81 protein-coding genes and 1 other annotated feature are annotated in these 85,321 nt (G+C 40.8%); of the genes, 72 read left to right on the top strand and 9 right to left on the bottom strand.

Annotation, left to right across the window (positions count from 1 at the left end):
• Positions 1-237 precede the first annotated feature (237 nt).
• On the top strand, positions 238-2,292 hold the full coding sequence (locus tag SSIN_RS05005) for a C69 family dipeptidase (RefSeq protein ID WP_037616421.1): 2,055 nt from the start codon (positions 238-240) through the stop codon (positions 2,290-2,292).
• Positions 2,293-2,420: 128 nt separating this feature from the next.
• On the opposite strand, the gene SSIN_RS05000 is transcribed toward SSIN_RS05005, so the two are convergent.
• The gene (locus tag SSIN_RS05000) at positions 2,421-2,975 is read right to left on the bottom strand and encodes a TetR/AcrR family transcriptional regulator (RefSeq protein WP_037616420.1); all 555 of its coding nucleotides are present in this window, start codon (positions 2,973-2,975) and stop codon (positions 2,421-2,423) included.
• Positions 2,976-3,123: 148 nt separating this feature from the next.
• Between SSIN_RS05000 and SSIN_RS04995 the strand changes: the two genes are divergently transcribed.
• From SSIN_RS04995 to SSIN_RS04985, 3 genes are all read left to right on the top strand, one after another.
• The gene (locus SSIN_RS04995) at positions 3,124-3,825 is read left to right on the top strand and encodes an ABC transporter ATP-binding protein (RefSeq protein WP_037616418.1); all 702 of its coding nucleotides are present in this window, start codon (positions 3,124-3,126) and stop codon (positions 3,823-3,825) included.
• A 12-nt stretch (positions 3,826-3,837) separates the two neighbouring features.
• Entirely contained in the window at positions 3,838-7,203 is a 3,366-nt protein-coding gene (locus SSIN_RS04990) for an FtsX-like permease family protein (protein ID WP_037616416.1), read from the top strand.
• A 98-nt stretch (positions 7,204-7,301) separates the two neighbouring features.
• Entirely contained in the window at positions 7,302-8,144 is an 843-nt protein-coding gene (locus SSIN_RS04985; RefSeq protein WP_037616413.1) for a metallophosphoesterase family protein, read from the top strand.
• Positions 8,145-8,234: 90 nt separating this feature from the next.
• On the opposite strand, the gene SSIN_RS04980 is transcribed toward SSIN_RS04985, so the two are convergent.
• The 3 genes from SSIN_RS04980 to SSIN_RS04970 are packed head-to-tail and all read right to left on the bottom strand — an operon-like array spanning position 8,235 to position 11,902.
• Positions 8,235-9,416: a TPM domain-containing protein gene (locus SSIN_RS04980; RefSeq protein WP_037616411.1), complete on the bottom strand. Its 1,182-nt coding sequence runs from the start codon at positions 9,414-9,416 to the stop codon at positions 8,235-8,237.
• Between the two features lie 16 nt (positions 9,417-9,432).
• Positions 9,433-10,518 (bottom strand): TFIIB-type zinc ribbon-containing protein, encoded by a 1,086-nt coding sequence (locus tag SSIN_RS04975; RefSeq protein ID WP_037616409.1) that lies wholly within the window; start codon positions 10,516-10,518, stop codon positions 9,433-9,435.
• Positions 10,519-10,567: 49 nt separating this feature from the next.
• Positions 10,568-11,902, bottom strand: coding sequence for an SPFH domain-containing protein (locus SSIN_RS04970; RefSeq protein WP_037616407.1), 1,335 nt, complete (start codon positions 11,900-11,902; stop codon positions 10,568-10,570).
• 344 nt (positions 11,903-12,246) lie between these two features.
• Here SSIN_RS04970 and SSIN_RS04965 point away from each other — a divergent pair, with 344 nt between their 5' ends.
• The 4 genes from SSIN_RS04965 to SSIN_RS04950 all read left to right on the top strand — a co-directional run bounded on the left by SSIN_RS04965 (position 12,247) and on the right by SSIN_RS04950 (position 15,902).
• Positions 12,247-12,699 (top strand): Rrf2 family transcriptional regulator, encoded by a 453-nt coding sequence (locus SSIN_RS04965; protein WP_037616405.1) that lies wholly within the window; start codon positions 12,247-12,249, stop codon positions 12,697-12,699.
• Positions 12,700-12,983: 284 nt separating this feature from the next.
• Positions 12,984-13,481 carry a hypothetical protein gene (locus SSIN_RS04960; RefSeq protein WP_037616403.1) on the top strand — a complete coding sequence of 166 codons (498 nt, stop codon included), beginning with the start codon at positions 12,984-12,986 and terminating at the stop codon, positions 13,479-13,481.
• Between the two features lie 404 nt (positions 13,482-13,885).
• A complete protein-coding gene (locus SSIN_RS04955; protein WP_037616401.1) occupies positions 13,886-15,391 on the top strand; it encodes a type I restriction-modification system subunit M in 1,506 nt (501 codons plus the stop codon).
• Positions 15,381-15,902, top strand: coding sequence for a restriction endonuclease subunit S (locus tag SSIN_RS04950; RefSeq protein ID WP_037616399.1), 522 nt, complete (start codon positions 15,381-15,383; stop codon positions 15,900-15,902). Before SSIN_RS04955 ends, SSIN_RS04950 begins: the two co-directional genes overlap by 11 nt.
• Here the strand turns inward: SSIN_RS04950 and SSIN_RS04945 are convergent.
• Positions 15,887-16,543, bottom strand: a complete 657-nt coding sequence (locus SSIN_RS04945) for a restriction endonuclease subunit S (RefSeq protein ID WP_167332867.1) — start codon at positions 16,541-16,543, stop codon at positions 15,887-15,889. The two genes, SSIN_RS04950 and SSIN_RS04945, sit on opposite strands and share 16 nt — an antisense overlap.
• A 49-nt stretch (positions 16,544-16,592) precedes the next feature.
• Here SSIN_RS04945 and SSIN_RS04940 point away from each other — a divergent pair, with 49 nt between their 5' ends.
• Genes SSIN_RS04940 through SSIN_RS04930 form a run of 3 tightly spaced genes read left to right on the top strand, consistent with a single transcriptional unit; the run spans position 16,593 to position 21,039 of the window.
• On the top strand, positions 16,593-17,420 hold the full coding sequence (locus SSIN_RS04940) for a macro domain-containing protein (protein ID WP_037616396.1): 828 nt from the start codon (positions 16,593-16,595) through the stop codon (positions 17,418-17,420).
• Positions 17,420-17,920 carry a TIR domain-containing protein gene (locus SSIN_RS04935; RefSeq protein ID WP_037616394.1) on the top strand — a complete coding sequence of 167 codons (501 nt, stop codon included), beginning with the start codon at positions 17,420-17,422 and terminating at the stop codon, positions 17,918-17,920. The genes SSIN_RS04940 and SSIN_RS04935 overlap by 1 nt, the downstream gene beginning before the upstream one ends.
• Positions 17,921-17,946: 26 nt before the next feature.
• Entirely contained in the window at positions 17,947-21,039 is a 3,093-nt protein-coding gene (locus tag SSIN_RS04930) for a type I restriction endonuclease subunit R (RefSeq protein ID WP_037616392.1), read from the top strand.
• Between the two features lie 144 nt (positions 21,040-21,183).
• Here the strand turns inward: SSIN_RS04930 and SSIN_RS04925 are convergent, their stop codons facing one another.
• Complete coding sequence (locus tag SSIN_RS04925; protein ID WP_037616390.1) at positions 21,184-22,266, bottom strand: M24 family metallopeptidase; 1,083 nt, start codon at positions 22,264-22,266, stop codon at positions 21,184-21,186.
• 161 nt (positions 22,267-22,427) lie between these two features.
• Here SSIN_RS04925 and ccpA point away from each other — a divergent pair, with 161 nt between their 5' ends.
• From ccpA to lepB, 7 genes are all read left to right on the top strand, one after another.
• Positions 22,428-23,432 carry a catabolite control protein A gene (gene ccpA, locus SSIN_RS04920; protein ID WP_037616388.1) on the top strand — a complete coding sequence of 335 codons (1,005 nt, stop codon included), beginning with the start codon at positions 22,428-22,430 and terminating at the stop codon, positions 23,430-23,432.
• A 282-nt stretch (positions 23,433-23,714) separates the two neighbouring features.
• Positions 23,715-24,713: an LTA glycolipid anchor biosynthesis glycosyltransferase, IagA/BgsA family gene (locus tag SSIN_RS04915; protein ID WP_037616386.1), complete on the top strand. Its 999-nt coding sequence runs from the start codon at positions 23,715-23,717 to the stop codon at positions 24,711-24,713.
• 1 nt (position 24,714) lies between these two features.
• Positions 24,715-26,028: a glycosyltransferase family 4 protein gene (locus tag SSIN_RS04910; RefSeq protein WP_037616384.1), complete on the top strand. Its 1,314-nt coding sequence runs from the start codon at positions 24,715-24,717 to the stop codon at positions 26,026-26,028.
• A gap of 36 nt (positions 26,029-26,064) precedes the next feature.
• Positions 26,065-26,430, top strand: coding sequence for a hypothetical protein (locus tag SSIN_RS04905; protein ID WP_037616382.1), 366 nt, complete (start codon positions 26,065-26,067; stop codon positions 26,428-26,430).
• A gap of 331 nt (positions 26,431-26,761) precedes the next feature.
• Positions 26,762-27,118, top strand: a complete 357-nt coding sequence (locus SSIN_RS10910) for a hypothetical protein (RefSeq protein ID WP_037616380.1) — start codon at positions 26,762-26,764, stop codon at positions 27,116-27,118.
• 104 nt (positions 27,119-27,222) lie between these two features.
• On the top strand, positions 27,223-29,172 hold the full coding sequence (gene thrS, locus SSIN_RS04895; protein ID WP_037616378.1) for a threonine--tRNA ligase: 1,950 nt from the start codon (positions 27,223-27,225) through the stop codon (positions 29,170-29,172).
• Between the two features lie 154 nt (positions 29,173-29,326).
• Positions 29,327-29,884, top strand: a complete 558-nt coding sequence (gene lepB, locus SSIN_RS04890; RefSeq protein WP_037616375.1) for a signal peptidase I — start codon at positions 29,327-29,329, stop codon at positions 29,882-29,884.
• 350 nt (positions 29,885-30,234) lie between these two features.
• Here lepB and SSIN_RS04885 read toward each other — a convergent pair whose 3' ends face one another.
• Positions 30,235-31,425 carry a cation diffusion facilitator family transporter gene (locus SSIN_RS04885; RefSeq protein ID WP_037616373.1) on the bottom strand — a complete coding sequence of 397 codons (1,191 nt, stop codon included), beginning with the start codon at positions 31,423-31,425 and terminating at the stop codon, positions 30,235-30,237.
• Between the two features lie 147 nt (positions 31,426-31,572).
• Between SSIN_RS04885 and pcrA the strand changes: the two genes are divergently transcribed.
• The 21 genes from pcrA to SSIN_RS04780 all read left to right on the top strand — a co-directional run bounded on the left by pcrA (position 31,573) and on the right by SSIN_RS04780 (position 58,030).
• Complete coding sequence (gene pcrA / locus SSIN_RS04880; RefSeq protein ID WP_037616371.1) at positions 31,573-33,855, top strand: DNA helicase PcrA; 2,283 nt, start codon at positions 31,573-31,575, stop codon at positions 33,853-33,855.
• Positions 33,852-34,250 carry an NUDIX hydrolase gene (locus tag SSIN_RS04875; RefSeq protein WP_037616370.1) on the top strand — a complete coding sequence of 133 codons (399 nt, stop codon included), beginning with the start codon at positions 33,852-33,854 and terminating at the stop codon, positions 34,248-34,250. The genes pcrA and SSIN_RS04875 overlap by 4 nt, the downstream gene beginning before the upstream one ends.
• Positions 34,251-34,348: 98 nt before the next feature.
• Positions 34,349-35,629, top strand: coding sequence for an O-acetylhomoserine aminocarboxypropyltransferase/cysteine synthase family protein (locus tag SSIN_RS04870; protein WP_037616368.1), 1,281 nt, complete (start codon positions 34,349-34,351; stop codon positions 35,627-35,629).
• A gap of 98 nt (positions 35,630-35,727) precedes the next feature.
• Positions 35,728-36,654 carry a glycosyltransferase family 2 protein gene (locus SSIN_RS04865; protein ID WP_037616365.1) on the top strand — a complete coding sequence of 309 codons (927 nt, stop codon included), beginning with the start codon at positions 35,728-35,730 and terminating at the stop codon, positions 36,652-36,654.
• Positions 36,651-38,135: a glucosyltransferase domain-containing protein gene (locus tag SSIN_RS04860; protein ID WP_037616363.1), complete on the top strand. Its 1,485-nt coding sequence runs from the start codon at positions 36,651-36,653 to the stop codon at positions 38,133-38,135. Before SSIN_RS04865 ends, SSIN_RS04860 begins: the two co-directional genes overlap by 4 nt.
• Positions 38,136-38,411: 276 nt before the next feature.
• Positions 38,412-39,266 (top strand): dTDP-4-dehydrorhamnose reductase, encoded by an 855-nt coding sequence (rfbD, locus tag SSIN_RS04855; protein WP_037616361.1) that lies wholly within the window; start codon positions 38,412-38,414, stop codon positions 39,264-39,266.
• A 114-nt stretch (positions 39,267-39,380) separates the two neighbouring features.
• On the top strand, positions 39,381-40,658 hold the full coding sequence (locus tag SSIN_RS04850) for a lipopolysaccharide biosynthesis protein (protein WP_037616360.1): 1,278 nt from the start codon (positions 39,381-39,383) through the stop codon (positions 40,656-40,658).
• A 6-nt stretch (positions 40,659-40,664) separates the two neighbouring features.
• Positions 40,665-41,657, top strand: coding sequence for a glycosyltransferase family 8 protein (locus tag SSIN_RS04845; RefSeq protein ID WP_037616357.1), 993 nt, complete (start codon positions 40,665-40,667; stop codon positions 41,655-41,657).
• A gap of 36 nt (positions 41,658-41,693) precedes the next feature.
• Positions 41,694-42,410, top strand: a complete 717-nt coding sequence (locus SSIN_RS04840; protein ID WP_037616354.1) for a glycosyltransferase family 2 protein — start codon at positions 41,694-41,696, stop codon at positions 42,408-42,410.
• Positions 42,410-42,769 carry a DUF2304 domain-containing protein gene (locus SSIN_RS04835; RefSeq protein WP_037616351.1) on the top strand — a complete coding sequence of 120 codons (360 nt, stop codon included), beginning with the start codon at positions 42,410-42,412 and terminating at the stop codon, positions 42,767-42,769. The genes SSIN_RS04840 and SSIN_RS04835 overlap by 1 nt, the downstream gene beginning before the upstream one ends.
• Positions 42,759-43,538, top strand: coding sequence for a glycosyltransferase family 2 protein (locus SSIN_RS04830; RefSeq protein ID WP_037616349.1), 780 nt, complete (start codon positions 42,759-42,761; stop codon positions 43,536-43,538). The genes SSIN_RS04835 and SSIN_RS04830 overlap by 11 nt, the downstream gene beginning before the upstream one ends.
• Before the next feature lie 26 nt (positions 43,539-43,564).
• Entirely contained in the window at positions 43,565-46,498 is a 2,934-nt protein-coding gene (locus SSIN_RS04825; RefSeq protein ID WP_037616347.1) for a rhamnan synthesis F family protein, read from the top strand.
• Entirely contained in the window at positions 46,485-47,786 is a 1,302-nt protein-coding gene (locus tag SSIN_RS04820) for a DUF2142 domain-containing protein (protein WP_037616429.1), read from the top strand. Before SSIN_RS04825 ends, SSIN_RS04820 begins: the two co-directional genes overlap by 14 nt.
• 9 nt (positions 47,787-47,795) lie before the next feature.
• The gene (locus SSIN_RS04815; protein ID WP_037616345.1) at positions 47,796-49,052 is read left to right on the top strand and encodes a glycosyltransferase family 4 protein; all 1,257 of its coding nucleotides are present in this window, start codon (positions 47,796-47,798) and stop codon (positions 49,050-49,052) included.
• A gap of 158 nt (positions 49,053-49,210) precedes the next feature.
• Positions 49,211-50,359 carry a beta 1-4 rhamnosyltransferase Cps2T gene (gene cps2T, locus SSIN_RS04810; protein WP_037616342.1) on the top strand — a complete coding sequence of 383 codons (1,149 nt, stop codon included), beginning with the start codon at positions 49,211-49,213 and terminating at the stop codon, positions 50,357-50,359.
• A complete protein-coding gene (locus SSIN_RS04805) occupies positions 50,356-51,291 on the top strand; it encodes a glycosyltransferase family 2 protein (protein ID WP_037616340.1) in 936 nt (311 codons plus the stop codon). The genes cps2T and SSIN_RS04805 overlap by 4 nt, the downstream gene beginning before the upstream one ends.
• A gap of 5 nt (positions 51,292-51,296) precedes the next feature.
• Positions 51,297-52,106 (top strand): ABC transporter permease, encoded by an 810-nt coding sequence (locus SSIN_RS04800; protein WP_037616339.1) that lies wholly within the window; start codon positions 51,297-51,299, stop codon positions 52,104-52,106.
• Entirely contained in the window at positions 52,106-53,314 is a 1,209-nt protein-coding gene (locus SSIN_RS04795) for an ABC transporter ATP-binding protein (RefSeq protein WP_037616337.1), read from the top strand. The genes SSIN_RS04800 and SSIN_RS04795 overlap by 1 nt, the downstream gene beginning before the upstream one ends.
• 17 nt (positions 53,315-53,331) lie before the next feature.
• Complete coding sequence (locus SSIN_RS04790) at positions 53,332-54,978, top strand: rhamnan synthesis F family protein (protein WP_037616335.1); 1,647 nt, start codon at positions 53,332-53,334, stop codon at positions 54,976-54,978.
• 24 nt (positions 54,979-55,002) lie between these two features.
• Positions 55,003-57,471, top strand: coding sequence for an LTA synthase family protein (locus SSIN_RS04785; protein ID WP_037616334.1), 2,469 nt, complete (start codon positions 55,003-55,005; stop codon positions 57,469-57,471).
• Between the two features lie 70 nt (positions 57,472-57,541).
• Complete coding sequence (locus SSIN_RS04780; RefSeq protein WP_037616331.1) at positions 57,542-58,030, top strand: EbsA family protein; 489 nt, start codon at positions 57,542-57,544, stop codon at positions 58,028-58,030.
• On the opposite strand, the gene SSIN_RS04775 is transcribed toward SSIN_RS04780, so the two are convergent.
• Positions 58,027-58,224: a ferredoxin gene (locus tag SSIN_RS04775; RefSeq protein WP_280513234.1), complete on the bottom strand. Its 198-nt coding sequence runs from the start codon at positions 58,222-58,224 to the stop codon at positions 58,027-58,029. The genes SSIN_RS04780 and SSIN_RS04775 overlap by 4 nt on opposite strands.
• 45 nt (positions 58,225-58,269) lie before the next feature.
• Here SSIN_RS04775 and SSIN_RS04770 point away from each other — a divergent pair, with 45 nt between their 5' ends.
• From SSIN_RS04770 to metK, 7 genes are all read left to right on the top strand, one after another.
• Positions 58,270-58,725, top strand: coding sequence for an SAG1386/EF1546 family surface-associated protein (locus SSIN_RS04770; protein ID WP_037616327.1), 456 nt, complete (start codon positions 58,270-58,272; stop codon positions 58,723-58,725).
• A gap of 9 nt (positions 58,726-58,734) precedes the next feature.
• Positions 58,735-59,412, top strand: a complete 678-nt coding sequence (cmk, locus tag SSIN_RS04765; RefSeq protein WP_037616324.1) for a (d)CMP kinase — start codon at positions 58,735-58,737, stop codon at positions 59,410-59,412.
• Between the two features lie 26 nt (positions 59,413-59,438).
• Positions 59,439-59,569 (top strand) — a sequence feature (ribosomal protein L20 leader region).
• Between the two features lie 16 nt (positions 59,570-59,585).
• On the top strand, positions 59,586-60,116 hold the full coding sequence (gene infC, locus SSIN_RS04760) for a translation initiation factor IF-3 (RefSeq protein WP_037616322.1): 531 nt from the start codon (positions 59,586-59,588) through the stop codon (positions 60,114-60,116).
• A gap of 33 nt (positions 60,117-60,149) precedes the next feature.
• The gene (rpmI, locus tag SSIN_RS04755; RefSeq protein WP_002895038.1) at positions 60,150-60,350 is read left to right on the top strand and encodes a 50S ribosomal protein L35; all 201 of its coding nucleotides are present in this window, start codon (positions 60,150-60,152) and stop codon (positions 60,348-60,350) included.
• A gap of 45 nt (positions 60,351-60,395) precedes the next feature.
• Positions 60,396-60,755, top strand: a complete 360-nt coding sequence (gene rplT, locus SSIN_RS04750) for a 50S ribosomal protein L20 (RefSeq protein WP_003003310.1) — start codon at positions 60,396-60,398, stop codon at positions 60,753-60,755.
• A 102-nt stretch (positions 60,756-60,857) separates the two neighbouring features.
• Positions 60,858-61,325 (top strand): deoxycytidylate deaminase, encoded by a 468-nt coding sequence (locus tag SSIN_RS04745; protein ID WP_037616427.1) that lies wholly within the window; start codon positions 60,858-60,860, stop codon positions 61,323-61,325.
• Between the two features lie 392 nt (positions 61,326-61,717).
• Positions 61,718-62,908, top strand: coding sequence for a methionine adenosyltransferase (gene metK, locus SSIN_RS04740; protein WP_037616319.1), 1,191 nt, complete (start codon positions 61,718-61,720; stop codon positions 62,906-62,908).
• A gap of 267 nt (positions 62,909-63,175) precedes the next feature.
• On the opposite strand, the gene SSIN_RS04735 is transcribed toward metK, so the two are convergent.
• Positions 63,176-64,186, bottom strand: a complete 1,011-nt coding sequence (locus SSIN_RS04735) for a lactonase family protein (protein WP_037616318.1) — start codon at positions 64,184-64,186, stop codon at positions 63,176-63,178.
• A 241-nt stretch (positions 64,187-64,427) separates the two neighbouring features.
• On the opposite strand from SSIN_RS04735, the gene SSIN_RS04730 reads away from it, so the two are divergent.
• The 26 genes from SSIN_RS04730 (at position 64,428) to SSIN_RS10215 (ending at position 85,288) form a co-directional block, all read left to right on the top strand.
• The gene (locus tag SSIN_RS04730) at positions 64,428-64,694 is read left to right on the top strand and encodes a hypothetical protein (protein ID WP_037616316.1); all 267 of its coding nucleotides are present in this window, start codon (positions 64,428-64,430) and stop codon (positions 64,692-64,694) included.
• Positions 64,695-64,722: 28 nt separating this feature from the next.
• Positions 64,723-65,988: an efflux RND transporter periplasmic adaptor subunit gene (locus SSIN_RS04725; protein WP_037616314.1), complete on the top strand. Its 1,266-nt coding sequence runs from the start codon at positions 64,723-64,725 to the stop codon at positions 65,986-65,988.
• Positions 65,975-66,649, top strand: coding sequence for an ABC transporter ATP-binding protein (locus tag SSIN_RS04720; RefSeq protein WP_037616312.1), 675 nt, complete (start codon positions 65,975-65,977; stop codon positions 66,647-66,649). The genes SSIN_RS04725 and SSIN_RS04720 overlap by 14 nt, the downstream gene beginning before the upstream one ends.
• A gap of 11 nt (positions 66,650-66,660) precedes the next feature.
• Positions 66,661-67,878, top strand: coding sequence for an ABC transporter permease (locus SSIN_RS04715; protein WP_037616310.1), 1,218 nt, complete (start codon positions 66,661-66,663; stop codon positions 67,876-67,878).
• Positions 67,879-67,899: 21 nt separating this feature from the next.
• Entirely contained in the window at positions 67,900-68,556 is a 657-nt protein-coding gene (locus SSIN_RS04710) for a response regulator transcription factor (protein ID WP_037616309.1), read from the top strand.
• Complete coding sequence (locus SSIN_RS04705; RefSeq protein ID WP_037616307.1) at positions 68,553-69,929, top strand: sensor histidine kinase; 1,377 nt, start codon at positions 68,553-68,555, stop codon at positions 69,927-69,929. The genes SSIN_RS04710 and SSIN_RS04705 overlap by 4 nt, the downstream gene beginning before the upstream one ends.
• 612 nt (positions 69,930-70,541) lie before the next feature.
• Entirely contained in the window at positions 70,542-70,742 is a 201-nt protein-coding gene (locus SSIN_RS04700; protein ID WP_037616304.1) for a F0F1 ATP synthase subunit C, read from the top strand.
• A 32-nt stretch (positions 70,743-70,774) separates the two neighbouring features.
• Positions 70,775-71,491: a F0F1 ATP synthase subunit A gene (atpB, locus tag SSIN_RS04695; RefSeq protein ID WP_037616302.1), complete on the top strand. Its 717-nt coding sequence runs from the start codon at positions 70,775-70,777 to the stop codon at positions 71,489-71,491.
• Between the two features lie 18 nt (positions 71,492-71,509).
• On the top strand, positions 71,510-72,004 hold the full coding sequence (gene atpF / locus SSIN_RS04690; RefSeq protein ID WP_037616299.1) for a F0F1 ATP synthase subunit B: 495 nt from the start codon (positions 71,510-71,512) through the stop codon (positions 72,002-72,004).
• A complete protein-coding gene (locus tag SSIN_RS04685) occupies positions 72,004-72,540 on the top strand; it encodes a F0F1 ATP synthase subunit delta (protein ID WP_037616297.1) in 537 nt (178 codons plus the stop codon). Before atpF ends, SSIN_RS04685 begins: the two co-directional genes overlap by 1 nt.
• Positions 72,541-72,555: 15 nt before the next feature.
• The gene (gene atpA / locus SSIN_RS04680) at positions 72,556-74,061 is read left to right on the top strand and encodes a F0F1 ATP synthase subunit alpha (protein ID WP_037616296.1); all 1,506 of its coding nucleotides are present in this window, start codon (positions 72,556-72,558) and stop codon (positions 74,059-74,061) included.
• Between the two features lie 15 nt (positions 74,062-74,076).
• Positions 74,077-74,955: a F0F1 ATP synthase subunit gamma gene (locus SSIN_RS04675; RefSeq protein WP_037616294.1), complete on the top strand. Its 879-nt coding sequence runs from the start codon at positions 74,077-74,079 to the stop codon at positions 74,953-74,955.
• 37 nt (positions 74,956-74,992) lie between these two features.
• Positions 74,993-76,399, top strand: coding sequence for a F0F1 ATP synthase subunit beta (atpD, locus tag SSIN_RS04670; protein WP_037616292.1), 1,407 nt, complete (start codon positions 74,993-74,995; stop codon positions 76,397-76,399).
• A gap of 7 nt (positions 76,400-76,406) precedes the next feature.
• Positions 76,407-76,829 (top strand): F0F1 ATP synthase subunit epsilon, encoded by a 423-nt coding sequence (locus tag SSIN_RS04665; RefSeq protein WP_148881415.1) that lies wholly within the window; start codon positions 76,407-76,409, stop codon positions 76,827-76,829.
• A gap of 92 nt (positions 76,830-76,921) precedes the next feature.
• On the top strand, positions 76,922-77,152 hold the full coding sequence (locus SSIN_RS04660) for a DUF1146 family protein (protein ID WP_037616426.1): 231 nt from the start codon (positions 76,922-76,924) through the stop codon (positions 77,150-77,152).
• A gap of 68 nt (positions 77,153-77,220) precedes the next feature.
• Positions 77,221-78,501, top strand: coding sequence for a UDP-N-acetylglucosamine 1-carboxyvinyltransferase (gene murA / locus SSIN_RS04655; RefSeq protein WP_037616289.1), 1,281 nt, complete (start codon positions 77,221-77,223; stop codon positions 78,499-78,501).
• Entirely contained in the window at positions 78,494-78,682 is a 189-nt protein-coding gene (locus tag SSIN_RS04650) for a DNA-directed RNA polymerase subunit beta (protein WP_037616288.1), read from the top strand. The genes murA and SSIN_RS04650 overlap by 8 nt, the downstream gene beginning before the upstream one ends.
• Before the next feature lie 73 nt (positions 78,683-78,755).
• Positions 78,756-79,613: a DNA/RNA non-specific endonuclease gene (locus SSIN_RS04645; RefSeq protein WP_037616286.1), complete on the top strand. Its 858-nt coding sequence runs from the start codon at positions 78,756-78,758 to the stop codon at positions 79,611-79,613.
• Positions 79,614-79,754: 141 nt separating this feature from the next.
• Positions 79,755-80,471 carry a matrixin family metalloprotease gene (locus tag SSIN_RS04640; protein WP_037616284.1) on the top strand — a complete coding sequence of 239 codons (717 nt, stop codon included), beginning with the start codon at positions 79,755-79,757 and terminating at the stop codon, positions 80,469-80,471.
• A gap of 4 nt (positions 80,472-80,475) precedes the next feature.
• Complete coding sequence (locus SSIN_RS04635; RefSeq protein WP_037616282.1) at positions 80,476-80,841, top strand: hypothetical protein; 366 nt, start codon at positions 80,476-80,478, stop codon at positions 80,839-80,841.
• A 159-nt stretch (positions 80,842-81,000) separates the two neighbouring features.
• Entirely contained in the window at positions 81,001-81,756 is a 756-nt protein-coding gene (locus SSIN_RS04630) for a DeoR/GlpR family DNA-binding transcription regulator (RefSeq protein ID WP_037616423.1), read from the top strand.
• Positions 81,757-81,942: 186 nt separating this feature from the next.
• Entirely contained in the window at positions 81,943-82,368 is a 426-nt protein-coding gene (gene lacA / locus SSIN_RS04625) for a galactose-6-phosphate isomerase subunit LacA (protein WP_037616281.1), read from the top strand.
• Positions 82,369-82,384: 16 nt separating this feature from the next.
• Positions 82,385-82,900, top strand: coding sequence for a galactose-6-phosphate isomerase subunit LacB (gene lacB, locus SSIN_RS04620; protein ID WP_037616279.1), 516 nt, complete (start codon positions 82,385-82,387; stop codon positions 82,898-82,900).
• A gap of 12 nt (positions 82,901-82,912) precedes the next feature.
• Complete coding sequence (locus SSIN_RS04615) at positions 82,913-83,842, top strand: tagatose-6-phosphate kinase (protein WP_037616277.1); 930 nt, start codon at positions 82,913-82,915, stop codon at positions 83,840-83,842.
• A gap of 1 nt (position 83,843) precedes the next feature.
• Positions 83,844-84,824, top strand: coding sequence for a tagatose-bisphosphate aldolase (lacD, locus tag SSIN_RS04610; RefSeq protein ID WP_037616275.1), 981 nt, complete (start codon positions 83,844-83,846; stop codon positions 84,822-84,824).
• Positions 84,825-85,153: 329 nt separating this feature from the next.
• Positions 85,154-85,288, top strand: a complete 135-nt coding sequence (locus SSIN_RS10215) for a CAT RNA binding domain-containing protein (protein ID WP_425314565.1) — start codon at positions 85,154-85,156, stop codon at positions 85,286-85,288.
• The last annotated feature ends 33 nt before the right edge of the window (positions 85,289-85,321 follow it).

Raw genomic sequence — 85,321 nt, 5'->3', positions numbered from 1 at the left:
TTTCATAAAAATAACACCCCAAATGTTAGATTTTTTCTGTCTAACTTTTGGGGTGCGGTTCAATGTTGCTTTCTGGCTTTTTTATATATTTATCTTTTTAAGAAAAAGTCAATTGGCTAGTTATCAAAAAAATTGAAAATAGATTTCTTGAAACCGCTTGCATTATAATATTATAAATAGTATACTAAGTGTGGTATTACAATTCTACAAAAAATATACAAAATAAAGGAGAAATGTATGAAAAAAGTACTTTTTCGTTCACTTCTTGCTCTCTTGACGATTTTCCTGCTTCCTTTTCAGATAGTAGAGGCCTGTACAGGCTTTATCGTCGGCAAGAACTTAACAACAGACGGCTCAACTCTTTATGGCCGGACAGAAGATTTGGAGCCAAACCATAATAAGGTCTTTCTGGTTCATGAGCGAAAGACTAATGCAGCAGGCGAAAAATTAGTCGATCAGGTCAATGGGTTTGAATGGACCCTGCCTGCTGAAAGCTATAAATATACTTCTGTTTCAGATGTGACCCCTGCAGATGGAATCTACGATGAGGTTGGTTTTAATGAGTATGGTGTCTCCATCTCAGCGACTGTCTCAGCTAAGGCCAATAAGGCTATTCAAAAGGTGGATCCTTATGTGGAGAAGGGATTGGCCGAGTCTATCTTAACCACTGTAGTCCTGCCTCATGTCAAGACGGCTCGCGAAGGGGTAGAGCTGATGGGGAAAATTGTAACTGAGCAAGGTGCTGCTGAGGGCAATATCATCACCATTGCTGATAAGACTGGCGTCTGGTATATGGAAATCTTGTCTGGGCACCAGTACGTGGCTATCAAGTTTCCAGATGACAAATACGCAGTCTTTCCTAATACCTTCTTCTTAGGCAGTGTCGACTTTGCTGATACAGAAAATGTCATTGCCTCTGAAGGTGTAGAAGAAGTAGCCAAGAAGGCCGATTCTTATAAGGAAATCGACGGGAAATTCCACATTTCTCAATCCTACAACCCGCCTATGGCAGAAGCAGACCGTTCTCGCGCTTGGGCAGGGATTACCAGTCTAGATCCGGATGCACCGATTTCTTATAACGATGCCTACTTTGATCTCATGCACAGCACGAATAAGAAAATCTCAGTGGCTGATGTCATGAAAATGCAGCGCAACCGTTTTGAAGGCACTCAGTTCAAGCCTTTAGATCAGATGGAACTGGACGGTAAGGGCATCCCTCAGCGCGGTTCAGTAGATCCCGTTTACAAATATCCACTAGGCAATCCGAACGTTATGGAAGCCCATGTTTTCCAACTCAAAGACAATATGCCTGCCAGCATGGGTGGCGGTACTATGTGGCTGGCAGTAGGCAGTCCGCGCTTCTCCCCTTATCTTCCTTACAATGGTAATATCACAGATACTTATGGTGCTTATAAGGTCAACACAACTAGCTACAGTCCAGACTCTTGGTACTGGGTAGCATCTCATATCTATGATATGGCGGCTAAACATCAGGAGCTCTTTGGCACTTCTATACAGGATAAGTGGAAGGCTTTAGAAGCCAAAATGATTGAAGAACAGGCCGGTTTGGACCTTGCCAATGCGGGATTAGAAGATTCATCTGCTCAAGTGACTGCTGAAAGCATAGCCAGAGCAGAAGCTGTATTCAAAGAAATGAAAGCTCTGGAAGCAGAAATGGAAGCTAAGATTAAAGAAGCTGAGACAAAACCGTCTGATTCCAGCAGCTCATCATCTAGCTCTTCTACAGAGACGAGCACTTCTTCCAGCAGCTCATCTACCTCCAGCACCAGCAGTTCCAGCTCCCAACCTTCTACTGATCAGCAGGTTATTGATAGTTTGGTAGACGATGCGACAGGTATCAGTCTGAAAAATGCTGACTTGGTCAAGGCAGGCCTGAAACTATCTGTGACTAAAGTAAACACAGACGACCAAAATGCAGATACTTATGACATCAAGCTGACAGACCCGCAAGTTCAGCCAGTCCATCAGGTCAGCCCTACTCTGGTGACCATGCCAATCCGCAAGGGAGCGACTGTAGAAGGAGTCTATGCCCTTAAAGACGGCAAGCCAGCTGAAAAATTTGAGTTTACTGTAAATGAAAATGGAACAGTCCATTTCACGACAAGCCATTTTTCAAGCTATCAAATTCAATATAAAAAACCAAGCCCTGATGTTAAAAAGACGAGCAAATTCTTACCATCCACTGGTGAGCAAGTCACATTCTTAGGAATTATTGGTGTTATTCTTTTGGGTGTTATTATCTACGTTTTGAAAAAATCTAAAAAGAAATAGAAGCCAGAAATCCCCTCAATCGAATGATTGAAGGGATTTTTACAAATGATGAACTTACTAGATTTTTTAGTTCACACATATTCTGAGTGAAGCTAAGCCTATAATAAAAAATAAACTGAATGCCTATCTCAGTACCACTGACTGTAGTCATAGGTATTGAGGATGATGTCAGTGATTTCTTGCGGACTTTCCTGAGCACCGCTTGTAATCCAGAGAGAGACAATTCCCTCGATGCTGGATAGGAAAATCTCCAGGGCATATTTCTCTGGAGCTCGGAAATTTTCTCGGAGAAAGGCCTCGGTACTGGCAGTTTGTTGCTCACTGAGGATAATGCTAGTCATGAATTCTCGAATGGTTTCCCGAAAGTTGATATATTTGCTTTTTGCCACGGCATTGATCAGGCGCTCATTTTCCTTGAGATTTTGGAAATTTGCCATCATCAGCTCTCGGGGAGATGTTGCATGTTCTTCAAAAAGGCTGCGTAGCTGGGAGATAATTTCCTCTTTGAGGCGCTCCATCATATCATACTTATCAATGTAATGCAGATAAAAAGTTCCGCGATTAATACCGGCTCGCTTGCAGAGTTTACTGACAGAAATATTTTCGAATTTTTCTTCTGAAAGCAGCTGGATTAGAGCTTCCTTGATGTCTTCTTTGGTGGATGTTTGGCGTTTTTGGGCCATCTTTGCTCCTTTTTATTAAATCAACACTTTGTTGATTTCTGACTATTGCAATTCACTTGTTTCCATTATATAATATCTTTGATAAATAATCAACATGTTGTTCATTTAATAAAATCTGCTAGTTATAAAGAATGAAAGGGATGAGGAGATGGCTTACATTGAGTTAAAAAATAGTTTTAAACGCTATCAAACAGGCGATACAGAAATTATTGCGAACAATGATATTTCTTTTGAAATTGAAAAAGGAGAGCTGGTTATTATTTTAGGAGCGTCTGGTGCTGGCAAGTCAACCGTCCTCAATATCTTGGGTGGCATGGATACCAATGATGAGGGACAGATTTTGATAGACGGCCAGAATATTGCTGATTACACCTCTCATCAGTTGACTGACTACCGCCGCAATGATGTGGGTTTTGTCTTTCAGTTTTACAATCTGGTTCCCAATCTGACAGCCAAGGAAAATGTGGAGCTAGCTTCTGAAATTGTCAAGGATGCCCAGGATCCGATAGTGGCTTTGACGGCAGTTGGTTTGGAGAAACGAATCAATAATTTCCCCGCCCAGCTCTCAGGTGGAGAGCAGCAGAGGGTCTCTATCGCTCGGGCAGTAGCCAAAAATCCCAAGCTTTTGCTCTGCGATGAGCCGACCGGGGCCTTGGATTACAAAACTGGTAAACAGGTTCTTCAGATTCTTCAGGACATGTCCCGCAAGCAAGGGGCGACCGTCATCATCGTAACCCACAATGCTGCTTTGGCTCCTATTGCTGATCGGGTTATCCGTATGCATGATGCCCGAATCCAGTCCGTTACTTTAAATGCTAGGACTCAGGATATTGCCAGTCTGGAGTATTAGCGGGGTGAGTATATGAGAAAATCAATTCTTAATAAAGATATCTGGCTCTCCTTTCGTCAGTCAAGAGGACGCTTTATTTCTATTATGAGTCTGATGATGCTGGGCGCTTTTGCTTTGGTTGGGCTCAAGACATCTGGTCCTGATATTGAGCGGTCTGCCAGTCGCTATCTCGCCAGTCTTAACACCATGGATTTAGCTCTTATTTCTGACTATGGGATTAGTAAGGAAGACCAGAAAGAGCTAGATGAGATAGATGGCGTTCAGGTGGAGTACGGTTATTTTACAGATGCTGTGATTGGTGAATCCTATCAAGCCCTTCGGGTCTTTTCTAAGCCAGATAATATTTCTAAATTTAAGCTGGTTTCTGGTAAATATCCAAGAAATGACCGAGAAATTGCACTGCTCAGCTCTTTTCAGGACCGTTACAAAATCGGAGATAAGATTACTGTAAACGAAAAGAATGGCGGAAATCAACTTCTGACTCAGCACAGCTTTACTATTACTGGATTTGTTAACTCAGGAGAGCTGGGTTCCACTGTTAATTTTGGCAATACCAATGTCGGAAATGGGACCTTGTCTGGCTACGCCCTTGTGCTGCCTCAAGCTTTTGATAGTCAAGTCTATACTCTTGCCCGTTTGACTTATACGGATTTAAAGGGGTTGAATTCTTTTGGGCCTAACTATCGAACCAAACTGGAAAAACATCAAAAAGACTTGGAAAAACTGGTCGCAGATAATGCAGAAAATCGTTTGGAAGAAATCCAGTCAGCAGCTAAGAAGAAGATTCAGGACGGTGAGGCCGATTTGCAAAAAGCTCAGCAAAGTCTAATAGATGATGAAAATCAGCTGGCGGATGGGCAAAATCAAATCAATCAGAAACAAACTGATTTAAACCAGGCTCAGTCGCAAATTGCTGAAAATGAAGGAAAACTAAGTCAGGCTGCTACCCAGCTTGCTGAGGCTGAACAGGTACTTGCCGCTTCAAAAGCTCAGCTGGATGCAGTAGCTCCGCAAATTGCTACAGGTCAAAGTCAGTTGAATCAAAACAAGGCACAATTAGATGCGGCGCTTGCACCCCTGATGGCAGCTCAGCAAATCTTAGAGGGTAAAAAGGCGGACTTGGATACAGCCCAAGCTAGTCTCAGCCGAGGTCAGGTCGAATTGGAAGCTGCCAAATCTCAGCTGCAGGCGCAGCTTGCGGTTATTGAGACTCAAGGTGGTAATCCTGCTGATTTTCCGGAAATTGCTGCTGCCCAGCAAGAAATTGCCGCTAAGGAAACAGAATTGGCTGCTGCCCAGCAGGCACTAGAAGCTGGCAATGTCCAATATCAGACGGCACTTACAACCTACCAAGCTCAGGAAGCTTCCTATCAATCTGGCTTAAGCCAGTACCAGGAGGCTGCCGCCCAGTTTGAAAGTAAACAAGCGGCCTATAATGCTGGCTTAAATCAATATCAGACAGGATTAGTCAGTCTTGAAAGTAAAAAAGCTGAATATCGGTCTGGCGTCAATCAGCTGGCCCAAGCCAAAGAACAGTTAGCAGCAGGCCAGCAGCAGATTGACCAAGCTCAAGCAAGCCTAGATGAGAAAAAAGCTGAGTTTGCTCAGCAAAAGGGAGAGGCAGAGAGCAAGATTAAAACGGGACAGGCAGAGATTCAAAAAGCTAAAGAAGAAGCTGCTGGTCTATCGCTTCCAAGTTACCATGTCTATACCCGACGCAACTTTCCGGGAGACACAGAGTATCAGATAACAGCAACTCGTGCCAGCGGTATGTCCTCGGTCGGGAATGTCTTTCCAATTGTACTTTACTTAGTGGCAGCTTTGGTAACCATGACGACGATGACACGTTTTGTGAGTGAGGAACGCATGAACGCAGGAATTCTTCGGGCCTTGGGCTACGAAAACAGAGATGTCATCAAAAAGTTTGTTGTCTATGGTTTAATTGCAGGTGTCTTGGGAACGATTTTGGGTATTCTTGCAGGAACCTACTTTCTGCCCTATATCCTTGGGAAGTCACTCTTCAAAACCTCGACCTACCCAGCGATTAGACTAGATTTCTACTGGCAAATTAGTTTGGCTGCCCTAGTCCTCTCTCTTATTTGCAGTGTTGTACCAGCACTTTACATTGCCCACAAGGAGTTGAAAGAAAAGCCAGCTCAGCTGCTTTTACCCAAGCCTCCAAGCAAGGGTTCAACCATTCTGTTGGAAAAAATCGGCTTTATCTGGCGTCGTCTCAGCTTCGCTCAAAAAGTGACTGCCCGCAACATTTTTCGCTACAAGTTGCGTATGTTTATGACCATCTTTGGGGTGGCTGGTTCCGTCGCTTTGCTCTTTGCAGGACTAGGCATCTCTTCCTCTCTGGGAGGAATTGCAGAGCGGCAATTCGGGGAAATTTTTCAGTATGATATGATTGTTGTGGAAAAGAATCGTAACAGTCAAGCAGAAGAACAGTCTCTGATTCAAGCCTTGAAATCAGACAAAGTATCTGGCTCCCAAGGCATTTACCGTGAGACTTTTACCAAAACCATCAAGGGTCTCAAAGATGAGCAGTCCATTGCTATGTTTGTGTCAAAAAACAATGACTTTAAAGGTTTTATGGAGCTCTACGATAGTCAAAGTGGGCAAAAATTGCCCCTTTCAGATAATGGCATTGTTCTTTCAAGAAAACTGGCGACTGTTTTAAATGTATCGGTCGGAGACAGCATTGAACTGACATCTGATGAAGGGAAGGCCTACAAACTAAAGGTTTCAGGTATCTCAGAAATGTATGCAGGCCACTTTCTTTTCCTGAATCAAACCTATTATGAAAAGGTTTTTGCCCGAGATTTTGCGATTAATGCCTATCTAGTCAAGCTCAAAAATCCTTCAAGCAAGAATATTCAGGCCAGAGCTGCTGATTTTATGAAAGAGACTGGTGTTCAAACCGTCGTACAGGATATTGAAGTGATAGAGTCGATTAATGCAGCTGTCAAATCTTTGGGCTTGGTCATGCAGATTCTAACTTTAGTCTCCATTCTCTTAGCAGTGGTCATCCTTTATAATTTGACTACGATCAATGTCTCTGAGCGGATTCGAGAGTTGTCTACCATCAAGGTACTGGGCTTCCATAACAAGGAAGTAACTCTGTACATCTATCGTGAAACGATAGTCCTCTCACTGATTGGCATTGTGGTCGGAATCTTTGCTGGGAAGGCGCTCCACAGCTTCCTGTTGCAGATGATTGCACCGGAAAATGTTCTTTTCAATCCAGAAGTGTCCTTTACGGTTTACCTGATTCCAGTCATTTCCATCATGGGCATCCTAATCCTTTTAGGTTATATGGTCAATTACAATCTCAGACGGGTAGATATGCTAGAAGCTCTCAAGTCGGTGGATTAATACTCGTTTGTATATATAAAACTTCCCTCAATGTTTTTTGAGTGGAAGTTTTTTTGATCTTTGTTATAATATTTCTTGTATAGAAAGAGAAAGATACGATGAAAAGAAAAATTGCCTTATTATCAGATGTGCATGGGAATAGAACAGCCTTGGAAGCAGTACTGGCGGATGCGGAAAGCAAGCAGGTGACAGATTATTGGTTTTTGGGGGATCTGCTCATGCCAGGGACTGGTCGGCGTAATATTCTGGACAGACTGAATCAGTTGCCCATCAGCCTACAGGTTCGGGGGAATTGGGAAGATAGCCTTTGGCGTGCCCTGCACGGCAAGCTGGACTTGTCCCGCCCTAGCCATCTTTACTTGACCAGGCTCTGCCATTTTATCTTGGAGGAAATTTGTCCAGAAGAAATTGACCGTATGCAAGATTTACCTCTGCAAGTTTTGACAGAAGTAGAAGGTTTGAAAATTGCAGTCAGCCACCACTTGCCGGATAAAAACTGGGGTCGGGAGCTGATTCATATCGGTGAACAGGCCGATTTTGACCGACTCTTTGAGGGAAATGAAGCGGCCATTGCCATCTACGGCCACATCCACCAGCAATTTCTTCGCTATGGGACTAAGGGCCAGCTGGTTATCAATCCAGGCTCCATCGGACAGCCCTTCTTTTTGGACGCGACTTTGCGGCAGGATCTGCGAGCCCAGTATGCTATCATCGAAATTGATGAGACCGGTCTGAAGGATGTGGACTTGTGTAGAGTCGCCTACGATGTTGAGCAGGAGTTGGAAATAGCGCGTGAGCTCCAGTTGCCCTATTACGAAATTTATGAGGAAAGCATAGTCAATGGCATTCACCATACCCACAATCACGATCTCTTGCGAGAAATCAGTGAGCGGGAAGACTATTTTGCCTCGGTTAAGGAGTTCTTGAGAGACCCTTTATAAACTTGCAGCGACTGCAGAACAATGTTTTTTTGTCAATTAAATAAGCGGTCGAAGATTCTTGCTTCGACCGCTTTATCTATTGACATGATTCTAAAATCCTCCGCCACTTCCTCCGTGACTTCTGCCTGATGAAGACGTATGTGTGGTGCTACCACCAGAACTAGAGTTGCTGCTAGGTTCTGGTTTTGGTTGCTTGCTTACCTTTGAGAAGAGGAAGAATTCTTGAGAATTGGTAATCTGAAGGCTGTTTTTCTTGATGTAATCAGCGGCTCCGGTTTGATAATGGACGGATTTGAGCTGACCTTTCATTCCTGTTACGATGAGATAGGCGATACCAAAACCGATAGCCAGAGCCCCAGGAATCCAGTACCAATCTAAAGGTTCCTTGGGGAGATTATGCACATCATAAGGCTGTCCTTTTCTGGCTTGCGTCAGAAAGTCATCGCACTGCTCAGCGTAGGTTGTAAAAGCAGCATTGTAGTCACCATCTTTTAAATCAGGCAAGAACTGCTTTGATAGATAATCTAAGCCAGCATCGGTAAAAGCAGTGATGCCGTAGCCTGTTGTTGAAATGTGCCATTTTCGTTCTGTCATACTGACTAAGAGAAGAAGACCATCGTGGTTTTTCCCTTGGCCGTAGCCGTTGTAATCGAAGTAATCATCTGCAAAGTCTTGGACGCTCTTTCCTTCCAGACTCTTGACGGTTACGACAACGACATCACATTTTTGGCGCTGACTAATGTCTTCGAGCTTTTCTAGCAAGACTTTTTCTTGCTCTGGCTTCAGCAAGTCGGCATCATCTACCAGTAACTTATTGGCTGATGAATCGAGAAGCTTGACCACCTTATTGAGATAATACCGGACACAGCTATAATTGTTTTCACCGCTCTCAAAAGCTTCCCAAAGTATGTCGTCACTCTTTTCGCCTAGCTTTTCTTCAGCATTTCCAGCATAATAGACGATCCACTCGTCCTTTTCCTCATCGACAGCAAGGAGAACGCCTTCGGCTGTCCCTGCAGCTTCTTGATAAATCTTTTCAGCATAGGCTTGAATGCCATCTTCACCTGCTGACTTGGCTGCCAGAAAGTAGACTTTGAAGTGATAGCGCTCATCAATCTCTTTGGCGGCTTTATTAATCTCGGCAATTTCCTCACTGGAAAAGGCGGAAACTTCATCGCGAATATAGCTGGTTTCTTCTTCTGCACAGACGGTTCCAATCATGAGCAAGGAAAGCAGAAGGGTTGTCAGTAAAGTTATGAATTTCTTCAACATAGTCTGATCCTCCTTCTCACAGTAAGTTGATTAGCCATGCTACCGCATAACTAACTAAACTTGCCGCCACGCCAATACCAATCAGCCAACGTCTATAAGCTTGTTTGTCTAATGGCAGGTCGCCGACGAATTTACCAGTCTGACCATTCATGGCAAAGACAAATTTTTTACCATTCCAAGTTGTATTTAAGATCCAAACTGGATAAAGTACATACTTGGTCGAGCCATTTTTTAGTCGGATATTTGATGATTCTGCAACAACGGTATCGAAATTGGTGACCGTGTTTGCAAAGACAGTTTCTGTACTTTGCTTGACACGGCGATTGGCATGAGAAAGACTTTCCTCAGCACCAACATCATACTTGTCTGCCAGATAACCTGCTAAGTATGCAGTCTGAAAATTAACAGCTTCTGAAAAATCAAAGGGTTCAATGGATTCCATCAATTGATTATCTAATTTGCTTGAACCATCAACTGGGATTCGCTCAAAACCTAACTGACCAGAACGAAGAACAGAAAAGTAGTTCGTTTCGGTGTAGTTGTAGTCCTTATCACTCCAGCTTCTCACTCTAGTTGCCTGATACTGAATATCTGCATCCGCTTCTGTATCAAAAAGCCAAAATGGGACATAAAGTCCTTTGACTTCATCGATGTGATTTTGGTCTTTAAAGACCTTGGGGAGGAGGATTTTCCCCACAAGGTGTTTACTTAGTTTTTCCTTGGCTGCTTTTTTGTCCAATTTAAAGGGAATGACATAGTCTGGCTTTAAATCACCAGAAAAGCGTCCCATCATAACGACAGGATTGTCACAGAATGGGCAGGATGTGGCTGCCGTTGATTCATCAGCGACAATTTCACCGCCACAAGACTTACAGACATAGACGGACATGTTATCTGTCTCGCCACTTTCCCATTCACCACCAGCTTGAGAAGTCCACGTTAGATCTTCATCGGCTTGATTTTTTAATGCTTCATCTAATGCCTGCAAACTATCCATATTCAACTCGGTATCACAATAAGGACACTTCATTTTTTGGATAGAACTGTTAAATTCAAGAGCACCGCCGCAATTCGGACATTTATATTCTTGTAATTCTGCCATGATGACCTCCTTTCTACTGTCACCTGTCTATGAGATAGAGAAAAAAGTTTTAAATAAGGTCATGTTCATCGAAAACATTACCACATTCAGGGCAGAATTTTGGTGGGTTGAATGGATCTTCTGGCTGCCAGCCACAGCTGCTGCAACGGTATTGGCGCTTGGCTTCAGGTTTCGGTTGGCCGCAATTTGAGCAGAATTTGCCCTTGTTGACAGTGCCACAAGAACAGGTCCAACTGTCTTGAAGAGGTTTTGGCGAACCACATTCGGGACAGAATTTCCCGGAAGCTTCATGTCCATTTGGGCAAGTCCATTTATCTGTTGGACTTTGAGAAGCTGCAGACGCTGCTTGTGCCTGTTGTTTGGCAGCTTGTTCTTGCTGTCCCATGGCAAAAAGATTTTGAGCATTCATACCGCCGCCCGCGCCTGTTGCCATGCCTAGACCCATGAAACCGGTCATAGCTCCGCCAGGATTATCAGCGGCTGCTTTCATAGCATCTGCCTGTGCACCTACCAAAGTAGCAGCTGCCATGGTCGGATCTTTCATAATGGCCGTACGTTGCGCTTGCTTAATCATTTCAGCATCTTCTTCTGGAAGAGTGATAGAACCCAGAGCTACGCTAATGACTTTCAGCCCACGGAGCTCGCCCCATTTGCTAGATAAGGCTTCGTTCATGGCATTTTCCAGCTCTGTATTGTGGCTCACGATTTGATTTGGCCGCAATTCTAAATCAGATAATTTAGCAAAAGCTGGTTGCAGAGCGCTGATAAATTCAGTTTTCAGTTGTGATTCGAGTTCTTCCCGCAGATATTCTCTTTCTACGTTTCCGCAGACATTGGTGTAGAAAAGAAGCGGGTCAGCAATCTTGTAAGAATAAACGCCAGAGCAGCGGACAGAAACATCTATATCCAGACCGATTTTGGAGTCCACTACCCGAAATGGAATTGGGTTTGGGGTGCCAAACTTATTATCGATAAGTTCTTTGGTATTGAAATAGTAAACACGCTGGTCTTTGCCTGTATCACCACCATAAGTAAACCGTTTACCGATTTGTTTGAAGGTTTCCTTGATGGATTCACCTAAATTACCTGTAAAAATGCTAGGCTCACTAGAGGTGTCGTAAGTAAATTGACCAGGCTCAGCACAGACTTCAACAATTTTTCCTTGTTCGACAATCATCATACATTGACCGTCTGCCACAGCAATTCCAGAGCCGTTCGAAATAATGTTGTCGTTGCCCTTAGTATTGGAGGAACGTCCAGATATTTGTTTTTGCCCTTTGACCACCATAACGGACTTGTCCATGGCATCACAGTAAAAAAATTCCTTCCATTGATCGGCTAAGACGCCTCCTACGGCGCCAATTCCTGCTTTAATAAGGCCCATAAGAATCTCCTTTCTTTTTACAAAACACGCTGATTGGCATTAATTTAAAGATTCCTGATAAATCACCTCATCTCTTTTGACAGTGAATTTTGAGTATAGCAAAAAATCGTGTGCTGATGAACACACTTTTATATTTTCTAATTTTATAATTTGCTTGACTCGAAGTTTTGAAAACGCTTTCCTATATAAACTATTATATCATATTTTTGGAAGATTACAATAATTTATAGAAGAAAACAGGTAAACAGAAACCAGAAGCAGAGACAAGAATATATAAGTAACACTTGAAGTTACAACGTTTTTGATATATAATAAAGGAGAATAAGAGCAGAGAGGAGAATGAAATGCAAATTTCTAGCCGTTTTACTATGGCGACCCACATCCTAGTGGTTATCGCTCTAGAATGTAAAAATGAAAAAATAACGAGCGATTTGTTGGCAGGCAGTGTCGGAGTTAATCCAGTTATTATCCGCAAGACCTTGTCCCAACTTAAGAAGGCTGGCTTGATTACCGTTGCCCGCGGAACAGGAGGAGCAGAGCTTGCTAAGGATTTGAAAGACATCACGCTCTTGGATGTCTATCAGGCAGTAGAATGCCTGGGCAAGAGCGGCCAGCTCTTTAGTTTCCATGACAATCCTAATCCAGACTGTCCGATCGGCAAGAACATTCACACTGTTTTAGACGACCGCTTGGCTGCTATCCAGACAGCCATGGAAGCAGAATTAGCTCAAACCAATCTGGCCCAAGTCGTTGCGGCTGCGGAAAAAGAAATTCAACAACAAGCTGTTTCCCAATAATCAGCTTGTTGTTTTGCAATTTCCAATGGCTTTGTTTATAGTAGCAGACATACATTTATTTTGAGAAGGTTGCTATGAAAAACAGAGCGAGTGGATAGATGCTCTGAAGACGAGGAAAGCAGATAAAAAGTACCAAATTCGGGTTTTTTACCGTACTTTAAATATGGTAAAATGGATATGACCAAAATATGAAAAAAGTATAGAATGGCGAAATAATAAACGCAAATATTCTTTTTTTATGATGAATAAGAATAGAGAAAATTTGAATGTACAGAGGAAAAAGCATGAGATTACCCCAAAATAAGACAAAGCATGAACTTACAAAATTATGGACTGGGGAGCTCATGGCTGTTGTATCATTTTGGCTATGTTTTTTTGCTTTAAAAGACTGGCTCTTAAATACAATGATGTTGATTTCTATTTTATATCCACTAACTGTATTGAGTTTAATTCTTATTCAGGGTTCCTTATATTGGCTGATTTTGTTAAAGAGATTATCCAAGCCGCAATTTGCCAGAACAAATACAAGAAAGATATACAGCATCTTTAAAATGATTGATTTGATTTTATTATGCTTCGGCGTCCCTATGATTATACTCTGTTTTGTAAATGTTCCTATAATGATGTTCGCAAGTTTCATCTTGACCTTTGCAGTAATTGAGTGGATAAACTATTACAAAGTACGATTATCTTACAGTGCGAATCCTTTCGTTTTATTGAGACGTATTAAAAACGGGAAATTGTCAAAGAGTAGATTAGCTAAAGAACTTAGTGGAAAATAACTTGCAGATTGTCTAACCGAAACAATTAAATACAATTCTACTACATAGTCATTCATCAAACAGTAAGTCCAAATGATTTACTGTTTTTTTATTGTGCAAAATTAGAAAAAGAGAATACCCTTATGAATAATAAAATACATCAACAGAAATAAAGTCAGAAATAGAAACTAAACAGGAGGACTTAGAGAAGTACGAAAAAGATGTCCAACTTAAAAACAGGGAAAAGCTAATTAGAAAATATCAAGCATTGAAGATAAAATATAAATCCCAGACTGATAGGACGAGGTGTAATTTTAGAGAATTTTATAGACGGAGCAAGCAGATAAAAGTACCAAATCCAGTGCTTTTTAACTTACTTTAAATATGATAAAATAGATATGATTAAAATATGGAAAGAGTATAAAATGGCGAAAAAATCAAACGCAAATATTGGATTTGAAAAGGAACTATGGAATGCTGCAGATTCACTTCGAGGACACATTTCAGCATCAGAGTATAGAAAAGTAATTGTTGGTCTAATCTTTTTAAAATATGTATCAGATGCTTTTGAAGAAAAATACCAACAATTACTTGCAGAGGGTGACGGATTTGAGAATGATCCTGATGCATATTCAGAGGAGAATATTTTCTTCGTCCCTGAAATAGCTAGATGGCAATTTATTGCGAGTCATGCCCATTCTTCGGAAATTGGCACAGTCTTGGATGAGGCCATGCGTGAAATTGAAGAGGATAATCCTAGTCTAGAGAATGTCCTTCCTCAGATCTATGCCAGTCCAGACTTAGATAAGCGAGTTTTAGGGGAAGTTGTAGACATTTTTACTAATATTCAAATGTATGAAGGTGAGAATGAAAAAGATTTACTTGGGCGTGCTTATGAATATTGTATTGAACAGTTTGCGGCATATGAAGGAAAACGAGGCGGTGAATTTTATACTCCGACCAGTATCGTAAAAACGATTGTAGAAATATTAAAGCCTTATAGAGGCCGTGTTTATGATCCTGCTTGTGGTTCAGGTGGTATGTTTGTTCAGTCAGCTAAGTTTATAGAGAATCATAGTGGAAATATTAATAATTTATCTGTTTTTGGTCAAGAATCCAATGCTGATACTTGGAAGATGGCCAAGATGAACATGGTTATTCGAGGTATTGATGCGGATTTTGGTGAGCACCAAGCGAACAGCTTTTTCAATGATTTACATCCAACACTAAAAGCTAACTATATCATGGCTAATCCCCCTTTTAATATTTCCAACTGGGGAGCAGATAAACTACAAGATGATATTCGCTGGAAATACGGAACCCCACCTAATAGCAATGCAAACTATGCTTGGATTCAGCACATGATTCATCACATGGATCCTAGTAATGGCAAGGTTGGCTTGGTTTTGGCAAATGGCTCACTCTCATCGACTCAGAGCGGTGAAGGTGACATTCGTAAAAAAATTATTGAAGATGACTTGATAGAAGGGATTGTCGCCTTACCATCTAATCTTTTTTATAGCGTAACCATTCCAGCTTGCCTCTGGTTTATCAGTAAAAACAAAAAACAAAAGGGAAAGACTGTCTTTATCGATGCCCGTAATATGGGTGAAATGGTTGATCGAAAGCACCGTGATTTTAGTGATAAAGACATTAAAAAAATAGCAGATACCTTTGAAGCTTTTCAAAAAGGAGAACTTGAAGATGTTAAAGGCTTCTGTGCAGTTGCAGAAACCTCGGAAATTGCTAAACAAGACTATATTTTAACACCTGGACGCTATGTGGGCATTGAGGAACAGGAAGATGACGGAGAACCATTTGAAGAAAAAATGAACCGCTTGACTAGTGAGCTATCAGAGCTCTTTACTAAATCGCATGAACTGGAAGATGAAATTCGCAAGAGATTGGGGGAGATTGGGTTTGAGATATAGAATAGGTGATTTATGTGAGAGTATTTCTGCCACTTTTGACAAATCCAAGGATAAAGTGGTTCTCATTAATACATCAGATATATTTGATGGAAAAGTGCTTAATCATAGTTATGTTAAAAATATTAAGTTAAAAGGACAGTTTAAAAAAACATTTCAAAGAGGAGACATTCTTTTTTCTGAAATTCGTCCGAAAAACAAACGATTTGCTTTTGTAGATTTTGATGCGAAAGATTATGTTGCATCAACAAAATTGATGGTTATTAGAGCGAACAATAATGTGGATAGTCAGTTTTTATATCAGTTATTAAGATCTCAGACTATGTTGGAACAACTTCAGATATTAGCAGAAACAAGAAGTGGGACTTTTCCTCAAATCACTTTTACTGAGTTATCAGCTATTGAAGTTAATTTACCGCCAAGAGAAGTTCAAAAGAAGATTGTTGACTTAATAGGAGTAATTGATGACAAAATAGAGAACAATAAAAAGATAAATCATCATTTAGTGGCTTGATTTACTAAAATTTCTCCCGATAGGAGTTTGGGGAGCAGGGTGTCACGAAGATTGGTCAATTTTTCAATTTCTAATCCATTTGTAGCAATTGTATTTCTGAGCTTTTGGACAATATTTGAAAATTTATGGACTGAATTTAGGGTTGGAATAATGATTTTTTCATTTTCTAATAAGCTTGAAATATCAAGGTTTTTAATTCCTGTTGTTCCATTTTCATATAAAAACATGACATTGTGTTCATATAAGTATCGCCAATAATAATATATAAATTCAGAGTATCCCTCTTTAGGTTTTATAGCTCGACAAAAATTTGTACATACCATGTCACACTCATATCTATCAAGGAGTGATTGGGTAATCAAAGCACATCGACCAGTTGATTGAGTTGGACTGCCACCCGAAATTTCAATAACAATATTGTTGGCTGTCAGTTGTTTATTAATGAAATTTTTAGGTAATATGTAACGTACAGGCATTTTTCCTTTATTACCAAAAGTGATTTCTGGTAGGTCAGCACCACGCATACAGTAAACCATCTTTTGGTAGTTTCCTATGGGATTTTCTTTGCCCCAATCGCCACTTAATGTGGAGGAGACTATTTCAGAAAATACTCCTTNTCTGGCGAAATTCCCGTTAATCAAGTCACTAAATGATGATTTATCAAAATAATATTAAATGAAAGGAGAAATATTGAAAGTAGGATTATTGGATAAGAATATCCGAAAACAGTTTTATAAGTTCTGCTCGAAATTAACAGCTATCTTAACAGTTGGATTGATTTTTATAGATATACCAAGAAATTTTAAACTATTAGCTGGTATTATCTATCTTGCAGTATTAGTCATCGCTTATCTGATTTATTGGCATATTGCTAATAAAATGACTCAAACCGCAATAAAAATAGGTCTCACTACAGTTATTGTAAAGTCAGGTGATATTTTTAAAGAAAATGGGTTAAAAGCAATTGCCTTTAATGAATTTTTTGATACGGTAGTTGATGATAAAATAATTGCCAAGAAGTCTTTAAACGGGCAGTTTATTATAAATCATATTGATAATATTGAAAAACTAAATTCTGATATTGAGAATGATGATTATTTAAAGAGCAGTATTGTGGGAAAAGGAGTAAAACGAAAGCAAGGAAAAACAACTAAATACAGGCTAGGAAGTTCCATTTTGATAGACGATGAATATATTTTGACTGCTTTTAGCCGATTTAATAAAAACAACCAAGCGGAACTAACTATTCAAGAATATGTCAATTTTCTTTTAACATTTTGGAACGAAATTAATAGATTATATGCTCAAAGATCGGTTACAGTTCCAGTATTTGGTTCTGGAATAACGAGGTTTAAAAATGGTTTTGAGGATATTGATATTAATGAATTGTTACGGATTATGATTTGGACTTTTAAAATTAGTAAAATCAAATTTGCATATCCTGCAAAATTAACTATTATCATACACAATGACTTACTCAGCCAAGTAAATTTATATGAATTAAGGGAGAATGAATAATGGCCTATCGTAATAAAACTTATGTTGCTTTTGATGGTGATAATGATATGCGTTATTATCAGTTAATGAAAGCATGGAAGCAAAATGACAACACATTATTTAATTTTCATGATGCTCATGATATTAACAGCGCTAGAGATACAAGCCAGGAAGAGTCAATTAAAAGACAGCTTCGTGAAAGAATGGCTAACAGTAAGGCATTTGTTTTATTAATTGGCGAACATACTAAATACTTAACAAAATTCGTAAAATGGGAAATTGAACTTGCTATTAAGAAAGGGTTGCCAATTATCTGTGTTAATCTAAATAAAAACAAAAGGAAAGATGAATTGTGTCCGTCAAGTTTGAATGGACAGTTGGCAATATTCATTCCTTTTGGAAGCAAAATGATGCAATATGCTCTTGAGAATTGGCCAAAATCGCATGAGCAATACCTTAAAAATGGAGAAATAAGTTCTTACTGTTATAAAGATGCGGTATATAAACGATTGGGCCTGTAAGTTAAAAGTGATATAGGAGCTACATTATGGGATTTACTGAAGACAACTATGAAAATGCGGTTATTGAACTTTTTCGTGATAGTTTGGGCTATTCATATGTTTATGGTCCAGATGTAGAGCGTGACTATAAACTGCCTTTATACATGGAGGAACTTCGTCCTGCTTTGGAGAGGATTAATGCTAAGTTGCCGACTGGTGCGATTCAGGCTGCTATTGAAAAGCTGCAGCGTTTTGAGACAGGGTCCTTGCTTCAGAAAAATAAGGTTTTCACAGATTATCTGCAAAATGGTATTGAAGTTTCCTATTTTTATCAAGGAAAAACACGGTCCAGCCTCGTTTATTTGGCTGATTTTGAGAATGTCCATAATAATAGCTTTACAGTTATCAATCAATGGGCTATCGTGGAAAAAAGCAATAAGCGCCCTGATATTATAGTGTTTTTGAATGGTTTGCCAGTAGTTGTTTTTGAGTTGAAAAGTCCTTCTCGCCAAGAAACAGATGCTTCTGATGCCTACCGTCAGCTTAAAACATATCAGAAAGAAATTCCAACGTTATTCAACTATAATGCTTTTTGCGTGATGACGGATTTGGCGACTTCAAAGGCAGGCACAATTACTGCTGGTGAGGACCGTTTCATGGAGTGGAAGACGACGGACGGTAGTTTTGAAGATACGCAATATGCAAATTTTACGACCTTCATTGAGGGAATATTTGACAAGACAAGATTCTTAGATATTTTAAAAAATTTCATCTGTTTTTCTGATGATGCTAAGATTTTAGCTGCTTATCATCAGTATTTTGCAGTGAATAAGGCTGCTCTTTCAACCTTGAATGCGACTAAAACGGATGGGCGTGGGGGTGTCTTTTGGCATACGCAAGGGAGTGGGAAATCTCTATCCATGGTTTTCTATGCTCATCTGCTGCAGAAAGTTTTAGACTCGCCAACTATTGTCGTTTTGACTGATCGAAATGATTTGGACGAACAGTTATATGGACAGTTTTCCAAATGCCAAGATTTTCTGAGACAGACACCAATTCGGGCAGAGAGCCGTTTACATCTGAAAGAACTATTGACTGGTCGCCAAGCCAATGGCATTATATTTACAACTATGCAGAAGTTTTCAGAGTCAGAAGAGGCGCTTTCTGATAGAAGAAACATTGTTGTCATGGCTGATGAGGCTCATCGTGGACAGTATGGACTTGAAGAAAAGATTAAAATGACCAAAGGAAAAGATGGAGAAAGCGAAGCGAAACTAGTCGTCGGAGCAGCCAGATTGATTAGAGATAGCTTGCCTAATGCGACTTATATTGGCTTCACTGGAACGCCTATTTCTACTAAAGATAAGTCTACAACAGAGGTTTTTGGTAATTACATTGATGTTTACGATATGACACAGGCGGTTGAAGATGGCGCCACTCGGCCCGTCTATTATGAAAGCCGTGTCATGCATTTAAAATTAGATGAAAATATCTTGCGTTTGATTGATGAAGAGTATGACTTGATGGCACAAAGCGCTGAATCACATGCGATTGATAGAAGCAAGAAGGAATTGGGGCGTCTTGATAGTATTTTAGGGGCCGATCAAACTATTAGTGCCTTGTGTGAAGATATTATTACTCATTATGAAGAAAATCGTGCGCAGGAATTAACTGGAAAAGCAATGATTGTTGCTTATTCTCGTCCGATTGCGATGAAAATTTATCGTACCTTGCTTGAAAAGCGTCCGAATTGGACAGAAAAAATTGGAGTTGTCATGACTTCTAGTAATAATGATCCGGAAGAATGGCATGATATAGTAGGGAATAAGCGCCATAAAGAAGAGATGGCTAAAAAGTTTAAAGACAATGAAAGCCCATTTAAGATTGCTATCGTCGTTGATATGTGGCTGACTGGATTTGATGTTCCTAGCCTTGCAACCATGTATGTATACAAGCCAATGCAAGGTCATAATCTTATGCAGGCAATCGCTCGTGTTAACCGTGTATACAAAAATAAAGAGGGTGGACTTGTAGTTGATTACATCGGTATTGCAAGTGCTTTAAAGCAAGCCATGAACGATTATACAAATCGAGACAAAGGTAATTTTGGGGACACTGATATAGCTAAGACAGCTTTACCAAAGTTTGTCGAAAAACTAGAGGTCTGTCGTGATTTGTTTTATGGGTTTGACTATTCAGAATTCATGCTCTCTAAATCAAGTGATTTAATTAGAGCTAAAACAATTAGTGGCGGGGTAAACTTCTTGTCAAGTCTAGACAAGGAGAAGAAGAAAGAGCTCTTCATAAAAGAATCGTTACTCTTACGCCAAGCGTTATCACTTTGTCGTTCTTTGCTTACTCCTGAGCAACGTTTTGAAGCAGCTTATTTTGAAGCAGTCAGAACATTGCTGACACGAATAACTGGGGAGGGTAAAAAGCTTTCTTTGAAAGATATTAATGATCGTATCAATGAGTTACTAAAAGCTTCTATCAAGAGTGAAGGCGTCATTAATTTATTCTCAGATATTGATACAGGATTTTCGTTATTTGATCCTAAATTTTTAGATGAAATCTCTAAAATGAAGGAGAAAAACATAGCGGTAGAACTCTTAAAAAAATTATTACAAGAGCAAATTACCTTATATCAAAGAACGAATTTAGTCAAATCCGAAAAGTTTTCAGAAATTCTTTCGCGAGCGATGAGAGCGTATCTGAATGGCATGCTTTCGAATGAAGAAGTTATTGCTGAATTAATGAAAATGGCCAAAGAAATGGCGAAGGCTCACGAAGAGGGGGATTCTTTAGGTCTTACAGATGAAGAATTGGCTTTCTATGATGCTTTGACGCAACCACAAGCAGTCAAAGACTTTTATGAAAATGATGAGCTTGTTGCAATGACTCATGAATTAACGGAGACATTGCGCAAAAGCAGAACTATTGATTGGCAGAAAAAACATTCTGCGCGTGCTCGTATGCGCATGCTTGTTAAACGGCTCCTTAGGAAATACAAATATCCACCAGAGGGTGTCGAAGACGCCATTGTGACTGTTATCAAACAATGTGAAATGTGGACAGATAATCCTGATAATAATTATGAGTCCTATTCGTTTTCTGATCAATTGATGGTTGCTGAAAAATAATATTTACTCAAAATACCAGTCATTTTTTGAGAATCCTTCTAAAATGGTTGATTACAATATTTTCGCTATTTCAGAACATGTAAACAGGAAGCTCTGTAATCTGCGACAAGCAAAAAGCACCAAATTTGGTGCTTTTCTGCTATGTTAATCAAAATACAACAAATCCTTGCTGGTTTCGGTGAAGAGTTCAAAACCATTCTTAGTGACATGACCGCAGTCTTCAATGCGGACACCAACCTTGCCAGGGATGTAGATACCGGGCTCGACAGAGAAGCACATGCCTTCCTCGATGACCATGTCGTTGCCCTCCATGATGGATGGGAATTCGTGGACATCCATACCGATGCCGTGACCCAGACGGTGGTTGAAATACTCACCATAGCCAGCTTTTTCGATGACCTCGCGAGCCGCTCGATCCACTTCATGAGCTGTGACGCCTGGTTTGATAAAGTCAAGCGCTGCTTGCTGGGCTTCCAATGTCAGATGGTAGATATCTTTTTTGAACTGGTCCGGTTGCCCGACAGCGACGGTCCGTGTCATATCACTGGCATAGCCATTAACCATGCAACCCAGGTCAAAGAGGAGGAGGGCATTATTTTCTACTTTGTTAGCTCCGGGAATGCCATGAGGATTGGCTGCGTTATTGCCTGTCAGAACCATGGTTTCAAAGCTCATCTCATAGCCTTCTCGCTTGATAGCAAAATCAATTTGAGCGATGATGTCTGTTTCGGTATTATCCAGTGAAATATTGTCAAAACCAATATTGACAGCCTTGTCGGCATACTGGCCAGCTACCAGCATTTTCTGGATTTCGTCGGCTGATTTGATCAAGCGCAAGCGGTTGATATAAGGAGTTAGATTGACAAATTCAGCCCCGTCAAAAACGGTACGCAGGCCGTGATATTTGGTTAAAATGAGATTGTCAAACTCGACTGCTACTTGTTTGAAGATTTGAGATGGTAGGGAAATTTTGATCTTTTCCCAAGGATTTTCAGAATCAACATAGCCTACAACCTTAAAATCCACGATGGATGAAGCGCGCTCAACCTCAAGTGCAGGTACGAAAAGAAGCGGCTCATGGTCGGTGTAGACGAGTAGAAACATTTGGCGTTCATGAGGGTCGCTGTAAAAACCAGTTAGGTACTGAATCGTTACAGGATCGGATATGACAGCCACATCTTTTTTTTCATTTTCAAGATAAGTGATGATTTGATTGATTTTTGTCATGTTTCGACCTTCTTTCTATGCCTCTATTTTGGCAAAAAAAACAAAAAAAATCAAGAGTTTTCAAAAACTTATCAAAATACTTGAAAGTGTTTACAATAAGTGATAAAATGGTGTGTGTAGGAAAGTGAAAGCGAAATTTTCAATAAAAGAAAGGAAACCATATGAACACAGACGACACAGTAACCATTTATGATGTCGCCCGTGAAGCGGGAGTTTCAATGGCGACAGTTAGCCGAGTCGTAAATGGAAACAAAAATGTAAAGGAAAACACGCGTAAAAAAGTGTTGGAAGTGATTGATCGCCTTGACTACCGTCCAAATGCTGTTGCACGTGGTCTGGCTAGTAAAAAAACAACTACTGTCGGCGTTGTGATTCCAAATATTACCAACAGTTACTTCTCAACTCTGGCCAAGGGGATTGATGATATTGCTGAGATGTATAAATACAACATCGTCTTAGCAAACAGCGACGAAGATGACGACAAGGAAGTTTCTGTTGTCAATACGCTTTTCTCTAAGCAGGTGGATGGTATCATTTTCATGGGTTATCATCTGACTGAAAAAATTCGCTCTGAATTTTCACGTTCACGGACACCGGTGGTCCTTGCAGGAACGGTAGATGTAGAGCATCAACTACCAAGTGTCAATATTGACTATAAGCAGGCAACAACGGATGCGGTGAGCCTTTTGGCTGATCGTAACAAGAAGATTGCCTTTGTTAGTGGCCCTTTGGTTGATGACATCAATGGCAAGATTCGTTTATCTGGCTACAAAGAAGCCCTGAAAAGCAAAAAACTCCCTTACAGTGAAGGGCTGGTCTTCGAGTCCAAGTATAGCTACGACGATGGTTACCATCTAGCTGAACGCCTGATTGTCTCAAAAGCCACTGCAGCTTTTGTGACAGGTGATGAATTGGCGGCTGGTCTGCTCAATGGCTTGTCAGACCAAGGAGTCAAGATTCCAGAAGATTTTGAAATCATTACCAGCGATGATTCGCAAATAGCTCGCTTTACTCGCCCTAACCTTTCCACCATCAGTCAACCTCTTTATGATATTGGTGCGATTAGTATGCGCATGCTGACTAAGATTATGCACAAAGAGGATTTAGAGGAACGTGAAGTTCTTCTCGCTCATAGCATTAGTGAGCGCAAATCGACCCGTAAATAAGCTGAAAAGACCGCAAGATCTTTTCTCATCTTGTCACCAAATGATGGCTGTAGAGAAGATGCTCTAGACTAAAATCCACTAAATTGTAAACTCTCAGGATGTACAGTTCTTGAGAGTGTTCTTTTTTGATTAAGTCTGAGCCTGTCTATTTCAAAAATATCATTCTGAAAACAAGTCCAAGCCTTCCTTTGGTTTTATGAGGAGGCAGGATAAGGCTTGATTTTTATTTCATTCTTCCCTTGGTGATTCCCTTTTTTGCATCTTTTGGGTATAATAGAAAATATGAAAGTATTACTATATCTAGAAGGAAAGTCTGTTTTAGAAAAATCAGGCATCGGACGTGCCTTGCAGCATCAAATGCATGCACTGGATCTAGCAGGAATTCCTTATACAACAGATGTTTTGGGAGATTATGATGTCGTGCACATTAATACCTACGGCCCCCGTAGTTTGCTTCTTCTTCACGCGGCCAAGCGAAGGGGCAAAAAAGTCATCATGCACGGACATTCGACCAAAGAAGATTTTGAAAACTCTTTTATTGGCTCTAATCTTTTTGCGCCCTTATTTGGCAAATATTTAGCTCACATGTATAAAATGGCGGATTTTATCATTACTCCGTCTGAGTATTCAAAGAAATTGATCCAATCCTACGGTGTAACGACGCCCATCATAGCTGTATCAAATGGCATTGAGCTGTCTAAATACAAGAAAGACAAACGTAAGGAAGAAGTCTTTAAAAAACATTTTCAGATTGTGGATGGACAGAAAGTCGTGGTTTGTGCAGGTCTTTATTTCAGACGAAAAGGAATCGAAGATTTTGTCGAAGTGGCTCGCAGAATGCCAGATGTCCGCTTTATCTGGCTGGGCTCAATCAATCTTTGGATTATTCCGCGTAAGATTCGAGAGCTTGTCCTCTTTAATCATCCAGAAAATGTGGAATTTCCGGGTTATTTCAAAGGTGCAGTCTTCCAAGGAGCCATGTCAGGCAGTGACGCTTTCTTTTTCCCATCTTATGAAGAGACAGAAGGGATTGTGGTTCTAGAAGCGCTGGCCAGTGGTCAACATGTGGTCCTGCGTGATATTCCTGTTTATAATGGCTGGATTGATGAAGAGTCGGCGGAGCTTTGTCATAATGTAGATGAGTTTGTTGAATCGCTTCGTAAGGTTCTTGACGGAAAAGTGGACAAACGTGAAGCAGGTTATCGCGTTGCGGAGAGTCGCTCTATTGATGATGTCGCACTTCAGTTAGTCAAGGCTTACCAAACAGTTTTGGAGATGTGATATGCGGATTGGTCTTTTTACAGATACCTATTTTCCTCAGGTTTCCGGGGTGGCGACGAGCATTCGTACCCTCAAGACTGAGCTAGAGAAACTAGGTCACACAGTCTTTATTTTTACTACGACGGATAAGGATGTCAACCGCTATGAGGATTGGCAGATTATCCGTATTCCCAGCGTACCTTTCTTCGCTTTTAAGGATCGGCGCGTGGCTTATCGTGGTTTTTCCAATGCTTTGGAAATTGCCCGCCAGTACCAGTTGGATATCATCCATACCCAGACAGAATTTTCTCTAGGTCTCTTGGGAATCTGGATTGCCAAGGAACTTCGGATTCCAGTGGTTCACACCTACCATACCCAGTATGAGGACTATGTTCACTATCTTGCCAAAGGAATGGTGATTCGTCCGAGTATGGTCAAGTACATCGTGCGTGGTTTCATGAGTGATTTAGATGGTGTCATTTGTCCTTCTGAGATTGTCTACGACCTTTTAGTTGGTTATAAAATCAAGGCGGAAAAACGGGTCATTCCGACAGGAATCGAGTTGGCCAAGTTTGACCGACCAGAACTATCTCGGGAAGATATTAAGAAACTGCGCTTTAAGCTGGGTATAGCAGAAGATGAAATCATGCTGCTCAGTTTATCTAGAATTTCTTACGAGAAAAATATCCAGGCGATTGTTCAAGCGATGCCAACGGTTCTCGAAGAGAATGATAAGGTTAAACTAGTCATTGTCGGAGATGGGCCTTATGCTGAGGACTTAAAAGCCTTGGTAGCCCAGCTTCATATTGAGGATGCTGTCATTTTTACAGGAATGATTGCGCCAAGCGATACAGCCCTCTACTATAAAGCAGCGGATTTCTTTATTTCAGCTTCCACCAGTGAAACACAGGGACTGACCTATCTGGAAAGCCTAGCTAGCGGTACACCAATCATCGCCCATGGCAATCCTTATCTAGACAATGTGATCAGCGATAAAACCTTTGGTACCCTCTATTATGAAAATCGGGATTTGGCAGGAGCCATTTTGGAGGCCATTTTGGCAACACCAGATATGGACGAGAAAAAGCTAGCTGATAAATTATACGAGATTTCCTCAGAGAATTTTGGCCGTCGTGTCTATGAATTCTACTTAGATTTGACTATTAGCAAGGATTTTCATAATGATCTCAATCCGGAAGAAACGGTTGCCAAACGCTTAGCCAAGACCATTGTCTATTTACCAGGTAAGATTATTTCTCTGCCAGTAAGTGGTTCTACACGAATCATGAAGGCATCTAAGAAACAGATAAAAAATATTCGGAAATATTTGAAATAAACATCGTCGTGAGACCTAATGATCGGAGGTGCTCCTATGAAAGGTTACAAAAAAGAAATTTTCTTTTTGCTCCCCCTTGTCTTTTTCTATTTTGTCTTTTATATACTGTTACGGTATTTGCCCATGGATTCCATCTTAAGTAAGGGGCTAGTAGTTGGAAATGTTCTCATCTACTCTCCTCTGGCAACCCTGTTGGTGTCCCTGCTCTACGCAGCTTTTCATGGATTTTCTTTGCGCTTTTCTCTCTTGGTTGCCCTCTTATTTTTCCTGACCATTTTCACCTTTGGGGAGTGGATTCCTCTTTATCATGCCGCCTATTTCCTTTTCTCACTAGCTGGAAATGGCTTGGGGCATTTGATTTATCGATTTAGTAGGAAAAATAGCAGAGCTGGAAACCAGTAAAAGTTCTTGCAAATTTTTCCAATCGTGCTATAATAATTTTTAGAGACATATCACCTGCAGGAAATCTTTTAGAGAGCGCGTGGAGCTGGAAATCGCGTAGAGGATGCAGTTGGGACTACTCTATCAGCTTTTATGCAAACATAAAACGGTGGCTACGTTAGAGCCAATCAGAGGTGTAGGTCTTTTTGGCTTGCATAAATGAAGGTGGAACCACGTTGCGACGTCCTTTTATGGATGTCGTTTTTTGTATGGAAAATAGTTACAACAAAGTTAAAATGAATTTAGCCAATAGCTGAATGAGGTGATAGATTTGAAGAAAATATTATCTTGGATGATGACTTGTACCTTCCTATTAGTCTATGTCTGGCTAATGAATACGCTCAGTCTATGGGGAACGGAAAATATTGTCGTCTTTTCATTTTTTCTATTCATTCCTCTCTTGCCATTCCTTGCTCCCTTTCTTGGTATCTTAATGTTTTTCAACAACAAGAAACTCATTATAACAGGATATCTTTTAAGTTTGACAGCTATTATCTATTTGGTCAATGCGATAAAAAGCTATCCTATAAGGATATACATGAGAGGTGAGATGACTCAGGAGGAATACCTGTCTCTCATTCTTTCCTTGATATGCTATCTATGTATTTCTACGCTTTTCTTTATTTTCAGAATGAAAAAGCTAAAATGAAATTGATTTAGCCAATCGATTGTTATCATTCTTTGTTGATAGCCAGTTTCCCAGTTCTTCAAACCTCAGTTATAAAATATGATAAATTTTTAAGGAGAAAACACATGATTAAGATTACTTTCCCAGATGGCGCTGTTCGTGAATTCGAATCTGGCGTTACAACTTTTGAAATTGCCCAATCTATCAGCAATTCCCTAGCTAAAAAAGCTCTCGCTGGTAAATTCAACGGCAAACTCATCGATACGACTCGTGCTATCACTGAAGATGGTGCCATTGAAATCGTGACACCTGATCACGAAGACGCTCTTCCGATTTTGCGTCACTCTGCTGCTCACTTGTTTGCCCAAGCAGCTCGTCGCCTTTTCCCAGACATTCACTTGGGTGTTGGTCCAGCTATCGAAGATGGTTTCTACTATGATACCGACAATACTGCTGGTCAAATCTCTAACGAAGACCTGCCTCGTATCGAAGAAGAAATGCAAAAGATCGTCAAAGAAAACTTCCCATCTATTCGTGAGGAAGTAACGAAAGATGAGGCACGTGAAATCTTCAAAAACGACCCTTATAAATTGGAATTGATTGAAGAACACTCAGAAGATGAGGGTGGTTTGACTATCTACCGTCAGGGCGAATACGTGGATCTCTGCCGTGGGCCTCACGTTCCATCTACAGGTCGGATTCAAATCTTCCACCTCTTGAACGTGGCCGGTGCATACTGGCGCGGGAACAGCGACAATGCTATGATGCAGCGGGTTTATGGTACAGCTTGGTTTGACAAGAAAGACTTGAAGAACTACCTTCAAATGCGTGAAGAAGCCAAAGAACGCGATCACCGTAAGTTAGGGAAAGAACTGGATCTCTTCATGATTTCTCAAGAAGTGGGTCAAGGCTTGCCATTCTGGTTGCCAAATGGTGCCACTGTTCGTCGTGAGTTGGAACGTTATATCGTTGACAAGGAATTGGCTTCTGGTTACCAACACGTCTACACTCCGCCGTTGGCTTCTGTGGAACTGTATAAGACTTCTGGTCACTGGGATCACTACCAAGAGGACATGTTCCCAACCATGGACATGGGTGACGGGGAAGAATTTGTTCTTCGTCCGATGAACTGTCCGCACCACATTCAAGTCTACAAACACCATGTTCACTCTTACCGTGAGCTGCCAATCCGTATTGCTGAGATTGGGATGATGCACCGCTATGAAAAATCTGGTGCCTTGACTGGTCTCCAACGTGTGCGCGAAATGTCTCTCAACGACGGTCACCTCTTTGTCACGCCAGAGCAAATTCAAGAAGAGTTCCAACGCGCCTTGCAGTTGATTATCGATGTTTACGAAGATTTCAACTTGACAGAATATCGTTTCCGCCTGTCTCTTCGTGATCCTCAGGATACGCATAAGTATTTTGATAACGATGAGATGTGGGAAAATGCCCAAACCATGCTGCGAGCAGCCTTGGACGAAATGGGTGTGGACTACTTTGAAGCAGAAGGAGAAGCAGCCTTCTACGGTCCGAAACTGGATATCCAAGTTAAAACAGCCCTTGGAAATGAAGAAACTCTGTCAACTATCCAGCTGGACTTCCTCTTGCCAGAGCGCTTTGACCTCAAGTATATCGGAGCTGATGGTGAAGAACATCGTCCAGTTATGATTCACCGTGGAGTTATCTCAACCATGGAGCGCTTCACAGCTATCCTGATTGAAAATTACAAGGGAGCCTTTCCGACTTGGCTTGCTCCGCATCAAGTGACCTTGATTCCAGTTTCCAACGAAGCCCATATCGACTACGCTTGGCAAGTGGCTAAGAAGCTGCGTGACAAGGGTGTCCGTGCTGATGTGGACGAGCGCAATGAAAAGATGCAATACAAGATTCGTGCTTCACAAACCAGCAAGATTCCTTATCAGCTAATCGTTGGTGACAAGGAAGTAGAAGACAGTACTGTCAATGTTCGTCGCTACGGCCAAAAAGAAACGCAAACCGTTCCAGTTGACGAGTTTGTGGAAGCTATCCTAGCTGACATCGCCAACAAATCACGCGTGGCTAAAGAAGATTAAAATAAGAAAGGCAAATCCGACTGAGGAACTTCCTCAAAATGATTTTGCCTTTTTCTTTTTCACAAGTTTATCTAAGGAAAACTATTTCTTCTCCCTGTGTTTTGTCTAATTTCTCAAAAAATGGTATAATGAAATAAAAGAACAGGGGAGAGAGATGTTAAAAAGAGATTTACTGAGAAATGTTATCATTGTTGCGGTTCTTCTTGCTATTTTAGTGGGATTGCGTTTGTTTGTCTATACGCCTTATCGTATTACCAAGCAAGATGCCAATTCTTTCTTAGCAGAAGATGATTTGGTGCTGGCTGAAAAGACAGAGAAAATTCCGCGGGGGAAATTTGTGCTCTATGAAGTCAATGGCAAATATTATGTTGGCCGCGTCATCGCTAAGGAAAATGACAAGGTGACCTACATGGATAATCTTCTCTATCTGAACGATCAGGTGCAGTCAGAGGAATATATCGAAAAGATGCGGGAAAAATACTTGGCTTCTGCTGCAAGCACGGGCTATTACACCCACGATTTTTCGATTATGGATTTAAAAGGTGCAGAGTCCGATACCATCCCAGAAAAATCCTTTTTGATTTTAAACGATCGACGGGAGAATACAAAAGACAGTCGAGAATTTGGTCTGATAAAAATGACTCAGATTAAGGGAGTTGTGGAATTCCGGATTTCTCCATTAGATAAATTTGGTTTTGTAGAAACGAAGTAACATGAGTTATTTCGTTTTTCTTGTGGTTTTGTAGTAGTCAGAAGGATGATATAAAAATGCTCAGATGCTAGTGACGTGGGGCTGATTCGTGTCCTTTTGCTTAATTGTGTGTATGCACATTATTATCGGCCAGAAGAAATCTTGGAGGAGCATACTATTTTTGAGTTGCAATTGTTAGTAAGGCCTTTGCGGTCGAGCTAGAAAGGCGGACCGTACTTTAGTGGAAAAAGTAAATGCTGCTTTCGGGAAATTATACCAAGAAGGATAATTTCATAAAATCGCTGAAAAGTGGTTTGGAGAAGATATTGCAACAGACCAAGTGAAAGTATATAAAAACAACTAGCAGAAAACTAGTTGTTTTTTCGTGTTTCTTGGTGGAAGATATTTTGCCAGACTTCGTGGCGGCGCCAGAGGCTGGTATGGATGACATCTCCGATTTGATAGCGAATCAGCTTGGTTTTTTGGCTGACGGATGTAATTTCTAAATTTTTGATAGGAGAAGTTTGGGCTCTCTCTAGTTGAAATTCCTCTTTGTTCAGCTGGCGACCATCTTGGGAAATGTAGACAAAATCGGAAGATAAGAGAGTATCTAATTGACTGCCTTGGTCGACTAATTGCTCACGCATCAGGAGTTTTTGATAGACATTATCCAGAATCTCATCTTCAGGAATAGGAGCTGGCTCAATATGAATATCAATGTCGAAGACGCCAAAGTCTTCCTTGAGCATATCCTCTACCTGGTCAGCGATTTCGTGGCTTTCAAAGACGGAGAGGTCAGGATTCATTTCCAGTATGATATCCAGATAGATATTGCTGCCATAGGTTCGGCCACGCTGGGACTTGACGCGTGTGATTTTAGGAATTTCCAGAATGGCACGCTTATAGTCGTCTAAAAGGTCCTGGTCAAAGCCGTCTGATAGGCTGAAGGAGGACTCCATGAAAATATCATAGGCCGTTTTCAGAATGAAAAAAGTAATAATGATGGCTGCTAGTTTATCAATGATAGGAAACTTCAGGGAGCTAGCAATAATAGCAACCGATGTGCCCAGAGAAGTGATAGCGTCCGATAGATTGTCTTTGGCAGCAGCATCCAGAGCTTTGGATTTCACCCTTTTGGCTAGGCTTTTATTGTAAAGATAAACACCAAACATGATAATGGCTGATACAATCCCGACAATGGCTCCCACAGGATCAATCAAGGTTTCTTCCTTGTTAATAATTTTTTGAGCCGTATCAATGAGGACATTGAAACCGACAAAAAACATGATGAAAGAAGTAATCAGACTGGCCAGATCTTCAATCTTCCAATGGCCGAAGCGATGATCCTTATCCGCTGGTTTTCGGGCCATGCGCAGGCCGATTAAGACTGCTAGATTGGCAACAATATCGGAGACGTTGTTGAAACCATCCGCCGTCAAACTGGAGGATGTCAGTGCTGCACCTACAATGATTTTTGTAACGGATAGGCCAATGTAGGTGGCAATTGCTAGGAGGGCGCCTCGTTCGGCAAGTTTGAGATTGTCGCTTGGATGATTGTTCATGGCTGCTCCTTTCTAGACTACTATTATAGCTTTTTCGCACTTAAATTTCAATGAAGGACAATTGTCTTTTCGATAACAAATTCACTTGAATTTTGATATAATGGAAGCATTGATTTTCAGTTTGATTTTATATTGAAAGGATAGAAGATGAATCCCTTATTAAACGGTATGAATGACCGTCAGGCTGAGGCTGTCCAGACGACAGAAGGCCCCTTGTTGATTATGGCGGGGGCTGGTTCGGGTAAGACCCGTGTCCTGACCCACCGTATCGCCTATTTGATTGACGAGAAGATGGTCAATCCTTGGAATATCCTAGCCATTACCTTTACCAATAAGGCTGCGCGGGAGATGAAAGAGCGGGCAGCAGTGCTCAATCCAGCTACCCAAGATTGTTTAATCGCCACTTTCCACTCCATGTGCGTGCGCATTCTGCGCCGAGAAGCAGACCATATTGGCTACAACCGTAATTTCACCATCGTTGATCCGGGTGAGCAGCGAACACTGATGAAACGGATTCTCAAAAACCTCAATTTAGATCCTAAAAAGTGGAATGAGCGCGCTATTCTGGGTACGATTTCCAACGCCAAGAACGACCTGATTGACGAGGTGGCCTATGCGAATCTAGCAGGTGATATGTACACGGAGATTGTGGCCAAGTGCTACACAGCCTATCAAAAAGAACTGCGTCAGTCTGAGGCTATGGACTTTGATGACTTGATTATGCTGACCCTGCGGCTTTTTGACCAGAATCCTGATGTCTTGACTTACTACCAGCAGCGTTATCAGTACATCCATGTGGACGAGTATCAGGATACCAACCATGCCCAGTACCAGCTGGTCAAGCTCTTAGCTTCCCGCTTTAAGAATATCTGCGTGGTCGGTGATGCCGACCAGTCTATCTATGGCTGGCGAGGAGCCGATATGCAAAATATCCTAGACTTTGAAAAGGATTATCCAGAAGCTAAAGTAGTTCTGCTTGAGGAAAATTATCGCTCTACCAAGACCATCCTTCAGGCAGCTAATGAAGTGATCCGAAATAACCGCAACCGTCGTCCTAAAAATCTCTGGACCCAGAATGAAGATGGCAAGGAGATTGTCTACTATCGGGCTAATGATGAGCAGGATGAGGCCCTTTTTGTCGCTCGGACCATTGATCAGCTGAGCCGAGAAGGCTACAGTCATAGGGATTTTGCAGTCCTTTACCGGACCAATGCCCAGTCACGGACGGTGGAGGAAGCCCTGCTCAAGTCCAATATTCCCTACACCATGGTCGGGGGCACCAAGTTCTACAGCCGCAAGGAAATCCGCGATGTTATTTCTTACCTCAATCTCATCGCCAATCCTAGCGATAATATCAGTTATGAGCGCGTGGTCAATGAGCCCAAGCGTGGTGTCGGTCCAGGAACGGTGGAGAAAATTCGGGATTTTGCGTCCAGTCAGGAAATCTCTTTACTGGATGCATCGGCCAATATCCTGCTGTCGCCGGTCAAGGGTAAGGTGGCTCAGGCGGTCTATGATTTTGCCAATATGCTTCTCGATTTGCGGGAGCGCTTGGACGACTATACAGTGACGGAGCTGGTAGAAGCCGTATTGGAAAAGACAGGCTATTCTGCGGCCTTGGCAGCCCAGGCAACCTTGGAGAGCCAAGCACGGATTGAAAATATCGAAGAATTTCTGTCTGTGACCAAGAACTTTGACGAAAGTCCAGACAATTCTGCTGATGAGTCTGGCCTTGACAAGCTCAGCCGTTTTCTCAATGAATTAGCCTTGATCGCGGACACAGATGACGGTGATCAGGAGAGTTCTGAAGTGACGCTGATGACCCTCCATGCGGCCAAGGGATTGGAATTTCCAGTCGTCTTTCTGGTTGGTATGGAGGAAAATGTCTTCCCTCTAAGTCGGGCATCTGAAGATGAGGATGAGCTAGAAGAAGAGCGGCGTCTGGCCTATGTCGGCATTACCCGAGCAGAGAAGATTCTCTATCTGACCAACGCCAATTCCCGTATGCTTTATGGTAAAACCAACTATAATCATCCTACTCGCTTCTTGAGAGAAATCAGCTCAGACTTGCTAGACTATCAGGGACTGGCTCGGCCAGCAAACAGCTCTTTTAAGGTTAGTTATACCAATAGCGATACTAGCAAGTTCGGCCAGGGAATGAGTCTGGCCCAGGCTCTACAAGAGCGGAAGCGTCAAGCGGCGCCAAGTTCGATCTCTACAGGCAGTCTGCCTTTTGGCAAGAGCAGTCAGTCATCTAAGCCAGAAGTTGCTTGGGCTATCGGAGATATTGCCCACCATAAGAAATGGGGCGATGGGACAGTTCTGGCAGTCTCTGGCAGTGGAAACAGCCAAGAGCTTAAGATTAATTTCCCAGAAGTTGGTCTGAAGAAAGTGCTGGTTAGCATAGCACCGATTGAGAAAAAATCATGATGAGACAGTCGATTGAAGCCTGGATTTATCATCCAGAGGATGGAGAAATCTTGCTCTTGAAAGTTGAGGATGAGCCAGTTTCCTTTTGGCAGCCTATTACTGGTAGGATTGAGAGTGGTGAGAGTCCAGAAGAAGCCTGCCTTCGTGAAATAAAAGAAGAGACCGGCTTGCTCTTAGCTTGTTCAAACCTGACTGGTCTTGGAGATTTTACAGTAAAGATTGATGATAATCTGTCCATTCACAAAAATCTCTTTCTAGTTCTGACAGAACAGAAGGAAATCCAGATTTCAGATGAGCATGTAGGAGCTCAGTGGGTAGCTTTAGACACAGTTTCGTCGCAGTTGTACTGGCCCAGCAATCAAGCGACTTTTGAGATTATATCTGAGAAGCTATAAGATATAGCTTCTCTTTATTTCTTTTGATAAAGAAATTCTATTAGTCAAGCGAGACGTTTAGTGGTAGACTTATCACATAACTATAGTGAGGTGACCTTATGACACGTGAATTTAAATTTGAAACTCTGCAGCTTCATGCCGGACAGACAGTGGACCCGACAACTAAGTCGCGGGCTCTGCCTATTTACCAGACAACTTCCTATGTGTTTGACGATACTCAGGAGGGAGAAGATCTCTTTGCCCTACGCAAACCGGGAAATATCTACACTCGGATTACCAATCCGACCCTGTCTGCTTTTGAGGAGCGGATAGCGGCTTTGGAGGGTGGAGTCGGAGCACTAGCGACAGCTTCTGGTATGGCGGCCCTTACCTACACTATTCTAGCCTTGGCGCATGCTGGCGACCATGTAGTGGCAGCTTCCACCATCTATGGTGGCACCTTTAATCTGCTCAAGGAAACCCTGCCTCGCTATGGCATTACCACGACTTTTGTCGATATTGAAAATCTGGCTGAAGTAGAAGCAGCCATTCAGGACAATACCAAGCTGGTTCTGATTGAAAGTTTGGGCAATCCTCTGATTAATATTCCTGACTTTGAAGCTTTGGCAGAGCTGGTTCATGCTCATAAAATTCCGCTGATTTCTGACAATACCTTTGCTACACCTTATCTGATCAATGTCTTTTCTCACGGAGTGGACATTGCGGTGCATTCTGCGACCAAGTTTATCGGCGGTCACGGAACTAGCATCGGAGGCGTAATTGTGGATAGTGGTCGCTTCGACTGGGAAGCTTCTGGCAAGTTTCCGCAGTTTGTGGACCCAGACCCGAGCTATCATGATATCAGTTATACGCGCGATGTCGGAGCAGCAGCCTTTGTTACTGCTGTGCGGACCCAGCTCTTGCGCGATACGGGCGCAGCCATGTCCCCCTTCAATGCCTTTCTCTTCTTGCAGGGGTTAGAAACTCTCTCTTTGCGCGTAGAGCGCCATGTGTCCAATGCCGAGAAGATTGTAGATTTCTTAGCAGGGCATCCTAAGGTCGAGCAGGTCAATTATCCCAAGCTTGCTGACAGTCCTTATCATGCTTTGGCAGAAAAATATTTCCCTAAAGGCGTGGGCTCAATCTTCACCTTTAATGTCAAAGGTGGGGAGAAAGAGGCTCGTAAGGTTATTGACAGCCTAGAGATTTTTTCTGACTTGGCCAATGTAGCAGATGCTAAGTCTCTGGTTGTCCATCCGGCTACGACGACTCATGGTCAGATGTCACCAGAGGCTCAGCTGGCAGCAGGCATTACACCAAATCAAATCCGTCTCTCTATCGGCCTTGAAAATGTGGATGACTTGATAGAGGATTTGAGAATCGCTTTGGAATCTATTTGATTTTTAATATTTCTAGACAGAGTAAATAAGAATAAAACTAGGTTTTCACCTAGTTTTTTGATATAATGAAAGATATTAAAAAATAGTAGGTAATCAAAATGACAATTTCAGTGATTGTTCCGTGCTTCAATGAAGAAGAGTCTATTCCTTTATTTCATGAAGCCATGGAAGCGGTCAAATATCAAATCCGTGACCAGTTTGAATATATTTTTGTCAATGATGGATCGACGGATCGGACTTTGGCTGTTTTGCGTGAGCTCAGCAGACGCTGTCCAGATGTGCACTATCTGTCCTTTTCTCGTAATTTCGGAAAAGAAGCAGCGCTCTATGCTGGGCTCCAAGAGGCAAGCGGGGATTTTGTGACGGTCATGGATGTGGACTTGCAGGATCCGCCCGAGCTTCTAATTGAGATGAAAGCTATGTTGGACATGAATCCAGAACTGGACTGTGTGGGGACCCGTCGCACTACTCGAGAGGGAGAGCCACCTATCCGGAGCTTTTTTGCCAATCTGTTTTATAAACTGATTAATAAGATTAGTCAGGTAGAGATGGTGGATGGTGCGCGTGACTTCCGACTGATGCGCCGCCAGATGGTAGAGGCCATTCTGGATGTTTCAGAGTACAATCGCTTCTCCAAGGGGATTTTTGCCTGGGTAGGCTTCAATACAGAGTACTTGGAATACAAAAATGTCGAACGAGTAGCCGGCAAGACCTCTTGGAATTTCTGGTCCCTCTTCAACTATTCTTTGGAAGGCATCGTCAATTTCTCTGATGCGCCTCTCAACATTGCCTTTTTAGGAGGTATCCTGTCTTGGATTTTAGCCTTCATCCTGATGGCAGTAATTATTGTCCGTACCTTGGTTTTTGGTGACCCGACATCTGGCTGGCCATCCCTCATGACCGTCATTCTCCTTCTCGGAGGCTTCCAGCTGCTAACCATCGGCATACTCGGCAAATACATCGGAAAAGTGTTTATGGAAACTAAGCATCGGCCGATTTATGTGATTAAGGAGAAGAGTAAATGATTTTCCAAAAACGTTTTTCTGATTTTAAAAACTATCTTCTTTTAAATAAATCGTCTGCCCTGCTTATTTTTATTATTTATTCAGTGGTCAATATTAATGTCGGTTTAGCTGAGTATCCCTATATTGATGATATTGGAAGACAATTACAAGGTTATTCAGGATTTTCTGAGCATTATTCAAGATATTTAAGTGAGTATTCCGCTCGTTTAATACAGGGTGGGAAGCATCTGACAGATTTAGGATTAACTACTCATATTCTATCAGCTTGTTTTCTATCTCTTGCTAGCTTGGTTTTATTATTTGTCTTATACCCTAAAAATAAGATAACTTTTGTAACTGCATGTGCTTCAACTATTATAGGGATTAATCCATGGTTTTTAGAGCCATTAAGTTTTAGGTTTGACAATCCTTTTATGACTTTAAGTATATTAGTTTCAATTATCCCATTTATTTTTTGGGATAATAAAAAAATATTTGGAATCATGTCAGTTGTTGGTATATTCTTAATGTGCAATTCATACCAAGCTTCTTCAGGAGTGTACATTATGGTAACCATGACGCTAATATTTTTAGAATTATTGCAAGGAAGTTATTTTAAAGAAGAAATTCCTAAAATTGTTATTTCTATCTTGTCTTATGTAGTTGGTTTGGTTTTATATCGTATACAACTTTTTATAAAGCCACCGATTTTTGCTGATCAAGCTAATATTCCAAAGGGATTAGCAATTCTTAAAATAATCATTTTTAATACCAAGGGATATTTGAAAAATATATTTTTGCAGAGTTCGACTATCTGGATTCTATTAAGTATAACAGCTGTACTTCTCCTAATGATTAGTGTAATTCGCTTTTCGAGAACAAAATTTGTTTTAAACTTTGTTTATATGTTGATATGGTTAAGTTTAGGAAGTGTATTTAGTTATGGAACTTATTTGATTTTGTCTAATCCTTATTATCTTATGAGACCAAGATATGAATATGGTTACGGAATTTTTTTAGCGATTATCTTAATTGTTAGCTTAGAGTGTATTGAAAAGAGTAAGATTATACGTGGGATTAAGTCCCTCATTTCTGGATTATTAGTTTTCTATTTCCTCTCTTTCTCTTTTGTTTACGTGAGCAGTTTAAAACAACAAAATGATATGTTCAAATCGCAGAGCATATTGCTAGCTTCCTCTTTAAATAAGTATGTTACCCCAGAAAAAGCAGTGATTAATGTGAATCGATTTCTTTCTGATTCTCCAGTATTTAGCAATACAGCTTCTGTTTATCCTATTCTCAAAAGTCTGATTATGCCAAATACAAATGTTTCTTGGGATATGACAATGAGATTTAATAGCATCACTAATCTAAATGTTGATTTTAAATTAATTGATATTGCAAATTTGGATTTTAGTAGTGAAAAATATACCTTACTTGAAGAAACAAAGTTATATAATATCTATCTTAAAAACAATGAATTATTTGTTATCATGAAATAGAATATTTTCTGCCTTATAGGAGAATGAAGAAAACTTTAATTTTATATTGTATACTGTAGATTTCTCTATACTCTATTGCCTCTTATGATAAGTCTATTCATTATTACTTGCAGATTATTGTATCATTTATATACAGAGTATCAAAAGGCATAAGAAACTATTCTTTTGTGCTCCTACTGAATAGATTTTCCGATAGTGATTCGATCAAGCAGATTTTTTCTGCTTTTTTTGGTATAATAAATTCATCGAATATTTATGATCTGAAAGGAAAAACAAATGATTTTAATTACAGGCGCGAATGGACAGTTGGGAACAGAGCTTCGCTATCTTTTGGATGAGCGCAATGAGGAGTATGTGGCTGTTGATGTGGCAGAAATGGATATTACCAATACCCAAATGGTGGATAAGGTCTTTGCGGAGGTCAAGCCAAGCTTGGTCTATCACTGCGCAGCCTATACTGCAGTTGATGCAGCTGAAGATGAAGGCAAAGAGCTGGACTATGCCATCAATGTGACCGGTACCGAAAATGTGGCAAAAGCTGCAGAAGCACACGGGGCGACCATGGTCTATATCTCAACAGACTATGTCTTTGACGGACAAAAACCTGTCGGTGAGGAGTGGGAAGTAGATGACCGGCCGGATCCGCAGACTGAGTATGGCCGTACCAAGCGCATGGGTGAGGAGCTAGTTGAGAAATATTCCAGCCGTTTCTATATTATCCGTACTGCTTGGGTCTTTGGTAACTACGGTAAAAACTTTGTCTTTACCATGCAAAATCTTGCCAAGACGCACAAAATTCTGACTGTAGTCAATGACCAACATGGCCGTCCGACTTGGACTCGTACGCTGGCTGAATTTATGACTCATCTGGCGAAAAATCAAAAGGAATTTGGTTATTACCATCTGTCTAATGATGCGGCAGAGGACACGACATGGTATGACTTTGCAGTGGAAATTCTCAAAGATACAGATGTGGAAGTCCAACCGGTTGATTCCAGCAAGTTCCCAGCCAAGGCTAAGCGGCCTTTCAACTCGACTATGAGCTTGACCAAGGCCAAGGCTACAGACTTTATCATTCCGACTTGGCAGGATGCCTTGAAAGAGTTTTACAAGCAGGATAAAAAACACTGATATCTAACAAAAAGGACCTTAGAGTCCTTTTTTGATATCTACTTATCATTAGCTTTTCACATTTCATGGAAAGTATAGTATAATAAGAACTAGAACACAATTGGAGAAGATAGAATGTCCCAGAAATCAGAAGTTTCACTACCGTCAGTTAAGAGTAATTATATATGGAATATGTTGGGGACTGTTTCTTCCTCATTAATATCAGTCGTATTGCTTCTTTTAGCTTCCAGAGTTCTGGGTTCAAAAGATTCTGATATTTTTAGTATTGCTTATGCTCTTGCTCAGCAGTTCTTTGTTCTAGGTTATTTTCAAGTTAGAAATCTGCAATCTACGGATGTAAAAGAAAGATACCAATTTGCTTCTTATCATAACACGAGACTTTTTACGGTCTTTTTGATGATTTTAACATCGTTTATCTATACTCTATGGCAAGGGTATGATGTTTACAAATCTAGTATTATTTTATTGCTTGTTTTTTATCGGGCTATAGATGCATATTCAGATGTTTTTCAAGGATTATTTCAGCAAAAAAACAGATCAGACTTAGCTGGAAAGGTGCAATTCTATAGGAGCTGGATTTGCATGTTAATATTTGCAATAGTCCTGTTACTTACAAAATCATTGATGGTAGCTAGTATTGTTATTTGCTGTGCGAATTTCATTCTGACCTTCCCCTTAGATTTCAGAAACTGTAGATTACATTTTTCTCAGGAAAAGTTTTCGCCTAAGCTCCATGATGACAGAAAAAATGTGTATTCTATTTTGAAAAATAGTTTTCCCTTGTTTTTAAATGGATTTTTGATAACGTATATCTATAACGAGCCAAAAATTGATATTGATTACCTTTTGACAAATGGTTATTTTTCACCTGGGGTTCAAAGAGACTTTAATGTTCTATTCATGCCAGTCTTTGTCCTATCCCTTTTGTTCTTCGTCCTGAGACCGTTGACTACACAGCTTTCTATTTATTGGAACGAGAAGAAATTTACACTATTTTTCAAACAGGTCAATACTCTATATCTAGTAATGACTGTTTTAGGAGTTGTTATTGTTGTTTTGGGGTATCTGATTGGTACAGAAGTGCTAGGTGTTATTTATGGTGTCCAGTTACAGGAATATAAGCTTCCTTTCACTATACTGCTTATAGGTGGTATTTTAAATGTATTAGCCTTAGTGGTTGATATTATTCTGACAATTTTTAGAAAACAGCATTACTTGATGATTGCCTATATAATGACATTTAGTGTTTCAAAATTTATCACTTTACCATTGGTTCGCAGTCAAAAATTGTTGGGCGCGGCTAACTCCTTTTTGATCTCTATGTGTGTATTTTTTATAGTTAGTCTGGTCATTTATGGAACTGCTAAAAATCAGGAAAAAAGAAAGATGTAGGATTTTATGAATATCTTATTTACATTAAATGATGCGTTTGTACCTCAAGTTGCAACCTGTATGTGTTCTATATTTGAGAATAATCAATCTGCCGAGAATATTACAGTATATTTAATTGGCGAGAGGATAAGCCGAGAGAATCAAAATAAATTAAAAGGATTCGCTAAAAGTTACGATAGAAAAGTTTGTATTATTTCTATAAATAATATTGCAGACTATATTGACTTTGATTTTGATACAAACGGTTGGTCTTCAATTATTTTAGCACGTCTTTTTTTAGATAAGCTTCTTCCACAAGAAGTTGATAGGATCTTATATCTCGATGGAGATACACTAGTTCTAGAAGATTTAGGTTCATTGTTTTATAGCGACTTAGGAGATAAGGTAATAGGTATGTGTCCCGAACCAACTGTGGATAAGTCAAGAAAGGAATTTCTAGCTTTGAAAGAGTACCCCTATCATAATTCGGGTGTCCTATTGATCGATCTAAAAAAATGGCGTAGGGAAGAGATTGGTAAAAAGGTCATAGAATTTTATCAGTTTCATGAAGGAAAGCTATTCGCACCAGACCAAGATGCCTTAAATGGAGCATTGAAAGAGCAAATTTTCACCTTGCCGATTTCCTTTAATTATTTTAATATTTATGATGTCTATCCTTACAAAACGTTGAGTGAATTAAGTAAGCCAACTAAGTTTACATCACAGGAAGATTTTAATCATTTTCGGAAAGCACCTACAATTATTCACTACCTTGGTGAAGAGAGACCTTGGCGGAAGGGGAATACACATAGGTTTAAAGAGGAGTACCTCTACTATCTTCATAAAACTCCTTGGAAAGATACACCAATGGAAGAAGGATGGCAGCTTTATTTTGTTTGTTTTAGAATCTTTAATATTGTTATGAAGCCTTTTCCAATGCTAAGATATAAGATTATCAATTCTCTAATCCCAAGCTTTATGAAATATAGAAAAAAACAGTTGCAGAAAAACAAAAAATAATGTGATAACATGTTATAGAAAGAATAGATTAAATTAATGAAAGTTTTAATGATTATTCCTGCTTATAATGAGGAGGAAAGTATTTTAAATACGGTTTTGAGCATTATAGAATATCGGAAGAAAGTTGATTTTGACTTGGACTATGTCGTTATCAATGATGGGTCGATTGACAGAACGAAAGAAATTTTGGATAGCCACCATCTGAATGCTGTTCATTTGGTTATGAATTTAGGGATTGGTGGAGCTGTTCAGACCGGTTATAAGTATGCACTTGAGAAGAATTATGATGTGGCCGTACAGTTTGACGGAGATGGCCAGCATGATATTGAGTCGCTGGATGCTTTGCTGGAGCCTATTCGTCGTCAGCAGGCTGATTTGGTTGTTGGTTCTCGTTTTATCGGTGACAAGTCTTCGGAGTTTCAGACGACTTTTATGCGGCGTTTTGGCATTACTATTATCTCAGCCTTTATTAAATTAACAACTGGTAAAAGAATTCTTGATGCCACATCAGGCTATCGTTTGGCCAATCGAGACATTATTCGACAATTCGCTGCGCGCTATCCTATCAAATATCCTGAGCCAGAATCAATCGTCCATCTCTTGAAGCGAAAATATACAGTGGTGGAAGCACCGGCCAATATGTTTGAACGTGCAGGAGGAGTCTCTTCGATTACTCCGATTAAGTCCATTCGCTACATGATTGAGGTTTGCTCTTCGATCTTGATTGCTGCTTTTATGAAAGAGAGTGAATAATGTCCATTTTGTCTATTGTTATGCTAGTGGCTTCAGTTCTATTCCTGTATTTTGTCTTTCGGAATATCAATCAAAACAATATTTTGTTTGAGCAAGCCTTTATGTGGATTATTATTGGCTTTGTACTGATTGTTATCTCTATTTTTGATTGGATTCCAGTTTCGATTGCTAAATTGTTAGGTTTTGAACTGACCTCAAACTTTGTCATGTCCTTGGCTATCTTTTTCCTGCTGATTATCGTGTTTTTGCATACTATTGCCATTTCCAAGCAAAAGGAGCAAATCAAGCAGTTGGTGCAAGAACTATCCATCATGAAACAAAGAATGTCTAAGTTAGAGAGTGAAAAAGATGAAAAATAACCATACATGGGTGATTTGCGCCTATGGCGAAAGTGAATTCTTAGAAGATTGTATCTTGTCTCTGCAAGCTCAAACTTTGTCATCAAAGATTATCTGCTATAGCTCAACACCGCTGGATTCAATCAAACAGCTGTGCCAGAAGTATGGTATTCCTTTTTATACGAAAGAAGGCGGTGGTATTGGCAGGGACTGGAACAATGCCCTTTCCTTTGTTGAGACTTCTTATGCTACCATTGCCCATCAGGATGACTACTATGAGCCTACTTATCTAGGAGCGGTGATGCAGAAGATAGAGCAGTCTAAGGACATTCTCATTGCCTATACAGACTATTTTGAAGAGAAAAATGGGGTCAAAATTCCAGCTAACACCAATCTGAAAATCAAGACTCTCATGCTCAAAACACTGAACCTGATGCCAGCCAGCCGTTTTTGGAGAAATCGGGTGCTGGCTTTTGGCAATCCCATTTCCTGTCCGGCTGTGACTTACAACTTAGAGGCATTAAGCGATTTCCGATTTGATGAGGAAATGCGTGTGAGTCTAGATTGGTATGCTTGGTACAAGATTAGTGCCTATAAGGGTTGCTTTGCTTATATTTCTAAGAAGCTCATGTGCCACCGGATTCACGGAGAGTCTGAAACAACCAAAACTATTTCAGATAATACTCGAACCAAAGAAGATTTGTTCATGTACCAGCTTTTCTGGCCTAAGTGGGTGGCTAATCTAATAAATAAAGCATATATGAAGAGTCAAGACTCTAATTCGAACTAATAATAGGTTATTTATAAGGAAAGTGTATGAAAGATTTAATATCTGTTGTTGTAACATGTTACAACCATCAAGACTACATTGAACAGTGTTTGCGCAGTATTTTTAGGCAGACCTATCAAAATATCGAATTACTGGTATTGGATGATGGTTCCACAGACAAGTCTGCCCAGATTATCCAAGAAACTTTGCAAGATTCCCCTTTCCCGACGAGGTTTGAAAGTTATGAAAATATGGGGGTCGTCAAGACAAGAAATAAGGCATTGCAACAAATTCAAGGTACTTATTTTATTTTTGTAGATAGCGATGATTTTCTAGATGCTGACTATATTGAGAGCTTCTACACAACCATGGTGCAAGAGGAGGCAGATATTGTCTATGGTGATTTATACGACCCTGATAAAAAGGAAGTGTATCTTAAATCACAGCCATATGACAAGCAGGCTTTTTTAACAGATAATTATATCTCCAATTGTTCTCTCATTCGTCGCTCAATCGCTGATGGTATTTATTATGACGAGGCGCTTAATTATAAAAAATTAGAAGACTATGATTTTCTTCTAAACTTAATTATCAATCAAGGGGCGAAACCTGTTTATGATGAAAAAACAAAGTTGAATTATCGGGTCTTTGATAAAGAGTCTGTCTCTAAGCGAGATTCTACTAGATACCATTACGAAATATATTTGCAAATTATAAAGAAGTACATGGATAAACTTCCTAATGAGGTTTACCACGCTTTGTCTGAAAATATCTTTACTCTGGAAGGCCGGCTGGATAATTTGATTCAGCATATGGACAGGGTATCTGACTATATCCAAGAGCTAAAGGAAAACTGGGAACGTGATAGCGAATTGATTTATCAATATCAGGATGACATTGATGAATTACGTAACTCACTTTCTTATCGTGTTGGGAATGCTATTGTGACACCGATTAAACAAGTGGGACAGGTTGTCAAGAATCCGCGGCGTATCAGAGCGCTCTTATCTCAGTTGAAACACCAGTGCATCTCCATAAAAAGAAATATCAAATCACCAAAAACCTATTATTATAGGGTTTTACGTCATTCTCAGCGAAAGCAGCTTCAACATATGAGTGGTAAAAAATGCCTAGTCTATGTCATTTTTGAGGCAGAAGAGAATCTTCAGCGCTACAAGGTTCTGTTTTTAGAGAAATTAGCATCTTTGGTAGATGAAACGCTGATTGTGGTAAATGGAGGATTGAAATCAGAGGATTTATCTACCTTAGAACAATATGGGCAAGTTCTGGTAAGGGATAATACAGGTTATGATGCCGCGGCATTTAGGGAAGGGATTTTGACCTTTGGTAAGGAAAAGTTGCAAACTTATTCTCAACTCTTGCTAGTCAATGATACGAATATTGGTCCAATGCGAGATTTGAATGAGGTCTTCCAAACAATGGCGGAGAGAAATCTTGATTTTTGGGGGATTTCCTTTGGTGAAGTACAAGAAGATGCCACGAATTTCAATCAATACGGCTATATTCCAGAGCATCTACAATCTTATTTTCTCGTCATTGAGTCTTTATTGCTTCGGTCAGAGGAGTTTTTCGACTATTGGAATAACCTAACCGATACGGATTCACGTGATAAGGCTATTGGAAAACACGAAACAACTTTTACTAAGTATTTTGCAGATTTAGGCTATCGCTACGATGCCTTGGTACCTGAAAACAAAGACAGCGCCATGTATATTCATCCTTTGAGAATGCTAAGGGCTGGAAGTCCTTTAATCAAGTATACCTCATTACAAAATTACAATGAGCAGCAGTTTCGCTGGCAGGGGCTAGAAAGACGAACAGAAGTACCTGATTTGCTCAATTATGTGCGAAAAGAAACAGATTATCCAGTTGAAATATTGGAAAACATTGTACAAAAATTCAAATCAATCTCTAGAGAACAATATATCTTGATTATAGATGGGGTTGAAAACATCATTCCGCAATGTACGCGCTACCGAGTGCTTAACAAAGCAGAACAGTTGCGAAAAAACGGCTTCACGGTCAAAGTAGTAAATTTATCAGAGTTTGAGATTTCTCAGGCTCAGCATGCTAGTCATATTATTATCTATCGAGCTCCGTGGTCTTATCAACTTCAATTCTTGTGCGATACAGCTAGAAGAGATAAAAAGCCAGTTTATTTTGACATTGATGATTTGGTTTTTGATACAGTTTATACAGATCAGTTGAGCTATACTCAAGGCTTATCAGAGAAGGAGAAGGGCAACTATGATGCTGGTGTCAAAAATTATGGCAAGATGTTAGCTGCCTGTGATGGAGCGATTACTTCAACACTCCAATTGCAGGAAGAATTGCTCAAATATCAAGATAAGGTGTTGCTGAATAGAAACCGAGCTTCCAGTGACTTGATTGAAATCAGTTCTCACTTTATCAAAGATTATAGTCAGCAGAACCCTAAAGTCAAGATAGGCTATTTTTCAGGTTCTATCAGTCATAATGAAAATTTTGAATTGATAAAACCAGCCATCCAGTCCTTGCTTGAAACTTACAAGAATGTGGAACTCCATATCGTCGGCCATTTAGATATTCCAGAGGATATGAAGCCTTACCAACAGCAGATTGTTGTACATGACTATGTTGACTGGAAGGATTTACCTCAGCTGATCAGTCGAGTGGATATCAATCTAGCTCCACTGGTTGACTCGGTCTTTAATCGGGCTAAGTCTGAAATCAAATGGATGGAGGCTGCCTTAGTAAAAGTTCCTACAGTTGCTAGTCACATTGGAGCCTTCTCTGATATGGTAAAAGATGGGGAGACTGGACTTTTGGCTAAAGACGGGGAGTGGAAAGAAAAGTTAGAGCGTTTAATTCTTTCGTCTGACCTACGTCAGGAATTAGCAGAAAAAGCCTATGATTTTGTTCTTGAAAACTGCAGTTTAGATAGTAAAGATGAAATGGTGAATGATTTTGAAAAGAAGTAAGACGATAAAAATAGAAAATATCTTTTTGGTCTTGGCGACTGTCTTTGTCATGACATTTATGGTGGTTCAACCGATCAACCGTGTGCCGGATGAAACGAATCACGCCCGCATGACTTGGGAGATTTTCCATAAGCCAACAGAGAAAACCTACAAGTGGATGGAAAATATCTCTGCGGAACCGAATGTTTCCCCAGCAGAGTATAAGAAGCTTTTTACGGAAAAATTGGATTTATCTCAGGAAGAGTCTACTTTGGGGATTAATCTCAAAACTCTTTCCTTTTTACCGCAGCTAATCGGCATGGCTTTGGGAACGTTTATCTATCCATCAGTAGGAGTTATTCTCATGATGGGACGATTTTTTAACGGCCTAGCCTATATTTTGGGTGTTTACTTCCTGATTAAGTATTTTAAGTATGGCAAGAAAGCTCTCTTTTTCATTTCGCTTCTGCCAATTATGGTTCAGCAGGCAGCTTCTCTCTCCTATGATGTAATGAACTATTTGGAGATTATGCTGGTCATTGGTTTTTTCACTAATATTGCTTCCAGCAAGAAATTTAGCAATAAGAATTTTATCCAGCTTTTGGTCATATCCGTCGGACTCTTTGCAACCAAACTGAACAATGTCTTATTGCTAGGCTTATTGCCTTTCATTGATTTTGAAATTGAAGGGTTCTTAGCTGTTTTGAACAAGCCTTTTCTTGCGACCAAGGCATTTATCGGTCGTCATCGCTATGTTTTTTACAGTTTGGCTTTTGTTGCTGTTTTCTTAGCCTTGCATTTGCTTTTTCGTCATCAAGGAGGGCTCTTCCACTACAGTAGGGTTCTGCTTAACACCTTGTTTAAACAGCGCATGAACGGTGACCTCAATACCATATTGACCATTGGTCTCTTTGGATTTTTGGGTAATTTCACCATTCAGTTGCCCCTGTGGCTAATCTTTCTTGATGTAGCGGTACTGACTATCATCTTCTTACAGTCTAAGAAGGATTTTATGACGAAGTCCTATGCAACTGTCTCCGCTTATCTTTTCCTTTTGCAGGTTATTGCTGTTGTCACCATCATGTATCTAGAGTGGACTCCGATTGTTTTAGGAAAAGGTGCTCAGATATCTGTTGGAACTCAGGGCCGCTATTTTACGCCTTTCCTAATTCTCTTCTTACCCCTTCTTGCAAATATAGGCAAGTTGGAGATTCAGGAGAGAACAGTTAAAAACTTGCTTATAGGCACTTTGTCAGCTAACTTTTTAATTTCAATCTATTTAATGATTCCATTCTATTGGAATTGGTAAGGATAAGCTATGAAGAAAAACATTTTATTCATTTCGCCGACTGGAACCTTGGATAATGGAGCAGAGATTTCTATTTTCCATCTGATGAAGTATTTGGTTCAAGATGGCTATCACGTTATCAATGCGATACCAGATTATCATGTTCAAGTCCAGCAAGACTATATTTCTACTCTTGCAAAAGAAGGAATTAGAACCATTGCTCTGCCATCGGTTAAATGGTGGTGGGAGGATGCACCAGGTGGTCTTCCTGGAACTCATGAAGAGAGGGTAAATTCTTACCAAGAAAATATTGCTGCGCTGAGAAAGTTAATGGTAGATAGCCATATTGACTTGGTCATTACAAATACAGTTAATATGTTTCAAGGAGCAGTAGCAGCAGCTTGTGAAAATATTCCGCATTTTTGGCTGATTCATGAATTTCCTGAGGGAGAATTTGGTTATTATAAAGCGAAAATTGATTTTGTAGATGAATATTCTCAGGAGATTTTTGCGGTGACAGGTTCTCTACAAAAAAGCTTAGCCCAGCTTCTCCCTCATAGGGAAATTAGTTCCTTTGCCCCTTTTACAGAGATTGAAGCGGAAAAAGAGCAAAAACTTGCTGGGGCTGAGTGTCGTATCCTGTCAGTTGGTCGTCTGACAGAGAGAAAAAATCAACTAGAACTCCTTCAAGCTTATGCACAACTCCCTCAGCCAAGACCAGAACTAGTCTTTATTGGGGCTTGGGACGATGAATATAAGAATAAGTGTGAGTCCTATATAGTTGAACATCAGTTGCAAGGTGTCCAGTTTTTAGGATATCGTGATAATCCTTGGGCTGAAGCAACAACGGCCGATATAGCAGTGTTTCCATCTGCTATGGAGACTTTTGGTCTAGTGTACATAGAATCCATTATGAATGGCCTGCCAACCATCCTATCAGATAATCCTGGCCATCTATCGGCTTATGAAATGTTCGAGGAGGGTCAACTCTATCCTACGGGAAATGTAGATGAATTAACAGATCACATCCAGCAATGTTTAGAGGATTTCAAATACTTGAAAAAGCGCTCTATAGATAACATAGAAAGAGTAAAGAATCTTTACAAGGTTTCCAGTGTTTATCATGACATATTAGAAGAAATCGATCATTCTGATACAAATAGCGGTCATTCTTTGCGACACATAAAATTTTTATTTGAACCGCGTCCTTCTGCTTCGCCAATAAGTACTTTCTTGAATAAAGTAAAGAGAAAAATAATTTTCTTAAAAATTAAAGAATCTTTTTAAGTGGTAGTAGCCTACAACGGATGATATAAAAGTCGAATCAAACAATAATTTTGCTTAGGCGATATTATGATTTGTTCGATTTTTTTGTCTGTTGCCCACAAACCACCAATAAAATGATATAATAGACTAGATTGTAAATCTTTGAATTGAGGAAAAGCATGAGACATGTCTTCATCATCGGGAGTCGCGGACTTCCTGCTAAATATGGCGGATTTGAAACTTTTGTTGAAAAATTAGTAGAAAATAAGGTTTCTTCCCAAATCCAGTATCATGTAGCTTGTTTATCAGATGATGAAGCTTTTCATCATTTTGATTACAAGGGAGTAGATTGCTTCACGGTTAAGGCTCCTAAGTTAGGACCGGCTCGGGTGATCGCTTATGATATGATGGCCATCCATTATTCTTTAAAGCTAGTGCAAGAGCAACAGATTGAGCGTCCAATTTTTTATATTTTAGGCAATACGATTGGAGCCTTTGTGGCGCCTTTTGCACATAAAATTCAAAAAGCAGGCGGGATTTTCTTTATCAATCCAGATGGTCTGGAATGGAAGCGGGCCAAGTGGCCTAAGCCGGTTCAAGCCTATCTCAAATATTCTGAGAAGGTTATGACTAAGCATGCTGATCTGGTTATTGCGGACAACCAAGGCATTGAAAGCTATATAAAACATTCCTATCCTTGGTCTAAGACGGCTTTCATTGCTTATGGGACAGACCTCCAGCTATCTTCTCTTGACTCTCAGTATGCTCGCGTGCGTGATTTTTTTGAGAAATGGCAAAGCAGGGAAAAGGAATATTATTTGATTGTTGGCCGTTTTGTGCCAGAAAATAACTATGAAACCATTATCCAAGAATTTATGAAATCCAAAACCCAACGTGACTTGCTGATTATCTGCAATCATGTGGGAAATCCTTATTTTGAAGAACTCAAGCAGAAAACGGGTTTTGACAAGGATTCTAGGATTAAGTTTGTCGGGACAGTCTATGATCAGGAACTGCTCAAATATATCCGCAATCAAGCCTTTGCATATTTGCATGGACACGAAGTCGGTGGGACCAATCCCGGGCTTCTGGAAGCTCTGGCTCAGACTGATGCCAATTTGGTTTTGGATGTGGACTTCAACCATCAAGTAGCCAAAGAAGCCGCTCTTTACTGGAAAAAAGAAGAGGGACAGTTGGCTCAGCTGATTAACAGAGTAGATGGTCAAATTGACTTTTCTGAGCTCGGTCAGGCAGCCAAAAAAAATATGAAAGAAAACTACACCTGGGAAAAAATTGTGGGTGAATACGAGGAGCTATTTTTATCATGAAAGTGACTATTCTTCTGTCGACCTATAATGGTGAGCAGTTTCTGGCAGAGCAGATTGAAAGTATTCAAGCCCAAACTTATAGGGACTGGCAGCTCTTGATTCGAGATGATGGCTCTAGTGATGGGACGCGAGCAATTATTGAGGATTTTTGCCATCAGGACGACCGGATCTTCTTTATCAATCCAGAAGAACCTCAAAATTTGGGCGTCATTAAGAGTTTTCATAGCTTGCTTAAATATCAGGATTCGGATTTTTACTTTTTTAGTGATCAGGATGATGTCTGGTTGCCAGATAAGTTGGCGATTCAGTTAGCAGCAGCAGAAAACTATGATGCTTCCTTACCTTTGTTGGTCTATACGGATCTAAAAGTCGTGGATCAGGAGCTAAATATTGTTCACGAAAGTATGATTCGGACGCAGTCTGACCATGCCAATACCGAATTGATTCAGGAATTGACGGAAAATACAGTGACAGGCGGCGTTTCGATGATCAACCAAGCTCTGGCTGATTTGTGGACAGGGCAGGAGGAGCATGAACTGCTCATGCACGATTGGTATCTGGGCTTGTTGGCTTCGGCCTTTGGGCAACTCGTTTATCTAGATCAGCCAGGAGAACTTTACCGCCAACATTCCAATAATTTTTTAGGAGCCCGGACCTTACGTAAGCGGATGAAGAACTGGATTCATCCTAGCCGTCTATTTGCTAAATATTGGAAATTGATAAAAGATAGTCAGACTCAGGCCCGCAACCTTCTCAGCCAGCCTCTGACAACTGAAAACAGAGAAATTATTGAAAATTTTGTGACAATCATGGAAGTTCCTTTTGTAGAGCGGCTGCGACGTATTCGAAAGTATGGCTACAGAAAAAATCGTGCCTTTCATACTTTGGTTTTCACGACACTCATTCTCACAAAATTTGCTTATAAGGAGTAATATGCATGCTAGATTATTTTAGCCAAAAAAACTGGATTCTCTTGAGAGAATTGGTTAAAACAGATTTCAAATTGCGTTATCAAGGCAGTTTCATTGGGCATTTGTGGTCGATTTTAAAACCCTTAATGCTTTTTACCATTATGTATCTTGTTTTTGTTCGTTTCCTGCGTTTTGATGATGGAACGCCTCATTATGCAGTATCGCTTCTCTTAGGGATGGTGACTTGGAATTTTTTCTCAGAAGCGACCAATATGGGCATGATGTCCATTGTTGCGCGAGGGGACTTACTGCGAAAACTGAATTTTTCTAAATCAATTATCGTTTTTTCAGCTATTACTGGTGCAGCGATCAACTATGCGATCAATTTGTTGGTTGTTTTTGCTTTTGCTCTGATTAATGGAGTATCAATCACGCTAGGATGGCTAGTTATTATCCCGCTTTTTCTGGAATTAGTTTTGATTTCAGCTGGTTTTGCCTTTATGTTGGCGACACTTTTTGTTAAATATCGTGATATTGGACCCATTTGGGAAGTAGTGCTGCAGGCAGGCCTGTATGCGACACCGATTATTTATTCACTGACTTATATCCTGAAGGGTGGGCATGTTTTGGTCGCTAAGCTGATGATGCTCAATCCAATGGCTCAGATTATTCAAGATCTTCGTCATTTTATCGTTTTCTCAGGCAGTACTCGAGGCTGGGATTTGATGGACCATTATTGGATTGCGCTGATTCCTTATTTATTGCCAATAGTGATATTTGGGCTTGGATATTATATCTTTAATAAAAATGCTAAGAGATTTGCGGAGATTTTATAATGTCAAATAATATTGCAGTAAAAGTTGACCATGTCAGTAAGTTTTTTAAACTGCCAACAGAGTCAACACAAAGTTTAAGAACAAGCCTAGTTAACCGCTTTCGAGGAATCAAAGGTTACAAAGAGCAGAACGTTCTTAAGGATATTTCTTTTGAAGTGGAAAAGGGAGATTTTTATGGAATTGTTGGCCGTAATGGTTCTGGCAAGTCCACTCTTCTGAAAATTATCTCAGAGATTTATATTCCCGAAAAGGGCACAGTGACCATTGATGGCAAGTTGGTTTCCTTTATCGAGCTAGGTGTTGGCTTCAATCCAGAGCTGACCGGCCGCGAAAATGTCTATATGAATGGCGCCATGCTAGGCTTTTCAACCGAAGAAGTAGATGCCATGTACGATGATATCGTGGAGTTTGCTGAGTTGGGTGAGTTTATGAATCAAAAACTCAAAAATTATTCTAGCGGGATGCAGGTTCGCTTGGCCTTTTCAGTTGCGATCAAGGCACAGGGAGACATTCTGATTTTGGATGAGGTTCTGGCTGTCGGGGATGAAGCCTTCCAGCGCAAGTGTAATGATTATTTTATGGAACGGAAGCATTCGGGAAAGACAACTATTTTAGTAACTCACGACATGAATGCCGTCAAAAAGTATTGTAATAAGGCTGTTTTGATTGAAAATGGCTTAGTCAAAGTTGTCGGAAATCCAGATGATGTAGCTAACCAATACAGTTTGGATAATGCAACTGACACCAAAGCTATGAACGAAGATTATGTCGCTGAAAAGGAATCTGAGGCAGTCTCTGATTTAGAGGTTCGTCTACTAAGCTCTCCTCAGACAGCACCAACTGAAGAAATTGAATTTGAAATTAGCTATCAAGTCAATCAGGATATGCCAACCTACATAGCCTTTTCACTGACTGATATCGACCGTACCATTTGGTTGTATAATGATAATTCAATGGATAATTTGACAGAAGGAACAGGAAAAAAGACACTTAAATACAAATGCCATCTTTCCCAAATCAATCATGCAAAATTGAAATTGCAGGTTTCTGTGCGTGATGAAGAGAATCAGATTTTAGCCTTTGCAGATTCTAAGAATACTCCAGTCCTTATCATCAGCCGACGAGATATTGACGATGAGGATATCTCTGCAAAAGACTCAGCAACGGGCTTGATTCAGCGCAATGGGGTCTGGGAAATCTCTCAATAAAATGATAAGGTGTTTTCATGGAACGAATATTACTCTATGTTCATTTTAATAAATACAAGCGCGTGAGTAATCATGTCTTCTACCAATTAGAACAGCTCAAGCCCCTGTTTTCCAAAATTATTTTTATTTCAAATAGTCATATCGAAGAAGCAATTAAGAAAAAGTTGCACGACGAATTTGGGATAAGCAATGTGTTGGAGCGGGACAATCAAGGTTATGATTTTGCGGCTTGGCGGGATGGAATGAGAGCCATAGGTTTTGAGGAGCTCAAAACCTACGACTCTCTGACTCTGATGAATGATACTTGTTTTGGTCCGCTCTGGGATTTGGAGGCTATTTATAAGAGGTTTGAGGACGATACCCAGGTTGATTTTTGGGGCATGACCAACTTTCGAAAAACAAAGTATTTTGAAGAACATCTGCAGAGTTACTTTGTTATCTTTAAGCAGCAGATATTGAGGTCAATTTCTTTTCAAGAATTTTGGGAACAGGTAAAAGATTTTACTGATGTTCAAGATGTAATTGACCACTACGAGACGAAATTCACCCAATATTTTACAGAGGCAGGTTTTACCTATCAGGCTGCCTTTGATACTCGTCTAGAAGAAGCAGCGGATTTAATTCATCCAGACTTTACTTATTATAAGCCTTTTACTATTCTTGAGAAAAAGGTTCCCTTTTTGAAAGTGAAAGCTATCAGTGGCAATCCTTTTTCTGCGAGGTATCTGCTGGAAGAAATCAAAGAGAGAACTTCTTATCCTGTTTCTTTAATTTCTGAGCATATATTTGAATATGTTGGTCCAGATGTACCCTGCCTTTTGCAGGATAAGCAGCTTTTGATAGATGATAAGAATGACTCACCAGAAAAGCCGGTGGCGCTTCATATTCATGTGACAGATCTTCAAATCTTTGAGCAATTTAAAGAAAATTGGGAAATTCTTCCTCTACAATACCAATTTGTGGTGACGACAGCTGACGAAAAAATCTTTACTCAGCTCTTGGAAATTGTATCAGACCGTTATCAAGTTATTTTAGGGAAAGAAGAGAATCCTATGCAGGCGATGCTTGAACAGAGTGGACTCTTGCTGCAATTTGCTTCCGTTGGGCATATTTCTACTGCAATTTTAGTAGATGGAATGCCTCAACTCGATAAAGCGATGCGTAGAGATTTGATGGAGATGATGTTTGAAAATGCCAATGCTAGTATTAAAGTCTTGGAACAAGATGATAAGCTTGGGCTCGTTATACCAGATCTTCCAAGTTTAGTCAGATATGGATTGTTTGAGCAAAAAATATTTCGGAAAGAAATGGCTGCAATTTGGCAAAAACTCCATTGCCAGAAAATTTTTGATTTTGAACAACATCCTGTTTTTACTAGGGTGTATGGTGGCTTCCTTTGGTTTAAGCCTTCTGCCCTTACTAGCCTTTTTCAAAATGATTACCAGTTATCAGCTCAAACAGAACCTCGTATTTTAGAAAATTTATTGATTTATTTGGCTTGGGATAAGGGCTATGATTTTAAAATCATGCCTGGTTGCCAACTCCCTGCTTTATTAGATTTACAAAAAGAAGCAGAAGAATTAATCCAGCAGAAAGGGAAACTGGTTCATAAGAGCCTAGCAAAAAAAGTTAGAAGGTATTTATCGAATCTTTTTAAAAGTTAGATAATAGTTTCTGTAGAAAGAATAATGAAATTTTTAGTCAATTATTATAAGCAGATTTCCTATTTGCTTATCAGTTTTTTATTTTTAGATATTACAGCTGTCACCACTCTATTTTTACTTCAAGTAAATAAGAACATAGAAAATTACAGTAGCTTAGGGTTTGTTTTTCTTGGTTTAATCGTGGCTCTATTTGGCTTAGGGCAGATTGTATCCCAACTGCTAAGTCGAAAGCTGCTAATATGGTCTGCTATCGTCTATGCTTCTTACATACTATTTTCTTACTTGCTAACGGTTACTCAGCATATTAATGATTTTGACTTTAAGACAGAAAATTTACTTAGTAATCACTTTTTTCAAGTGAACGGCCTACCTTATTTACTTCTTATTTTTTTCTTCGCCTATCTTATAAACTATTTCCCTTCTTTAAAAAAATATAATTCTCTGGACTATTTTATTGTTGATAAATACAATAAATATTTTCTAGAGAAACTCTTTCTGTCTCAGTCCCTTATTTTCTTGTCTTTAACAGATGATAAGATGACAGGTGTTTTTCAGCACCAAAGTTTGCTGACGACTTATCTTACAGATAAAGGATTTGAAATCTCTCAAGATTCTATTTTAAAATTAATTGGTTTTATTATTTTACTCTTTCTTTTATTTTTGATCCCTAGCTTTTTAGGGATAAAGGGATTAAAAGATATTTCGAAAAACAGAGGCAGTTTTTCAGTTGCTGTTTTATGCAGCGCAGTTCTTTCTGTCATTTTCAACTATACTATTCAAAATAGTATTCGAGGAGATGTTTTGGTTTTAGAACTGCATTTATTTGCAGGGGCAAGTCTCTTTCAGATAGCAGTATTTTTTGCAGCATTTATTTTTATCTACCTTGTTTTCAATCAAATTTTCTTAGCAAGCATTGTCATATTGGCTACGATTATTCTTGCAACCATTGCCAGTAGTTTGAAATTTCAATATCGTCACGAACCTATTCTGCCAAGTGATGTTAGCTGGCTAAAAAATCCAAAAATTTTGTTTGATTTTCTTGGTGGCAATTATGGAATCTATACTATTGCAGGATTGGCAGCTCTTGGAGCTTTCTATTGGTTTTTCCGTAGAAGGATTTTACCTGGGAAAATTTTATCGATGATAAAAATGCAGCTTATGTTACTGGCTTTTCCTATTATTTTTTTTCTAGGTATTTTACAGATATTCTCTTCGAAAGAAAATGGTAAAGTAGCTGACAACATCCCCGTTATCTCTATTTTAAATAATTATCATGACTTGACTTGGTTTGGTAATACAGTTAATTCGCAAATGAGGTCTATCTCTTTTGTTTGGTTTACTCAATTATCAGATAAGGCTATGATCCAGTCGGCAGGATATTCCAAAGAAAAAATTCAGGAAATAGAAAAAAAATATGGAGAACTTGCTGATTCCATTAATCAGGAACGTCAACATAACATTGAACAGCAGACTGTCATTTATGTCCTCAGTGAAAGTTTTTCTGATCCTGCCCGGATTGACGGCGTGTCTATGTCAGAAAATCCAATTCCAAATATTCAGGAAATTATGTCTAAGACAACCAGTGGGTTGATGCAGTCAGACGGTTATGGCGGTGGAACAGCAAATATGGAGTTTCAAACGTTGACCGGTCTGCCATTTTATAATTTGTCACCATCTGTTTCAGTTATTTATACGGAAGTAGTGCCAAAGATGAACAAACTTCCGGCTATCAGTGATTTTTACACTTCTCAAAATCGTACCGTGATTCATTTGGCCTCACCAAGTAATTATTCCAGAGACATCATTTATAAAGATCTGGGATATGATACCTTTATTCATTATGGAACTCAAGGGTTGCAGGGAGATCATATTGGTGGAAACTATAGTGATAAAACGACCTATAATCAAGTCTTAGATCGCCTAAAAACAGACCAAAGTCAATTTTTCTCAGTTATGACGATGCAAAATCATATGCCTTGGACGGAAGTCAATCCGATTTATATGTCTGCTAGTTACCCAGGTTTCACGGAGGCAGGAAATAAATCCTTATCCAGCTATGTAAGGATGCTCTACCACACAGACAATGCGACCAAGGATTTTTTGGATAAGCTTTCTAAGATTGATAAAAAGATAACAGTGGTCTTTTATGGTGATCATTTACCAGGCTTATATCCTCAATCAGCTTTTAAGGATCATCCTGAAAACCAATTTCTAACAGATTACTTTATCTGGAGTAATTATGAGACACCCAAGCTGGACTATCCTTTGGTTAACTCTAGTGATTTTTCTGCCTTGTTGCTTGAGCAGACCAATTCTAAAGTATCTCCTTACTATGCTTTATTGACCGAAGTTCTTCATAAGGCTAGTGTGGACAAGAAGGCACTGGAGCCATCAGCCCAAGAAATTGCAGATGATTTGAAATTGATCGAATATGATATGGTTGGCGGAAAAGGCTATCTTTCAAAGGATTTCTTCGCTATGCCAGCGAAATAAAAAATAGAATAGGTTTACCAATTCTATTTTTTATTATTTTATGCTAAACTAGTAGTATGGGGGTGAAGATATGATAAAGATTTTCGGGAAAGTACGCTATCATTGGCAACCAGAGATGTCAGTTTTAGTTATTTATTGGTCTTTGTCGGTTATCCCGATCTTTATAGGGCTGGCCTTGATGTATGAAAGTTCTAGAGTACCAACTCTTGTTCTCTTTTCCTTCTTCTTATTTATGGTTTTGTTGGGCATTGGTGTGCATCGATATTTCACCATATATGATGATGGGATTTTGCGGATTATTACGGCAAATCCTTTTACGCCAATCAAGATTGACATTTCAACTATCGAGAAGTTAGAAGTAACAAAGACCTCAATCACTCTTCATTTTACAGGGAAAAGTCGTAGCAGAACCTTCTGTATGCGCAAATGGCCAAAAAAATACTTTGTCAACGCCTTGGCTCTTAATGAGCATTTTAAAGGGGAAGTCGAATTGGTAGATAATTTTACTCTTCTAGATTATTTTGAAGTCTATTATGGTGATAAGGCTAAGAAAAACTAATCCTTTAGCAGTGCTCTGGTTGGACAATTTTTGATGGCTTCGAGAATATCGGGATGATCAGGGACTTCTTTTTCTAACAGTTGGTCATCTTGATAAAATTTGACAATGCCATTATCGTGATAGTCAAAGATGTCTGAGTAAGTTTGGCAGAGCCCACAGGCAATGCAGCGTTCGGGAATGAGTGTAATTTTCATACTCATATTGTAATAAGATTTTTAGAAAAACTCAAGGAGGAAGTCATGGAAAAAGAACCATGGGAAGCAGATGTATACGATAATGGAGAAGAGAAATTGAAAAGAATTAAAAAAGTTCAAGCGAGTCGAGTAGATCGTATTTTGACGGTTTTAGTAGCTGTTTTTTTGATATTGGTCATTGCAGTTACGTGCTTCTTGGTCTACCTTTCTATTGGTGGAAGTAATAAGAAGACGAGTATGGAAGGCTTTTATGGGACTTCTGCTGCTGTTGCCTCGTCAAGTAGTACGGAGCAACCTGCTTCAACAGAGGCGGCGGCTACACCTGAAGGAGAAACGACAGAATCATCTGAAGGGACTTTGACGGTTCAGCCTGGTGAAGGTGAGGCGGCTATTGCTGCGCGTGCAGGCATTTCTATTGCAAAATTAGAGCAGCTAAATCCATCGCACATGTCCACTGGTTCCTGGTACGCCAATCCAGGTGATGTTGTTAAGATTCAGTAGGAGCGGGTTATGAAACAGATTCAAATTGCTATTGATGGACCTGCTTCAAGTGGGAAATCCACTGTTGCAAAAATCATTGCAAAAGATTTTAATTATACCTATTTAGATACTGGAGCCATGTACCGTGCAGCGACATATTTGGCTTTGCGAAATCATTTGACTGAAAATGACGCAGCAGAGATTGTGGAACTGCTTGAGACTTATTCGGTCAGTTTTGGTCGTGCAGATAACGGTGAGCAGCTGGTGTTTGTTGGGGATGTAGATGTGACCCATCCGATTCGTGAAAATGAAGTTACCAATAATGTGTCGTGGGTGTCGGCTATCCCAGAAGTACGTGAAAAACTAGTTTATTTGCAGCAGTTGATTGCTGCTCAAGGTGGCATTGTCATGGATGGCCGTGATATTGGAACGGTCGTTTTGCCAGATGCAGAACTTAAAATTTTTCTAGTTGCTTCGGTCGAGGAAAGAGCAGAGCGCCGTTATAAAGAAAATCTTGCAAAAGGGATTTCGGCTGATTTGGAAACTCTCAAAAAGGAAATAGCTGAGCGGGACTATAAAGACAGTCATCGCGCTGTATCGCCTTTAAAACCAGCGGCTGATGCCATTCATTTTGACACGACAGGTGTTGGAATCGCAGAAGTTGTCGCATTTATTGAAGAAAAAGCGAAAAAAATCATTGACAAATAAAAAGAAACTTGATATGATAGTAGAGTTGAGAAAAGCAGAAGTGAGAACTTCTCGCCTTGCGACTAACGTTGTCTGGCTCTACAGGATTCAGTTTCAGTGATGAAATACTATCATGTAGTGCGGGTTTGCGTTAGCAGGTCCGCACTTGTTTTTCTCGAAAAATAAAAAAAGAGGTGAAAACCATAGCAAAACAAGACTTATTCATCAATGATGAAATTCGTGTGCGTGAAGTTCGGTTGATCGGTCTTGACGGCGAACAATTAGGTATTAAACCACTTAGCGAAGCGCAATCTCTTGCGGATGAGGCGAATGTCGATTTGGTCCTGATTCAGCCACAAGCTAAACCACCTGTTGCGAAAATTATGGACTATGGCAAGTTCAAGTTTGAGTATCAGAAAAAGCAGAAAGAACAACGTAAAAAACAAAGCGTTGTCACTGTGAAAGAAGTACGTCTCAGTCCTACCATTGATAAAGGGGACTTTGATACAAAGCTTCGTAACGCACGCAAGTTCCTTGAAAAAGGGAATAAAGTTAAGGTATCTATTCGCTTTAAAGGTCGGATGATTACCCACAAAGAGATTGGAGCTAAGGTCTTAGCAGACTTTGCTGAAGCAACTCAAGATGTTGCAATCATTGAGCAAAGACCTAAGATGGATGGACGTCAGATGTTCATGCAAATGGCACCGATTAGTGACAAAAAATAAACTGTCAGAAAGTTAGAAAAAGGAGATTTTACCATGCCAAAACAAAAAACACACCGCGCATCAGCTAAACGTTTCAAACGTACAGGTTCTGGTGGCTTGAAGCGTTTCCGTGCTTACACTTCTCATCGTTTCCACGGAAAAACTAAGAAACAACGTCGTCATCTTCGTAAAGCAGGAATGGTGCATGCAGGAGATTTCAAACGTATCAAAGCAATGCTTACAGGTCTTAAGTAAGAGATTTTGTGACACTTATCTAGGAAATATTGGAGGAAAATAAACATGGCACGTGTTAAAGGTGGCGTTGTATCACGCAAACGTCGTAAACGTATTTTAAAATTAGCAAAAGGTTACTATGGAGCAAAACACATCTTGTTCCGTACTGCAAAAGAGCAAGTAATGAACTCTTACTACTATGCATACCGTGACCGTCGTCAGAAAAAACGCGACTTCCGCAAACTTTGGATCACTCGTATTAATGCGGCAGCTCGTATGAACGGACTTTCATACTCACAATTGATGCATGGTCTGAAATTGGCTGAGATCGAAGTGAACCGTAAAATGCTTGCTGACTTGGCTGTTAATGATGCAGCAGCTTTCACAGCTCTTGCAGATGCAGCTAAAGCTAAACTTGCTAAATAAGAAGATAAAAAGTTGAAACGATGTTTCAGCTTTTTTCTTGTTAGGATGACAATCGCTAAGTGTTTTAGTATAATATAGTGAGAATGGATGGAGGAGTGAATGATGATGTCAAATCGGTTAGCTTGGGATGAATATTTTGCGGCGCAGGCACTTTTGATTGCCAATCGTTCGACCTGCAAACGGGCTAAGGTTGGAACGGTCTTAGTCAAGGATAATAAGGTTATTTCGACCGGCTATAATGGATCCGTTTCAGGCACGGAGCACTGCATCGATCATGAGTGTTTGGTCATTGACGGGCATTGTGTACGGACCTTGCATGCGGAGGTCAATGCTATCTTGCAAGGAGCGGAGCGAGGCGTGCCTAAAGGCTTTACGGCTTATGTGACCCATTTCCCCTGTCTCAACTGTACCAAGCAGCTGCTTCAGGTAGGTTGCAAACGGGTGGTCTATATCAACCAATATCGGATAGATGACTATGCCCAGTACCTCTACAAGGAAAAAGAAGTGGAACTGATGCATCTGCCGTTGGAAGATGTTAAGGAAGCTATTGCTCAGACGGATTTGGTTTAGGCTGGTGGGAGGTGATACAAAAGCCCCTGCAATCCCCAGTTCCATCTGAGCTAATAATAGAGTTTGAGTTATAGTTTTGGGCTATAACTTTTCTTTTGAAAAGAATTCAGCATTATTTATTAAAAAGTGATATAATGAAAAGGTTATATAGTCCCGATAAGATGGTAGGAAACTTCTATCAGTACTTTGTAACTCGCAAACAATGACGGCTCCAAAGTCGCTCGTCATTCTACGGTTGCCCCTATATTGCGGTCAACCGATGCGTCTTACTAGCTTCAGAAATAAAAAAGTATCGTTTTATTTCTTTCGCGTCGTAACTCGTAGGTGATATGATTTGCAATCATTTTGGAGTTTGTTTATTTGTTTAATATTTTTTAAGGGGGGACATTTTTATGTCAGAACGTAAACTTTTCACGTCTGAGTCTGTATCGGAGGGACATCCCGATAAGATTGCAGACCAAATTTCCGATGCTATTTTGGATGCTGTCTTGAGTCAGGATCCAGATGCCCATGTGGCTGCTGAAACAGCAGTTTATACGGGCTCAGTTCATGTTTTTGGGGAAATTTCAACCACAGCTTATGTAGACATTAATCGTGTGGTTCGTGATACCATTGCAGAGATTGGCTACACCAATACAGAGTATGGCTTTTCGGCAGAGACAGTCGGTGTGCATCCATCTTTGGTGGAGCAGTCGCCAGATATTGCTCAGGGTGTCAATGAAGCTTTGGAGGTTCGCGGGAATACGAATCAAGATCCATTGGACTTGATTGGTGCTGGCGACCAAGGGCTTATGTTTGGATTTGCGGTGGATGAAACGCCAGAACTCATGCCGCTTCCTATCTCGCTAAGTCATAAGCTAGTCCGTCGATTGGCGGAATTGCGCAAATCAGGAGAGATTACCTATCTGCGTCCAGATGCTAAGTCACAGGTGACCGTTGAGTATGATGAAAATGACCAGCCTGTGCGTGTGGATACAGTAGTTATTTCGACCCAGCATGACCCAGAAGTGACCAATGAAGAGATTCATCGTGATGTGATTGAAAAGGTAATTAAAGCAGTTATTCCAGCCCAGTATTTGGATGATAAGACGAAATTCTTCATCAATCCAACCGGCCGTTTTGTAATCGGTGGACCTCAAGGGGACTCTGGCTTGACAGGACGCAAGATTATTGTGGATACTTATGGCGGTTATTCTCGTCACGGCGGCGGCGCCTTTTCAGGTAAGGATGCAACCAAGGTTGACCGCTCAGCTTCATACGCAGCTCGCTACATTGCTAAAAACATCGTGGCGGCAGGACTTGCTAAGAAAGCAGAAGTACAGTTAGCTTATGCTATTGGTGTGGCTCAGCCGGTTTCTGTACGCATCGATACTTTTGGCACTGGGGCAGTTGCAGAAAGCAAGCTGCAAGAAGCAGTTCGTCAGATTTTTGACCTGCGTCCAGCCGGTATCATCCAAATGCTGGATCTGAAACGCCCAATCTATCGTCAGACAGCAGCTTATGGCCACATGGGTAGGACAGACATTGACCTGCCTTGGGAAAAGTTGGATAAGGTAGAGGCTTTGAAAGCAGCAGTGAAATAAGTATTTTACTTGATACAAAAACAACAAACAAGCTCTATTTCCAGAAAAATTCTGGAGATGGGTTGTTTGTTGTTTTTCTTTTATGGTTTTAAGCTTGCTTGTAACAGTGAGGTGGAAGCAGTAGAGACTTACAGCAAAATGAGCCAATGCTGTAATAAGAGTTGAATGACTACTTATAAAAGGTGTTGTTTTCTAACGGACTGCCTCCAAATCAATGCTTAGAACCTTGTGAAGGCTCCTTATTGGAAAATCACATTTTGCAATTGCTTATTTGAAAGTAACACAGACAGCTTCTGGTACATAGAAATCATGAGATAACTCAGTCAATCTTCCTGTTTCAGTATCGCGTTTGAAGACAGTTGCATTGTCGGAGTCTTGATGGACGGCAATGATATAGTTTTGGTCAGGTGTGATATTGAAATCGCGCGGATTTTTACCGTTTGTTGGCGTGATTTCGACAAGCTGCAAACTTCCATCAGCCAGAATTTGATAAACGGCTATCGAATCATGGCCGCGGTTAGAGCCGTAGAGGAACTTGCCATCTGCAGAGAGGCGAATGGCTGCGGTGCCATTAAATTCATCAAATCCCTCTGGGAGAGTTGAGATGGTCTGCAGGTGCTCAAACTGCCCGACGCCATCGTAAATCAACACTTCAATGGTTGAGTTTAATTCGCAGATGAGATAGGCCAATTTATGGTGATTATGAAAGACAATGTGGCGTGCTCCAGCTCCAGCAGCACATGTGTAAGTATCAAGTTTATTCAGTTTTCCAGCTTCTGTCACATCGTAGGTGGTTACTTGATCCGTTCCGAGGTCACAAGTAATCAGGTATTGATCGGGTGTCAAGTCAGTATAATGGACATGGGCAGAGGCTTGGTTAGCATGAGGACCTTGGCCGATATGAGTGTCCACATCAGCCAGCTTTAGGCTGCCATCTTCCTGCCGCTTGTAGACCAGCACTTGCCCCTTGTGATAGTTGGCTCCGTAAACAAGCCCTCTCTCCTCATCAACAGCGACATAGCAAAGCGGAGCGCCGTCTTCCACCACACGATTGAGCAGCTGAGCCTTTTGGTCGTAGGCAGCAATTCCACCTTGTCCATCTTCTGCACCAACTGTGTAAAGATGACCAGCTTGGTCAAAGGCTAGATAGGTGGGGCTTGGTTCCTCAGCTACTAACTCCAAGTTTGATAGCAGGCCCTTTTCAGTATCAAAATCTGCCTTATAAATCCCTTGCGAATCTCGGCGGGTATATGTTCCAAAATAAACTGTTTGAGTCATTTCTACACCTCATTCTTTTAAAATAGATCAATCTATTATACCATAAAATCAGTTGAAAGGGGTTTAGGCATAGGATAAGACATGTTTTTAAAAGAATAGTATCAGTTCTAAAAAACAGACAAAAAACAGATAGCGGTTAGGAAGGGGATAGACTGCTTTGATAGAATGGAATTGTTCAAAAAAAACAAATACAATCAGGAAAGCTCAAGATTCCTGTGTTATAAAACAAAGGAGAAATCAAATGAACACAAAAAAAATTGCTATGCTTGTTGCCCTTATCGGAATGTCTGGATTCTTTTTAGCCGCATGTGGGTCTAAAAATGCTGATAATCAAGAAGTCATTGACGGCAAACAAGTGGACTTCAAGAAAGACGCTGTTGACCAAAAAACTAAGACAGTAGACGGCAAGGAAGTGACAGAATACACGATGCCAGACGGAAATGTTATTCAGATCCCAGCTGACGGTGAAGAAATGCCAACGGATGAATCTGAATCAGCTAATGAATAAAAGATAAAACTTGTAGGTTGGAGGCAATATGTTTCGAAGAAAAAAAATGAATCGTAAAACCATTATATTGGGCAGCACAGTCATTCTTGCTTGTGCTGGTCTGGGAGGCTATATGCTTCTCAAGCAGGTCAATCAGCAACAGGCCATGCAAATGGTAGATAAAAAGATTGATTCGCTGACGGTTCAGGAAGCTGTCAATAACAGTAAGAAAACAAGCCTAGTTTTATCTGGGGAAGTAGTTGCTAACAATAGCAGTAAGGTCAAGATTGACCCTTCCAAGGGAGAAGTCAAGGAAGTATTTGTTAAAAATGGCGATACAGTGACACAAGGTCAACCTCTCTTCTCCTATGTGACATCGCAGGAACTGACAGCTCAGTCAGCTCAATACGACGCCCAGTCTAAGGCCAACGCCATTACAACTGCTCAAAATAGCGCCGCTATCAAATGGGAAACCTATAACCGTAAGCTGGCTAGTCTCAATGCACTCAAGGGAAAATATAATTCTAGTCAAGACGAGTCCCTGCTTGAGCAGATAAAATCTGCCGAAGACGAGCTGGCTCAAGCACTCACTGATGCTAAGACTGCTGACAATGAAGTGACGACAGCTCAGATTGAGGCTGAAAAGGCTCAGGTGACCGCTCAGACGGAATCAGACCGGATGAAATATGATACCGTGACAGCCGATACAGCTGGAACCATTACATCCATGAATGAAGATTTGCCAACTCAGTCCAAGACCAAAAAAGAAGAAGAAAACTTTATTGAAATCATGGACAAGTCCAAAACTTTGATCAAAGGGTCTGTTAGTGAGTTTGACCGTGAGAAGCTGAGCGTGGGACAGAGAGTGGATGTCGTGGACCGTAAGGATCCGAAGAAACGCTGGAGTGGCACGGTGACCCAGGTCGGTACTTTGACAACAGCAAATACTGGAAATAGCAACGGCGGAAACAAACAACAGGAAAACCCCAACCAAGGCAAGTACCCTTATACTGTTGAGCTGGATCAAGGCGGAGAAATGCCGTTGATAGGCTCCCATTCTTATGTCAATGTTGTAGAAAATGCTCCTGAGGCAGGCAAGGTAGTTGTCAATAAATCTTATACCTTCAGCAAAAATGGTAAAACCTATGTCTGGAAAGTAGATGGCAAGAAGCTGAAAATGCAGGAAGTTAAGACTCAGAAAGTTTCCGACCGTTTGGTGGAGATTACAGAAGGCCTGACAATGCAGGATACCATTTCGACACCAAAAGAGGGCATGGAAGAAGGGATGGAGGTAGGACAGAATGTTAAAGCTTAAGGATATCCACAAATCTTATCAGCAGGGCAGTCAGGAATTTCCGATTTTAAAAGGAATTGATCTGCATGTGAAAGAGGGGGATTTTCTAGCGATTATGGGGCCGTCCGGATCTGGCAAGTCCACCCTGATGAACATCATCGGATGCCTAGATAAGGCGAATTCAGGGTCCTACTATATCGAAGGAACTGATGTCTCTGATCTGTCCGACAATCAGCTGTCTGATTTGCGTAATCAGAAGATTGGTTTTGTTTTTCAAAATTTTAATCTCATGCCCAAGCTGACAGCCTGCCAAAATGTAGAATTACCTCTAACTTACATGAAAGTTCCTAAAAAAGAGAGACGTGAACGCGCCTTGGAAATGTTGCGTCTGGTCGGTCTGGAAGAAAGAAGTGACTTCAAGCCTATGGAGCTGTCTGGTGGTCAAAAGCAACGGGTAGCTATTGCTCGTGCCCTGGTGACCAATCCCAGCTTTATTTTGGGAGACGAGCCGACTGGAGCGCTGGATACTAAGACCAGTGTTCAGATTATGGAGCTTTTCAAGCAATTTAATGCACAAGGCAAGACCATTGTCATCATTACCCACGAGCCGGAAGTGGCCCAGCTTTGCAAGCAAACAGTTGTCTTGCGGGATGGCAATATAGAGACTAGGGCATTAGGATAGAAGGGGGCTATATGGAAGATATTTTTGTAGCTCTAAACTCAATCCTGTCGCATAAAATGCGCTCTATGCTGACCATGCTGGGGATTATCATCGGGATTGGTGCCATTATTGCTATCTTTTCCATCATTGAAGGAAATACGGAAAATACCAAGCGTCAGCTCATCGGCGGCAACAATAATACAATCAAGGTCGTCTATGACAAGAAAAGTTCGATTGATCCGTCCATTCCGGAAAAATCCCAAGCTCAGAAGCCTTCCTACATTCCCTTTATGGGAGAGGATGTCTTGTCCAAAATAAAGGAAATTCCTGGCGTTAAAAATGCTTTGATGACCTATGGTACGGACGAAAAGATTTACTATCTCAGTCAGAAGTCATCTGGGAAGGTTCAGGCGGTTTCGCAGTCAGTAGCTGATATAAAACAACAACGGCTGTTGGAAGGGGAGGGCTTTGACTCAGAAGCCTTCAAAAATCAAGAGCAAGTGACCTATTTGGAAAAGACGCTCTATGACACCCTCTTTCCCAATGGGGACGGCATCGGTAAGTATGTAGAAGTCATGGGCAACCCATTTAAAGTCATCGGCGTATTTGAGTCCACCGAGCAGAGTGGACTGACAGCTGGATCAGAAAAGGTCGCTTATATTCCTCTCCAACAATGGCATCGGATTTTTGATACCATCAATGTCAGTCCAGAAGTAACGGTCCAAACCCATAAAGCCGATGATTTGAAGAAGGTGGCTAAGAAGGTCAGTGACTATCTCAATCAGCAGATGTCGCAGTCAGACTATATGTTTGGTGTGCTGAACCTACAGGAATTTGAACGGCAACTGGAAAATCTCAACAAGTCCAACTTCGTACTATTGGCGGGTATTGCTAGCATCTCTCTCCTAGTTGGAGGTATCGGTGTTATGAATATCATGCTGGTATCAGTGACGGAGCGGACGCGTGAAATCGGGATTAAAAAGGCTCTGGGAGCTCGGCGCAAGATTATTCTTAAGCAGTTTCTGATCGAAGCGGTCATCCTGACTCTGATGGGTGGTGTTATTGGTGTAATTGCTGGAATTGCCTCTGGCTTTGCTATTACCCAGTCTTTAGCCTATCCATATATTTTATCCCTCTTTTCGGTCTTTGTAAGTTTGCTCTTTTGTTGTATAATAGGAGTAGTGTTTGGGCTCCTGCCGGCTGTGAAAGCATCCAAGCTGGATCCAATTGAAGCCCTGCGATTTGAATAAATAAAGGAGAATCAAGCATATATGCAAAAGATTTTAGTAGTGGAAGATGATACTACGATTAATCAAGTCATTTGTGAATTTTTAAAAGAAAGTAACTATGCTGTTACACCAGTCTTTGATGGAGGCGAGGCTTTGCTTCAATTTGAAGCAGAGTCTTTTGACTTAGTGATTTTGGATATGATGTTGCCGACCATGAGTGGACTGGATGTGCTCAAAGAAATTCGCAAGACTTCTCAAATTCCCGTCATGATTCTGACGGCACTAGATGACGAGTACACCCAGCTAGTCAGCTTTAATCACCTCATTAGTGATTATGTGACCAAGCCTTTCTCACCGCTGATCTTAGTCAAACGGATTGAGAATATTCTGCGTCGGAATACCGTCGCTTCAGAAATTGCTGTCGGTGAGCTGACAGTCTCCATTGATGACTGCACGGTTTATTGGCATGGCGAAAAGATGCCTCTGACCAAGAAAGAGTATGAAATCTTGCAGGCTCTAGCCAAGAGAAAGGACCACTTGGTGACGCGCGATCAGCTGATGAATACCATTTGGGGCTATAGTGAGCTAGATAGCCGAGTGTTGGATAATCATATCAAGAACATTCGTAAGAAAATTCCAGGCATTCCTCTGAAAACAATCACAGGTATGGGCTACCAGCTTGGAGGAGAAGACAAGTGAAGATTGTCAAAAAGAACTTCCTCTTGACCTCCTCCATCATTTTCGTGGTAGTGACCATCGTGCTGGCTAGTCTTTACTTTGCTATGCCGGTTTATTACCAGCAGGTCAAGGGTGGCGAAGCCCAGCGAGAGTTTGATCAGGTTGCCAAGCAGGTTAAAGGAAAGTCTAGTCAGGAAATCAGTGAGCTTTTGAGCAACTATAGCAAAAAAAATAATCAGATTTGGTTTACCTTACTGGCTCAAGACAATACGATTCTGTATCCCTCTCTTGAGGATGGCGGAGAAAGCTCGCTACAGCTGACAATTGTCCCAACGATTCCTAGCAGTGACTATGAGAGCAAGACCCTGTCAGAAAGCTTTCGGACTTCAGATGGTAAAGAAGTTGTCCTTAGAGGTGAGTATTCTTTGCAGCCAGTGTCGGATGCCAGCCGGATTTTGCTTAATCTCTATCCTTTTGTGCTATTTTTGTCGCTGAGTCTAGGAGGCGTAGTTGCCTATCTCTATAGCCGGACTTCCAGCCAGCGGATCAAGGATATATCCTTGAGCACCCGTCAAATGACGACCCTGCTTCCAGATGTCTTGTGTCAAGTAAAAGGGCAAGACGAGATAGCCGATTTGGCTCAGGATATTAATCATTTATATACGAATTTATTAGCTAGCATGGAGGCTCTGCGCCTAGAAAATGAAAAAGTCGCAGAAAGTGAGCGCGAAAAAGCAGAATTTCTCCGTATGACTTCCCACGAACTGAAAACGCCGATTACCAGCATGATGGGAATGATCGACGGAATGATTTATGGTGTGGGTGAGTTTAAAGATCGTGATAAGTATCTGCAGAAGTGCCGCGAAATCTTAGAAGAACAGTCGGACTTAGTTCAGTCTATTCTGGCTATTTCAAAACTGGAGATGACGACGGAGACAGAACGAGAAACCTTCTCTTTGAAAAAGCTGCTTGAAGAAAATATCAGCACTTACAAGATTCTGGCTGATCTCAAGCATTATCGCTTTAATGTTCAACTTTCAGAAGCGACAGTTCGGGGAAATAAGACCTATTTACTCAAAGCGATTAAAAATCTGATTGATAATGCCTTTCATTATACAGTGGAAGGTGGAGAAGTTTTGGTTCGCTTAGACGATAGGATGTTAATCGTAGAAAATGAAGCTGAGAAAGTACTGGACGAGTCACAGATTCAGCAGATTTTCCAGCCATTTTATCGACCAGACTATAGTCGCAATCGGAAGGATGGCGGTACAGGACTAGGACTCTTCATCGTTCAGCAAATTTTAGAAAAGCACCATCTCACTTATCGCTTTGAAGCCGTTGAGAATAGATGGATGCGCTTTACGATTTTTTTACCTCAAATAGATAAGGACTAAACGAAATTGAAGATGTATGGAATCAGGAAAGGATTCCATACATTTTTTTATGCGTTTGTCATACCTACTCTTGGCATTGTCTAGAAATTCTCTCTTAAATATGGTAAAATAGAAATTAATAATAAAGATAGTATACCTTTATAAAATATAAGAATGAGCTTATCCGAATAAAGCTTTAATAGTGAGATGATGTTGAAGATATTGTAGATAAAGATAGAACTGTCAGAGGGGCAGGCCGAATAATTGATTTTGAGCATTTGGGAGTCAGTATCAAGAAACAAGTGCTAATGTTCAAAAAAAGCTTGGCTGATGCGGTTGAAAATATAGCTACCTTTAATCAGGATGTCGCAGACAGCAGTATAATATGTATGATTGCTGTTCAGAATCAGCAATGATTTAACTGGAAATCCTATGCTCTTTTTTTGTTGGGTTCTGGAAATGGGAATTTGACAAGGGGATGTCGTTCAGTAAAAGCCAGTTGAGCTAAGGACTTTCATGGATTAAAAAGAAAAGCCAAAAAAACGCTTACAATATCACAAAATAATTGACTATTACCTTTATTAGGAGTAAACTAATGGGGTACATTTAAAAAATATAAAAGGAGAATTCGTCATGAATTTAACATTTTTAGGACTTTGTATTGCCTGCTTTGGCGTCTCATTAGCTGAAGGTTTGATTATGAGTAATCTTTTCAAAGCATATGCTCGTCAACCTGAAATTATCGATCAACTACGTAGTCTCTTAATTCTCGGTGTTGCTTTTGTAGAAGGTACCTTCTTTGTAACCTTGGCCATGGCCTTCATCATTAAATAGACTACTCTATTTAGAAAAAGAGGTGTCAAACCATGGAAGAAAGTGTAAATCCTACCTTAAATATTGGACCAATATCCTTTGATTTGACCCTACTTGCCATGTCTCTTGTAACTGTTTTGGTGGTCTTTGCTTTTGTCTACTGGGCAAGTCGCAAAATGACCCTTCGTCCAAAGGGCAAACAAAATGCTCTTGAGATGATCTATGATTTTGTCATTAGCTTTACCAAGGGTAACATTGGAGAGCATTATATGAAGAATTATTCTTTATTTTTGTTTTCTCTTTTTATGTTTATTTTGGTGGCCAATAATATTGGGTTGATGGCAAAAGTCCAAACAACTAACAGTTATAACTTGTGGACTTCCCCAACGGCTAACCTCGGCTACGACTTATCTCTCTCCTTTATGATCACCTTGATCGCACATATAGAAGGGGTTCGTCGTCGAGGCTTTAAGGAATATTTGAAGGCTTTTGTAACACCAGGCTTTATGACCCCGATGAACCTCTTGGAAGAAGTGACCAATTTTGCTTCCTTAGCAATTCGGATTTACGGGAATATTTTTGCTGGTGAAGTATTGGCAGGTTTGCTATTAACCTTGTCTCAACAAGCCTTTTATTGGTATCCAGTAGCCTTTATCGGAAACATGTTATGGACGGCCTTTTCGATTTTCATTTCATGTATCCAAGCTTATGTATTTACCATGTTGTCTTCGATGTACATTGGTAAAAAAATAAACGGTGAGGAAGAGTAAGTAGAGGAGTAGTAGAAGATGGATTTAACTATTGGTACCATTATTGGTGACTTTATTCTCATCGCTGGTTCCTTCCTTTTATTAATTTTTTTAGTAAAGAAGTTTGCCTGGGGCAATATTACCAGTATCTTAGAAGAACGTTCTAAAAAGATTACGGATGATATTGACGGGGCTGAGTCAGCCCGCAAAAAGGCTGAGGAACTCGCGCAAAAACGTGAGAATGAATTAGCAGGAAGTCGTCAGGAAGCAACGACGATTATCGAACATGCTAAGGAAACAGCTCAAAAAAATAAGGCTGGAATTTTAGCGAATGCAGCTGAAGAAGCTGGACGTTTGAAAGCAAAAGCCAATCAGGAAATTGCTCAGAGCAAGGCAGATGCCTTGAATAGCATTAAAGATGATGTGGCTGACCTAACAGTAAGTCTCGCAAGTAAGATCTTGAGTCAGCAGCTCGATACAGAGAAACACAGCGAGCTCATTGATCGTTATATTGATAAATTAGGAGATGCTTAATGGACAAAAAGCAATACGCGGTAATTGAAAAATATGCCTTGCCTTTTGTTCAATTAGTATTTGAAAAAGGTCAGCAACAGGATGTTTTTGATAAACTAAGCCAGATTAAGGCCGTGTTTGTGGAAACAAATCTTGCTGACTTTTTATCACATATTGGCGTTGATGAGGAAGAGAAGGAGAAGGCTCTTCGACTTTTCCAAAACTCAGATTCACAGCTGATTGATAACTTTATCGAAGTCACTATTCTCAATCATCGAGCTGCTTTATTCTACGATATATTATTAGAAATTCAGCATCAGATTGAGAAGCAAAGCAATGAATTTGAAGTGACAGTCAGATCTGTCCAAGCACTGACAGAAAGACAAAAAGAGAGATTGAAACCAATTATTGAGCAGAAAATGGGCCTCAAGGTTCGCGCGCTCAAGCAGGAATTGGATGTCGATTTGATTGGTGGTTTTGTCATCTCAGCCAATAATAAGACAATTGATGCAAGTATAAAACGTCAATTACAACTCGTAAAAGAAAATTTGAAATAGAAAGTGGTGTGAATTTTGGCGATTAACGCACAAGAAATCAGCGCTTTAATTAAGCAACAAATTGAAAATTTCCAGCCAAATTTTGACGTCACAGAAACTGGGGTCGTCACTTACATTGGTGATGGAATCGCTCGTGCCCACGGTCTTGATAATGCCATGAGCGGGGAGCTCTTGATTTTTGAAAATGGTTCTTATGGTATGGCCCAAAACTTGGAGTCAACTGATGTCGGGATCATTATCTTGGGTGACTTTACAGATATTCGTGAGGGGGATACGATTCGCCGCACGGGTAAAATCATGGAGGTTCCTGTTGGGGATGCTTTGATTGGTCGTGTCGTGGATCCGCTCGGTCGTCCTGTTGACGGATTGGGTGAGATTGTTACGGATAAAACACGTCCTGTTGAAGCGCCAGCTCCAGGAGTTATGGAGCGGAAATCCGTTTCTGAACCATTACAAACAGGTCTAAAAGCCATTGACGCACTGGTACCAATTGGTCGTGGTCAGCGGGAATTGATTATCGGTGATCGTCAGACTGGTAAAACCAGTATTGCCATCGATGCGATCCTCAACCAAAAAGGGCAAGATATGATCTGTATCTATGTTGCCATCGGTCAAAAGGAATCCACTGTTCGGACACAGGTTGAGACCCTCCGCCAGTATGGAGCCTTAGACTATACCATTGTGGTAACAGCGTCAGCTTCTCAACCTTCTCCTTTGCTTTTCTTGGCACCTTATGCCGGTGTAGCAATGGCAGAAGAGTTCATGTACAATGGCAAACATGTCCTTATCGTTTATGATGATTTGTCTAAACAAGCGGTGGCTTACCGTGAACTTTCTCTCTTGCTTCGCCGTCCGCCAGGTCGTGAAGCCTTCCCAGGGGATGTTTTCTACCTTCACAGCCGCTTGCTTGAGCGTTCAGCTAAGGTTTCTGATGAGCTGGGTGGTGGTTCAATCACTGCATTGCCATTCATCGAAACACAGGCAGGAGATATCTCAGCCTATATCGCGACGAACGTGATTTCAATCACGGACGGTCAGATTTTCCTCAGCGATAGCCTCTTTAATGCAGGTATTCGACCAGCCATTGATGCCGGTTCTTCCGTATCTCGGGTAGGTGGTTCTGCACAAATCAAGGCCATGAAGAAGGTTGCAGGGACTCTGCGTATTGACCTTGCTTCTTATCGTGAGCTAGAAGCCTTTACCAAGTTCGGTAGTGACTTGGATGCAGCAACTCAGGCCAAACTCAATCGCGGACGCCGCACAGTAGAAGTATTGAAACAGCCAGTTCATGAGCCACTGCCAGTTGAAAAACAGGTTGTGATCCTCTATGCACTGACTCACGGCTTCCTTGATACAGTACCAGTAGATGAGATTCTTCAGTTTGAAGATGAGATTTTCACTTACTTTGATGCTCATCATGAAGACATTTATGAAACAATTCGTCAGACAAAAGATTTGCCGAGTGAAGAAGTGCTGGACGCCGCTATTACTGAATTTATCAATCAATCTAACTTCAAATAGGAATAGAGGTGTCAGATGGCAGTTTCATTAAATGATATCAAAAATAAAATTGCATCCACAAAAAACACCAGTCAAATCACCAATGCTATGCAGATGGTTTCTGCATCTAAGTTAGGAAAATCCGAAGAAGCAGCAAAGAACTTTCAAGTCTATGCTTCTAAGGTTCGGAAACTCTTGACCGACCTTTTGCATGGTCATGAGACAGAAAATGTTAGTCATCATCCCTTGCTCAAGAGCAGACCAGTTCAGAAAACGGCTTATATCGTCATTACGTCTGATCGGGGTTTGGTCGGTGGCTACAATGCAACCATCCTCAAATCAATGATGGAATTGATTTCTGAATACCACGAAAAGGATGACTATGTCATTATTTCGATCGGTGGAATGGGAGCTGATTTCTTCCGAGCACGGGGCATTCAGCCAATTTATGAATTGCGCGGCTTAGCCAATCATCCGAGTTTTGATGAAGTCCGGAAAATCATTTCTAAGACCATTGAAATGTATCAGAATGAACTTTTTGATGAACTTTATGTCTGTTATAACCACCATGTCAACAGTCTGACCAGTCAGATGCGGGTGGAGCAGATGTTGCCAATCGTCGATTTGGATCCTAGTGAAGCGGATAAGAACTATATCCTCAATCTAGAACTAGAATCCAGTCGAAATGCGATTTTAGATCAGCTCTTACCTCAGTTTGCTGAAAGTATGATTTACGGGGCCATTATTGACGCAAAAACTGCTGAAAATGCTGCTGGTATGACAGCCATGCAGACAGCAACGGATAACGCTAAAAAAGTTATCAATGATTTGACCATTCAGTATAACCGTGCTAGACAAGCAGCTATCACGCAGGAAATTACTGAAATTGTGGCGGGTGCAAGTGCACTGGAATAGTGTCACAGAAAATAAATATTATAAAGAGGAGAAAAGAATGAGCTCAGGCAAAATTACTCAGGTTATCGGACCGGTTGTAGACGTAGCGTTTGCAGCTGGCGACAAGCTACCTGAGATCAATAATGCACTTGTAGTCTATAAAAATGACGAAAAAAAATCAAAAATCGTCCTTGAAGTAGCTCTTGAGCTTGGTGATGGAGTGGTTCGGACCATCGCTATGGAATCAACGGATGGGTTGACTCGTGGCATGGAAGTGCTAAATACTGGCCGTCCAATTTCTGTACCAGTCGGAAAAGAAACACTTGGTCGCGTCTTTAACGTTTTGGGAGATACCATTGACTTGGATGCTCCTTTTGCGGATGATGCAGAGCGCCAGCCAATCCATAAGAAAGCTCCAACCTTTGATGAGTTGTCTACTTCATCAGAGATCTTAGAAACAGGTATCAAGGTTATCGACCTTTTAGCACCTTATCTGAAAGGTGGTAAAGTCGGACTCTTCGGTGGTGCCGGAGTTGGTAAGACCGTCCTGATTCAGGAATTGATCCACAACATCGCTCAAGAACACGGTGGGATTTCTGTATTTACCGGTGTTGGAGAACGGACGCGTGAAGGGAATGACCTTTACTGGGAAATGAAGGAGTCTGGCGTTATCGAAAAGACAGCCATGGTCTTCGGTCAGATGAATGAGCCACCAGGGGCACGTATGCGTGTTGCTTTGACTGGCTTGACGATTGCAGAATATTTCCGCGATGTGGAAGGTCAAGATGTCTTGCTCTTCATTGACAACATCTTCCGTTTCACGCAAGCAGGTTCTGAAGTTTCTGCCCTTTTGGGTCGGATGCCGTCAGCCGTTGGTTACCAACCAACACTTGCGACAGAAATGGGACAATTGCAGGAACGGATTACCTCAACCAAGAAGGGTTCTGTAACCTCTATTCAGGCCATCTATGTGCCAGCCGATGACTATACTGACCCAGCTCCAGCAACGGCTTTTGCTCACTTGGATTCTACAACCAACTTGGAACGTAAATTGGTTCAATTGGGGATTTATCCAGCAGTGGATCCGCTCGCTTCAAGCTCTCGGGCTCTTTCTCCTGAGATTGTTGGTGAAGAGCACTATACGGTGGCTGCTGAAGTTAAACGCGTATTGCAACGTTATCATGAATTGCAGGATATCATTGCAATCCTAGGTATGGACGAATTGTCAGATGAAGAAAAGACCTTGGTTGCGCGTGCGCGTCGGATTCAATTCTTCCTTTCTCAAAACTTCAACGTTGCTGAGCAATTTACTGGTCAGCCGGGATCTTATGTGCCTGTAGCTGAGACAGTTCGTGGCTTTAAAGAAATCCTCGAAGGAAAGTATGATAAGTTACCAGAAGATGCCTTCCGCGGTGTCGGTTCAATTGAGGATGTCATTGCTAAAGCTGAAAAAATGGGATTCTAAGAGGTGAATGATGGCTCAAATGACAGTACAAATCGTTACACCGGATGGTCTTGTCTATGACCACCGTGCTGCATTTGTTTCCGTAAAAACGATTGACGGAGAAATGGGGATTTTGCCTCGTCATATCAATACAATCGCTGTTTTGGAAGTGGATCAGGTCAAGGTGCGCCGGGTCGATGATGATAAGCATATTGATTGGATTGCGGTCAACGGTGGTATTGTAGAGATAGCTGACAATGTGATTACCATTATCGCAGACTCAGCAGAACGTGCGCGTGATATTGATATTAGCCGTGCTGAGCGGGCTAAACTGCGTGCTGAGAAAGAGATCGAAGAAGCTCAAGACAAGCATCTGATTGACCAAGAGCGCCGTGCTAAAATCGCCCTTCAGCGTGCCATCAACCGGATTAACGTTGGAACAAGAATGTAATAAGCAAAAAAAGAATGGAAATGCCATTCTTTTTTTGTTGGCTTACGTTTCTTTCCGCTAGGAATGCCTGGTCTTATGGTATAATAAAAACTATGATAGAATTAACATTTCGACTATGCAGTCACCTGCTCTTTATTTTCTTTGCTTTTCATCTTCTGTCTACTGTAGTAAGTTGGGAAAGATTTCTAAAAGTAAATGCTGATAATGCTCTCAAAATTCGTTTTTTGATATTATTGTTGAGTATTGCCTTGGGCTACATGGCCAGTCTATTTTTTATTGGCATCTATGATATGAGTCGGGCAATCTTTAACGGTACTTTGTAAGGTCAGATTTTTGATTTTATGGTATGATAGTAGGGATGAATTTTTAATGTTTGGAGTAGCTAGTTAGTATGGAAAAAATTATTATTCAGGGTGGAAATAATCGTCTGGTTGGAACAGTCAAGATTGAGGGAGCTAAAAATGCGGTGCTGCCGCTGCTAGCTGCAACGATATTGGCCAGTGAAGGAAAAACGACACTCAAAAATGTTCCAGTCCTTTCGGATGTTTTTACCATGAACAATGTTGTTCGCGGCTTGAATACGCAGGTGAACTTTAACCGAGACGAAAACACTGTAGTCGTGGATGCAACTCAGCCTTTGTCTGAGGAAGCTCCTTATAAATATGTCAGCAAAATGCGGGCTTCAATTGTTGTATTGGGGCCGATTCTTGCTCGAAATGGGCATGCTAAAGTATCCATACCGGGTGGTTGTACGATTGGCAATCGTCCGATTGACCTTCATTTGAAGGGCTTGGAGGCAATGGGCGCTCAGATTACACAGTCTGCGGGTTACATTGAGGCCAGAGCAGACCGCTTAAAGGGAGCGCATATCTATATGGACTTCCCAAGTGTTGGCGCAACGCAGAATATTATGATGGCTGCGACGTTGGCTAAAGGCACAACTGTTATCGAAAATGCTGCTCGAGAGCCTGAAATTGTCGATTTGGCCCTTTTGTTAAATAAAATGGGCGCTAGAGTCAGAGGAGCAGGAACGGAGAATATAACAATCATCGGTGTGGAAAAACTTCATGGAGCTGAGCATAATGTAGTCCAAGACCGCATTGAAGCTGGGACCTTTATGGTGGGTGCTGCCATGACAGGCGGTGATTTGCTGATTGAGGACGCTATCTGGGAGCACAACCGTCCGCTTTTATCAAAAATGCAGGAAATGGGAGTAGAAGTGACTGAAGAAGATGCAGGAATTCGCATCCGCTCGGATGTTTCGAAGTTAAAAGCTGTTTCAGTTAAGACCTTGCCTTATCCAGGTTTCCCGACGGATATGCAGGCTCAGTTTACTGCCTTGATGGCGATAGCCCAAGGAGAATCCGTCATGATTGAAACGGTCTTCGAGAATCGTTTCCAGCACTTAGAAGAGATGCGGCGAATGGGGCTTCACTCCGACATTATGCGGGACACAGCCCGTATCTGGGGCGGTGAAAGCTTACAAGGAGCTGAAGTGATGTCAACAGACCTTCGGGCCAGTGCAACCTTGATTTTGATGGGCTTGATTGCTGATGGAGAAACAAAAGTTAGCAAGCTAGTCCATTTGGACCGCGGTTACTATAAATTTCACGAAAAGCTGGCAGCTCTTGGTGCAAATATCAAACGTGTAAAGGAAGAAGATGATGAGTGAAAATTTAAAATATTTAGGTAAACAGCTCGGAATTGTTGCCTTGGTTCTGCTACTTGCTTTTATCATTTTTTGTCTTGGTCTGGTCATCGGTTATGGTGTGATTGGAAATGGAGACAATCCTTGGTCTATTTTATCGCCAAAGACTTGGGATACCATTATTTCCAAATTTACGGGTCAGTGATTTTCCAAGAGTATGACATAGCATCCCGACTGTGCATTATCCTAGCACAGTCCTTTTAAATGGATAAGGAATTATGCCAAAAAGAAAGAAAATCCTAAAAAAAAGTAATAAATCTGTGCAGACTGTGGCAGGGCTTCTGGTTGCACTTAGCTTGTCGCTGGGAGCCTACTTTTTTGGAAATGGCAATCAAACACCAGCGCTAAACACACCTGCAGTTGTCAGCCAAAATAAGGAGACTAGCACACCTGACCAAGCTCTGTCAGAAAGTGTTCTTACAGACTCAGTGCGCTCTCAACTTGGAGGAAAAATCGAGTGGAATGGGGCAGGGGCTTTCGTCATCAATGGAAATCAAACAAACTTGAATGCCAAAGTTTCTAGTTTGCCTTATGCGGATAATAAAACGAAGATTGTTCAGGGGCAGACTGTTCCCACAGTAGCCAATGCCTTGCTTACCAAATCAACACGCCAGTATAAATCACGGGAAGAAACGGGAAATGGCTCTACTTCTTGGGTTCCTGCTGGTTGGCACCAAGTCAAACATCTATCAGGTGACTATCATCATGCGGTGGATCGAGGGCATCTCTTGGCTTACTCTTTGGTCGGTGGTTTAAAGGGCTTTGATGCTTCCACTAGCAATCCAGCCAATATCGCAGTCCAAACAGCCTGGGCCAATCAGGCCAATAAAGACAGCTCGACGGGACAGAATTACTATGAAAGTCAGATTCGTCGCGCCTTGGATCAGAATAAGCGGGTGCGTTATCGTGTCACTTTGATTTATGCTTCGGGAAATGATCTTGTGCCAGTCGGCTCGCATTTAGAAGCCAAGTCCAGTGATGGAAGTTTGGAGTTCAATGTCTTCGTTCCCAATGTGCAAAAAGGGATTCAGCTAGACTATAGCAGCGGTCGGGTCAGTCTGACTACAGGTTCTTAATATTTAATTAGAATGAAAAGGAATGGTTGCAGATTTGTAGTCATTTTCTTTTATAGTTATAGAAGGAGAGCTTTTTAGTTTTGTTTAAGACAGTATTGATAGAATCTATCTTCTCTTACAATCCGAGAAGTGGAGGTTGCTATGAGATTTATTTTTAATTGTATTTGTTTCTTATTTCGTTTTATTTGGCGGCTGGTCTGGGGCTTGATTTGGTCCGCAGTTCTTAGTTTCGTAGTAATCGTTGGTGTCTTTTATTTTACGACTTTGACAGATAGTGGGCCAGCTGGTTTGTCCCAAGCAGTTCAGGCTGCGGTAGTGCGAGTGAACCAACTTTTCAATGGTCAAGGGTTCACAATAGGATTTGACAGCTACAGTCAGCAAACCGACCAAATGACAGATGAGCATATCGCTACAGGCAGTCGTTGGGAGCAGGCGAGCGCCAGCATTTACATTGATACACAAAACGAAACCTTTCGGTCTGCTTATCTAGAAGCTATTGATTCTTGGAATCAGACAGGGGCCTTTACCTTTACCCTCACTGAAGATAAGAATTCGGCAGATATTATTGCAACGGAGATGAACGATGGGAATGTGCCAGCAGCTGGTGAAGCAGAGTCTCAGACTAATCTACTCACTCAGCGCTTTACAAAGGTTACCGTCCGTTTGAATGCTTACTACTTACTCAATGACCGCTACGGCTATTCACACGAACGCATCGTAAATACAGCAGCGCACGAATTGGGTCATGCTATCGGATTAGATCATAACGAGGAGGATTCTGTGATGCATTCGGCTGGTTCTTTTTACAGTATCCAGCCAGTAGATGTTCAAGCTGTAAGAGAACTGTATCAATCATAGTATCATGTTAAAAACTATTTTCTATTTTATTAGACGCTTTCCGGAGCAAGTCTTCCTTTTTATCTTTAATTCAGGAGTTTTTGCCTGGCTTTGGACAAGCGGGACGGAGATTGCCAGTCAAATCGGTCTGACCGATGTTTGGCAAAATCATATTCCAGTGCCGCTTCAGGCATTTTTCGGCGAAAGCAGTCAAGCTGTTCAAGACTTCTTTAACACTTCAGCCTTTATATGGTTGGTCGGTTCGATGATGATTCTTGTGGCAATCCGCTTTGTCAAAGGACTGATTAAGTTGCTTCTCTTTGTTTTGCTCATTTTACTAGGTATCTACCTAGTGGTGCAGAATCAGGGGATTTTAAGTAGTTTTATCTAAAGTAGGCATCAGTTTATTAGCTACCAGAGCAAGAAGAGCGAGCATGCTTGCTCGTTTTTTATGTGAAATCCAAAGTTTTTTGTTTAAAACAAACAAAAAGTGTGGAAAATGAAAAAGAAAAGAGTTATAATGAAGAAAACGGGAGATGAGGAGTCGAAAATGAATAAGATTGAACGATTAGACGAATTGGTTAAGCTGGTAGATAGACTTGGAACGATTACCGTTGCTCAAATTGTGGAAAGCCTGAAAGTCTCTGACATGACTGTTCGACGTGATTTGACAGAGCTAGAAAATCAAGGGAAATTGACTCGTATTTTTGGTGGAGCGAAAAGTAATAAAGCCCAACAATATCACGAAATTCCTCACGAAGAGAAACTCTTCAAGAATATTGAAGCTAAGCGAGCCGTTGCTAAAAAGGCTGTGCAGCTGATTGAGGATGGGGACACCATTTTCCTTGGTCCAGGGACTTCTGTAGAAGTGCTGTCCGAGCAAATAAGCAATCAAAATCTACGCGTGATTACCAACTGCCTGCCTATCTTTAATGACCTGCTCAAGAAAAAGTCAGATACCTTTAAAGTTTTTCTTCTTGGAGGGGAAATGCGGGAGACTAGTCAAGCCTTTGTAGGAGAGATGACCAACGCTATCATGGAGCGCATGTATTTTACTAAGATGTTCTTCAGCTGTAATGGCATTAAAGGTGGACAAATCATGACCTCTTCCTTTGAAGAGGCCTACACCCAAAAGCTGGCCTTAGAACGCTCGACGGAGACATATCTGTTGATTGATTCTTCTAAGATTGATAAGGAAGATTTCACTTCCATCTGTCCTCTATCTGAAATTACAGCAGTTATCATTGATCAAACTTCCGATACAGTTCATGAGGAATTAGAAGTGCATACTAAAGTTATCTCATAAGTAATAGACAAAAATGCTCTGGATAAGAGCTTTTTTGTTTATCTATAACATTATTTATTTTTTTGATTAAAATAAACAAAAAGATGTTGACAATAAACTTAGAAAGGAGTATATTATGATTATGGAAAACAGATAGTGATTTAGATAAACATGAATCTGTTAAAAATAACCAAAAGGAGAATGCTCATGGCAATTATTATTGGAGCAGATGCTGCTGGAAGCAAGCTGAAAGATGTAGTCAAGGATTTTATCGTCGGAGAAAACTTTGAAGTGATCGATGTGACGAAAGAAGGTCAGGATTTTATTGATGTAACCCTTGCAGTTGCGGCTGAGGTGAATAAGCAAGAGGAAAATCTTGGTATTGTGATTGACGCTTATGGGGCTGGTCCATTCATGGTAGCGACCAAAATCAAAGGTATGGTAGCGGCTGAAGTTTCAGATGAACGCTCTGCCTACATGACTCGCGGCCATAACAACTCTCGCATGATTACGATGGGAGCTGAAATCGTTGGTGAAGGTCTAGCTAAGAATATTGCCAAAGGCTTTGTCAATGGGAAATACGATGGCGGCCGCCACCAAATCCGAGTTGACATGCTCAACAAGATGTGCTAAGAAAAGGAGAAATCAAATGAAAATTGCAATTGGATGTGACCATATCGTTACCAATGAAAAAATGGCGGTCGTAGATTTCTTGAAGTCAAAAGGCTATGAAGTACAGGACTACGGAACATATGACCATGTGCGTACCCACTACCCTATCTACGGAAAAAAGGTAGGAGAAGCTGTGGCGAGTGGCAAGGCGGATCTGGGAATCTGTATTTGCGGTACTGGTGTCGGGATTAACAATGCGGTTAATAAGGTGTCTGGTATCCGCTCAGCTCTGGTGCGCGACATGACTTCAGCTCTCTATGCTAAGGAAGAGCTCAACGCCAATGTCATCGGCTTTGGCGGAAAAATCACAGGTGAGCTCCTTATGTGTGACATCATAGAAGCTTTCATTCATGCGGAGTACAAACCAACCGAAGAAAACAAGAAGTTGATTGCCAAGATTGAGCATGTTGAAAGTCATAATGCTCATCAAGCAGATGCCAACTTCTTTACAGAATTTCTTGAAAAATGGGATCGTGGAGAGTACCACGACTAGTGAGGTAGCCAGATGATTCTTACAGTGACCATGAATCCTTCTATCGATATTTCCTATCCTTTAGAAGAATTGAAAATTGATACTGTTAATCGTGTTGCAGAAGTCAGTAAGACAGCAGGCGGCAAGGGCCTCAATGTGACCAGAGTTTTGGCAGAAATTGGAGACGATGTCGCTGCGACGGGGCTTATCGGCGGAACTAATGGAGAGTTTTTATTACAAAATCTTCATCCAAATGTTCAATCTTCCTTTTACAATATTTCAGGAGCGACGAGAAACTGCATTGCTATCTTACACGAAGGTAAGCAAACAGAAATCCTGGAAGCCGGTCCGACTATTACAGCAGTTGAGGCGAGGGATTTCCAAGAACACTTCCGGTCTTTGATGGCTGAGGCAGATGTTGTCAGTATCTCGGGCAGTTTGCCAACGGGCCTGCCGACAGAATACTATATCCAGCTGATTGAAATGGCTAATCAAGCTGGCAATAAGGTGGTGCTGGATTGCTATGGAGCAGCTCTGGAAGCTGTACTTAAATCAGATGTCAAACCAACTGCCATCAAACCAAATAACGAGGAACTTTCTCAGTTATTGGGCCGCGAAGTTTCCAAAGATTTGGATGAGTTAAAAGCTGTCCTTTCAGAACCGCTATTTGAAGGAATCGAGTGGATCATCGTATCACTCGGTGCAGATGGCGCTTTTGCAAAACACTGGGATACTTTCTATAAAGTAGATATTCCTAAAATCCAAGTGGTTAATCCAGTTGGCTCTGGTGACTCAACTGTTGCAGGTATTTCTTCAGCCTTGAGCCATCAAGAAGATGCTGTCTCTCTGCTCAAAAAGGCAAATGTGCTGGGCATGCTCAATGCCCAAGAAAAAATGACCGGTCATGTCAATATGGCTAACTATGACGAACTATACAAACAACTACATGTAAGGACGGTATAATATGGTATTAACAGAACAAAAATGCAAGTATATGGAAAAACTTTCTGACGAGAATGGCATTATCTCTGCCTTGGCTTTTGACCAACGCGGTGCTTTGAAACGCCTCATGGCTCAATACCAAGAAGCAGAACCAACAGTAGAACAGATGGAAGAGCTGAAAGTTCTGGTAGCAGAAGAGCTGACTCCTTATGCTTCATCTATGCTCCTAGATCCTGAGTATGGCCTGCCTGCTACGAAGGCTTTGGACAAGAATGCTGGCTTACTATTGGCCTATGAAAAAACAGGTTACGATACTTCTAGCACTAAGCGCCTGCCAGACTGTCTAGATGTTTGGTCTGCAAAACGCATCAAAGAACAAGGTGCGGATGCGGTGAAATTCCTCCTTTACTATGATGTGGATAGCTCTGACGAGCTCAACCAACAAAAGCAAGCTTATATCGAGCGTGTGGGTTCTGAGTGTGTGGCAGAAGATATTCCTTTCTTCCTTGAAATCTTGGCTTACGATGAAAAGATTGCGGATGCTTCCAGCGCTGAGTACGCGAAAGTGAAACCTCACAAGGTTATCGGAGCTATGAAAGTCTTCTCAGATCCACGTTTCAATATTGATGTCTTGAAAGTGGAAGTTCCAGTCAACGTTAAATACGTTGAAGGTTTTGGTGATGGTGAAATCGTTCATACACGCGAACAAGCAGCTGCCTTCTTCAAGGAACAAGATGAAGCAACTAACCTGCCATACATCTACTTGAGTGCGGGTGTATCAGCGAAACTCTTCCAAGAAACACTTATCTTCGCTCATGAGTCAGGTGCAAACTTCAACGGCGTTCTCTGCGGACGTGCGACTTGGGCTGGCAGTGTCAAAGACTACATTGAGCAAGGCGAAGAGGCAGCTCGTAAGTGGCTCCGTACAACTGGATTTGAAAATATTGATGAGCTCAACAAGGTTCTTCAAAAAACAGCTACCTCTTGGAAAGAGAGAGTTTAAAGCAGTATTTTAGTTCAATACGTTCGTCTAAAGCTTTCTTGAACTAAAGTCAATCATTGGTATTTGATCTGTAAGATTGGCCAATGATTGGTTTTAGTTTGAAATCATCAAAAATAAATGAAAAATGTTTAAAAAAACCAAAAGTAAGGGTTTACATTGTTGTTTTGATATGTTATAATTAAACCATAAGTTGAATAGGGTGAGCGTTACTAAGTTGGATTAGGCGTGACCGCAAATGAATTGGGAAAGTCAAGTATTCTTGTTGTTTTCCGTTTATTTGCGGTCATTTTTATTTCACGAAAGCTCAATAAAATGATAAGGAGGAAGCTATGTATCGAATCATACTTCCTATGAATAACAATGTTGCCTTAGCTAAGAATGAGCATCAGGAAGAAGCTGTTTTGATTGGCAGCGGCATAGCTTTTAATAAAAAGAAGGCATTCTATGTAAAAAGTCAAGAATAATTTTTTAAAATATCAATTATTTTTTACAGATAT

The sequence above is a fragment of the Streptococcus sinensis genome (assembly GCF_000767835.1).
In the GTDB taxonomy this organism is placed as follows: domain Bacteria; phylum Bacillota; class Bacilli; order Lactobacillales; family Streptococcaceae; genus Streptococcus; species Streptococcus sinensis.
Note: the sequence above shows the minus strand (reverse complement) of the source record. Positions and strands in the feature narration are given on the sequence as shown.

Coding starts and splice junctions, on each gene's coding strand:
- SSIN_RS05005 (WP_037616421.1), top strand. CDS start 238: ATGAAAAAAGTACTTTTTCGTTCACTTCTTGCTCTCTTGACGATTTTC.
- SSIN_RS05000 (WP_037616420.1), bottom strand. CDS start 2,975: ATGGCCCAAAAACGCCAAACATCCACCAAAGAAGACATCAAGGAAGCT.
- SSIN_RS04995 (WP_037616418.1), top strand. CDS start 3,124: ATGGCTTACATTGAGTTAAAAAATAGTTTTAAACGCTATCAAACAGGC.
- SSIN_RS04990 (WP_037616416.1), top strand. CDS start 3,838: ATGAGAAAATCAATTCTTAATAAAGATATCTGGCTCTCCTTTCGTCAG.
- SSIN_RS04985 (WP_037616413.1), top strand. CDS start 7,302: ATGAAAAGAAAAATTGCCTTATTATCAGATGTGCATGGGAATAGAACA.
- SSIN_RS04980 (WP_037616411.1), bottom strand. CDS start 9,416: ATGTTGAAGAAATTCATAACTTTACTGACAACCCTTCTGCTTTCCTTG.
- SSIN_RS04975 (WP_037616409.1), bottom strand. CDS start 10,518: ATGGCAGAATTACAAGAATATAAATGTCCGAATTGCGGCGGTGCTCTT.
- SSIN_RS04970 (WP_037616407.1), bottom strand. CDS start 11,902: ATGGGCCTTATTAAAGCAGGAATTGGCGCCGTAGGAGGCGTCTTAGCC.
- SSIN_RS04965 (WP_037616405.1), top strand. CDS start 12,247: ATGCAAATTTCTAGCCGTTTTACTATGGCGACCCACATCCTAGTGGTT.
- SSIN_RS04960 (WP_037616403.1), top strand. CDS start 12,984: ATGAGATTACCCCAAAATAAGACAAAGCATGAACTTACAAAATTATGG.
- SSIN_RS04955 (WP_037616401.1), top strand. CDS start 13,886: ATGGCGAAAAAATCAAACGCAAATATTGGATTTGAAAAGGAACTATGG.
- SSIN_RS04935 (WP_037616394.1), top strand. CDS start 17,420: ATGGCCTATCGTAATAAAACTTATGTTGCTTTTGATGGTGATAATGAT.
- SSIN_RS04930 (WP_037616392.1), top strand. CDS start 17,947: ATGGGATTTACTGAAGACAACTATGAAAATGCGGTTATTGAACTTTTT.
- SSIN_RS04925 (WP_037616390.1), bottom strand. CDS start 22,266: ATGACAAAAATCAATCAAATCATCACTTATCTTGAAAATGAAAAAAAA.
- ccpA (WP_037616388.1), top strand. CDS start 22,428: ATGAACACAGACGACACAGTAACCATTTATGATGTCGCCCGTGAAGCG.
- SSIN_RS04915 (WP_037616386.1), top strand. CDS start 23,715: ATGAAAGTATTACTATATCTAGAAGGAAAGTCTGTTTTAGAAAAATCA.
- SSIN_RS04910 (WP_037616384.1), top strand. CDS start 24,715: ATGCGGATTGGTCTTTTTACAGATACCTATTTTCCTCAGGTTTCCGGG.
- SSIN_RS04905 (WP_037616382.1), top strand. CDS start 26,065: ATGAAAGGTTACAAAAAAGAAATTTTCTTTTTGCTCCCCCTTGTCTTT.
- SSIN_RS10910 (WP_037616380.1), top strand. CDS start 26,762: ATGATGACTTGTACCTTCCTATTAGTCTATGTCTGGCTAATGAATACG.
- thrS (WP_037616378.1), top strand. CDS start 27,223: ATGATTAAGATTACTTTCCCAGATGGCGCTGTTCGTGAATTCGAATCT.
- lepB (WP_037616375.1), top strand. CDS start 29,327: ATGTTAAAAAGAGATTTACTGAGAAATGTTATCATTGTTGCGGTTCTT.
- SSIN_RS04885 (WP_037616373.1), bottom strand. CDS start 31,425: ATGAACAATCATCCAAGCGACAATCTCAAACTTGCCGAACGAGGCGCC.
- pcrA (WP_037616371.1), top strand. CDS start 31,573: ATGAATCCCTTATTAAACGGTATGAATGACCGTCAGGCTGAGGCTGTC.
- SSIN_RS04875 (WP_037616370.1), top strand. CDS start 33,852: ATGATGAGACAGTCGATTGAAGCCTGGATTTATCATCCAGAGGATGGA.
- SSIN_RS04870 (WP_037616368.1), top strand. CDS start 34,349: ATGACACGTGAATTTAAATTTGAAACTCTGCAGCTTCATGCCGGACAG.
- SSIN_RS04865 (WP_037616365.1), top strand. CDS start 35,728: ATGACAATTTCAGTGATTGTTCCGTGCTTCAATGAAGAAGAGTCTATT.
- SSIN_RS04860 (WP_037616363.1), top strand. CDS start 36,651: ATGATTTTCCAAAAACGTTTTTCTGATTTTAAAAACTATCTTCTTTTA.
- rfbD (WP_037616361.1), top strand. CDS start 38,412: ATGATTTTAATTACAGGCGCGAATGGACAGTTGGGAACAGAGCTTCGC.
- SSIN_RS04850 (WP_037616360.1), top strand. CDS start 39,381: ATGTCCCAGAAATCAGAAGTTTCACTACCGTCAGTTAAGAGTAATTAT.
- SSIN_RS04845 (WP_037616357.1), top strand. CDS start 40,665: ATGAATATCTTATTTACATTAAATGATGCGTTTGTACCTCAAGTTGCA.
- SSIN_RS04840 (WP_037616354.1), top strand. CDS start 41,694: ATGAAAGTTTTAATGATTATTCCTGCTTATAATGAGGAGGAAAGTATT.
- SSIN_RS04835 (WP_037616351.1), top strand. CDS start 42,410: ATGTCCATTTTGTCTATTGTTATGCTAGTGGCTTCAGTTCTATTCCTG.
- SSIN_RS04830 (WP_037616349.1), top strand. CDS start 42,759: ATGAAAAATAACCATACATGGGTGATTTGCGCCTATGGCGAAAGTGAA.
- SSIN_RS04825 (WP_037616347.1), top strand. CDS start 43,565: ATGAAAGATTTAATATCTGTTGTTGTAACATGTTACAACCATCAAGAC.
- SSIN_RS04815 (WP_037616345.1), top strand. CDS start 47,796: ATGAAGAAAAACATTTTATTCATTTCGCCGACTGGAACCTTGGATAAT.
- cps2T (WP_037616342.1), top strand. CDS start 49,211: ATGAGACATGTCTTCATCATCGGGAGTCGCGGACTTCCTGCTAAATAT.
- SSIN_RS04805 (WP_037616340.1), top strand. CDS start 50,356: ATGAAAGTGACTATTCTTCTGTCGACCTATAATGGTGAGCAGTTTCTG.
- SSIN_RS04800 (WP_037616339.1), top strand. CDS start 51,297: ATGCTAGATTATTTTAGCCAAAAAAACTGGATTCTCTTGAGAGAATTG.
- SSIN_RS04795 (WP_037616337.1), top strand. CDS start 52,106: ATGTCAAATAATATTGCAGTAAAAGTTGACCATGTCAGTAAGTTTTTT.
- SSIN_RS04790 (WP_037616335.1), top strand. CDS start 53,332: ATGGAACGAATATTACTCTATGTTCATTTTAATAAATACAAGCGCGTG.
- SSIN_RS04785 (WP_037616334.1), top strand. CDS start 55,003: ATGAAATTTTTAGTCAATTATTATAAGCAGATTTCCTATTTGCTTATC.
- SSIN_RS04780 (WP_037616331.1), top strand. CDS start 57,542: ATGATAAAGATTTTCGGGAAAGTACGCTATCATTGGCAACCAGAGATG.
- SSIN_RS04775 (WP_280513234.1), bottom strand. CDS start 58,224: ATGAAAATTACACTCATTCCCGAACGCTGCATTGCCTGTGGGCTCTGC.
- SSIN_RS04770 (WP_037616327.1), top strand. CDS start 58,270: ATGGAAAAAGAACCATGGGAAGCAGATGTATACGATAATGGAGAAGAG.
- cmk (WP_037616324.1), top strand. CDS start 58,735: ATGAAACAGATTCAAATTGCTATTGATGGACCTGCTTCAAGTGGGAAA.
- rpmI (WP_002895038.1), top strand. CDS start 60,150: ATGCCAAAACAAAAAACACACCGCGCATCAGCTAAACGTTTCAAACGT.
- rplT (WP_003003310.1), top strand. CDS start 60,396: ATGGCACGTGTTAAAGGTGGCGTTGTATCACGCAAACGTCGTAAACGT.
- SSIN_RS04745 (WP_037616427.1), top strand. CDS start 60,858: ATGATGTCAAATCGGTTAGCTTGGGATGAATATTTTGCGGCGCAGGCA.
- metK (WP_037616319.1), top strand. CDS start 61,718: ATGTCAGAACGTAAACTTTTCACGTCTGAGTCTGTATCGGAGGGACAT.
- SSIN_RS04735 (WP_037616318.1), bottom strand. CDS start 64,186: ATGACTCAAACAGTTTATTTTGGAACATATACCCGCCGAGATTCGCAA.
- SSIN_RS04730 (WP_037616316.1), top strand. CDS start 64,428: ATGAACACAAAAAAAATTGCTATGCTTGTTGCCCTTATCGGAATGTCT.
- SSIN_RS04725 (WP_037616314.1), top strand. CDS start 64,723: ATGTTTCGAAGAAAAAAAATGAATCGTAAAACCATTATATTGGGCAGC.
- SSIN_RS04720 (WP_037616312.1), top strand. CDS start 65,975: ATGTTAAAGCTTAAGGATATCCACAAATCTTATCAGCAGGGCAGTCAG.
- SSIN_RS04715 (WP_037616310.1), top strand. CDS start 66,661: ATGGAAGATATTTTTGTAGCTCTAAACTCAATCCTGTCGCATAAAATG.
- SSIN_RS04710 (WP_037616309.1), top strand. CDS start 67,900: ATGCAAAAGATTTTAGTAGTGGAAGATGATACTACGATTAATCAAGTC.
- SSIN_RS04700 (WP_037616304.1), top strand. CDS start 70,542: ATGAATTTAACATTTTTAGGACTTTGTATTGCCTGCTTTGGCGTCTCA.
- atpB (WP_037616302.1), top strand. CDS start 70,775: ATGGAAGAAAGTGTAAATCCTACCTTAAATATTGGACCAATATCCTTT.
- atpF (WP_037616299.1), top strand. CDS start 71,510: ATGGATTTAACTATTGGTACCATTATTGGTGACTTTATTCTCATCGCT.
- SSIN_RS04685 (WP_037616297.1), top strand. CDS start 72,004: ATGGACAAAAAGCAATACGCGGTAATTGAAAAATATGCCTTGCCTTTT.
- SSIN_RS04675 (WP_037616294.1), top strand. CDS start 74,077: ATGGCAGTTTCATTAAATGATATCAAAAATAAAATTGCATCCACAAAA.
- atpD (WP_037616292.1), top strand. CDS start 74,993: ATGAGCTCAGGCAAAATTACTCAGGTTATCGGACCGGTTGTAGACGTA.
- SSIN_RS04665 (WP_148881415.1), top strand. CDS start 76,407: ATGATGGCTCAAATGACAGTACAAATCGTTACACCGGATGGTCTTGTC.
- SSIN_RS04660 (WP_037616426.1), top strand. CDS start 76,922: ATGATAGAATTAACATTTCGACTATGCAGTCACCTGCTCTTTATTTTC.
- murA (WP_037616289.1), top strand. CDS start 77,221: ATGGAAAAAATTATTATTCAGGGTGGAAATAATCGTCTGGTTGGAACA.
- SSIN_RS04650 (WP_037616288.1), top strand. CDS start 78,494: ATGAGTGAAAATTTAAAATATTTAGGTAAACAGCTCGGAATTGTTGCC.
- SSIN_RS04645 (WP_037616286.1), top strand. CDS start 78,756: ATGCCAAAAAGAAAGAAAATCCTAAAAAAAAGTAATAAATCTGTGCAG.
- SSIN_RS04640 (WP_037616284.1), top strand. CDS start 79,755: ATGAGATTTATTTTTAATTGTATTTGTTTCTTATTTCGTTTTATTTGG.
- SSIN_RS04635 (WP_037616282.1), top strand. CDS start 80,476: ATGTTAAAAACTATTTTCTATTTTATTAGACGCTTTCCGGAGCAAGTC.
- SSIN_RS04630 (WP_037616423.1), top strand. CDS start 81,001: ATGAATAAGATTGAACGATTAGACGAATTGGTTAAGCTGGTAGATAGA.
- lacA (WP_037616281.1), top strand. CDS start 81,943: ATGGCAATTATTATTGGAGCAGATGCTGCTGGAAGCAAGCTGAAAGAT.
- lacB (WP_037616279.1), top strand. CDS start 82,385: ATGAAAATTGCAATTGGATGTGACCATATCGTTACCAATGAAAAAATG.
- SSIN_RS04615 (WP_037616277.1), top strand. CDS start 82,913: ATGATTCTTACAGTGACCATGAATCCTTCTATCGATATTTCCTATCCT.
- lacD (WP_037616275.1), top strand. CDS start 83,844: ATGGTATTAACAGAACAAAAATGCAAGTATATGGAAAAACTTTCTGAC.
- SSIN_RS10215 (WP_425314565.1), top strand. CDS start 85,154: ATGTATCGAATCATACTTCCTATGAATAACAATGTTGCCTTAGCTAAG.